The organism is Vicinamibacterales bacterium (genome assembly GCA_035699745.1).
In the GTDB taxonomy this organism is placed as follows: Bacteria; Acidobacteriota; Vicinamibacteria; order Vicinamibacterales; family 2-12-FULL-66-21; genus JAICSD01.
Genome location: DASSPH010000069.1, coordinates 57,672 through 173,014 on the forward strand (window position 1 = coordinate 57,672; position 115,343 = coordinate 173,014).

78 protein-coding genes (2 of these 78 cut by a window edge) are annotated in these 115,343 nt (G+C 69.3%); 32 read left to right on the top strand and 46 right to left on the bottom strand.

Features of this window, described 5'->3' with window-relative positions; translation table 11 throughout:
- Positions 1-1,319: the 3' portion of a CRTAC1 family protein gene (locus VFK57_15740; protein HET7697164.1), read on the top strand. The gene continues 403 nt to the left of window position 1, outside the view; only the last 1,319 of its 1,722 coding nucleotides appear in the window; the start codon falls outside the window, past its left edge; it ends in the stop codon at positions 1,317-1,319.
- A 52-nt stretch (positions 1,320-1,371) separates the two neighbouring features.
- Here the strand turns inward: VFK57_15740 and VFK57_15745 are convergent, their stop codons facing one another.
- Positions 1,372-2,637: a hypothetical protein gene (locus VFK57_15745; protein ID HET7697165.1), complete on the bottom strand. Its 1,266-nt coding sequence runs from the start codon at positions 2,635-2,637 to the stop codon at positions 1,372-1,374.
- Between the two features lie 155 nt (positions 2,638-2,792).
- Between VFK57_15745 and VFK57_15750 the strand changes: the two genes are divergently transcribed.
- The 3 genes from VFK57_15750 (at position 2,793) to VFK57_15760 (ending at position 8,729) form a co-directional block, all read left to right on the top strand.
- A complete protein-coding gene (locus VFK57_15750; GenBank protein HET7697166.1) occupies positions 2,793-3,911 on the top strand; it encodes a hypothetical protein in 1,119 nt (372 codons plus the stop codon).
- A 191-nt stretch (positions 3,912-4,102) separates the two neighbouring features.
- On the top strand, positions 4,103-7,393 hold the full coding sequence (locus VFK57_15755; protein ID HET7697167.1) for a carboxypeptidase regulatory-like domain-containing protein: 3,291 nt from the start codon (positions 4,103-4,105) through the stop codon (positions 7,391-7,393).
- Positions 7,394-7,547: 154 nt separating this feature from the next.
- Entirely contained in the window at positions 7,548-8,729 is a 1,182-nt protein-coding gene (locus tag VFK57_15760; GenBank protein ID HET7697168.1) for a dicarboxylate/amino acid:cation symporter, read from the top strand.
- A gap of 38 nt (positions 8,730-8,767) precedes the next feature.
- Here VFK57_15760 and VFK57_15765 read toward each other — a convergent pair whose 3' ends face one another.
- The 8 genes from VFK57_15765 to VFK57_15800 all read right to left on the bottom strand — a co-directional run bounded on the left by VFK57_15765 (position 8,768) and on the right by VFK57_15800 (position 19,504).
- The gene (locus tag VFK57_15765) at positions 8,768-11,485 is read right to left on the bottom strand and encodes a UPF0182 family protein (GenBank protein HET7697169.1); all 2,718 of its coding nucleotides are present in this window, start codon (positions 11,483-11,485) and stop codon (positions 8,768-8,770) included.
- Positions 11,482-12,219, bottom strand: coding sequence for a glucosamine-6-phosphate deaminase (locus VFK57_15770; protein ID HET7697170.1), 738 nt, complete (start codon positions 12,217-12,219; stop codon positions 11,482-11,484). The genes VFK57_15765 and VFK57_15770 overlap by 4 nt, the downstream gene beginning before the upstream one ends.
- Positions 12,220-12,267: 48 nt before the next feature.
- Positions 12,268-13,326 (bottom strand): FAD:protein FMN transferase, encoded by a 1,059-nt coding sequence (locus VFK57_15775; protein HET7697171.1) that lies wholly within the window; start codon positions 13,324-13,326, stop codon positions 12,268-12,270.
- 90 nt (positions 13,327-13,416) lie between these two features.
- Positions 13,417-14,697, bottom strand: a complete 1,281-nt coding sequence (locus VFK57_15780; GenBank protein ID HET7697172.1) for a Gfo/Idh/MocA family oxidoreductase — start codon at positions 14,695-14,697, stop codon at positions 13,417-13,419.
- 17 nt (positions 14,698-14,714) lie between these two features.
- Entirely contained in the window at positions 14,715-15,698 is a 984-nt protein-coding gene (locus VFK57_15785) for an SUMF1/EgtB/PvdO family nonheme iron enzyme (GenBank protein ID HET7697173.1), read from the bottom strand.
- 1 nt (position 15,699) lies between these two features.
- Positions 15,700-17,877 carry a TonB-dependent receptor gene (locus tag VFK57_15790; GenBank protein ID HET7697174.1) on the bottom strand — a complete coding sequence of 726 codons (2,178 nt, stop codon included), beginning with the start codon at positions 17,875-17,877 and terminating at the stop codon, positions 15,700-15,702.
- Positions 17,874-18,605 (bottom strand): response regulator transcription factor, encoded by a 732-nt coding sequence (locus VFK57_15795; protein HET7697175.1) that lies wholly within the window; start codon positions 18,603-18,605, stop codon positions 17,874-17,876. The genes VFK57_15790 and VFK57_15795 overlap by 4 nt, the downstream gene beginning before the upstream one ends.
- Positions 18,602-19,504, bottom strand: a complete 903-nt coding sequence (locus VFK57_15800) for a HAMP domain-containing sensor histidine kinase (protein HET7697176.1) — start codon at positions 19,502-19,504, stop codon at positions 18,602-18,604. The genes VFK57_15795 and VFK57_15800 overlap by 4 nt, the downstream gene beginning before the upstream one ends.
- Before the next feature lie 116 nt (positions 19,505-19,620).
- On the opposite strand from VFK57_15800, the gene VFK57_15805 reads away from it, so the two are divergent.
- Complete coding sequence (locus tag VFK57_15805; protein HET7697177.1) at positions 19,621-21,153, top strand: AAA family ATPase; 1,533 nt, start codon at positions 19,621-19,623, stop codon at positions 21,151-21,153.
- Positions 21,154-21,159: 6 nt separating this feature from the next.
- Here VFK57_15805 and VFK57_15810 read toward each other — a convergent pair whose 3' ends face one another.
- From VFK57_15810 to VFK57_15840, 7 genes are all read right to left on the bottom strand, one after another.
- Positions 21,160-23,862 (bottom strand): ABC transporter permease, encoded by a 2,703-nt coding sequence (locus tag VFK57_15810; protein HET7697178.1) that lies wholly within the window; start codon positions 23,860-23,862, stop codon positions 21,160-21,162.
- Positions 23,859-24,245, bottom strand: coding sequence for a PadR family transcriptional regulator (locus VFK57_15815; GenBank protein ID HET7697179.1), 387 nt, complete (start codon positions 24,243-24,245; stop codon positions 23,859-23,861). The genes VFK57_15810 and VFK57_15815 overlap by 4 nt, the downstream gene beginning before the upstream one ends.
- Positions 24,246-24,307: 62 nt before the next feature.
- Complete coding sequence (locus VFK57_15820) at positions 24,308-26,782, bottom strand: ADOP family duplicated permease (GenBank protein HET7697180.1); 2,475 nt, start codon at positions 26,780-26,782, stop codon at positions 24,308-24,310.
- The gene (locus VFK57_15825; GenBank protein ID HET7697181.1) at positions 26,775-27,206 is read right to left on the bottom strand and encodes a hypothetical protein; all 432 of its coding nucleotides are present in this window, start codon (positions 27,204-27,206) and stop codon (positions 26,775-26,777) included. The genes VFK57_15820 and VFK57_15825 overlap by 8 nt, the downstream gene beginning before the upstream one ends.
- Positions 27,203-27,535, bottom strand: a complete 333-nt coding sequence (locus VFK57_15830) for a helix-turn-helix transcriptional regulator (protein HET7697182.1) — start codon at positions 27,533-27,535, stop codon at positions 27,203-27,205. Before VFK57_15830 ends, VFK57_15825 begins: the two co-directional genes overlap by 4 nt.
- Before the next feature lie 86 nt (positions 27,536-27,621).
- The gene (locus VFK57_15835) at positions 27,622-30,390 is read right to left on the bottom strand and encodes a VWA domain-containing protein (GenBank protein HET7697183.1); all 2,769 of its coding nucleotides are present in this window, start codon (positions 30,388-30,390) and stop codon (positions 27,622-27,624) included.
- A 50-nt stretch (positions 30,391-30,440) separates the two neighbouring features.
- On the bottom strand, positions 30,441-32,336 hold the full coding sequence (locus tag VFK57_15840) for a sodium:solute symporter family protein (GenBank protein HET7697184.1): 1,896 nt from the start codon (positions 32,334-32,336) through the stop codon (positions 30,441-30,443).
- A 32-nt stretch (positions 32,337-32,368) separates the two neighbouring features.
- On the opposite strand from VFK57_15840, the gene VFK57_15845 reads away from it, so the two are divergent.
- Together VFK57_15845 and VFK57_15850 are read left to right on the top strand one after the other, a co-directional pair.
- Entirely contained in the window at positions 32,369-33,235 is an 867-nt protein-coding gene (locus tag VFK57_15845; protein ID HET7697185.1) for a phosphodiester glycosidase family protein, read from the top strand.
- A gap of 9 nt (positions 33,236-33,244) precedes the next feature.
- Positions 33,245-35,920 (top strand): serine/threonine-protein kinase, encoded by a 2,676-nt coding sequence (locus VFK57_15850; protein ID HET7697186.1) that lies wholly within the window; start codon positions 33,245-33,247, stop codon positions 35,918-35,920.
- A 33-nt stretch (positions 35,921-35,953) separates the two neighbouring features.
- Here VFK57_15850 and VFK57_15855 read toward each other — a convergent pair whose 3' ends face one another.
- Positions 35,954-38,809, bottom strand: coding sequence for a multicopper oxidase domain-containing protein (locus VFK57_15855; GenBank protein HET7697187.1), 2,856 nt, complete (start codon positions 38,807-38,809; stop codon positions 35,954-35,956).
- Between the two features lie 50 nt (positions 38,810-38,859).
- On the opposite strand from VFK57_15855, the gene VFK57_15860 reads away from it, so the two are divergent.
- On the top strand, positions 38,860-41,046 hold the full coding sequence (locus VFK57_15860; GenBank protein ID HET7697188.1) for a TonB-dependent receptor: 2,187 nt from the start codon (positions 38,860-38,862) through the stop codon (positions 41,044-41,046).
- 1 nt (position 41,047) lies between these two features.
- Entirely contained in the window at positions 41,048-41,686 is a 639-nt protein-coding gene (gene pssA, locus VFK57_15865) for a CDP-diacylglycerol--serine O-phosphatidyltransferase (GenBank protein HET7697189.1), read from the top strand.
- Here the strand turns inward: pssA and VFK57_15870 are convergent.
- From VFK57_15870 to VFK57_15880, 3 genes are all read right to left on the bottom strand, one after another.
- Entirely contained in the window at positions 41,655-42,323 is a 669-nt protein-coding gene (locus VFK57_15870; protein HET7697190.1) for a hypothetical protein, read from the bottom strand. The genes pssA and VFK57_15870 overlap by 32 nt on opposite strands.
- Positions 42,324-42,528: 205 nt before the next feature.
- Entirely contained in the window at positions 42,529-43,947 is a 1,419-nt protein-coding gene (locus VFK57_15875) for a M20/M25/M40 family metallo-hydrolase (protein HET7697191.1), read from the bottom strand.
- Complete coding sequence (locus VFK57_15880) at positions 43,947-47,204, bottom strand: prolyl oligopeptidase family serine peptidase (GenBank protein HET7697192.1); 3,258 nt, start codon at positions 47,202-47,204, stop codon at positions 43,947-43,949. The genes VFK57_15875 and VFK57_15880 overlap by 1 nt, the downstream gene beginning before the upstream one ends.
- Before the next feature lie 197 nt (positions 47,205-47,401).
- Between VFK57_15880 and VFK57_15885 the strand changes: the two genes are divergently transcribed.
- Both VFK57_15885 and VFK57_15890 read left to right on the top strand, forming a co-directional pair.
- Positions 47,402-48,109 (top strand): DUF3667 domain-containing protein, encoded by a 708-nt coding sequence (locus VFK57_15885; GenBank protein ID HET7697193.1) that lies wholly within the window; start codon positions 47,402-47,404, stop codon positions 48,107-48,109.
- A gap of 86 nt (positions 48,110-48,195) precedes the next feature.
- On the top strand, positions 48,196-49,353 hold the full coding sequence (locus tag VFK57_15890; GenBank protein ID HET7697194.1) for a serine hydrolase: 1,158 nt from the start codon (positions 48,196-48,198) through the stop codon (positions 49,351-49,353).
- A 58-nt stretch (positions 49,354-49,411) separates the two neighbouring features.
- On the opposite strand, the gene VFK57_15895 is transcribed toward VFK57_15890, so the two are convergent.
- Positions 49,412-50,701 (bottom strand): amidohydrolase, encoded by a 1,290-nt coding sequence (locus VFK57_15895; GenBank protein HET7697195.1) that lies wholly within the window; start codon positions 50,699-50,701, stop codon positions 49,412-49,414.
- Between the two features lie 39 nt (positions 50,702-50,740).
- On the opposite strand from VFK57_15895, the gene VFK57_15900 reads away from it, so the two are divergent.
- Complete coding sequence (locus tag VFK57_15900) at positions 50,741-51,679, top strand: VWA domain-containing protein (protein ID HET7697196.1); 939 nt, start codon at positions 50,741-50,743, stop codon at positions 51,677-51,679.
- Between the two features lie 165 nt (positions 51,680-51,844).
- Here VFK57_15900 and VFK57_15905 read toward each other — a convergent pair whose 3' ends face one another.
- The 13 genes from VFK57_15905 to VFK57_15965 all read right to left on the bottom strand — a co-directional run bounded on the left by VFK57_15905 (position 51,845) and on the right by VFK57_15965 (position 66,782).
- On the bottom strand, positions 51,845-52,150 hold the full coding sequence (locus VFK57_15905) for a hypothetical protein (protein HET7697197.1): 306 nt from the start codon (positions 52,148-52,150) through the stop codon (positions 51,845-51,847).
- Positions 52,151-52,177: 27 nt separating this feature from the next.
- Positions 52,178-52,438 (bottom strand): hypothetical protein, encoded by a 261-nt coding sequence (locus VFK57_15910; GenBank protein ID HET7697198.1) that lies wholly within the window; start codon positions 52,436-52,438, stop codon positions 52,178-52,180.
- 12 nt (positions 52,439-52,450) lie between these two features.
- A complete protein-coding gene (locus tag VFK57_15915; GenBank protein HET7697199.1) occupies positions 52,451-54,235 on the bottom strand; it encodes a hypothetical protein in 1,785 nt (594 codons plus the stop codon).
- Entirely contained in the window at positions 54,223-54,534 is a 312-nt protein-coding gene (locus VFK57_15920; GenBank protein ID HET7697200.1) for a hypothetical protein, read from the bottom strand. The genes VFK57_15915 and VFK57_15920 overlap by 13 nt, the downstream gene beginning before the upstream one ends.
- A 115-nt stretch (positions 54,535-54,649) precedes the next feature.
- The gene (locus VFK57_15925) at positions 54,650-55,513 is read right to left on the bottom strand and encodes a fatty acid desaturase (GenBank protein HET7697201.1); all 864 of its coding nucleotides are present in this window, start codon (positions 55,511-55,513) and stop codon (positions 54,650-54,652) included.
- A 144-nt stretch (positions 55,514-55,657) separates the two neighbouring features.
- Positions 55,658-56,758 carry a 3-phosphoserine/phosphohydroxythreonine transaminase gene (gene serC / locus VFK57_15930; GenBank protein HET7697202.1) on the bottom strand — a complete coding sequence of 367 codons (1,101 nt, stop codon included), beginning with the start codon at positions 56,756-56,758 and terminating at the stop codon, positions 55,658-55,660.
- Between the two features lie 30 nt (positions 56,759-56,788).
- Positions 56,789-58,039 carry an NAD(P)-dependent oxidoreductase gene (locus VFK57_15935; GenBank protein ID HET7697203.1) on the bottom strand — a complete coding sequence of 417 codons (1,251 nt, stop codon included), beginning with the start codon at positions 58,037-58,039 and terminating at the stop codon, positions 56,789-56,791.
- Between the two features lie 7 nt (positions 58,040-58,046).
- The gene (locus VFK57_15940) at positions 58,047-59,264 is read right to left on the bottom strand and encodes a DUF1015 family protein (protein HET7697204.1); all 1,218 of its coding nucleotides are present in this window, start codon (positions 59,262-59,264) and stop codon (positions 58,047-58,049) included.
- A 44-nt stretch (positions 59,265-59,308) separates the two neighbouring features.
- Positions 59,309-60,577 carry a M23 family metallopeptidase gene (locus tag VFK57_15945; protein HET7697205.1) on the bottom strand — a complete coding sequence of 423 codons (1,269 nt, stop codon included), beginning with the start codon at positions 60,575-60,577 and terminating at the stop codon, positions 59,309-59,311.
- Positions 60,578-60,589: 12 nt separating this feature from the next.
- Positions 60,590-61,705 carry a hypothetical protein gene (locus VFK57_15950; GenBank protein ID HET7697206.1) on the bottom strand — a complete coding sequence of 372 codons (1,116 nt, stop codon included), beginning with the start codon at positions 61,703-61,705 and terminating at the stop codon, positions 60,590-60,592.
- Positions 61,706-61,943: 238 nt separating this feature from the next.
- Positions 61,944-63,479 (bottom strand): hypothetical protein, encoded by a 1,536-nt coding sequence (locus VFK57_15955; protein ID HET7697207.1) that lies wholly within the window; start codon positions 63,477-63,479, stop codon positions 61,944-61,946.
- A gap of 102 nt (positions 63,480-63,581) precedes the next feature.
- On the bottom strand, positions 63,582-64,502 hold the full coding sequence (locus VFK57_15960) for an energy transducer TonB (GenBank protein ID HET7697208.1): 921 nt from the start codon (positions 64,500-64,502) through the stop codon (positions 63,582-63,584).
- A gap of 27 nt (positions 64,503-64,529) precedes the next feature.
- Entirely contained in the window at positions 64,530-66,782 is a 2,253-nt protein-coding gene (locus tag VFK57_15965; protein HET7697209.1) for a PEGA domain-containing protein, read from the bottom strand.
- A gap of 209 nt (positions 66,783-66,991) precedes the next feature.
- Between VFK57_15965 and VFK57_15970 the strand changes: the two genes are divergently transcribed.
- From VFK57_15970 to VFK57_15985, 4 genes are all read left to right on the top strand, one after another.
- The gene (locus VFK57_15970; protein HET7697210.1) at positions 66,992-68,743 is read left to right on the top strand and encodes a M20/M25/M40 family metallo-hydrolase; all 1,752 of its coding nucleotides are present in this window, start codon (positions 66,992-66,994) and stop codon (positions 68,741-68,743) included.
- 422 nt (positions 68,744-69,165) lie between these two features.
- Positions 69,166-70,158 (top strand): hypothetical protein, encoded by a 993-nt coding sequence (locus VFK57_15975; protein HET7697211.1) that lies wholly within the window; start codon positions 69,166-69,168, stop codon positions 70,156-70,158.
- Positions 70,155-71,951, top strand: a complete 1,797-nt coding sequence (locus VFK57_15980) for a hypothetical protein (protein ID HET7697212.1) — start codon at positions 70,155-70,157, stop codon at positions 71,949-71,951. Before VFK57_15975 ends, VFK57_15980 begins: the two co-directional genes overlap by 4 nt.
- Positions 71,952-71,954: 3 nt before the next feature.
- On the top strand, positions 71,955-73,763 hold the full coding sequence (locus VFK57_15985; protein ID HET7697213.1) for a hypothetical protein: 1,809 nt from the start codon (positions 71,955-71,957) through the stop codon (positions 73,761-73,763).
- A gap of 24 nt (positions 73,764-73,787) precedes the next feature.
- On the opposite strand, the gene VFK57_15990 is transcribed toward VFK57_15985, so the two are convergent.
- Complete coding sequence (locus VFK57_15990) at positions 73,788-75,122, bottom strand: M20/M25/M40 family metallo-hydrolase (GenBank protein HET7697214.1); 1,335 nt, start codon at positions 75,120-75,122, stop codon at positions 73,788-73,790.
- Between the two features lie 69 nt (positions 75,123-75,191).
- Between VFK57_15990 and VFK57_15995 the strand changes: the two genes are divergently transcribed.
- From VFK57_15995 to cydB, 3 genes are read left to right on the top strand one after another with little or no spacing between them, the layout of a single operon-like run.
- Positions 75,192-76,520 (top strand): lanthionine synthetase LanC family protein, encoded by a 1,329-nt coding sequence (locus VFK57_15995; protein HET7697215.1) that lies wholly within the window; start codon positions 75,192-75,194, stop codon positions 76,518-76,520.
- Between the two features lie 36 nt (positions 76,521-76,556).
- Positions 76,557-77,876 carry a cytochrome ubiquinol oxidase subunit I gene (locus VFK57_16000; GenBank protein ID HET7697216.1) on the top strand — a complete coding sequence of 440 codons (1,320 nt, stop codon included), beginning with the start codon at positions 76,557-76,559 and terminating at the stop codon, positions 77,874-77,876.
- On the top strand, positions 77,873-78,883 hold the full coding sequence (cydB, locus tag VFK57_16005; protein ID HET7697217.1) for a cytochrome d ubiquinol oxidase subunit II: 1,011 nt from the start codon (positions 77,873-77,875) through the stop codon (positions 78,881-78,883). Before VFK57_16000 ends, cydB begins: the two co-directional genes overlap by 4 nt.
- 4 nt (positions 78,884-78,887) lie before the next feature.
- Here the strand turns inward: cydB and VFK57_16010 are convergent, their stop codons facing one another.
- Together VFK57_16010 and VFK57_16015 are read right to left on the bottom strand one after the other, a co-directional pair.
- Positions 78,888-80,447, bottom strand: a complete 1,560-nt coding sequence (locus VFK57_16010; protein ID HET7697218.1) for a 4-alpha-glucanotransferase — start codon at positions 80,445-80,447, stop codon at positions 78,888-78,890.
- Positions 80,437-81,606, bottom strand: coding sequence for a pyridoxal phosphate-dependent aminotransferase (locus VFK57_16015; protein HET7697219.1), 1,170 nt, complete (start codon positions 81,604-81,606; stop codon positions 80,437-80,439). The genes VFK57_16010 and VFK57_16015 overlap by 11 nt, the downstream gene beginning before the upstream one ends.
- Positions 81,607-81,655: 49 nt before the next feature.
- On the opposite strand from VFK57_16015, the gene VFK57_16020 reads away from it, so the two are divergent.
- The 5 genes from VFK57_16020 to VFK57_16040 all read left to right on the top strand — a co-directional run bounded on the left by VFK57_16020 (position 81,656) and on the right by VFK57_16040 (position 87,140).
- Entirely contained in the window at positions 81,656-82,987 is a 1,332-nt protein-coding gene (locus VFK57_16020) for a pitrilysin family protein (protein HET7697220.1), read from the top strand.
- On the top strand, positions 82,984-84,417 hold the full coding sequence (locus VFK57_16025) for a pitrilysin family protein (protein HET7697221.1): 1,434 nt from the start codon (positions 82,984-82,986) through the stop codon (positions 84,415-84,417). Before VFK57_16020 ends, VFK57_16025 begins: the two co-directional genes overlap by 4 nt.
- A gap of 7 nt (positions 84,418-84,424) precedes the next feature.
- Positions 84,425-84,916, top strand: coding sequence for a DinB family protein (locus tag VFK57_16030; protein HET7697222.1), 492 nt, complete (start codon positions 84,425-84,427; stop codon positions 84,914-84,916).
- A 4-nt stretch (positions 84,917-84,920) separates the two neighbouring features.
- Complete coding sequence (locus VFK57_16035; protein HET7697223.1) at positions 84,921-85,169, top strand: hypothetical protein; 249 nt, start codon at positions 84,921-84,923, stop codon at positions 85,167-85,169.
- A gap of 381 nt (positions 85,170-85,550) precedes the next feature.
- Complete coding sequence (locus VFK57_16040; GenBank protein ID HET7697224.1) at positions 85,551-87,140, top strand: right-handed parallel beta-helix repeat-containing protein; 1,590 nt, start codon at positions 85,551-85,553, stop codon at positions 87,138-87,140.
- Here the strand turns inward: VFK57_16040 and VFK57_16045 are convergent.
- A complete protein-coding gene (locus VFK57_16045; GenBank protein HET7697225.1) occupies positions 87,133-88,938 on the bottom strand; it encodes a winged helix-turn-helix domain-containing protein in 1,806 nt (601 codons plus the stop codon). The two genes, VFK57_16040 and VFK57_16045, sit on opposite strands and share 8 nt — an antisense overlap.
- Here VFK57_16045 and VFK57_16050 point away from each other — a divergent pair.
- On the top strand, positions 88,840-90,138 hold the full coding sequence (locus tag VFK57_16050; GenBank protein ID HET7697226.1) for a PQQ-binding-like beta-propeller repeat protein: 1,299 nt from the start codon (positions 88,840-88,842) through the stop codon (positions 90,136-90,138). The two genes, VFK57_16045 and VFK57_16050, sit on opposite strands and share 99 nt — an antisense overlap.
- Before the next feature lie 22 nt (positions 90,139-90,160).
- On the opposite strand, the gene VFK57_16055 is transcribed toward VFK57_16050, so the two are convergent.
- The 5 genes from VFK57_16055 to VFK57_16075 form a co-directional block, all read right to left on the bottom strand.
- Positions 90,161-91,420, bottom strand: a complete 1,260-nt coding sequence (locus VFK57_16055) for a sigma-70 family RNA polymerase sigma factor (GenBank protein ID HET7697227.1) — start codon at positions 91,418-91,420, stop codon at positions 90,161-90,163.
- Between the two features lie 69 nt (positions 91,421-91,489).
- Positions 91,490-92,815: an aminotransferase class III-fold pyridoxal phosphate-dependent enzyme gene (locus tag VFK57_16060; protein ID HET7697228.1), complete on the bottom strand. Its 1,326-nt coding sequence runs from the start codon at positions 92,813-92,815 to the stop codon at positions 91,490-91,492.
- A 21-nt stretch (positions 92,816-92,836) separates the two neighbouring features.
- A complete protein-coding gene (locus VFK57_16065; protein HET7697229.1) occupies positions 92,837-93,880 on the bottom strand; it encodes a tartrate dehydrogenase in 1,044 nt (347 codons plus the stop codon).
- Between the two features lie 44 nt (positions 93,881-93,924).
- Complete coding sequence (locus tag VFK57_16070; protein ID HET7697230.1) at positions 93,925-94,707, bottom strand: SDR family NAD(P)-dependent oxidoreductase; 783 nt, start codon at positions 94,705-94,707, stop codon at positions 93,925-93,927.
- Positions 94,708-96,126 (bottom strand): sodium:solute symporter family protein, encoded by a 1,419-nt coding sequence (locus VFK57_16075; protein HET7697231.1) that lies wholly within the window; start codon positions 96,124-96,126, stop codon positions 94,708-94,710.
- A gap of 72 nt (positions 96,127-96,198) precedes the next feature.
- Here VFK57_16075 and VFK57_16080 point away from each other — a divergent pair, with 72 nt between their 5' ends.
- The 5 genes from VFK57_16080 to VFK57_16100 are packed head-to-tail and all read left to right on the top strand — an operon-like array spanning position 96,199 to position 104,716.
- Positions 96,199-97,470, top strand: a complete 1,272-nt coding sequence (locus VFK57_16080; GenBank protein HET7697232.1) for an acetylornithine deacetylase/succinyl-diaminopimelate desuccinylase family protein — start codon at positions 96,199-96,201, stop codon at positions 97,468-97,470.
- Between the two features lie 14 nt (positions 97,471-97,484).
- Complete coding sequence (locus tag VFK57_16085) at positions 97,485-100,706, top strand: TonB-dependent receptor (GenBank protein ID HET7697233.1); 3,222 nt, start codon at positions 97,485-97,487, stop codon at positions 100,704-100,706.
- A gap of 17 nt (positions 100,707-100,723) precedes the next feature.
- On the top strand, positions 100,724-101,857 hold the full coding sequence (locus VFK57_16090; protein ID HET7697234.1) for a P1 family peptidase: 1,134 nt from the start codon (positions 100,724-100,726) through the stop codon (positions 101,855-101,857).
- A 29-nt stretch (positions 101,858-101,886) separates the two neighbouring features.
- Positions 101,887-103,446 (top strand): alkaline phosphatase D family protein, encoded by a 1,560-nt coding sequence (locus tag VFK57_16095; protein ID HET7697235.1) that lies wholly within the window; start codon positions 101,887-101,889, stop codon positions 103,444-103,446.
- Positions 103,447-103,456: 10 nt separating this feature from the next.
- Positions 103,457-104,716, top strand: coding sequence for a S41 family peptidase (locus VFK57_16100; GenBank protein ID HET7697236.1), 1,260 nt, complete (start codon positions 103,457-103,459; stop codon positions 104,714-104,716).
- Here VFK57_16100 and VFK57_16105 read toward each other — a convergent pair whose 3' ends face one another.
- Positions 104,717-105,730, bottom strand: coding sequence for an SDR family oxidoreductase (locus VFK57_16105; protein ID HET7697237.1), 1,014 nt, complete (start codon positions 105,728-105,730; stop codon positions 104,717-104,719).
- Positions 105,731-105,786: 56 nt separating this feature from the next.
- Here VFK57_16105 and VFK57_16110 point away from each other — a divergent pair, with 56 nt between their 5' ends.
- Both VFK57_16110 and VFK57_16115 read left to right on the top strand, forming a co-directional pair.
- On the top strand, positions 105,787-106,737 hold the full coding sequence (locus tag VFK57_16110; protein HET7697238.1) for a threonine/serine dehydratase: 951 nt from the start codon (positions 105,787-105,789) through the stop codon (positions 106,735-106,737).
- A gap of 57 nt (positions 106,738-106,794) precedes the next feature.
- Entirely contained in the window at positions 106,795-107,898 is a 1,104-nt protein-coding gene (locus tag VFK57_16115) for an aminotransferase class I/II-fold pyridoxal phosphate-dependent enzyme (GenBank protein HET7697239.1), read from the top strand.
- 82 nt (positions 107,899-107,980) lie between these two features.
- On the opposite strand, the gene VFK57_16120 is transcribed toward VFK57_16115, so the two are convergent.
- A complete protein-coding gene (locus tag VFK57_16120) occupies positions 107,981-109,120 on the bottom strand; it encodes a helix-turn-helix transcriptional regulator (protein ID HET7697240.1) in 1,140 nt (379 codons plus the stop codon).
- A gap of 99 nt (positions 109,121-109,219) precedes the next feature.
- Positions 109,220-115,343, bottom strand: the end of a protein-coding gene (locus tag VFK57_16125) for a PKD domain-containing protein (GenBank protein ID HET7697241.1). Its footprint extends 9,689 nt past the window's final position; 6,124 of the gene's 15,813 nt are visible here — the last part of the coding sequence; the start codon falls outside the window, past its right edge; it ends in the stop codon at positions 109,220-109,222.

Here is a 115,343-nt window from a genome sequence, read left to right on the forward strand (position 1 = left end):
GCGGCTACGGCATGGGCGTCGCAGTCGGCGACTACGACAACGACCAGCGGCTCGATCTCGTCGTCACCGGCTTCGAGACGGCGGCGCTGTATCACAACAACGGCAACGGCACCTTCAGCGACGTCACCGCGAAGTCGGGCATCCGCGAACGGCTGTGGAGCACGAGCGCCGCCTTCGTCGACTACGATCGTGACGGGCGGCTGGATCTCTTCGTGGCGCGCTATCTGGATTTCACGCCGGCCGGCAACAAGGTGTGCCACGACGCCGTCGGGGCCCGCGACTACTGCAGCCCGCGCGCCTACAAACCGGTACCCGCGGCGCTCTATCACAACGCCGGCAACGGCACCTTCACGAACGTCAGCGATGCGGCGGGCATCAGCAAGGCGTACGGCGCCGGACTGGGCGTCGCGACCGGGGACTACAACGGCGACGGCTGGCTCGACCTCTACGTCGCCAACGACGCCACGCCGAACCAGTTGTGGATCAACACCGGCAAGGGCACGTTCCGGGACGAAGGGATGCTCTCGGGGGCCGCGGTGAACGCCGCCGGCAATCCCGAAGGCAGCATGGGGATCGCGTCGGGAGACTTCGACACGGATGGCGACGAGGATCTCTTCGTCACCAACATCGTCGGCGAGACCTTCGCGCTGTACGTCAACGACGGAAAGGGAGTGTTCGAGGACCTGCGCACGCGCGCCGGGCTCGCCGGCCCGACCGCGCCGTATACCGGCTTCGGCACGGACTGGTTCGACTACGACAACGACGGCCGGCTCGATCTGTTCGTCACCAACGGCGCGGTGAACATCGTCGAGGCGCAGCGCGGCAGGCCGCGGCCGTTCCGCATGAAGAATCAGTTGTTCCGTAACACCGGCAGCGGACGGTTCGTCGAAACCGGCGGCTCGGCGGGGCCGGCGTTCGCGCGCACCGACATCGGCCGCGGCGCCGCCTTCGGCGACGTCGACAACGACGGCGACGTCGACATCGCCGTCACCAACAATGGCGGGCCGGCCAGCCTGCTGTTGAACCAGTCGGTGGAGTCGAAGAGCGCGCATCACTGGATCGGGATTTCGCTGCGGCAGGCGTCCGGGAACCGCTTCGCGTTCGGCGCGTGGGTCGGGATCGAGCGCGCCGGGCAGCCGACGCTGTGGCGCCGCGTGCGCACCGACGGGAGCTATCTCTCGGCGAGCGACGTGCGCCTGCACTTCGGTCTTGGCGCGTCGCCGGCGATCACTGCCGTCGTCATTCAGTGGCCCGACGGCCAGCGCGAGCGGCGGACCGGCATTGCCGTCGACCGGATCGTCACTGTGGCGCGGCAGTAGCCTTCGCCGTCGCGGATCACAAGGACTGCTCCTCGTTCGTGGGCTTCCCCGGTCACCACACGTGTGTGGCGAGCACCGTCGGGGCGCCGGAATCCTCGCCGACGACCGCGGCCTTGACGACGATCTGCGCGTTGCGCTGACCCCAGACGGAAGCCGGCGGCTCCGCGCCGGCAAGGCAGGTCTCGTCCAGCACGCATTCGGCGGCGGCACGGGTACCGAGCAGCAGTCCGGAGAGAATCATCACCCAGCCGCCGGTCGCGGGATCTTTCATACGCGTGATCAGACCGTAGGTCTCGGAGAGATCCTTCAACCGCGTCGTCCGTCGGCCGGTCCGCCACTGCCGGCTGTCGGGGCGTGTGCGATCGAGGATGTAGTTGCCGTCCTCGTCCCCGGCCAGGGTGAATCTGAGCCCCTCGCTGAGTCTCAACGTCCACGGGTTGTTGAAACCGCCGATCAAGATGACGGGCCCCTCGCGCAGATCCTTGAGATCGGTCGATGCCGGGCGGCGAATGCGAAAAGGCTTGGACTTCGCGCGCAGCTCTCCGGCGATCAACGCCAGGGTCACCGAATCGGTGAAGCGTACTGAGTTGGTTTGCAGGAAATCCTGGAGCGTCAGGTCTCCCGCGGGCGTCTCTCCGGGCGTACCCGAGAGTTGCTGTCCGTTCGAATACGGATCGCCGATGCACAGCAGGACCGCACCCGATTCGCCGAGGATCGGCTGCCAGAATCTGACGAGCGCGTTCTCCGCCGCGATGTTGCTGCGCGGCCACATCGCCAGTGCCGCAAACGCGCCGGCGGCCACGAGCGCTGTGGCAATCCAGAGGATTGATGTGGTGCGCCCCGGCGGCACGGGCGCGCCCGTGGCTCCGGCGCCCACGCTTCCGCCGGCGAGGGATCGTGACGGTGGAGCGAATTCCGGGACGTACGATCCGGGCTGATAGCTGATGACCACTTCGCCGGCGCGATCGGCCTGGTAATACTGCACCAGGCGCTTTCGAACTTCCGCGGCCGCCATTCGCACGATGGGGTCCTGCGACGTGTCGTATCCAGGCTCCCGGCCGAAGGCCTCGTGTCCGATCGTCCGCTCCTTCAGGGTTTCGCTGGACGAGAGCGCGTGCTCGACCGTGAATCGAAGAAAGGCGGGGAACCTCCGGCTGTTACTGAACAGCGGCGAGCCGAGGATGCGGGTCAGCTGGCCGCGTACCAGGGCCTTCTCCTCCGCTGACGAGGGCCTCCAGGTGTGCAGTGACTCGGATTCCTGGTCGGCGCTCAACGGCTGGGGCATCTGCAGGTTAGACGACGGCCGGCTGCTCACCATTACGTCTCGATACGGAAATTTACGGCGTGCGAACACCGCGACGCTGCCGTATCGATACCCGAAATCCGTTGTGCGGGCGCGGCGGCTCGAGGCATCGTGCGATGTTCCCTGAAATGCAGATTATCAGATGTGCCGGGTGCGGTCTGGAGCGCGCGATGCCGCCGTCGAAGGCGGGCGCGCCGCGGACGCCGCGCGACTGGAAGGTGCTGAACGGACGGGCCTTCTGCCCGTCGTGCAAACATGACGCCTATTCGCTGCGCGCGGTGATTCTTCCGGTGTCTCGACCCGACGGGAGGTCGTGGGACGACTTGCGCGCCGAGCTGCGGACGTTGTGGGGCGAGACGACCCGGTGCGCCAACTGGCTGATGTCAGAGTTCTACGCGCGCGACCTGCGAAGGGGCGCGTTGGACGAGACGCTCGGCCCGATGCCCCAGATCTATCTGTATCCGGAGGCGCGGCTTCTGTTTCCCGGGCTGCCGCCGCAGTCGCTCTCGGCCCTCATTCAGACGGTCCGCAAGAAGTATCGAGCCCAGCGCCACGCCGTCCTCTGGACGCGCGCCGCGTCATTGGCGTCCTATCGCTTTCCCGCTCCGCTGATGCTGCCTCCGCAGGCGTGGTCCCTGTGCGAACACGAGGGGAGCTGGACCGTGGACGTGCGCCTCCGCGACGCGCGCTGGACGCTGAAACTCCGCGGCGGAGCGCCGATGCGCCGCCAGACAGAACGGTTGAGGCAGATCGTCCGCGGCGAGGCGAGCCGCGGATCGCTTACCATCTATCACTCGACGGGCGGCTCGGCTCCGCAGGTCATGATAAAAATCGCGGTGTGGCTGCCGAAGCCGCCGGCCGTGAGCCACGGCACCGTCGCCGTGGTCAGGACCGACGAGCGAGCGCTGCTCACGACCGAACCCATGTGGAGGATCGATCCGGGACCAGTCAGAAACGTTCTCGCGGCAGATGCCCGCCGCCGCACCGCGCTGCTCACCAATCTGCAGGCTGCCCGCCGATCGCACTCGCAGACAGACGGCATCGAGCGTGCGCTCGCCGAATTGGCCGGGCGGACGCGGCGGCGGCTTGCGGAAGCGTGCCGCATGTATGCGGCACAGCTGGCGACGCACGTCGCCGGACGCGGCGCGCGGGCGGTCGAATACGACGACAGCGTCCGCCCCGCGCTCGATCACTTTCCGTGGTCCCAGCTGCGGACGCGGATTGGCGAACAGCTCGAAAAGCGTGGCATTCGGCTGGTGGCCACCGCCGGAGGAGAGAACGCCGCATAAGCTTTCAGCCGCCGCCAGGCTGGACGGCGGGGACGGCTCGACACGCTGGCCGGTCGAGACCCCTCGCCAGACGCGGAGAAGAGTCGGGGATATTCGCAGTGCCCTGCGCCGCCCCCGAAGTACCGATGCATCACCGGTACTGCGGGTGGTTCGGCAGCCAGGCTGCCTAGTGAACGGGGAGGGGAGGCGTCATGAGGAAGCTCTTTTTAGGCGTCGTGATCGCACTGCTGGTCGCAGGCGGTCTCGCGAATGGGCAAGTTCTGTATGGAAGCATCGTCGGAACGATCTCGGATCCGCAGGGGTCGTTCGTACCAGGGGTCACCGTCGTCGCGACGAACACCGGCACGGGCGCGAAGTCGGAGGCGGTGACCGATGAAACCGGCTCGTACACGCTGCGCAATCTGCTGCCGGGCGTGTACGACCTCACGGCCTCGCTCTCCGGTTTCCGCGAACACAAGGAGACCGGGGTCAACGTGACGGCGGGCAATCCGGTCCGGGTGAACGTCAAGCTCGTGATCGGCGCGCTCAGCGAAGTGGTGCAGGTCAAGAGCGAGCAGCTGCTGTTGCAGACCGACAAGGCGGATCTGCACACGGAACTGGGGCCGCAGGAGATCGTCAACCTGCCGCTCAACACGTATCGCAACTATCAGGCGCTGATGAACCTCGTGCCGGGCGCGACGCCGGTGCAGGAGCAGAACGCGACCATCGATACCCCGGGCAAGTCGCTGCGGACGTGGGTCAACGGCACGCAGCCGAACTCCAACGCCACGCGCATCGACGGTGCGGTGTCGGTCAACATCTGGCTGCCCCACCACGTCGGCTACATCCAGCCGGCCGAGACGATCGAGTCGGTGAACGTGTCGACCAACTCCTTCGACGCGGAGTACGGGATGGCCGCGGGCGCGGCGTCCACGGTCATCACCAAGTCGGGCACCAACAAGCTCAGGGGATCGGCGTTCCTCTTCCGCAACCAGGAGGAATTCAACGCCAACTCCTTCAACAACAACGCGTTCAACCTGCCGAAGGATCCGCTGTCGCGCAACACCTACGGCGGCACGCTCGGCGGCCCGGTCATGAAGGACCGCCTGTTCTACTTCGGCTCGGTGGAGCGCTACGCGGAACGCCGGCAGCTGCGGCAGAACCTCACGGTGCCGACGGCGAAGATGCGGCAGGGGGATTTCACCGAAGTCGCCGCGGCGTATCCGACCTTCCGGCTCTACAACCCGTTCACCGGCGGCGCCGGCGGCACGGGGCGCTCGGAATTCCCCAACTTCACCATTCCGTCGAACCTGATCGATCCGATTGCGCGCCAGATCCTGTCCTACTACCCGGCGCCGGATCCGTCGCGCGACCTCAACTCGAACCAGATCTTCGACGACTTCACCCGGCAGGTGCCCTTCCGCATCGACCGCGACAACTACGATGTCAAGCTCACCTTCCAGCGGAACACCGGTCACGCGCTGTGGGGCAAGTTCTCGCTGCTCGACGCGGCGGTGAACGACAACTTCATCCTCGGATTCGACAAGGGCAGTCTCGGCGACACCAAGGTCTACGTCGCGACCGCCGGTCACACGTGGACGCTCAGCCCGACGCTGCTGCTCGACGGCAACTTCGGCGCGAACATCCAGAACCAGACCGTCACCGGGCCGGACTACGGCACCAACTACGGCCTGGATCTCGGCATCCGGGGCGTCAACCAGACGAACGACATCCGCGCCAGCGGACTGCCGACGTTCGAGAACGGCTACACGATCGGCAGCACCCCCAACTGGATGCCGCTGTTCCGCAAGGAGCGGAGCTTCACGTTCAGCTCGGCGGTCACCAAGGTGCTCCCCAAGCACGATGTCCGCGTCGGCGTGGACGTCGTTCACCACCGGCTGAACCATCGCCAGGCCGAGTTCGGCACCTACGGACTGAAGGGAGGCTTCGGCTTCAGCAACCTGACCACCGGCATCCCGGGCTACACGTCGCCCGGCTGGAACAACTTCGCCGGCTTCCTCCTCGGCCTGCCCTCGTCGTACTCGAAGGACGTGCAGCCGGAGGAGATGACGGGGCGCGAGTGGCAGACCGCGATGTACCTCCAGGATCGCTGGACGGTGAACAGCAAGATGACGGTCGCGGCGGGTCTGCGCGTCGAGCACTATCCGCTGATGCGCCGCGCCAACCGCGGCATCGAGCGCCTGGACTACGACACGTTCACGATGCTGCTCGGCGGCCTGGGCGACGTGCCCGACGACGTCGGGATCAATCTGAAGACGTGGTATCTCGCGCCGCGCGTCGGCACGATGTACCGCCTGTCGGAGAACCAGGTGCTGCGCGCCGGCTACGGCCGGACGATCAATCCGCTGCCCTGGTCGCGTCCGATGCGCGGCTCGTTCCCCTTCGACATCGCCCAGAACGCGTCCGCCGAGCAGTTCGGCTGGGTGGGAACGCTGGCGCAGGGGATTCCGACCGTCGTCGTTCCCGATCTCAGCTCGGGCCGCGTGAAGCTGCCGCAGGGGGTGTTCGTCCGCTCGCCCAATCCGAATGACGTCGATCGCGGCGTGATTCAGCAGTGGAACGTCGCCTACGAGTACCGCTGGCCGTGGCAGATCGCGACCGAGTTCGCGTATGTCGGCACGCGTACGGACGGCGGCTACGCCGATCTGAACATCAACTACGGCACGCCGGGCGGCGGCAACGCCTCGCGCCAGTACTTCGCAGTCGCGGGGACGACGGCGATCAACGACTGGGCGGCGCGGACGAAGAGCCGGTACCACGGCCTGCAGGTCGCGATCAACCGGCCGTTCAGCGGCGGGCTGCTGTTGAAGGGGGCCTACACCCTGAGCCGCTCGAGGAACATGGCCGACGAGGACGGCTGGGTCGGGCTCACCTGGAACACGCCGCTGATGTACGACCAGAACTATGCGCTCGCCGGGTTCGACCGCACGCACGTGTTCCAGATGGGCTTCGTCTACGAGCTGCCGTGGCTCCGCAACGCCCAGGGTGTCGCGGGCAACGTGCTCGGCGGCTGGCAGCTGAACGGCATCTTCGGCGCGTACTCGGGGACGCCGTTCTCCATCGGCGGCACGAACACGGCGCTGAACTGCCAGGGCTGCGGATCGATCTTCGTGAACGTCAGCGAGGATCCGAAGCCGACCGGCGAGGTGGGTTCGTCGAGCGATCCCTACTACCCGCTGAACATCTTCGCGCAGCCGTCTGGCGTTGGCGTGCAGGGCTTCGGCAACAGCGGCCGCAACCGCTTCCGCCGTCCTCCGGTCTGGAACCTGGATCTGTCGCTGTTCAAGACGTTCCAGGTCGGCAGAGTGCGGCCGGAGTTCCGGATCGAAGCCGTGAACGTCCTGAACCACACGAACTGGGGCGCACCGGTCACCACCGTCACCGCCAACAACTTCATGCGGTTCACGCCGGCCAATGCGGAGAGCGCCACCAACACGCCGGGCGCGCGCCGCATCCAGCTCGCGCTGCGGCTGCAGTTCTAGACATCGGGTGATCGGGTGATCGGGTGATCGGGCGATCGTCGATCGCCCGATCGCCAGATCGCCAGATCGCCCGATCAACGGCGGTCTGCTTGTCTTCGGCGGGCGCGCACGATGTACTATCTCGGGGTTGTCAGCGCGCCGCATTCCGTTTTACGTGCAGATACTGTCCGGCATCCTCCTCGGAATGGCTGCCGGCTTGTGGCTCGGACGCGAGGCCGCCCCCCTCGGGCAGATCGGCACCCTCGTCATCCAACTGGTCAAGCTGTTCGCCGTTCCGCTGCTGCTCTTCGCGATTCTCGACGCGTTCCTCGAAACCGATATCGGCGGGCGCGCCGCAGGGCGGATGATCGGCATCACCTCGATCAACACCGCCATCGCGCTGCTGATCGGTCTCGGTCTGTCGAACTGGCTCGAGCCGGGACGCCACCTGACGCTGCCGGCGATCACCGGCCCGACGCCGGCGCCACCGGGCCGGATCGAGTTCCTCAAGACGATCAGCGGCTACATCCCCAGCAACTTCGTCGATCCCTTCCGCGAGAACCTGGTCATCACCATCATCCTCCTCGCGGTGGCGGTCGGCCTGGCGCTGCGCGCGGTCAAGCGCGAGCAGATCGCGCGCGGCCAGACCCGCTACCGCGCCGTCGAGGACTTCGTCGCGTCGGCGTTCCGCGCCACGGAGATCGTGCTCGGCTGGGTAATCCGCCTGATCCCGTTCGCCGTGTTCGGCGTCGTCGCGAAGACGATCGGCGAGCAGGGCTTCGCGCCGCTGAAGGGACTGGCGGTGTACGTCGGCGTCGCGCTGCTCGGCCTCGCCGTGCACGTCTTCATCACCTATCAGGCCTGGATCGTCCTGGTCGCGCGCATGCCGCTGCGCCAGTTCTGGCGCGGCGCCCGCGATCCGGTGCTGTACGCGATGGGGGCGGCCAGCAGCCTCGCCACGCTGCCGGTGACGCTGAACGCGCTGAATCGAATGAAGGTCTCGCCCGAATCAGCGCGGCTCGCCGCCTGTGTCGGGACCAATCTCAACAACGACGGGATCCTGCTCTACGAGGCGATGGCGGTGCTCTTCGTGGCGCAGGTGCACGGCCTCGATCTGACCGTCGGGCAGCAGCTCGTCGCGGCTTTCGGCTGCATCGTCGCCGGCGTCGGGATCTCCGGCATTCCGGACGCCGGGCTGATCTCGCTCTCGCTGGTCCTCACGACCGTGGGGCTGCCGGTCGAGATCGTGCCGCTGCTGTTCACGGTCGACTGGCTGATCGGTCGCACGCGGGCGATGACGAACGTTATCAGTGACATGCTCGTCGCCGTGCTGCTGGATAGAACCGCCTCCCGCTGAGGTCCGGCCGGAGGCCGGGAGAGATGCCGCCGCGGATCCTACTTCTCCCGCATGCGCCGGAGCACCTCGCCGAGCTTCTTGATCTCCTCTCCGTAGAGCGCCCAGTTTCCCTCGCGCTGCGCCTGCATCGCGCGCTCGTAGTGGGTCCGCGCCTGCTCCGCCAGTGACGTGATGGCGGTGGCCGTCGCCGGCGGCGTCTGCGCCGGCGTACCGGCCGGCGGCTGGCCCTCGGCCGCCGTCACGGCCGGCGGCGGCGCGCCCGCGCCGCGCGGGAAGATGCGCGCGAGCGCGGCGTCGAGCGTCTCCTCCATGACGATGTTGTTCTGGTAGGCGACGATGACGCGTTTCAGCTCGGGGATCTGGCCGCCGGCGGCGCGGAGGTACAGCGGCCGCACGTAGATCAGCGACTCTTCGATGGGAATCACCAGCAGCGTGCCCTGGATGACTTCCGACCCCTGCTGGTTCCACAGCGTGATCTGCGGCGAGATGACCTGATCCTGGTTGATGCGGGCCGCGACCTGGCGCGGGCCGAAGATCACGGTCTGCTTCGGGAACTGGAACACCGCGAGCCTGCCGTAGTTGGCGCCGTCGCTGCGCGCCACCATCCACGACGCCAGGTTGTCCTTGCCGCGCGGCGTGAACGGCAGCATCTGGATGTACTCCGCGCCGTTCTCCCCCGGCAGCTTCATGATCGTGTAGTAGGGATGCATCGGCGTGCGCTCGCCGCCGACGTCGAACGCCGGGATCTCCCACTGATCCTCGCGGTTGTAGAACACCGCCGGACTGGTCATGTGGAAGGTCGCGAACATCGCCGCCTGCATCGTGAAGATCTGCTGCGGGTAGCGCAGCCGCGTGCGCAGATCCTCCGGCATCGCGGACAGCGGCTTCAGCAGGTCCGGAAAGATCTTCCCGACCGTCTGCGCGATCGGATCGGCCGGATCGATGACGTGGAAGGTCGTGGTGCCGTCGTAGGCATCGATCGTCACCTTGATGGAGTTGCGGATGTAGTTCACGCCCCCCGCCGCGGTCGCATACGGATACCGGCGCGAGGTCGTGTAGACGTCCTGCATCCACACCAGGCGGCCGCCGGAGATCGCCAGGTACGGGTCCGGATCGTAGGTGAGAAACGGCGCGATGCGCTGCACGCGCTCGACGATGTTGCGGTACATCATCACGCGGCTGTCGGAGGTCAGGTTCGGGGAGAAGAACGTATCGGTGGAGCGGAACCGCATCGCGAACATCAGGCGCCGGAACACGTTCGAGAGCGGCACGCCGCCGGTGCCCCGGTAGTCGGCGAAGACGTTGTCTTCGCCGCGCGGATAGTCGAACTCCTGCGTCTTGGTTTTGACGAACACGTGATCGTTCGGCATCTCGCCGAAGTAGATCGCCGGCTGCGTCACCTGGAGCCCGGCCGTCGTCGCCAGCGGAAGGTCCTTGATGAAGAGCACCGGCAGGCCTTCCCGGGTCACTTCGTTGACCGGCCCGAGCGTGAGTCCGTACCCGTGGGTGAAGGTCAGGCGCTCGTTGATCCACGTCCGGCTCGGCAGACTCCGCGGGTTGAGCTCGCGCGCCGACAGCATGATCTGCCGGTACTTGCCGTCGATGGTGTAGCGATCGTTGTCGACGGCGACGAAGTCGTAGTACGTGCGGATCTCCTGGATCTGGCTGAACGTGTCGAGCAGCGGCCGATCGTTCCAGAGCGGCACGTTGTCGATGGTGGCGGCATTGCGCTCCAGGTCGGCGCGGGTCAGCCGCGCCTCGCCGGAGAGCGGCCGCTCGATCGTGCCCTCGAGCCCGAACGCGGTGCGCGTCGCCTGGATGTTGTGGACGATGAACGGGGTCTCGCGGACCTGTTCGTTGGGCGCGACGACGAACCGCTGAATGACCGCCGCATAGACGCTGCCGGCGAGCGACACGGCGATGTACAGCGCCGCTGCCGCGCCAATCGGCCAGAGCCGCCCGCCGCGGAACGCGAACACGGCCGCCAGCACGGCGCCGATCGCGCCGGCGCCGGCGAGGGCCCAGAGAGCCGGGATCCGCGCGTGCACGTCGGCGTAGGTGGGCCCGGTCACCACCCCGGACGGCACCGCCATCATCTGCGGAATCTGCAGCCAGGCGCCGAAGGCGAGCGCGAGCAGCGCCGCCGCCGCCAGCAGTCCGAGGTGCCGGCCGGCGGTGGCGGAGATGAACACCTGCCTCGTCACGCCGAAGCCGATCTCTTCGCCGAACGCATATGCAGCGCCGGCGACGACCGCCATCAGGAACAGAACGAAGTACGCCATCCCCAGCAGCATCTCGAGCACCGGGAGGGTGAAGAGATAGAAGGCGATGTCGCGGCCGAGAATCGGATCCGTCCTGCCGAACGGCGTGGCGTTGAGGAAGTACAGCCAGGTCTCCCATCGGTCGCCGGCGTAGTTGCCGATCAGCAGCGCGATCAGCACGACGGCGCCGAGCGCGATCGGACGGATGCCGGAAGGATCCATCATCACGACCTGCGGCCCGTTCGGCGTGGTGACGCGGAATGGCCGCGGCCGCAGCGCGCGCAGCGCCACCAGCAGGTTCGCCGCGAGCAGGGCGAGCGCGACCGCCCCCGAGAGGATTCCGACCGTCGCCTGCGCGCCGAGCGCGCGCAGAAACACCGACTCGAAGCCGAGCTCGATGAACCACAGCCAGTCGGTGTAGAACCTCGCCGCCGCCGGAACGATCGTACCGATGATCAGCAGCGCCGCGATGAGCGGAAACGTTCGCAGTCTCATAACCTCTTTCGGAGCAGCGACGCGGACTCGCGATCCAGGTGAATCGTCGCGTGGGGATGCCGCTGCAGGATGGACGCGGGCACCATCGGATCGACCGGCCCCTCGATCGCCTCCCGCACCGCTTCCGCCTTCCGGCGGTCCGGCACCACGCAGACGATGCCTCTGGCGCGCAGGATCTGCCGGATCGACATCGAGATCGCCGTCTGCGGCACGTCTTCCAGGCGCGCGAACCAGCCTTCGCCGACCTGCTGCCGCCGGCAGCGTTCGTCGAGCTTCACGACCAGATACGGCTCCTCGGTCTCGAAATCCGCCGGCGGATCGTTGAACGCGAGATGGCCGTTCTCGCCGATGCCGACGAACGCGACGTCGACGGCTTCCTTGCGCAGCCGCGCGCCGACATGCCGGCAGACCTCCGCGGGATCGCGCTCGCCGTCGAGCAGATGGTAGCGGGCGATGCCGGCGGGCCGGATCAAACGTTCCAGCAGGTACTTGCGAAAGCTCGCGGGGTGATCGATCGGCAGGCCGACGTACTCGTCGAGATGGAACATCTCGACGAGCAGCCAGTCGATGCCGGGCTCGCGCACCAGGCGGTCGAGGAAGGCGATCTGCGACGCGCCCGTGGCGGCGACGATGCGGGCGCGACCCCGGGTGACGATCGCCTCGCGGATGCGCGCGGCGGCGTCGCGCGACGCCGCGATCGCGAGCGCCGCCGCGTCATCGTGCGTTCGCAGCACGGCGCGCGATCGGATCCCGCAAGAACGACACATTCCGGCCCATCTCGGTCACCTCGAGGCGGCGAAGCCGCCGACTGCGCGCCACCGGCGCGACTCGAACCTCCGCATCCCATCGCCCTCCCGCGCCTCGACGATCAGCGCCGCCGCCCGGGGCGTCGCGTCGACGAGACGGATGCCGCGCGTTCCCCCCAGCACGGACGCCGCGGTGGCCAGCGCGTCGGACGTCATCCCGTCCGGCGCCACCACGGTCACGCTGCTGCGTCCGCGGAGCGCGCGGCCGGTGCGCGGATCGAAGATATGCGAATAGCGCACGCCGTCAACCACCATGAACTGCTCCGCGTCTCCCGACGTCGACACCGCCGCATCGCGGAGCGTCAGGTATCCGGACGGCGCCGCGTTCGGCCCGTCGATCGACGCGACGGCGACCCGCCAGCCCGCCGTTCCCGGCGGGGCGTCCGTCACGACGATGTCTCCTCCGGCCGCGACCAGCGCGCTGCGGATGCCGCAGGCGCGGAGGACGGCCGCGGCTTCATCCGCGGCAAACCCCTTGGCGATCCCGCCGGCGTCGAGCTGCATGCCCTCGCGCCCGAGGCCGACGGTCCGGCGCGCATGATCCAGTGCGAGCCTCGCGCTGCCGACCAGCGCCCGCGCCGCGGCGAGCCGGGCGGGATCCGGCAGCGTCTTCCGCCGCCGCGCCTCGCGCCAGACCAGACTCAGCGGACCGGCCGTCACGTCGAACGCCCCGCCGCTGGCCCGCGCGACACGCTGCCCGGCCTCGAGCACGCGGAACAGGTCCTCGCTCACCTCGACCGCGCCGGCGCCGGCGCGGCGCGACACCTGATTCAGCTCGCTCGTCTCTCGATAATCGCTGAGTGTCTCGTCCAGCGCGCCGATGCGGCCGAAGGCCCGCGCCGCCGCAGCCTCCGCGGCGGACGCGTCCGCGGCATACAGCACCAGCCGCACCAGCGTGCCCATGTGCGGCGCGCTGAACTCGAACCGCTGCTCCGCCGCCGCCGAGCCGCCGAGCACGAGCAGGGCCGCGACCGCCACCGCCCCGAGGCCACGGATCACACGGACGACACGGATCACTTCGAGGTCAATACCCATTCCGACCTCGTCCCGTGGGGACCGGCTGTCCGTGCTATCCGTGAAATCCGTGGCCTCCTGCTGATCCGTGCCGTCCGTGTGATCCGTGGCCTACGTCAGCTGCGTCTGGCCCGGCACCGCCACCGGCGGCGTCGGCAGCGGGCCGAGCGTCAGGTTGCGCGGCATCAACTCCTCCTTCGAGTTGAGCGCCTGGTCCCAGGTGACGACCTTCCCCGTATACGCCGACATGCGGCCCATGATCGCCGTCAGCGTGCTCTCGGCGACGGTCTTCAGTTCGTTGTACGGCTTGCCGGCGCGGATCGCCGCGATGAAGTCCGTATGCTCCTGCACGTAGGGCCGGTTGTCCTTGTCGGCGAACGTCCACGCCTTCGGGCCGGTGATCGAGTACTTGCCGCTGTTGTCGAGCCGGACGGTGCCCCGCTCGCCGACGAGCGACTCGGTCACGTTGTTGGCGCAGCCCTGAATCTGCCGGCACTGGCTCGCCAGCGGCGTGCCGCCGGCGTACTCGTAGTCGATCGCGAAGTGATCGAAGATGTGGCCGTACTCCGGACCGGTCCGCACCTGCCGGCCGCCCATCCCGTTCGCGCTCACCGGATGGCCGTCCATCGCCCAGTTCACCACGTCGATGTTGTGGACGTGCTGCTCGACGATGTGATCGCCGGAGAGCCAGGTGAAATAGAGCCAGTTGCGGATCTGCCACTCGGCGTCGGTCCAGTCCGGCTGGCGATCGCGCTTCCACAGCCCGCCCTGGTTCCAGTAGCACCGGGCCGACACGATCCGGCCGACGGCGCCGTCCTGGATCCGTTTCATCGCCTCGAGGTAGCCCGTCTGATGCCGCCGCTGCGTGCCGGCGGCGATGCCGAGTCCTTTGGCCTTCGCGGTCTCGTAGGCGGCGAGCACCGCCCGGATGCCGGGACCGTCCACGGCGACGGGCTTTTCGGTGAAGACGTTCTTGCCTGCGTCGATCGCCGCGGTGAGGTGAATCGGCCGGAAGCCGGGCGGCGTCGCCAGGATGATGTAGTTGACGTCGCTCGCGATCACCCGCTTGTACGCATCGACGCCGGTGAACGCGCGGTCGCCGACGTCGATCCTGGCGCCGAACTTCTCCGTCAGCTGGGCGCGGCTCGAGGTCAAGCGATCCTGGAACATGTCTCCCATCGCCACCAGCGTCACGCCGGGCGACGAACTGATCGCGTCGTCCACGGCGCCGGTGCCGCGGCCGCCGCAGCCGATCAGGCCGATGCGAATGGCGTCGCTGCCGGCGGCGCGCTGGCCGGCGAAGACGGCGCCGGTGCCGGTGCCCTGAACCACGGCGCCGCCCAGCGCCGCCGTCGTTGCCGTCTTCAGGAAGTCTCGACGTGTTGTACTCATGACCGTCTCCTCAGTCGCTACCGGCTCGACGTGGTGATGGCCGAGCGCAGTCCCTTCAAGTTCTCCTGCTCCTCGACGGCGCGGGCGATGCGGAAGCCGACGAACGTCGCGTCGGTGTGCCACCAGATGCTCTGCGGGCTCTGCGGATCGCGGCGGTTCCATTCCTCGCTCGACCCCCGCCGCGCCGCGCTTCGCAGCCTGGCCGCCGGATCATCCCACGATCCGCCGCGGACCACGTAGGAATACCGCCGATGGGTGGGCAGCAGCACGGGGCCCGGCGCCCGCGCCGGCACCTGCGCGTAGAACGTCGGATCGTAGTGGTCCAGCACCCATTCGGCGACGTTGCCGTGCATGTCGAACAATCCCCACGGGTTCGGCCCCTTCCGCGCCACCGGATGCGGGCGCCCGCTGGAGTTGCCGGCGTGCCACCCGAACTGGTCGAGCTTGGACGCGTCGTTCCCGAACGAATACGCGGTGGACGTGCCGGCGCGGGCCGCGTACTCCCACTCCGCTTCCGTCGCCAGTCGATAGGTCTTGCCGGTCCTCAGCGACAGCCAGCGGCAGTATTCCATCGCGGCGTGATACTGCACGTTGATCGCCGGCTGATTCCCCTTGCCGAAGCCGAATGACTCGTCTCCGTACGGCGGTGAAGGGCGCGTCACCGCGTCGGCGCCGCCGGGCGGCGGCGGCGACCCGCCCGGGCTCGTCCCCGGGACCGAGAACGCGAACGCATCGTACTGGTCCCAGGTGATTTCCGTCCGCCCGATCCAGAGCGGCGCGATCCGCACCTGGTGCGCCGGCCCTTCATCCGCGCTGCGTCCGGCCTCCGCGTCCGGGCTGCCCATGGTGAAGGTCCCCCCCGGGATCGCGATCATGTCGATCTGGACCTTCGTCCCGGGGACCGGCTCGCTGTAGTTCTCGTGTCCGGCCGGCGCCTGCGGCGCCGCGCTGCCCAGCAACGATGCGGTTGCCACGAGTCCCGCGGCGACTCGTACGAGCATGTCAGAACCTGATGATGGCGCCGGCGCGCCCGATGCGCGGTGCTCCGACGGTGCGAATCGGCGTGCGGCCGGTGTCGATCTCCTCGTCGAGCGCGTTCTCGATCGCGCCGAACAGCTCGAGGCCGCGCGACAGCCGCCAGCCGCCGCGCACGTCGACGAGCGCTCCGCGCGCAAGGCGGAATTCGTTGCGATCGTCGTCGAACTGCGCGCCGATGACGCGGACGGTGCCGGCGGCGGTGAAGGCGCGGACCTGCGCGCGCGCGCCGATCGACCCGGTTGCGCGCGGCACCTGCGGCACGCGCCGTCCGTCCAGCTCGCCCGAGGTGAACGTGGCGTCGTTGATCGCCCACGCCGTGGTCAGCGCGACGGCGCTCGTCGCCCGCCATTCCAGCTCCAGCTCCGAGCCGATCGTACGCGCGTCGCCGTTGCTGCGCTGGCGCGTAATCAAGGTCGGCGTCGAGGAGATCGTCCGGTTGTAGATCGCGCCGTCGAGACGCGTCACATAGCCGATGGCACGCGCCGTCCAGCGGTCGTGACGCACCGTGAACGCCACTTCCGGCCCCCAGGAGGTTTCCGGCTCCAGCGCGGCGTTCGCCAGCGTATTGGTGCTGCCCACGCGGAACCCGCGATACAGCTCGTTCATCGTCGGCGTGCGGAACCCGGTGAGCCAGGCAACGCGCAGGGTGCGATCGGGAGTGATGTGAAACGAGACGCCGGCCCGCGGCGAGAAGAAGTTCAGCGTGTTGTCGCCGCTCGCGTCGTCCAGCTTCTCGAGCCGCCAGTGATCGGCGCGGGCTCCGGCGTCGACCACTATCCGCGGTGAGACCTCGAACCTGCCCTGTGCGACGACGCCGGTGCCGAGCTGCTTCGCGCGCGTCCGCACCACCGGCCCGAGCACCCCGGCGAGCGAGAAGGCGGCTTCGTCCAGGTCGGCGCGCGCGCGGCGGCTGTTGACGGCGAACAGCATCTGCGCCCGTGCCGTCTCGCGCAGCCAGCTGACCGCGGCGCCGCCGCCGGACGACGCAACCCACTGGAGGCTGGTGAGCCGCTCCGTGGCACGGCCGGCCGCCACGGCGGAGAACGTCTGCCGGTACCCGGTGGAGCTGACGTCGCCGCGGGCCTCCCACACCCCGCCGCCGGCGAACCCGTGCGCCGTCGCGCCGGTCCACCGCGTCACCGTCGCGTTCACCTGCGCCGGGGTTCCGTTGCCGCGATCCTCCTCGAAGTAGCCGCCGCGCACCGTCGCCTGCAGCGTGTTCCGCGTCCCGCCGAGCCACCCGAATGCCGAACTCGCGTCGGAGTCCGCGCGCACGTCCGCGGGCCCGCGCACTTCGGGCGCGACGACGCGATACCCGTTCGTCGTCAGCCGCTCGGCCGCGGCGCCGCCGGTCCAGGCGCCGCGCGACAAGCCGGCGTATCCCGAGGCGCGTCCGGTTCCCGACGATCCCGCATCGAGCCAGGCTTCCGCGCCGCGCGATGTCCGCGTCGTGAGGCGGATGACCCCGCCGAGCGCGTCGTTGCCGTGCACGTCGCCCGACGAGCCGCGCAGCACGTCGACGCGCTGCAGGGCGGCGACGGGAATGCGATCCCAGTACACCCACATGCCGAACGGATCGTTCAGCGGGACGTCGTCCGCGATGACGAGAGTGCGGCTGGCGCCCGACGCGGACAGCCCTCGCAGCGTCACGCCCTGGGTCGTCGGGTTGGCAACCGCTGACGACGTCCGGCGGAAGAGACTGAAGCCCGGCACGGACCGCAGCTGATCGTCGAGGCGCAGCGCCGGCGCCGTCGCGATGGTGGCGCGGTCGAGCGAGGTGACGCTGCTCTCGATCGCGAGCCGGGCCGTGGCCGTATCGGCGGTGACGCTGATGGCTTCGGCAATCGCCGCCGGCCGGAGCTGAAAGCGGATGGAGCCCGGGGCGGGCAGCGTCACCACCTGCACGGCGGGGGCAAAGCCCAGGGCGCTGACACGTATTTCGACGCTTCCCGAACCCGCCGGCGGGTCCGCCGACCACGAGCCGTCGGCGGCGGTGGTGACCGTGCGGGTGGCGCCGCCGCGCGTCAGCGTGACGGCGGCGCCGGGCACCGACGCCCCGGAGGCGTCGACCACGACGCCGGCGATCGTCTCCGCGGCGGGGGGCGACTGCGCGAGCGCGAGGACGAGCAGGATCGCGATCATGCGTCGGGGTTGGCGATGAAGCGGTAGCCCACGCCGCGCACCGTCAGCAGGTGCCGCGGGCGGCCGGGCTCCTTTTCGATATATCGACGAAGCCGCACGATGAAGTTGTCGATCGCGCGGGTGTCGGTGTCCTCGTGGAGACCCCAGACCTGTTCCAGCATAGTCTTTCTCGAGACGACCCTGCCCTCATGCTCGACGAGGTAGCGGAGCAGGTTCGCCTCCATCAGCGTCAACTGCAGCACGCGGTCCCCTACCGCGAGTTCGAGGGTATCAAAGTCTATCGTCTTGCCGCTGAACGTGTAGCGGTCCTGCCTGGGCTCGGCGCGCGTGTCATCGCGATTCCAGGCGCTCCGCCGGAGCAGGCCGCCGACGCGGGCGAGCAGGATCGCCAGCTCCGCCGGCTTGGCCAGGTAGTCGTCGGCGCCGGCGGCGAATCCCTTCAAGACGTCCTCAGGCCGGCCGCGGGCGGTGAGCATCAGGATGGGGACGAAGTTCCGTTTCTGCCTGAGCTCGGTGGCGACGGCAAAGCCGTCGCGCCCCGGCAGCATGACGTCGAGCACCACCAGGTCGAACGGGTCGTCGGGATCCGACAGGCGTGCCAGCGCGCGCTCGCCGTCGTCGACGACTTCGGCGTGGAAGCCTTCCGCCTCCAGGTTGAAGCGCAGCCCCTCGGCGAGGTGGTGCTCGTCCTCGACGATCAGCACGCGCGGCGGGGTGTGGATGGTCACGCGGATGCCGGCGCCGCGGGCAGCAGCAGCGTGAAGGTGCTGCCGTGTCCGTGTCCCGCGCTCTGCGCATAGGCGCGTCCGCCGTGTTTCCGCGCGACCGACCGGACGATGAACAGGCCGAGCCCGCTGCCCTTGGCGCGGACCGCGACGCTGGCGGGAATGCGGTAGAAGCGCTTGAAGATACGTTTCAGTTCGGCCGGGGAAATCCCGACGCCGTGGTCCGTCACGCGCACGGCGACGCGGTTGTTGTGCACCTCTTCGAGCTCGACGAGAATCCTCGGATCCCCCTGCGAATACTTGACCGCGTTGTCGATGAGGTTCCACACCGCGGCCTTCAGCTCCTCGGCGTCGCCGAGCACGATGGCGTGCGGCGAGTGCGCGACGTACTCGAGCGCCTCCGGTCCGAGATGAAACCGCGTGCGCGCCAGCTCGACGCACTCCCGCGCGATCTCCCCGAGATCGAGGCGCACCTTCGCGCCCCGGCGCAGGATGGACCCCATCGCGCCGGCCCGCAGCACCTGGTCGATGGTGTGCAGCAGCCGATCGCTGTCCTCGAGCATGATGCGGTAGAACTCGCGGCGCTTCGCTTCGTCCAGCTCGCGCGACTGCAGCGTCTCCAGGTACAGCCGGATCGACGCGATCGGCGTCTTGAGTTCGTGGGTGACGGCGTTGATGAAGGAGTCGTGCTGCTCGTTCCGCCGGATCTCGCGGACGAGGAAGATGGTGTTGATGACGACGCCGGCGATGATGACGAGGAAGAAGATCGAGCCGAACACGATCAGCATCCCCTCGCGCCAGTTCAGCACGAGCCAGCTGACGTTCAGCGTCACCGCCGCGGCCACCAGGCAGATGCCGAGGACGGTGAAGGTGATTGCCTTGCGTTTCCGGCCGGAAATCATCCGCTCCTTCAGGATACCGCTTCGCGGGGTGCCGGGGGGCGGGTGCCGGGGCGGGGTGCCGGGGGCGCACGGCAGCCGGATTGCTCCGGGAGGGGCACACAGAGAGGCAGGCATCGATGGCGCAGCAGTTCGTGTCCCAGGGCCGGTGTCAGTTTTGTCATAAGACCGCGGAAAACGTCGAACACATCATTGCCGGCGACTCCGGGTTCATCTGCAACGAGTGCGTCGCGGCCTGCTCGACGCTGCTGCAGCCGGCGGCGGCCGGGCCCGTTCGGGAGGAGCGGCGGGAGGGCTATGCGTTTCAGCGGCTCGCCCGGCACTTCGCGCCGCTCCGGCCGCAGGAGCTGCTCGCCACGTCGCGCTCGTATCCCCTGCGCCAGCAGGCGGATCTCCAGGCGGCGCTCGACGAGCTGTTCGGCGAGCGGATCCTTCCTCGGAACTTCGTCGGCATCAGGGCGCAATACCGCCATGAGGTCACCGATTTCGCCAAGCTGCTGGAACAGAGCCACGGTGCGGTCGAAGTCGCCCCGGCGCAGTTCGAAGACATCGATGTCGGCGGCGGCGAAACCCGCCGCTGCCTGAAGAATGGGCTGTGGCTGCTGCGGGACGATCGCGGTCCGTATGCAATCGTGCTCTCGCAGCATACCGACTACGGGCACGGCGGCAGCTACCTGAATCTCGAGGTGGCGGCACCGCCCGGCGACTTCGGCGCGGAGGTGGCGTCGCGCCTGTTCGACGCGCTGGAGCGGCAGCTCTCACGCGGATCGTGCTACCGGGGGCGCGTGCTCTCGCTGGAGACCAGTCCGCACTGGACCGGCCACGCGGCGCGGATCAGGGTGCACCAGCTCGAACCGGTCGAGCGCGACGAGGTGATCCTCCCCGACGCGACGCTGCGCGCGGTCGAGCGCAACGTGCTGCGGTTCGCCGAACAGCGGCCGGCGCTCCGCGCCATGGGGCTGTCGACGCAGAAGGGGCTGCTGTTCCACGGCGCTCCGGGCACCGGCAAGACGCACTGCATTCGCTACCTCGCCGGCAAGCTTCCCGGCCACACGACATTGCTGATCACGGCGGAGGAGATGGGCATCCTGCCCGAGTACATGGCGCTGGCGCGTCTGCTTCAGCCCGCGCTGGTCGTGATCGAGGACGCCGACCTGATCGCGCGCGATCGCTCCGAACGCGCCAGCGCGTGCGACGAAGTGATGCTCAATCGCCTCCTCAACGAACTCGACGGCCTTCGCGAGCGCGCCGACGTGTTTTTCGTCCTGACGACGAACCGGCCCGATACGCTGGAGCCCGCGCTCGCGAGCCGCCCGGGCCGGATCGACCAGGCGATCGAGTTCCCCCTCCCGGATGAGCGTCTGCGCCGCCGGCTGGCCGCGCTGTATGCGAGAACGCTGACGCTGTCCCCGGAACTGATGGACGATGTGGCCCGCCGGACCGACGGCGCGAGTCCGGCGTTCATCAAGGAACTGCTCCGGCGCGTGGCGCAGCATCACCTCGACGCCGACGCGAAGGGAGCCGTGAGCAGCGCGACCGTGGAAGCGGCGTTGCACGAGATGCTGTTCTCCGGCGGGACGCTGAACGCGAGGCTGCTCGGCGGCGAAGCCGTGTCGGAAGAAGCGGCGAGCGGCGACGTGAGGATGGTGTAGCCCGCGCTATTCCTCGCGCAGCGCCTCCACCGGCTGCACCGCGAGCCCGCGGCGCGCCGGCGCCACCGCGGCAAGCAGGCCCACGAGCGTCATCACCGCCACGACACCGGGCAGCAGGAGCAGCGTCTTGCCGCCGGTGAGGGCCCCGCCGCCGAGCCAATCGAGCGCCGCCGCCAGCGTCACGCCCAGGGCGACGCCCGCAGCAAGCTGCCCCGCGGCACGGCGGAAGATGCCGGCGAGGATGCGGCGCGCATCGGCGCCGAGCGCGGCGCGGATGCCGATTTCGCGGCGCCGCCGCGCGACGGTGAACGACATCATCGCGTAGATCCCCGCGGCCGACAGCAGCAGCACGCTGGTCATCACGATGATGATCGCGGTGGCGATCAGCCGCATGAACTTCTGGCCGTTGTTCCACGTCTCGACGACGCCCTCGACCGTTTCCAGGCCGAGGGCGGGGTGCACGGTCGCCGCGATCTGCCGCAGCCTCGGCGTCAGCTGTGGCGCAGGACTGCCACTGAGCCGGACGATCATCGTCGAGACGCGCCTCGCGCCGGGGCGGCCGGGGTGGAACACGCGCGGCGCCGGGGACGGCGCGCCCGGTCCGCTCGGGGTGAAGTCGGTGGAGAATGCCGGGACCACGCCGACGATCTCGTACCACGGACTGTTCGTGACGTCCCCTTCGTAGGAGGCGCGGTACCGTATCCGCCGCCCGAGGACGCTACCGCCAACCTTCTGCACAAAGGTGTCGTCGACGATGACGACCGTGGGTTCGGGACGCGCGTCGGCGGGACTGAATCCGCGGCCGGCGATGACCGGGATCTCAAAGACGTCGAAGAGATTGATTGCGACTTCACTCCGGCGGGCCGGCACGACGGGACCTTTCGCGGTCGACACCGCCGCGGTCGCCGTTGCCGCGTCTTCCACCTCGAACGATGCGAAGCCCTCCTCGCCGGGAAAGCTGTCGGTGAAGGTGACGGCCGCGATCTCCGGATCCGCCTCGAGACGCTGGGCGAGCGCGGTCGTCAGCTCCGGAAGCCGCGCATCGACGCCGCCGGCGCGCCCTTCACGCGAGAAGCCGATCGACGCGCGGACGAGCCCATTGGCGCCGACCGCCGGGCGCTTGGCCGCCTGGCTGAAGATCTGCGCGCCGTTGTACAGCGCCGGCGGCAGGAGCGCCACCGCGGCCGTGACCTGCAGGACGATCATCGCCGTCCACATCGGCCCGAGCTGCGCACCCGCGGCCCGCGTCCCGAAATACTGCAGGCCGCGCTGCACGCGCGACCCCGTCGCCTTGAGCGCCGGAATCACGCCGGCGATGACGGCGGCGAGGAGGGCGAGCCCGGTGACGTACAGGATGACCGCGGGCGTCAACGAGAAGTCCATCAGGACGAGGAGACGGCTGGCGCCGTCGCCTTCGCTGCCGACGGCATCGAGGATCCTGCCTATCGCCACCTTGGCGATCGCCAGGCCGATGACTGCTGCGGCTACCGAGGGGACCAGCGCTTCGACGAACAACTGCACCACCACTCGGGAGCGGCTGGCGCCAAGCGCGGTGCGCACCGCGATCTCGCCCAGGCGCGTCGCCGTGCGCGCGTAGACCAGCACCGCGACGTTGATTGCGACGATCAGCAGCAGCACGCTGAGCCCGAACTGGAACGCGCGCATCGCCAGTTCCATTTCCGGCCCCTGAATCCCGATGAAGGCGTGGGTGTAGCCGATGACGCGCGGCCGGCGTTCGCTCCGCCCCCCGGGCAGCGCGGCGGCCATGCGATCGCCGACCGCGGTCACTTCCGCCCGCGCGTCCTTCATCGAGAAGCCGTCGGCCAGCCGGCCGAAGACGAACAGACGATCGCTGCCGATGTCGGGGGACACGTAGAGCGGGACCCAGTACTTGTGATTGATCGGAAAGCCGAAACCCTGCGGCATCACCCCGACGATCGCGTAGACCGTGTCGTCCAGTCGAAGCGTCCGCTCCAGGATCCGCGGATCGCTGCCGAAGCGGCGCTGCCACTCCTCGAAGCCGACGACCACGACCGGCGGCGCCCCGGGACGCTCGTCTTCGTCGGTCAGCACCCGCCCCATCACGGGCGCGATGCGCGCGACACGGAAGCCGGAGGCGGTCATCGCGGCGACCTCGACCACGTCGATGCGTCCATCCGCCGCCAGGTTGCGCCGCTGGTCGCGGAAGGTCCCGAGATCGCGGACGGTCTTCAGCTCATCGCGCCACTGCAGGAACTCGGCGCCGGACGCGTTGTCCATACCGCCGCCGCCAACCTTGCGGATCGACACGATCCGCTCCCCTTCCGGCAGCGGGAGCGACGAGTCGAGCCAGGTGCCGAGGACGGTGAAGTAACCGGCGCCGATCGCGATCGCCACCGACATGCCGATCACCGACACCAGGGACAGGCCGGGGTACTTGACGAACATGCGCAGTCCGAGCTTGACGTCGAGCCACGAGACCCGCCAGAAAGTGCGCCGCGCCTCGGTGGCGTGCTCGGCCGCGATCATCGGCGCGCACGCGTCGCGCACGCGCGCGGCGTCGCCGAACCGCTGTGCCGCCGCCTTGCGCGCGGACTCCGGGCTCAGTCCGCGATCGACGTAGTCGCGCGTGCGCTGATCCAGGTGAAAGCGAAGCTCCTCGTCCAGCTCTTCGCCCGGGTTCGGACGGACCGCCCAGCGCCACGGGCGCCACTCACGCGGCCGCTTCATCGGCGCCCCCGCGAGGACGGCAGCTCGCCGGTGGTCACCGCGCGGCTGACGGCGTGGGAGAGACGCAGCCAGCCGCTCGCCTGCTGCTCGAATTCACGCTCGCCCGCCGGCGTGAGCCGATAGAACTTCGCGCGGCGATTGTGCTCGGAAATCCCCCACTCTCCCTTGATCCATCGCTTCTGCACCATGCGATAGAGCGCGGGGTACAACGATCCCTCTTCGACCCTCAGCACATCGTCGGTCGCGGTTTCGATCCAGCTGGCGATGCCGTAGCCGTGCATCGGCCCCTGGGACAGGCGCTTGAGGACGAGCAGTTCGATGGTGCCCTGGAGCACCGCGGCGTCTCTGGAGAACATCGGATGAATGGCCTTCCCTATTCCCATCTAGGGGAGTAGCAGGAGAAGTATACGCGGAGCGCGCAGGCGGTGTTCCGCGAACTGGCTGGCTAGTGCTGCCTCAGCAGTTCCGACGGCTGGACTCGGGTGCCGCGCCACGCCGGAAGCAGCGCCGCCAGACCGGCGACGAACACCAGCACCAGGGTTGACGCCAACAGCGTGGCGGGGTCCCGCGGCTCGAGGCCGTAAACGAGCGGCGCGATGAAGCGAGACAGCCACGACGCGGCAAGGATTCCCGCCAGCGCGCCCGCTGCGACGGATGCACCGATCCGGGCCAGCAGCGCGGCCAGGACGCGCGCCGGCTGTCCGCCCAGCGCGAGGCGGATGGCGATCTCCCGGCGCCCGCGCGACACCGCGAACGACGCGACGCCGAAGACTCCGATGGCCGACAGAAGCAGTGCGACCACGCCGAAGAAGCCTGCGAGGGTGGCGACGAGCCGTTCCCGCGTCAGCGAGGTCTGCACGTCACGATCGAGAGCTCGGAAAGCCACCGTCACGGCAGGTTCGACCGAGCGCACGGTGTCGGTCAGGAGCGCGACCGCGCGTGAAGCATCCGCAGCGCCGCGGACGGCGATGCGGAACGGACGGTCCGGCGGTCCGAGGCCGGTGGATTGCGCGAACGGGACGTACACCGTGGGCGGCGGCTGATCGCGCAGCGACTGTCCGTATACCGCATCCTGGACGATGCCGGCGACGGTGCAGCCGGCTGCCGCGCAGGGACCAGCCTTGATCGTGGCGCCGACGCTCACGTTCTCACCGAGCCTGCGGCGGAGCGCTTCGTTGATGATCGCGACCCGCGGCGCTCCCGCGCTGTCGCCGCCGTCGAAGTCGCGGCCCGCCCGCAGCGCGGTGCCATACACGCCGAACCAGCCGGGGGTGACGAAGTTGAACGCGACTTGCGGCTGCGCGTCAGCCCGCCTGCCGCGCGCGTCGGTCAGCAGGCCGCCTGCACCAGTTCCGAATGGCGTCCACGGCGATCCGGCGGCGCCGATGACGCCAGGCGCCGCGGCGATGGCCTCGAGCAGCCGTTCGTACACTCGCAGTCGCGCCGGGTCGTCGGCGGACACCCGGGAAGCGTTCACGGTCATCACGATCACACCGGCCGGATTGAACCCGAGCGGTACGTGCGCGAGCCTGTCGAGCGTGCGGCCGAACACTGCGGCCGCCGAGACCAGCACGATCGACAGCGCGATCTGCGCCGCAATCATCGCGCCCGTCAACGAGCCGCTGCGCCCTCCTCCTCCTCCCGCTCGGTCGGCCGACAGCGCTTCCACCGAGGGGACGCGCGCGGCGTACAGTGCGGGCGTCGTGGCGAACACGACAACCGCCGTGACGGTGGTCGCGCTGATGAACGCCAGCACCCGCCAATCGATCGGCACGTCGAGAACGGCGAACCCCGTCGCGGCCGGCAGGCTGGCGACGAGCGCTCGACCCGCCCACACCGCGAAGATCGTGCCGGCCAGCGCGCTGACGCCGCCGAGCGCCAGCCCCTCCACGAACAGCTGGCGCGCCAGCCGCCAGGGAGGCGCCCCGACCGCGAGCCGGATGCTGAGATCGCGGCGACGGGCGGCGGTGCGTACGACGAACAGCGTGCCGACGTTCACGCACACGATCACCAGCACCAGCGCCGACACGATCAGCAGCGTGACCAGGGGGCGCGCGTACAGCTGACGGAGCTGCGATCGGTCGGTGATGCCGGTCGATGCCGGTGCGAGCACCATCGGCTCCTTCAACCACGGCGGAACTCCGGGGCCGACGATGTCGCTCTGCATCGCGCGCAGCTTTGCCGTGGCGCCCGCGATGCCGTCTGCCGCTTTCACCCGCACCATCACGGTCAGCAGCATCGCGCGGCGGCTGTCGACCACCGAACGCGCGCCGAGCATCAGTGGTTCGTTCGCGAGCGGCATCGCGAGATCGAACGATCGGCCGACGTCCACCCCGCGGAATCCTCGCCGGGCGACGCCGACGATGGTGACCGGCCTGCCTTCAACCAGCAGCCGCGAACCGATCACGCCCGGCGTGCCATGGAAGCGGCGCTGCCACGCGTCATGACTGAGAACCGCTACCGGTCCATCGGGGCCGCCGCCTCTCACGTCGTCGGCGGCGGTGAAGGGGCGGCCGAGGAGGGCGTGACTGCCAAGCGTATTGAAGAAGTCGCCGCTGGCGAACAGCGTGTCGAACGGCTGCGACTCGCCCGACTGCGCCGTCTCGAGGGGCTGCAGGATCCACGCGAATGCGCCATCGAAGGCGCCGCGGCGCTCCCGCAGCCGCTCCCACATGGCGAAGCTCCAGCCGGCGCCTCCGTGGAAGCCGAACCGAAGGGCCGTGTCGGACGTGATCGTGGCGAGCCGTTCCGGTTCGTCGACCGGCAGCGGGCGGAGCATCAGACCGTTGGCGACCGAGAACAGGGCGGTCGTCGCGCCGACGGCGAGCGCGAGCGTCAGCATCGCCGCCGCTGAGATCGCGCGCGAGGCGAGCAGCGCGCGGATCGCGGCGCGGATGTCGAGCCCGAGCTCCTTACCCAACGCGCCTCCGGCGCATCACGATCATGACGACGCCGAGCACGAGTCCCGCGCCGGCGGCGGCGGCGATCAGCCACCACGCCGCGGGCATGAAGAAGGTCATCAGCACGACGAGCCCGATCAGCGTCAGCCCGCCCGCGCCGGCGACCGGACTGCCGGTCAGATTGACCGGCGCGCCGCCGAGCGTCAGCCGCCGTGTCCGGTCGATGGCGTCGCTCGGCTGCAGATCGACCAGCCGCAGCGGCCGGATCTCGTCCGATCGCTCGAACCCGGCCGCCGCAATCGCGGTCAGCACTTCGCGCCAGACGCGGACGCGCGAGGGGCGCCGCCCGTACTCTTCGATGAGGTCGCCGGCCAGCGCAGCGCTGTCGGGCACGAGCCGCTCGAGGAGCGCGAGCGCGACTCGTGGAGGCTGCCGCGTGCTCATGTCAGCTTCTCCTTCAGCTGAGGGACGCCGCGCCACATCGCGGCCAGCGCCCTCTGCGTGTCCTTCACCGAGCGCAGCCCGCGCGGGGTGACGCGGAAGAACCGGCGGGCGCGGCCGCCCCGTTCGGGTGTCGGGGTGCCGGTGTTCGAGGCGACCAGCCCGTTGTTCTCGAGCCGCTCCAGCGCGGCGTACGCGGCGCCGAGCAGCACCCGCCTCCCGGTTATCGCCTCGATCTCCTGGGCGATCCGCACGCCGTAGGCGTCGTCGCCGACGCGCAGCACCGCCAGCATGATCATCAGCTCGAGGTCGGTGAGCAGGGTGCGCGGCATATATTCACAAATTGTGAACTAATGGCGGCGCGGCTGTCAACCGGACAGCGCGGGGCGGTGGGTTGTCAGCGGATCGCCGTCGGCCGCTACTGCGACCCGAATGCCTTCCGCCACTGGTTCACCACCGCCTGCCGGGAACCTCCGGCTGCGGCATAGGCGTCGGCGTATCGCGTGAAGCGCGCCTTGTCGGCGTCGCGGGTCTCGATCGACCCGTTCGCCGCGCGCGTCTCGTACAAGGAGCGCAGCGCGAGAAACAGACCGTCGGCGTCCGCGGGGTGCGCGTCCAGGTACGGCAGCAGGATCTTCACTGCCTCGGCGTGCCTGCCCGATCGGACCAACGCGGTCGCCAGTCTGATGCCGACGTCGTCGTTGGCCGGCCACAGCGTGCGCGCCGCGGTCAGCACGTCGACGGCCTGCTCGGTGTCGCGCAGGCGAAGCAGCGCGTCGCCGAGGAGCGTGTAGACGAACGGCGCGTTCGACTCGGTGATGAGCGCGGTCTGCCACGCTGCGGCCGCGTCTCGATCGCGTCCCGCGGCGGCATGGCACGCGCCGAGATAGAACGCCGCCGGCAGGAACTCCGAATCCATCTTCAGCGCGGCGCTGAACCGCGCTTCGGCATTCTTCAGATCGCCGCTCGAGAGTGCGGCGAGGCCTCTCAGGAACACTGCCGCGAGTCGATCGTCGGCCGCGCCCTTCAACCCCTGCAGCGCCTCGTCCAGCCTGCCGGCGCGAGCGTGCTCAATCGCGGGTCGAAGCGGAACCGCGTCCGCCGCCGCACCGGCGCTGAATCGATCGAGAAAGAAGCTGAGCACCTGCGGCGTCAGCACCGCCGACTTGTCGAACACGTCGATGCGCGAGGCGAAGGCGATCGGCGGCGCGGGCTCGAGGGGTGACGCGGCCGCGCCGCGCGCCGCGACGAGCGGCCCGGCACGGCTCACGCGGAACGGGCGGACGACTTGTCCGACCTTGCGGCCGCTGACGGAAATGACCGCGCGGACCACGTACTCGCCCGGAGGGAGCAGGCCGATCGGCACGCCCGCCTCCGCCGTACGCCGGCGCCCGCCCGCCATTTCCGCCGCCTGCAGCCGCGCGGGCGCGCTCTCGATCGCCTGGCCGGTCTCGGTCTTCGCCACTTCGAGGACGACGCTGGCGTTCGTGAGCTGCTCGGGTGCCTCGGAGAGCAGCTCGAAGTAGGTATGGAGCTCGTCTCCAGTGAGATCCGCGGCGACCGGCGGAGGCGCATCCCCCGCGTTCTGCGTCATGTTGTCGGCAAGCAGCAGGTCGGTCGCGTGCAGCTGGCCGAAGGCGCTCAATCGAGCGGTGATCGTGCGCTCGACGCTGCCACGACGGCCGCTGTCGTCCACCACCGCGACCTTGACGGTGTAGTTCCCCGGCGGCGCCACCGCGGCGCCAACCCACTGCTGCACCCGCCGCACCGCGTCGACCGGGTTGGGAACCGTCCGCTGCAGACGGCCGGCGCCCGGCTGCCCCATGTCGTCGAGCATGACGTATCCGAGGCTCACGTTCTCCCGCGGGTTCATCGAGCGATCGATCTCGACGGCGAGCAGGATCTTCAACCGCGACGACGCCGGGTCCTGGAACGTGTAGGTCGTGAGCTTGAGCGGAATGTCGGCGGCGAGGATCGGCGAGCGCAGCGCCTGGCGCACCAATTCGTCGGTGGTGAGCGCGACCGGCGGACCGACGGTGAACTCGCGCCGGGCGCGCAGCTCCACCTGCGGCCGGCGCACGTCGATCTTGATCCGGTGCGGCGTGCCGTCGCGGTCGCCGCTCTCCGGTTCGAAGCTGAGGAGGTAGTAGCCGGAGAGCTCGCGTCCGAGACGCTGGAACGCGAAGTCCGCGTCGCCGAAGATCCTGAACACCTCGCCGCGGGCGTTGAACGCCAGCTGGTCGAGGCCGTGCTTCAGGATGGTCTTGTCCGCCGTCTGCGACGAGGAGAGCCGCTGCGACGACGCGTCCGACTCCGAGCTGTCCATCTGGAGCACGTAGAGAATGATGTGCGCGGCCGACGCGCGCGTGCCGATCCACGAGATGTCGGCCAGGTCGCGATCGAGCAGCATCCCTTCCGAGAGCAGCACGATGGTCTTGGGGGTGTTGCCGGTGTCCATGCGGTCGAACAGCCCGCGCAGCGCGACCAGCGCGTTGCGCGAGCGCTCCCGCACCGACATCAGCAGCTGCCCGCCTTCGCCCTGCATCCGCTGCAGGCAGCTCTCGACGAGCGTCGGTCCGGGATCGGCGCCGCATTCGCGCGCGACGATGTCGCGGATCGCGGTGCGATCGTTCCCCTGCAGCGCCAGCGCGTCGGAAAGCCCGATCCGCCGCGGTCCGAACTCCTCGGTGGCGCGGCCGACGACCTTCGCGAGCAGCGACTGCACCAGCGCGTGATTGGTCGTGAACTCGGTCTGAGGGCCGACGTTCGGCAGCACGACGAGCGCGACGCGGTCGGCCGGGTTCAGGGTGCCGACGAACCGGCGCGCCGCCTCGAACACCGTCTTGCCGCGGCCGATGCCGATGTTCTCGGCGTCGATCACGAGCATGATCAGCCGCCCGCCCGCAGCCCCGGCGTTCGTGCTGTATTCGGCGGCCCTCGCCGGCGCGGCGGCGGCGGTGCCGGCGATCGAGATGAACTCCGCGGACGCGATCCGCCGCGGTTTGCCGTCGACCGACAGGGTGAACTCCTGCGGGGTGAGGTCGGACACGGGCCGGCCGTTCTTGTCGACCACGCTGACGTCCACCGGCACCAGGTCGACGGTGGACTTGAAAGTCGGGCGCCGCGGCTGCGGCTCCTGCCGGGCCGCAAGCATCGCGAGCGACACTGCCACCGCCAGGACTTTCATGCGCCTGAGTCTACTGCGGATTCAGGCGCCCACGCCGGCGAAAGGGCGCGTCACACTCGCGCGCTGCGCGTGTCCTGCGGCGAGCGATCCCACAACGTGTTCACCACGTAGAGCAGCGTCAGGCCGCTGACCAGGAAGATGGCGGTCTGGATCAGGGCGAGCGACGTGCGCCCGTAGAGGAAGTTGCCGATGGCGAAGAGCGACATCCAGATCGTCAGGCAGCCGGAAATCCACCCGAGCGTCGCCTTGCCGATGTGGTCGCCATGCCGCGCCGCCTCCGCCTCGCTGACGCCCGCGGCCTCGCGGATGACGCGCCACCCCGGACCGGCGGGATGCACCTTGCGGTAGAACTCGATCAGGCGCTCGCGGCTCGTCGGCGCGGTGACGTAGGCGGCGATCAGCCAGCAGATGGTCGTGAAGGCCACCGAGAAGAGCACGGTATACGCGAACGGAAAACCCTGCCCCGACTTGCGCATCGCGAAGAAGAACACCGACACCGCGAACGAGCTGACCATCGCGACCACTTCCGTCCAGGCGTTGATCCGCCACCAGAACCAGCGCAGCAGATAGAGCAGCCCGGTCCCGGCGCCGATCGAAATCAGGATCTCGAACGCGTCCTGCGCCGACTCCAGCATCGTGCTGAGCAGCGCCGCCACCACGTAGAGCAGCACCGTGCAGATGCGGCCGACCCCGACGTAATGCCGTTCGTCCGCGTCGGGCCGGATGAAGCGGCGGTAGAAGTCGTGGACCAGGTACGAGGCGCCCCAGTTCAAGTGCGTGAGGATCGTCGAGGAGTTCGCCGCGATGAGCCCGCCCATCATCAGGCCGGCGAACCCGACCGGCAGGAACTTGAGCATCGCGGGAAACGCGCTGTCGTGTCCGATCAGGCGCGGATCGGCGCCGGGAAACGCCGCCTGGATGTCTTTCAGCTCCGGGAACACGACGATCGAGCAGAGCGCGGTGACGATCCACGGCCACGGGCGCAGCACGTAGTGCGCGAGGTTGAAGAACAGCGTCCCGCCGAGCGAGTCCTTTTCCGATTTCGAGGCCAGCATGCGCTGGGCGATGTAGCTGCCCCCGCCCGGCTCCGCCCCCGGATACCAGTTCGCCCACCAGCCGATCGCGATCGGCACGATGAAGATCATCAGCGCCAGGTCGGTCATCGCGAAGTTCGGCATCATGTCGAGCAGCGGCTGGCCGCGGCCGTCGATCGGCGTCAGCACCGGCTGCGAGCCCGCCGCGAAGTTGACCTGCTGCCCGCCGAGGATCTCGACCAGCTGCCGCAGCCCGGCGGCGGCGCTCTCGCCCACGCCGGTCTGACGCGCCACCTGCTTCAGCGAGAAGTAGGCGGCGGCGATCACCGCCGTCATCTTGATGAAGAACTGCACCATGTCGATGACCAGCACGCCCCACAGCCCGGAATGCGCCGCGAACACGACGTTGAGCACGCCGCAGATGACGATCGTCTGCCACGGCGGCAGGCCGAACAGGATGTTGGCGATCTTGCACGCCGCCAGCGTGACCATGCCCATGATGAAGCAGTTGAAGAACAGCCCGAGGTACACCGCGCGGAAGCCGCGGACGAGCGACGCCGCGCGCCCCGAGTAGCGCAGCTCGTAGAACTCGAGATCCGTCATCACGCCCGACCGGCGCCACAGCCGCGCAAAGAAGAACACGGTCGCGACGCCGGTCAGCACCATCGCCCACCACTGCCAGTTGCCGGCGACGCCGTACTGCCGCACCTGCTGCGTCACCCAGTTCGGCGTGTCGCTGCTGAACGTCGTCGCCACCATCGACAGCCCGGCGAGCCACCACGGGACGGAGCGGCCGGAGGCGAAGAACTCCGAGGTGTTCCGGCCGGCGCGCTTGCCGAAGAACAGCGCCGGCACGAAGCAGATCAGGATCGTGGCGAGCACGATCAGCCAGTCGACGGTGACGAGTTTCATGTGCAGGTCCCTTATGCCACAAAATGGGGCGCATGCGTGGTGCCGCCGCCTGGCTGCTGCTGCTCGTCTGGACCCTGCCGGCGGGCCGGAATCCGCCGCAGCCCGCGGCGCCGCCGCCCAACGTCCAGCGGATCGCCGACGGTGTGGAGCTGCATCGGCTCCACGATCCGTCGCTGCTGAGCCCGGCGGGTCCGGTGGCGGTGCAGGCGCTGAGGCTCGATCCGCGCAGGGTCTCGCTCGAGATCGCCATCGCGAACGACCGCCTGCCGGCCCGCGAGACCGTCGCCGACATGGCGGCGCGAAAGAAGGGGATCGCCGCCGTCAACGCCGGCTTCTTCGCCGTCGACACGGGGGCGCCGGCGGGACTGCTGAAGGTCCGCGGACGCCTGCTTGGCGGGAACGCGCGCGCCCGCGGCGCCGTCGCCTTCCTCGACCGCCAGGGACGGACGCTGCTGCTCTTCGATCGGGTGAGCGCCGACCGCGGCCGCGGCAGCTACGCGCCGTCGCTCGGCTCGGCGGTGAGGGACTGGCAGACGGCGAAGGACGCCGTCGGCGGGGCCGGACTTCTGATGCTGAACGGGCGCGAGTTCGACGAGTGGACGGAGGAACGGATTGCCGCGGGGTTCGACACCACGCGCCATCCCCGCACGATGATCGGCGAGGACGGCACGTCGATCTGGCTCGTGACCGTGGACGGCCGCCAGCCGTGGCTCAGCCTCGGCATGTCGTTCACCGAGCTGCGCGGTCTGGCCAGACGCCTCGGATTGCGGTCGGCGCTGAATCTCGACGGCGGCGGCTCGACGACGATGGTGGTGCGCGGCGTCATCGTCAACAATCCCTCCGACGCCACCGGCCCGCGCCCGGTGAGCGACGCGATCGTGGTGAGGACGAGGCGGTAGGCGCCGCGCATGGACCAGGAACGCTGGCAGAAGCTGCGGCAGGTGTTTGCCGCCGCCGTCGCGGTCGATGGGCACGAGCGCGAGCGCCTGCTGGAGGAGCACGCGCGTGCGGATCCCGAGCTGGCGGCGCAGGCGCGTGCGCTGCTGAACGCGGACGCCCGGCCCGGCGTGATGGACGCGGCCGGGCCGCACTTCGTCTCGGTGGCGCGCATGCTCGCCGAGGCGACGCCGGATCGCATCGGCGCCTACCGCGTGGTCGGCGAACTCGGTCGCGGCGGGATGGGCGTGGTCTATCTGGCGGAGCGCGCCGACGGCGAGTTCCAGCACCGCGTCGCGATCAAGCTGATCGACACCAGCGACGCCGACGATCCCCGGCATCAGCGGTTCCGGACCGAACGGCAGATCCTCGCCGGGCTGATTCACCCCAACATCGCGCGGCTGCTCGACGGCGGTCTCACCGAGGACGGCCGCCCGTATCTGGTCATGGAGTACGTCGACGGCGTGCCGATCACGACGTACTGCGACGACCAGCGGCTGGACGTGCGCGCCCGGCTGCGCCTGTTCGCCGACGTCTGCGCCGCGGTGCAGCACGCGCACCAGAATCTCGTCATCCATCGCGATCTGAAGCCGAGCAACATCCTCGTCTCGACGGATGGACGCGTGCATCTCCTCGATTTCGGCATCGCCAAACTGATCGACCCCGCGCTCAGCGCGGCGGCCGCGCCGCAGACCCGGCTCGAGTCGCGGATGATGACGCCGGAATACGCGAGTCCGGAACAGGTACGCGCCGAATCTCTCACCACCGCGAGCGACATCTACTCCCTCGGCGTGCTGCTCTACGAACTCCTCTCGGGATACCGGCCGTATCGCCTGACCACGGCTTCGCCGGTGCAGATCGCCGCTGCCGTGTGCGAGCAGGATCCCGAGCGGCCGAGCACCCGCGCGGCGGCCGCGCCCCGCGGCGACGGCGAGCTGGCGGCGGAGACTGCGGCGCAGCGGCGCGCCACGTCCCCGGATCGTCTCGCGCACCTGCTCGCCGGTGACCTCGACGGCATCGTCCTGATGGCGATGCGCAAGGAGCCGGGACGCCGCTATGCCTCCGCCGACATGCTGCGCCAGGACATCGAACGCTTCCTCGCCGGACAGCCGGTGCTGGCGCACCGCGGCAGCCGCCGCTACCGGGCGCACATGTTCCTGCGCCGCCATCGCGTCGAAGCCGCCGCGCTGACGATCGTGGCGGTGGCGCTGCTCACGGGATTGAGCCTGGCGGTTACCCAGGGACGCCGCGCCACCCGCGAGCGCGATCGGGCCGAGCAGGCGCTCGTCGAATCCGACGAGGTGACGAATTTCCTGCTGGAGCTCTTTCGCACCGGATCGCCCGGCGACGCGCCGCCGGCGCATCTCTCCGCCCTCGACCTGCTGCAGCGCGGCGCGGCGCGCGCCGAGGAGCTCGCCGACCAGCCCGTCGTCTACGCCCGTCTGCTCGACGTCGTCGGTCAGATGGCGCTGCATCTCGGCCGTCTCGACGAAGCACAGCGCCGGCTGGAACAGGCGGTCGCGATCCGCCGGGCGGCGCTCGGAGGCACGTCGCTCGACCTGGCGAGCAGCCTGATTCATCTGTCGTGGGTGCACCGCACACGCAATGAGTACGCGGCCGCGCAGAAGCTGGTAGCCGAAGCGCTCGACATCCGGCGGCGAATGCTCCCGGCCAGCCACCCGGACATCGCTGATGGGCTCTACGAATCCGGCTGGCTGACGTCCGGCGCCGACCAGGAGCGTCTCTACCGGCAGGCGCTCGCCATCCTGGCGGAAACGCCGGGCAACGCGGAGCGGCGCGTCACGCTGCTTCAGGGCCTGGCGACGAACCTCCGGCGGCAGGGCCGCCCCGCCGACGCGGTCGCCGCCGGTCGCGAGGGACTGCACGCCGCCGAGCGTTCATTCGGACCCGAGCATCATCTGACCGGCGCCGCGATGATTCACCTGGCCGATCATGTATGGGAGGTCGAAGAGAACGTCGCGGCGGCGGAGCGGCTCTATCGCCGCGGCCTCGAGCTGATCACGAGGCAGTTCGGCGGCAACAGCATCCGGCTCATTCACGGTCTGAACAGTCTCGGCGAACTCCTGGGGCAGCGCGGCAGCGACGAGGCGGAGGTGCTCTATCGGCGAGCGCTGAACATCAGTCAGTCGGCGACGGGTCCCGAGCACCCTCGCGTCGCCGATCAGCTGCACCGGCTGGCGGGCGAGCTGGCCCGGCAGGGGCGCCTTGCCGAAGCGGAAACGCTCGCGAGGCAGGCGCTCGACCTCACGGTCCGTACGGTGGGTCCGCGTCATCAGGCAATAGCCACGAACCGCCTCCCGCTGCTCGCCAGCATCCTCGATCGCCGGCAACGCTACGACGAAGCGGATCGGATCTTTGCGTCGGCGCTCGAACAGACGCCGCAGGGCGTCGTCGCCGGCCAGATGCGCCGCGACTACGGGTTGATGCTGATCCGCCGCGGAGACTACGTGCGCGCGGAGCAGCAGCTCCTGCAGTCCGTGTCGTTGCTCGAGGCGGCCTATCGCGGCGCCCCTCATCCGAACATCGACGAGAGCAAGCGCGCGCTGATGGACTTGTACGGCCGGCTGGGCAAGGCGGATGCGGTCGAGCGGTATCGCGTCCAGCCCGGCCGCTTCATCCCGCGTTGACGGGCAGATGGGCACACGACGCCCGACTGCCTTCTACAGCGCAGGCACCTCCAGCGGAAATCCCGGGAACGCGTGGCCCAGCTCGGGACTCGTGTCGACGAACGACATGCTCTGCGCGTACATCAACTCGAGCGACGGCGGGGGATAGATTGCGTTCACGTCCTCGCTGGACATCGCGTGAGAGGCCACGCGCGTCCGCGGGCGATAGTTCGCCTCTTTGGCGCTCGCCACGGCCGCCACCGCCTGCATCATCCCGTGATCCTCGTGCATCAGGATGTGGCAGTGGTTCACCCACATGCCCGTGTAATCGGCAAACCGCGAGCGGAACACGACGCGCCCGCCTCGAGGGATCGACACGGTGTCCATCCACTGCGGGGCGCCGAGAATGTTGTGGAAGCGTCCGTGCTCATCGGGCACGTCGATGCGCGTCACCCAGCATGGGTTGACGTGGATGTGGAACGGATGATCGGCGCCTTTGGTCGTGATCTGGAATTCCGGATCGGCGGCAAAGCGCCGCTGTCCGTCGGCGCGGCCGATCGGATAGGCGCGGTAGTGAAGGCCGTACTGACCGGGCTGCTTGAACTTCGCCTTGTCGGTATGACTCCAGAGTGCGACCGAACAGTTGTACACCACCCACTCCTCGCTCGTCTCGACGAGCGCCCTCGGATGGCCGGAGTCGTGGTGCCCCATTTTCTGCGGCGGCGGCGGCGCCGGATGTGCCGCAAGATCGAACTCGCCGTTCACCGCCATCGTGCGGGAGAAGGGAGCGAGCAGCACCCTGGCTCCGCCGATCTCGTCCCACAGGCGTCCCTTGAGCTCGGGGTGCGCACGAGTAAACGCCTCCGGCACCTCGATCAGCGGAAAATCCGTGGGGCCATACCCGGAATAGCTGATCACGCGCGTCCGGAAGCTGCCCGCCGCCACGCCGCGGCGAGCCGCTTCCGCCGCGGGAACACGCAGTTCGGCATCTTCGATCGGCTGAAGCCACGTCGGTACCGGCGGCAGTTTGTCGCGCAGGCTCATCACGTCGAACTCCCCGCCGGCGACGGCGTCGCCCGTCACCTTGACGTAGCCGACGACGACGTCGGCCGGAGAGGGGTTGCCGGGACTGAATCCCGAACGGCCGGTCGCGATGCCCACCTGGAGTCTCTGCTGGAAGTTGTCCGTCGGGAGCGGAAACTCCTGCGCGAACACCGTGTAGATCTTCCCGGCGGCATCGAGCGGCGCTTTGAAGAAGACGTCCGTCCGGTTTGCGTTCGTCAGAAACACCTGATTCGGCCGGACGAACAGGTTGCGCAGGCTGTCGCCGTCGCGATAGCAGTCCTCCACGTTCTTCAGCATGGCGCGGGTGCGATCCTCGCCGGGCGTGGGCTGGCGATCGAGGGGGTTGTGCGTTCCGGCATTCTGCCGTGACAAGTCGCGAATCGTGTGCCGCGCCCGCCCGTTCTCCACCTCGACGAGCGTGATCCCGTCGAGCGACAGCTGAAACAGCTGCCGTGTCGCGTCCGCCACGTCCTGCCGCGTAGCCGGCTCGAAGCGCCGGGGCGCGCCATCCTTCTCGCCGGGCAGCACCCGCCACAGCTGCCGGTCGGAGAACACGAACTGCCCTTCGAGCACCATGAAGGATTTGAATCCGCGGCCGTCGACGCTGCCGTTGAGGACGCGCCAGCGCTCGACAGCGCCCGGCCGCATGAACATCGTCGTCGGTGAGAAGCCGCCGTTGATCGCCGTCGGCGGCGCGATGCGCGCCTGGCCGCGTCGAGGACCGGCGTCGGCGTCGACCGAGAAGACCTCGACGCGCTGGATGAGCATCAGACGCTCGCGATAGTCGTACGGCCCCGTCTTGACGCAGGGGTCCGGACGTTCCGTGCCGGTCATCGCGCGGTTGATGGCGTCGTCGACATCTCCTTCGACGATCAGAAAGCCCGCGAGACCGCTCGCGACCTGATCCTGCGTGGAGCCGTGGGCGTGCGGGTGATACCAATGCGTGCCGGGCGGATGGGGCTGCGGCGGCGCACCAGCCTTGCGGCGGTTCCGCTGGACGTTGCCCAGCCGGTGCTCGTACTCCGCCTCGGCGACGCGCTCGTGCGGCGCCAGTCCGCGGCATCCCGGCTGCGACGAGGTCTTGCGCGTCTCGCTGTCCGCGCGTGGCAGCACGCGCAGGTAGGTGTTGTCCCCGAACGTGCCGTTCGGATTGACGCCGGGCTCGACGTGCAGGCCGTGCGTGTGCAGGTTGGTCGTGTGCGACCCGTGAGGAACGTTCACGTGCCCCGATACGCAGCTCGTGTCTACCAGCTCGATCGGGCTGCCCTCGAAGAACTCGTGAAAGTGCCCGAAGACGGTTCGCGCGTTCGGCGGCGCGTCGCACGATCGGCCCGCCGCCTTCTGCATCCGGCAGAAGGCGGCCGCGAGCGCTTCGGGATGCACTTCGAACGGATCGGGGGCGGGTCCCTTCGGCACGCGGCTCAGGTTCGGGCCGAGGTGATTCCTGAGCGTCACGCGAAGGACTTCGTCCCCTCGCATGCGAATCGTCGGACCGGGGCTCGAGCCGTTGAAGCTGTAGAGAGGCGTAAAGCGGTTCCCCGGGGAGGTCGCCCGCGGTGGATGCGAGTTGCCCACGATGTTCAACGCCAGCGACCGGCCGGGCCACTCGGACGGGCGCCAGATCCACGGCTCCGTCCAGTCCTCGACCGGCACCGTGGTGACGTCGACGACGGCGTCGGTCGGCGGCGGCTGCGGCGGCTGTGCGCCTTGTCCGGATCCCGGCGTCTGTCCGTCTGTCGCCGCCGCACGCAACGCCGATGCGCCGAGAGCCGAAAAGCCGCCGATTCCGAATTGAAGCAGCTCCCGCCGCTTCAGACGGTACTCGCGGTTCGAACCGCTGGCCATGAATTGTTCCTCCGGATGCGGTGAACTGTAGCAGATATGCTAAGCGGCCGATGCCCGCGATTTCGGTCCTGCTCGTTCTTGTCGCGCTTGCCGCCCGCCCAGGGCCGCCAATCCAAGGCCGTCTCGCCGACGCACGAACCGGAGCCGCGATCGTCGGCGCTCGGATCACGATCGTCGGAGAGCGCGGGTCGGTGACGACCGGCGACGCCGGGCGATTTCAATGGCCGGCCGCTCCGCCGCTGCCGATCGTCATCGGCGTCGTGCTGCCGGATGGCCGTGTCGCCCGGCCGATCCGGCTCACGATTCTCGATCCCGCCCGAGAGCTCACGCTGACCATCGACGCGGCATTCACCGAATCGGTCACCGTCATCGGAACCGCCCCGACGATCGACGCCTCGCCGGCGGCATCCAGGACGCTGATCACGAGCCGGGATCTCGAGATCCGTCATCCGGCCACGCTGCCCGAGGCCCTGAGTGAAGTCCCTGGCGTTGGTGCTCTGTCGGAGGGACAGGCCGCCGTGCCCGCCATTCGAGGGCTGGCGCGCGGGCGCACGTTGATCCTGGTGGACGGCAGCCGGGCCGCGACGGAGCGCCGGGCAGGCGCCAACGCGTCGTTCTTCGATCCGGCCACCGCGGGCACGATTGAAGTGGCCCGCGGTCCAGGCTCCGTCGCCTACGGGTCGGACGCCTTCGGCGGTGTCATCGCCGTACACACGCGGCGCGCCAATTACGCCAAGGGCGTGCGCGTGCGGTTCGCCGGAACGGCAGGCGCAGGCGTGCCCGAACAGCGCGGTGACCTGGAGGTCTCGGCCGGGTACGGATCCGGAGCCGTGCTCGTCGCCGGGCGCGCGCGTCAGTTCGACGACTACGAATCGCCGGCCGGCGCCGTCCCCAACTCGCGCTGGCGCGATCGCGGCGGGCGGGTACGCTGGGAGCAGGCAACCGGGCGTGCCGTCTGGTTCATCGGGTGGCAGAGCGATCTGGGTCGCGCGCTCGGCCGTCCGCGCAGCGACAGCGACAGCGTCCTCGTGACCAGTCCGCTGGAAGATTCTCACCGGTTGTCGGCGGGATACGAACGTCCGACGCTCCGCGGATTTCGGAACATCCGTTTCCACGCACTGGCCGCGGCCGTGCGGCAACAGACGGAGCAGGATCGGCTGCCCGCCGCCGGACGGCCGAGAACCGTCGAACGGGCGGACGTTTCGTCGCGGGAGGTGCAGCTGCGACTCACTGCCGAGCGGCTGGTGCGCGGTGCGCGCGTGCACGTCGGCGCGGATCTGCAGGGACGGTACGGCCTCGAGGCGCTGGACACGACGCGGACCCACAACGCCACCGGCGAGGCCGTATCCGAGACCACGGCCATCTCGATCAAATCGGCGCGGCGGACGGGCGTGGGCGTGTTCGCTGAGACGGACGCGCGGGTCGCGCCCCGGCTCCGCGTGTCAGGCGGGCTGCGCGTCGACGCGGTTCGCAATACGAACGACGGCGGATTCTTCGGCGATCGATCGATATCGAACGCGGCGCTCGCCGGACTCGCCGGCGCGACGTTGTCGCTCACCCATCGACTGACGATGACCGCCCAGGTGGCCCGCGGATTCCGTGACCCGCTCCTGTCGGACCGGTTCTATCGCGGCCCGGTGGGGCGCGGCTTCATCGAAGGGAATCCCGGCCTGAAACCAGAGACCAGCCTGCAGTTCGACGTGTCGGCGCTGTACGTGGCCGGGCCTCTCCGGCTTTCCGCAGCCGGCTACCATTACCGGATCACCGACCTGGTGGAGCGCTACGCCGCCACGCCGACCGTGTTCCTCTTCAGGAATCGCGGCCTCGCGGACGTCCGGGGCGCGGAGATCGAAGCGCAGGCGGCGTTGCGCCACGGGTTTGGGGTGTCTGTGACGGCAGAGACCTCCCGAGGTCGCGACGGCATGGACGGCACACCGCTCGACGACGTCGCGCCGGCTGCGGCGTCACTGGCGATCCGGCACGCCGCCGGCGCGCGCACGTCGTGGTTCGCCCGTGTCAAGGCTGTGGGGGCGCACCGCGCAGCCGGACCAAGCGAAGTGCCGACTCGGCGCTACACTTGGCTCGAGGCCGGCATCAGCCGGCGGGTGACACGGCACCTCGAGTTTCTCGGCACCGTGCGCAACGCCTTGAACGAGAGCTATCAGTCGAGCGCGGGCCCCCGCTGGGTATGGGCGCCCGGCCGGCATGGGTCGGTGACGATGATCGTGGCGTTCTGACATGCCCATTGACACGCCGCCCCGCCGACACATGTCGATGCTGCGGTCGTACACCGCCGCCGACGCGCTGACCATCGGCAACGCTGCCTGCGGAACGATCGCAATCTTTCTCTGCCTCGACTACCTGGCGACGGACAGCCGCCGCTTTCTATGGACGGCGTTCGTACTGCTCCCGCTTGCCCTCGCCTGTGACGTGCTCGACGGCTACGTCGCGCGGCTGAACAAAGGACGCCAGTCGGTGCTCGGCGCGGATCTCGATTCACTGGCCGACGTCATCTCGTTCGGCGTCGCGCCGGCGGTGCTCGGCTTCACGCTGGGGCTGCGCGGCGGGTGGGACATGCTGATCCTCACCTACTTCGTCGTCTGCGGCGTGAGCCGCCTGGCGCGGTTCAATGTCACCGCGGTGTCGCTCGCCGATGCGACCACGGGCAAGGTGAAGTACTTCGAGGGGACGCCCATCCCGACCAGCATCCTCATCGTCGCGCTGCTCGCCGCCGCGTTCTACCTGGGCCGGATCGACGACCGGCTCTGGCTCGGGGCATGGCAGGTCGGACCGGCGCTGCTGCATCCGCTGGCGCTGGTTTATGCGGCGAGCGGCAGCGCGATGATCAGCGCGACGCTGCGGATCCCGAAGCCGTAGACCCTCCGGCAGCCGATGGGATCGACGCGCGCGCGCGATCCTCCGGTCGCACCGGATCGGCAGGGGAGACGCGCTGGAAACGATGCCACTCCTCCGACTTGCCGGTCCATGGAATCACGACGACGACGCTGACGGTGCGGACGCGTTTCTTGACGATCAGGGAATCGGCCGCACGGTACAGCTCGATGGCTGCCGACTCCTTGCCGATCGCGAACAAGCCGTATGTCGGGCCGTTCCCGAACCAGCGAGCCCCCGCGCGCAGCACGAGCCGCCCCTTCTCACACGTGAAGTGCTGCGGCGGAAACGTCAGCGTCGCAAATGCGCCCTCGCTGCCATTGAGGCTGGCGCGCAATTCCCGCCCGGGCGACAGCGAGAGGGTGACGGTCTCCGGCGGCCGCCGGCGGATTGCGCCATCCGGCTCGACGAGCAGCATACTGAGCGAAGCAAACCCGGATGAATCCGAGGTTCCCTCGTCCCGGTAGGTCCCGGCGAGCTGGTCGCACGTCGAAAGTCTCTCGAGCGCGGGCCAGATCTTCGGATACGGGTGACGCGACCCGCAGCCGGCGGCGGCGAGGAGAGCGGCGACGAGTGCCGCTCGGAGAAGCGCGGGACGCTTGCGCGCGCGAATCGTCCACATCGGCCGTCACCCGTCGTCTGGGCAGCATAAGTCTTGCCGACGCTTCGCAGCGGCGCGCGCGGCTGTTCCGCGCCCGTGCCCGGCGGCACTGAACCGGAAATTCCCCACGCGAGGCGGAATTCTCCCGGTGGCCCGGGGCACGTCAACAGAAGATGAACGCCGGTGTGCACACGTCCCACCTGGCAGCGAGCCGTACGATCCACGGCTACCTGGCGCGCGCCAGGCTCGTCACCACGTCCCAGTTGAACCGCACGAAGCGGTGCAGCTCGGTCTCCAGCAGGCGCTCTTGATCGCTGTGCGCGCCGAAGCCCTTCGGCCCGTCCTCGAAGTCGGTCGCCGGGCCGATGCCGAAGCACTGGATCCCCTTGCCGCGCAGCTGTGCCATGTCGGTCGCGCCGGTGCTCATCGTCGGCACGGTGACGGTGTCGTAGACGCGCGTCATCGCCGCTTCGATCGCCTTGAACGCTTCCGAGTCCAGCCGCGCTTCCATTCCGCCCGGCCGCGTCGCCGCGACCGGGTACCTGACCTCCACGGCGGGATCGTTGACGATCTTCTTCACCTGCTCCAGGAACGCGGCCTGGTCCTCGTCTGGCAGCAGGCGCACGTCGATCGTCGCGGTCGCCTGCGACGGGATGACGTTGAAGCGGTAGCCGCCGGTGATGATGTTCGGCGACGCCGAGGTGCGCAGCATCGACGAGTGCCGCGGCTCGTGCTCGAACAGCCAGTCGTCTGCGGCCTTCTGCACGGCCGGATCGCTCGACAGCACGTCGCGATAGTACCTGGCGGTTTCCGGCGGTGAGATCTGCGCGAGCCGCTTGAAGTACGCGGCGGTCGTTTCGTTCAAGCGGATCGGCGGACGCCATTCGCCGATCCGCGCCACGGCGCCGGCGAGGTGCACGACGGGATTGGTCTTCAGCGGAACCGAACCGTGCCCGGCGACGCCGCCGGCGACGAGCTCGATCCGGCGCGGCACCTTCTCGAGCGTCTGCACGGTCGCGAACGCCACCTGGCCGCCCTTGCGCGTGACGCCGCCCCCCTCGGCGAGGCAGAACTCGGCGTCGACCTCGGCGAAGTATTCGCGGACGACGAAGTCGATGCCGACGCCGGTGCTGCCCTCTTCGCCGGCCTCGGCGAGGAAGACGACGTCGCGATCCAGCGGCACGTTGTGCTGCTTGAGGAGCAGCATGGTCATCAACGCGGCGGCGAGGTTGTCCTTGTCGTCGACGGCGCCGCGGCCGTAGATGTAGCCACCCTCGCGCGTCGCGCTGAACGGCGGATACGTCCACTTCTTCGGATCGACCGTCACCACGTCGGTGTGGCCCATGATCAGGAGCGGCCGCTTGCGCCCGCTGCCCTTCAGGCGCGCGATGACGTTCGAGCGCGCCGGGTCCTTCGCGACGATGCGCGCCGGGATCCCCGCCTTGTCGAACACGCCCTTCAAGTACTGCGCGGCGAGGTCCTCGTTGCCCGGCGGGTTGCTCGTGTCCAGGCGCAGCAGCGCCTGATAGTGACGCAGGGTCTCCTCTTCCACCGCCTTCCAGTCCGGCGCGGTGGTCTGCGCGTGCGCCGACGCGAGGATCCCGGCGAGCCCGAGCGCGGCGGCCAGCCCGGTGCGGCGTCCCATCATTTCGCGTCCTGCGGCTTGTCCTTGTCGAGGAACTTCACGCCTTCGCTCAGCCACTTCGGCGCCGGCGCTCCTTTGAGGTAGTGATCGAAGAACTCGAAGAAGCGGACGGTCAGGTCCTTGCGGTTGGCGACGCCGCGCAGCCCGTGCCCCTCGCCCGGATACGCGAGCAGCACCGCCTTCTTGTTGTTGTAGCGGAGCGCGTTGTACATCGCCAGGCCGTTGGTGAAGGGCACCGTCGGATCCGCCGCGCCGTGCATGATGAGGAACGGCGCGACCGCCTGCGGCGCGTGCGTCAGCGCCGACTCGAACATGTACATCTCGGGCTTGTCCCACGGCGAGACCCCCTCGCGCCCCTGGCTGTACAAGTAGTAGTCGAAGGCGTTGGCGCCGCTGCCGCCGGTCACGGTGTAGGACCAGCCCCAGTTCTGGTTGAAGTCGAAGAAGAGATCGGTGACGCCGGCGCCCATGCCGACGGCGGCGAACAGCTTCGAGCGCACGCCGATGAACGCCGCCCCTTCGCCGCCGTAGCTGTGCCCGGTCACGCCGATCCGCTTCGGATCGGCATAGCCCATCTCGATCACCTTTCGCGTCGCCGCCTCGACGCACTCGAGCATGTCGCTGTGCGACGCGCCGGTGCGGAACTGGATGTCGGGCAGCATCGTGATGTAGCCGCGGCTAGTGGCCTCCATCGGCGACGAACCCATGCCGGTCAGGTACGACGGCGCGTTGTAGCGATGCAGGTTCTGCGAGTTCTTCTCGTAGAAGGTCACGATCATCGGCCGCTTCTCGCCCGGCTTGTAGTCGTCGGGCAGCGCCAGGATGCCCTGCAGCCGCACGCCATCCTTGTTCTTGAAGTCGAACAGGACGCGGCGTCCCCACGCATACTCCTGCTGCTGCGGGTTGGCGTCGCTGATCTGCGTCGCGTCCTTCAGCGAGGGTCCGGAGACGCGCAGGTCCGGATACTGGACGAACGTCTGCCTGGTGAACAGGTATCGGTCCGCCTTCATCGCCTTGACCGGGTTGCTGAACGCCGCGTCGTCGTAGACCAGCTCCTTCAGCTGCCCGTTGGCCAGCTCGTAGAACCCGGCCTTCTTGGTGTATTCGCCGTAGGCGGAGAGCAGGATCGGCTTCGACACGTCGATCGTCGCGCGCGCCGCCGCGCCGCCGCCGCGCACGCCGGGGCCGAAGCTCGGCCCGGCCGGAGCGGCACCGCCGATGTTGCCGAGATTCGGCTCGAGCGGCTCGGCGCGCACGTAGCGGAAACGGATCTCTCCCTTCGCTCCCGCGCCGCCGGTCAGGTTCTTCGGAACCGAGCCGTCGAGCGGCACCTCCCACAGATCGTAGCGCTGCTGCACGATCACCGACTTCTTGTCCGCGGTGTAGCCGGTGACGCCGTAGGCCGGCTTCGGGCCCGGATGATCGAACTCGAGATCGACGAAGCTCACCGTGCCGTTGCCGAGCGGCCGCGCCGCCGTGGCGTCGAGGTCGTAGACGTGGAAGCGGTTGTCCTTCCAGTACAGGAAATGGCGGCCATCGGGCGCGATGCCGAACGTGTGGCTGCCGGTCGACGTGCTGGTGATCTGCGCCTTCAACATCAGCGTGCGCTCGCCGGTCGTGGTGTTGACGCGATAGATGTCGGCAGCCGGGCGCTTGTAGTCGTGGATGAAGCCGCGGGTGTCGCGGCCGACCGCCCACCGGCCGTCCGGCGCCACATCGAGCTCGCGCATCGTGTCGTCGGCAAGCTTGACGAACTTCCCCGAGGCGACGTCGAAAGCCTGACGGAAGGTGAAGTTGCGATCCTGTTCGGCGCGGATCATCTGCAGCGACTGGACCCGCTCGTCGGCGGTGTTCCACACGTCGACGTTCGCGAGCTCGTCGGTGCCGCGCCGCGGTGCGGTGTCGGGTGCGGGCACCTGCGGCTTGGCGCCGAAGAACACCCGCTTCCTGTCGTCGCTCCAGTCGAGCGCGGCGCGATCGCTGATCACCCAGTCTTTGGGAAAGCCGGCCGCCTTCCCGGCGTCGAGCACGGCCGGCGCGGCCTCGGGATCCGACAGCGCGGCCGGAACGTTCGCGAACGCCAGGATCACGTTGGCGCGCTCGCGCATCTTCTCCACGTCCGTGCCCTTCAGCACCGCCAGCGCCGTCCCGTCGTCGCTCCACGCCAGCCGGTTGTAGACCCGCGCGTCGTTGTCGAGCGTGACCATCCGGTTGGTCTTCAGCTCGACGACGAAGAGGCCGTTTCCGTCCTTGACGCTGGCGTCGACCGTGTAGGCGAGCAGATCGCCGGCCTTGTTGAACGCGATGTCGCCGACGCTGCCCAACAGCTGGTCGCGGCCGGTCACGAGGTTGTGCAGGATGACGTCCGTCCCGCGCGGGCCGGTCGCTGCCGGCGCGCCGCCGCCGCGGCCGGTCCCTTCGCCGCCGCCGGGCGCCGGGGTGTCCCCGCCGCCCGCACCGCGTCCCGCCGCGCCGTTTGCCGCCGTCGCCGGCTTGCGCTTCAGAATGAGATGCGTCGCGGCGGGCGAGAACGCAAAGCCCTGAATGTCCTGCCACGACTTGATCGCTCCGGTCGCGAGGTTTCGCAGCTCCACGCGCGTCGGCTGCGCGGGCGGCGTCGCGCCGCGGCCCTGTGCCGCCGGCTGCGCACCCGGCGCTGGCTGGGACGGTGTCTGCGGCTGCGGTTGCGCCGGTGGAGTGGCCGGAGACGTCGCCGGCGGCTGCGCCGGTGTGGCGGGCGGCTGTGCCGGCGACGTCGGCGGATTCTGGCCGGGAGGCGTGGGGCCCTGCGCCGGATTCGCCGGCGGAGCCACACCCGGCGCTCCCGGCGGCACCGCGGTGTCGCCGCCTGGAGACGGCTCGGTGGCCGGCGCGTTCGCGCCGCGGCCGCGGCCGCCGCGTCCGCCCGTCGGATCGACCTGATACGCGATCCATTTCGAGTCCGGCGAGAACACGCCTCCGCTCCCGTTCGGCACTTCGGTGTGCTGGTTCGTCTCGACGCGGACGATGTGGAGCGCGGGACGGGATTCGGCGGCAACGGTGTTGGTCAGCGCCTGGCCGTAGCTGACCCAGTTGCCGTCGCCGGAGATCTCCTGGCCGCTGATGGTGCGCCACTTCGGGTAGTCGGCGACGCTCAGCACCTTCCTGGCCGGCGCCTGCGCCGACGGCAGGGCGTAGGCGGCAAGGGATGCGGCGAGTGCGAAGGCGAGCGTGGCGTGCGTGCCGCGGCGGCGGGCGATCGGGGGGTGGTGTTTCACGGAAACTCCTGTTAACGGGTGCACGGATATTACACAATGCCGGCGCGGGGATGACAGCCGTACCGCAGACCAGTTCATGGACCTGTCCCACCTGCCGGAGGATGGTCGCGACTCCGTTCTGCCCGGAGTGCGGCGAGAGGCCGCTGTCGCCGCGCGAACTGACGCTCCACGGTCTCGCCTCGGAAGCCTTCGCCGCCATGACGGACATCGACGGACGGCTGCTGAACAGCCTGCGCTGTCTCCTGCTGCGTCCCGGCGCGCTGACGGTGTCGTTCTTCGAGGGGCGGCGCAAGCCGTACATCGGGCCGATCGCGCTGTTCCTCGTCGCGAACGTGCTGTTCTTCGCGACCGAGTCGCTCACCGGCGGCCTGGTGTTCTCCACCACGCTGGATTCGCACCTGCACTCGCAGCCGTGGAGCGGCCTCGCCCAGCCGCTCGTGGCCCGCCGGCTCGCCGCCCTGGACCTCTCTCTGGAGGTCTACGCGCCGCGCTTCGACGGCGCGGTGGCGCTGCACGCGCGTTCGCTGGTGCTCGGCATGGCGGCCGTGTTCACGCTGCTCGTCGCGGTGGTGTTCCGCCGCAGCCGCCGGCCGTTCGCGGTGCACGCGGCGTTCTCGCTGCACCTTTACGCGTTCCTGCTGCTGATCATGTGCGCCGGCGTCGCGCTCCCGGCCGGCGGCCTGCCCTTCGGCTACGCGCGATCCACGTCGCCGGCCGTCGACGCCGTCCTGTCGGTGTCGCTGCTGATTGCCTGCGGCGCGTATCTGTTCGTGGCGATCGGAACCGTTTACCGCTCGCAAGGGTACACACGCCTCGTGACGGCGATCGGACTCACCGCGGGTGCCGCCGCCATCGTGCTCGCCTACCGCTTCGGACTGATGCTTCTCACGTTGTACACGGCCTGAGTCCCGCCGGCGTCGGCGTTCCGGTCGCGAACGCGTTTAGCGGCAGGCCTGTGCGCGCGGCGGGAGGTGGTCTAGGATCGTCCGCCATGAGCCACCCGCGATTCAGCGCTGTCACCGGAACCACGATTGCTCTGTTCCTGCTGCTCGTCTTCCCGGGCGCCGGGCGGGCAACGCAGAGCGCGCACTACTTCCCGCCGGCAGGGACGTGGGCCGGCAAGACTCCCGCGGAACTCGGGCTCGATCCCGCCAGGCTGACCGAGGCGATCGCGTATGCGACGTCGCACGAAACCAACCGGCCCGTCGATCTCTCGGATCAGGAGAAGATCTTCGGATCGCTGCTCGGCTCGATGCCGACCAGGCGCGCCGCCACCAACGGGGTCATCATCTACAAGGGGTTCGTCGCGGCGGAGTTCGGCGATACGACGTGGGTCGATCCCACCTATTCCGTGGCGAAGAGCATGCTCTCGAGCGTCGCCGCGATTGCCGTCCGCGACGGCCGCATCGCCAGTCTCGACGCGCCCGTCGGCGCCTCCATCAAGGACGGCGGCTATGACTCGCCGCAGAACGCCCCGATCACCTGGAAGATGCACCTCCACCAGGAAAGCGAGTGGGAAGGGAGCATGTGGGGCAAGGCGCACGATTTCGTCGGCGCCGCCGCCTTCGGCGATGGTCAGCGGAAGCCGCGTCCGCTCGACAAACCCGGCACGCGCTACGAATACAACGACGTCCGCATCAACCGGTTCGCGCTGTCACTCCTGCGGACGTTCGCGAAGCCGGTGCCGGAAGTGTTTCGCGACGAGATCATGGATCCGATCGGCGGATCCAACGCGTGGAAATGGATCCCGTACCACAACAGCTACGTGGAGATCGACGGACGCCGAATGCCGTCGGTCAGCGGCGGCACGCGGTGGGGCGGCGGGATGTGGATCGACTCCTGGGACATGGCGCGCTTCGGCTACTTGTGGCTGCGCGGCGGAAAGTGGGGAGACCGGCAGATCCTCCCGCCGGCGTACGTGAAGGCGGCGCTCACTCCGAGCGCGCACGGCCCCGACTACGGCTACCTGTGGTGGCTGAACACGCAGGGGAAGAACTATCCAGGGCTGCCGGCGACGGTGTATGGCGCACGCGGCGCCGGCAGCAACACCATTCTCATCTCACCCGAGCACGACCTGGTCGTCGTCTGGCGGTGGCACGCGGGGAACGAGGCGGAGCTCGCCAGGCGGATCATCGCGGCGATCCGCTAGGAGCCTGACAGGCGGCAGGGCGCTCGCCACACCGCAACGCCGTCAGCGCGCCCGGCGTCTACTGCTTGCGGGACAGGTAGTCCACCAGCAGCAGACTCATCGTCTTGATGCCGACGGGGATCGCGCCGTCGTCGACCAGGAAGGTCGGCGTGTGGTGATCGCCGGTCGTGGTGCCGGGCTTGACCTGGCCGAGCCGGAAGTAGAAGCCCGGGACTTCGTTCGAGAAGAACGAGAAGTCCTCCGAGCCCATCGCCGGCGGAATCCGCGAGACGTTGCCCTTGCCCACCGCCCGCTCCAGCGACGGCACCGCATCCCGCGTCAGTTGCACGTGATTGATCGTGGCGGGCGCGCCGCGCTCGTACCGAACGACCTCGCCGGTCGCGCCGGCGGCTTCGGTGATCCCTTTGAGAATGGCGCGCAGCCGTGCTTCCGCGAGCTGGCTCATCTCCGATCGGAACGTACGGATCGTTCCCGACAGCGTGACCTCGGCCGGAATGATGTTGTGCCGCTGGCCGCCGTGAATCGTTCCGACGGTGACGACGCCCGGCTCGTGCCCGGAGAACGTGCGCGAGCGGATGGTCTGCAGCGCCTCCACGAACTGCGCGGCGACGACGATCGGATCGATCGACAGTTCGGGGCGGGCGCCGTGCGACTGGCGCCCGACGATCTTCACTTCCCAGGTGTCGGCGGCGGAAAGCGCCGGGCCTTCCGAGTAGCCGAGCTGCCCGACCTCCATCTCCGAGAAGGCGTGCAATCCGAAGATCGCCTGCGGACGCGGATTCTGCAGCACGCCTTCCTTCACCATGAGCGAGGCGCCGCCTTCTTCGCCGGGCGGCGGCCCTTCTTCGGCCGGCTGGAAGATGAACTTCACGGTTCCCGGCAGCGTCGCTTTCATCGCGTTCAGCACGCTGGCGACGCCGAGCTGCACGGCGGTGTGGATGTCGTGCCCGCAGGCGTGCATGACGCCCGTGTCCTGGCCCAGATAGGTGGCCCGCACCTTGGAGGCGTAGGGCAGGTTCGTGGCTTCCGTCACCGGCAGCGCGTCCATGTCGGCGCGGACGGCGACGACCGGTCCGGGCAGTCCCCCCTTCAGGAGCGCGACGACGCCGTGGCGGGCGACGCCGGTGCGCACCTCGAGTCCGAGCTTCTTCAGGTAGTCCGCGACCAGCGCCGCCGTCTTCTCCTCGCGGTTGGACAGCTCCGGGTATTGGTGCAGCTGGTGGCGGATCCCGGTGACCGCCGGGGTGACCCTGGCGGTTTCCTGCTCGATGCGCGCGAGCGGGTCCTGCGCCAGGAGCGCCGCACCGGACAGACAGGCGAGGAGGAGGGCGCACGTGGTGGTCTTCATCGCCGGGATTATACGGTCCGGCGGGCGTAGACTAGCCGCATGATGCGCGCGTGCTCGTGGTCGCTGCTGCTGTGGCTCGGCGCGGTTGCCTCGCTCGTCGGTCAGGCGCCGGCCAGAACGCCGCCGGCCGCGACCGTCGTCCTCGAGGTGGTCGCGCACGATCGACGCGGCATGCCGGTGATGGATCTGAAGCCGGGCGAGGTGGAGGTGTGGATCGGGCATTTCCGCGTGCCGATCGAGACCTTCACGGTGGTCCAGCCGGGGGCGGACGAGCGCGCCGGACGGCTGTTCATCCTGATTCTCGACGACGTCTCGGTGCCGCTGCCGGTGATGCCGCGGGTGAAGGAAGCCGCGCACCACTTCGTCGCCGGCATGCGTCCCGGCGATCAGATGGCGGTGGTGATGCTCAGCGATCCCGCGCTCGAGATGACGGGCGACGTGGCGAAGCTGCGGAGCGCGATCGATCGCTACACCGTCCGCGCGACCGGGCTGATGCGCGGCGACCAGCTGGGCGCGCAGGTGCTCAACACGATCGGTGGCGCGGCCCAGTCGCTGATCGAGGCGGGCGGCGGGCGCAAGACGATCGTCGGCATCGGGTCGGGCTGGCTGCTCGACCGGCCGATTCCGCCGCCGGGCAGCGGCTTCGATCTGCTGCAGGAATGGATCGGCGCGATGCGGGCGATGTCGCGGACCGGCAGCGTGTTCTACGCGATCGATCCCGGCGGGCTGGACATGCGGCGGCGCGCCGATGGCGGCGACACCGGCTTCGCGCGCGAGACCGGCGGGCTGGGATTCCTCGCGACGAACGATCTCAAGGGCGCGGCCGACCGCATCCTGCGGGAGTCGGCCAGCTACTACTCGCTGCGCGTCGCGAGCCCGCCGGTGGGCGGCAGCGACGGCCTGCGCGAGGTGGAGCTGAAGGTGACCCGCCGCGACGTCACCGTCCGCGCCCGCCGCGCCGTCCACGCCGTCCAGTGACGCTGTCTCCGCCCGTCGCCGAAAAATGGGGACAGTCCCCTTTTTCGGGGGCGGCAATGTTGGCGGGCGGTGGGTGCGCGAGAGGCGCCTGGACTGAGCGAATCTCCGCCTCCGCGGCCGCTGAAGCGTCAACCGGGGTTGGCGGAAAAAAGGGGACTGTCCCCTTTAGCGGGTGACGGCTTTGGGGACGCCGTCGGGATCCATCATCGGCGGCGGATGGATGTCGAAGGCGTCCGCCAGGCGCACGAACATCGCGAACAGCGCGCCGATGTACACCGCCTCGGCGATCTGCGGATCCGTCCACCCGGCGTCCCGCAGGCCCTGGACCTGCCCGTCGGTGATCTTGTACGCGTGTCTGGTCAGCGTCTCGATGAACTGCAGCAGGAGACGCTCCGCCGGCGTCACCGGCGCACGATCGAGGTCGCCGTCACGCAGCGCTTTCGCGGTTTCGCTGAACTGCTCGCCCTGCAACTGCAGGAACCATGCGTGGCTGCTCAGTCAATAGTGGCACTTGTTCAGCGCCGCGACGTACGACGCGATCATCTCGTGCTGCGCCCGGCTCAGCGCGCCGTCCGAGAAGTGCACGCGCGAGGCGTCCATGATCGCCGACAGCAAATCCGGCCGGTGCCCCATCGTCATCAGGATGTGCGGCACGAACTCGCGCTTGATGCCGCTGGCCGCGCCCGACCGCGCCAGCTCGAATACTCTGGCCGTCTCCCCCGTCGCGTCGGCTTCTTCGACCCACTTGATACGCGGCATCCGTTCCTCCAGCTAGCGGACCGCAGCGGCAGCGATCTCGCGCGGACTCAGTTCAGCGGCGGTGATCCGGGCGCGCGGCATCAGAAACCCGCCGCGCCCGTCGTGAACGATGACTTCTCCCCGGAACATGCTGCCGGCGGTGCGCAGATCGCCGGCGCGGCGCAGCCCGGGAATGTAGAGGCGCTCGACGAACGCCGCGTCGCTCGACGTGTTGAAGCCGTCGACGTCCACGATGGTGCGCGCGATCGGCGCCATCGCGCCGGCGAGCAGCGCGGGCAGCGCCGCCTCGCCGGCCGCGACCAGGGTGGCGCCCGGCGACCGACGCATGGCGGTGACGATGTCGAGCACGCGCTGGCTGGCGGCGGTTCGATTGTAGGTGTCGAAGTGGCGGATCTTCGCCGCGGCGGCCTCGTCGAACGGCGTGAACGTCACCGGGCGCGCCTCGACGCCGCGGCTCCGCAACGCGGCCACCACCGCCGGGGACACATCGGCGACGACGGCGACGCGCCTGGACCGCCCGGCCGGTTCCGCGGGGCGGCGGAAATCACGTGTCGCCTCGTCCGCGTCCGCGCCAAATCCCAGCACGTGCCGCAGCGCGGAGCGCAGCTGCGCGTCGATCGACATCGCGCGGGGCGCGAGGGCGAGCTGCGCGGTTGCCGCCTCGATCCACTGCTCGACGATCCGGCCGGCGTTCAGCTCGTTCTCGGGGCGGGTGCGGCCGTAGAACACCAGCAGATCGGCGAGCGGATCGGGACTGAACGACTTCTCCGGGCGGGTGGCGCCGGCAGGCGCATTCTGGAGCCACCGCGCCATCCACGCGTACATCGCCTCGCGGCTGTCCTTGTTGTAGTTGTGCTCGGCTTCGAAGCGGACCGCGTGGACCTTCGATTCCGCGCCGAACAGCGCGTAGGCGCGCCGCATCGCGGGGAACTCGCGCTCGAGCGTCTCCTTCGTCCAGTCGCCGGTGGCCGAGACCATCAGCAGCGGACGCGGCGCAATCGTCGCGGCGATCTCGACGTTGTTCGTGTCGAGACGCAGGCCGGGCATGTTCTCGCACAGACACCCGCCCTGCATCTGCAGCGAGATCATGTTGACCGGCGCCGCCACCGCGACGCGGTCGTCCACCGCGCCGAGCAGAAACGTCTGCGTGCCGCCGCCGGATTCGCCGGTGACGCCGAATCCGTCGCGCCGCACGTAGGGCAGCGTCTCGAGAAAGTCGAGCGCACGGATCCCGTTCCACAGCTGCAGGCCGCCAAGCGAGAGACCCCACAGGCTCTCGCGCGGCCCGCCGAACGTGTGCGTCAGCTGACGGCTGTCGTTGTAGCCGATCATGTCGTGGGTGAACACGACGAACCCCTGCCGCGCGAGGCCGATCGCCCGCCCCGGACCCGAGTTGATCGCGGTGTGCTCGAGCCGCCCGTTGGTCCAGTGTCCATGCGGCGAGAGGACGGCCGGGAAGGGACCGGCGCCGACCGGCCGATACAGATTGCCGGTGACGAAGAAGCCGGGCAGGCTCTCGAAGTACACCCGCTCGACGATGTAGTCGGCGTGCCGCACGGCGCCGAACACGACAGGGTTCAGCGGCGTCCGCGCCGGCATCGGCAGCAGGCCCGCGGACGCGAGCACGTGCTCGCGGAGATATGTCGCGCGCGCCGCCCACGCCTCGCGCGACGCGAACGGCGGCGGATCGAACCGGTCGTTCAGCGTTCGATACTGCGGGACGGCCTGCGGCGCCGCGGCAACGGTCGCCGCGAACACGATCGGCGCGATCGCCAGCCGCAGCGCTACCGCACGCATTCGTACCAGTCCTCGTGAAGCGAGAAGCCGCCGCAGCGGAGGCACGACGTCCACTTCCACTGGTGCGCGCAGCCCGGGCAGCGGCCCCTGGTGCTGAACGTATTCCACGTCGTCCCGCACCACTCGAACGGCGGCTCGGGCGTGCCTTCGGCGTAACAGCACCACCGCGAGGACGGGCCCGGCGTCCAGTCGCAGAGCGGACAGCGGATCCGCTCGGCCGCCTCGCCGTCATCGTCTTTCGGCGTGCTGAAGACCTTCTGTTCCCACAAGGGGGCTGGCCGCTTCAAGAGCGCAAGCATGGGTTTCCCCCCACTCTAGCCAGACCCGCGTACAAAGAAAAGAGGCGGCCGATCCCACAGGATCGCCGCCTCGAACTGGACGCTGGCAGCCGGCCCCGGAAGCCGGCGGCCGCCGCTACGCCGCCTCTTCGACCGGCAGCGGCTGACGGACCTTCGCCACCTTCAGATCGCTGACGATGCCAGCCGCGCTCAGCAGCTTCAGCGTGATCCACGAGATGTCGAACTCGTACCACGCGAGACCGTGGCGCGCGGAAACCGGATGGGCGTGGTGGTTGTTGTGCCAGCCCTCGCCGAAGGTGAGAAGGGCGACCCACCAGCTGTTGCGCGAGTCGTCGCGGGTCTCGAACCGGCGCGAACCCCACATGTGCGTGGCGGAGTTCACCAGCCAGGTGGCGTGCAGCCCGACGACGACGCGCAGGAAGATGCCCCAGAGCACCATGCCCCAGCCGCCGACGGCCAGGAGAATGAAGCCGAGCGCCGTCAGCGGCACCCAGTGATACGTGTTCAGCCAGCGGTAGAACTGATCCCGGCCGAGGTCGGGCGCGTAGCGCCCCATCAGCTCCGTATTGTTGTGATGGGTATCGCCGAACAGGATCCAGCCCATGTGGGCCCAGAACCCGCCGTCGCGGGGCGAGTGCGGATCCCCGGCATGGTCCGAGAGCTGGTGATGCTGCCGGTGCGTCGCGACCCAGAAGATCGGCCCTCCCTCGAGCGTGAGCGTGCCGCACAGCGCGAGGAAGTACTCGAACGTCCGCGACGTCTTGAAGCCCCGGTGCGTGTGCAGCCGGTGATACCCCAGGCTGATGCCGAAGCCGACCGCGAACCAGTGCAGCGCGATCGCGACCAGCAGGTTCTGCCACGAGAAGAACCAGAACGCGGCGACGGCGAGGACGTGGAACGCCACCATGAACCCGGCGGTGATCCAGTTCACGTTGGTGAGGGTATAGGCGGACTTGACTGCGGCGCGAAGTGTCGTCAACGGGGCTCCTGCAAGTAAGGTGAGCCCCCACGATAGCAAGAGGAAACCCCGCAGATTGTAAGACTTATGTACCGGCGGCGGGCGCACACTTCCGGCGACGGATCTGTCGCCGGAAGTGCAGATTTGGCGTGAAGATCCGCGCACTCAGCCGTGCTTGCGCTCGAACTCCCGCATGAAGGCCACCAGGGCGTCGACGCCGGCCTCGGGGAACGCGTTGTAGATGGAGGCGCGCATGCCGCCGACCGACCGGTGACCCTTCAGGCCGTCGAGCCCGGCCGCAGCCGCCTCCTTGGCGAACGTCTTTTCCAGCTCCTCGCTGGGCAGCCGGAAGGTCACGTTCATCCGCGATCGGCAGTCGGCGTGGGCATGCCCGCGGTAAAAGCCGGTGCGATCGATTTCCGCGTAGAGCGTCGCCGCCTTGCGGTCGTTGGCGGCCCCCATCGCCTCGAGGCCGCCGTTCTTCAGCAGCCACGTCATCACCAGGCGCATCACATAGATCGGGAAGACCGGCGGCGTGTTGTAGAGCGACTGGTTCTCGGCGTGGACCTTGTAGCTGAGCATCGTGTGCAGCGTCGCCGCCGACCGCTCCAGCAGATCCTCGCGGATGATCGCCAGCGTGACGCCTGCGGGCGCGAGGTTCTTCTGCGCACCGGCATAGATGAGCCCGTGCTTCGCGACCTCGATCGGACGGCTGAAGATGTCCGACGACATGTCGGAGACGAGCGGCACGGCGCCGGTGTCCGGCAGCCAGTGGAACTCGGTCCCGAAGATCGTGTTGTTCGACGTCATGTGGACGTAGGCGGCGGAGGGATCGAGCGTCAACTCGTCCTGCCGCGGCAGCCGCGTGAAGTTCTCGGCCTCCGTCGACGCGGCAATCTTCACCGTGCCGACCTTCCTCGCTTCCTTGACCGCCTTCTGCCCCCACACCCCGGTGACGATGTAGTCCGCCGATCCGCCGGCGGGCATCAGATTCATCGGCACCATCGAGAACTGCAGGCTGGCGCCCCCCTGGAGGAAGAGGATCTTGTAGTTCGCCGGGATCTTCGCCAGGGTGCGCATGTCGGCCTCGCAGCCCTGGATGATGTCTTCGAACGTCCGCGAGCGATGCGAGATCTCGAGCACCGACATGCCGACGCCGGGCAGCGCCACGAGATCCCGCTGCGCCTGTTCGAGGACCTCGAGGGGCAGGACCGCCGGCCCTGCAGAAAAGTTGAATATCCGCGTGGTCGTAGAACTCGAGGCCATGTGTTCACTGTCCTTTCACGAGGGTCTCGGCTAGAGCGTCACCAGCTGGAGATCCAGCACGTCGCTGTTCTCGCTCTTGATCTTGTCACACAGCGAGACCGGCGGCTCGCCGTCCAGATTGATCCGCGCGACGGCGGCGTGCGCCCCCTCGAAGACGATGTTCTCCGTTTCCTGCACGTTCAGGTTCCCCTGCCGCAGGTGGTGGAAGACGTGCGCGAGAACGCCCGGCCGGTCGCGGTGCCGCACGACGAGCATGTGCGTGGCGGGGGTGCGCCGCGCGAGATTGACCACGTTCGGCACGCGGCCGGTGTCCTTGTAGCTGCGGATGATCCGCACCGTCTCCGCGGCAATCGCCTCCTGCGCCTGATCGGTCGACGCGCCGATGTGATGGGTTCCGTAGACGCCCGGCAGATCGATCAGCGGATCGCTGAACGGCGCCGAGGCGGCCGCCGGTTCGTTGGCATAGACGTCGAGCCCGACGCGCAGCCCGCGCTCGCGCACCGCGTGCGCCAGCGCCGGGTAATCGACGACCTCGCCGCGCGCCGTGTTGACGAAGATGGCCTTCGGCTTCATCCGCGAGAGCAGAGCGGCGTTCACCATCCCCCTGGTGTCGGGTGACAACGCGACGTGGACGCTGACGACGTCCGCGCCGGCGACCGCCTCGGCCGGCGTCGGCGCGAGCTGGATGGCAATCGATCGCAGCACGCTCTCGACGCCGAGCTCGCGCGCCTCGAGATCGGTCAGCGGGCGGCGCTCCCCGGCGAACCGCCGGCTCCAGATCACGACCGGCATTCCGAAGCCCGCCGCGCGCCGGATCATCTCCCGGCCGATGCTCCCGACGCCGAGGAGTGCCAGCGTCCGGCCGTAGAGACCGTCCGCCCTGGAGAATTCCTTCTTGTTCCAGCGGCCGGCGCGCAGCTCCGCCACGTTCTCGGGGATGCGGCGGTCGAGCGCGAGGATCAGCGCGAACGCGAGCTCGGCGACGGCGATCGCGTTCCTGCCCGGACAGTTCGAGACGTAGATGCCGCGCGAAGACGCCGCCGCGAGATCGATCGTGTTGTAGCCGGCGCCGGCACGGACGACGAGCGACAGCCGTCCGGCATCCAGCATCTCCGCCGTCACCCTGGTGCCGCGCACGACGAGGACGCCGGCGCCGCTCGACCCGATCGCCGCGGTCAACGACGCGTCCTGCAAATCGGGCTCGTAGATGACGCGGCAGCCCGCGGCCGCCAGGCCGTCGAGGCCGCTCTTCTCGAATTTGTCGGCGACGAGCACGGTCATCTTCGGCTCAGATCGTGTGAATCAGCAGCCCGTCGCGCAGCTTCGGCTCGAACCACGTGGACTTCGGCGGCATGATGCCTCCCTCGTCCGAGATCGACATCAGATCGTCGATCGTCACCGGATGCAACGAGAACGCGACCGCGGCCCGCCCGCCCGCCACCGCCTGTTCGAGCGCCGCCGTTCCGCGCGCGCCGCCGACGAAATCGATCCGCTTGTCCGTGCGCACGTCGCCGATCTTCAGGAGCGGTCCGAGCACGTGATGCTGCAGCTTCGCGACGTCGAGCGCCGCGGCCCGGGATCCGTCTTCCGGCGCCGCCTTCGAGAGATCGAGCGCGTACCACCTGCCCGCCAGGAACATCGAGACCTCTCCCTTGCCCGCCGGCCGCGCGACACCGTCGCGCACCGGGACCACGCGGCGCAGCGCGTCCAGGAACCCGCCCGGCGTCTGTCCGGCGAGATCCCTGACGGTCCGGTTGTAGGGAAGGATCTGCATCTGCTCGTCGGGAAAGGCGACGGCGATGAAGGTGTCCGCCTGCCCGGCGTCGCCGCGGCCGTGCAGCTCCTGCCGGGCCCGCGCCGCGCTCGCCGCGCGATGGTGCCCATCGGCAATGTACAGCGCCGGAATCGCGGCAAAGGCATCCACCAGCGCAGTGGCCTCTTTCGCCGGCACGCGCCAGATGGTGTGATGGACGTCGTCCTCGGCGCGGAAATCGTAGAGAGGCTCGCCTGCGGTGACGGCGCGCGCCAGCCGATCGACTGCGGGCGAGGCCTTGTAAGTGAGGAACACGACGCCGGTCTGCGCCCGCAGCTCGATGATGTGACGCGTCCGATCGTCTTCCTTGTCGGGACGGGTGCGCTCGTGCTTCTTGATCGCGTCCTGCTCGTACTCGTCCACGGAAAAGCAGCCGGCGATCCCGGTCTGCTCGTGGCTGCCCATGCGAAGCCGGTAGAAATACAGCGACGGCTCATCCTCCTCGACGAGCGGCGCCGCGCGGCGCAGCGCCTCGAGATTCGCCTTCGCCCTCGCGTAGACTTCGGGCGCGTACGGATCGGCGCCGGCCGGCAGATCGATTTCGGAGCGGGTGACGTGCAGGAAGCTGAGCGGATTCCTCGAGGCGAGCGCTCGCGCCTCTTCGGTGCTCACGACGTCGTACGGAACGGATGACACGGCGGGCGCGGCGTTGCGCGCCGGCCGCAACGCCCGGAACGGATGCAGAGCAGACACCCGACTATTTTATGAGATCGAGATGCGCGCCGTTCGCGCGGGGATCAGCGTGCGGCTCGGACGATGTCGGCCCTTGGCGCCGGAGAGGCGGCGGCGAGCAGGGTCGCGCGCATCCGCGCCAGCGCGTCCGCCCGCGACGCGGTGAACCGCGCGAGATGGGCGGCGGGAATCGGTTCGCCGGGCGCCTGGCGCGCATGAACGGACACCGGGTTCACGAACGCGCCGCCGCGCTTGAGACGGTAGTCGAGGTGCGGACCGGTGGCCGTGCCGGTGCTGCCGACGCGGCCGATCAGCTGTCCCTGCGAGACCCGCGCGCCGGCGCGGATTCCCGGACCGAAGGACGACAGGTGCAGGTAATAGGTCTCGAAGCCGCCGGGGTGCCGCAACTGGACGGTGTTGCCGCCCCCTCCCGAATAGCGCGCCGAGACGACGACGCCGTTGGCCACCGCGAGCACCGCCGACCCGGCCGGCGCGCCGTAATCGACCCCGAGATGCGCGCGATACACCTTGTCGACCGGATGGAAGCGGCGCATCGAGAACCGTGACGTGATGCGCGGCTCGAATTTCAGCGGCGACTTGAGGAAGAAGCGTTTGAGCGATCGGCCGTTCTCGTCGTAATACGCCGCCTTGCCGGTCGCCGGGTCGGTCCAGCGGAACGCCTGCATCTCGCGGCCGTCCACGGTAATCGCCGCCGCCAGCAGCGCGCCGTAATTCGAGAACGCCCCGTCGCGCGTCGCCTTCTCGAACAGGAGCTTGAAGCTGTCGCCGGGCTGCAGGTCGTTGTTGAAATCGACCTGGCCGCCGAAAATGTCCGCGAGCTCGAGCGCGAGCGCAATCGTCTCGCCGGATTCGTTGATCGCCGCGATCAGCGAGGTCGTCTCTCCCTCGAGCCGCGCGTCGATCGCCGCGATCGCCGTCTGCTTCTCGAACGGCACCACTTCCGCGGACGGCTTCTCGCGCTCGCCGCGGACGATGCGGAGGAAGCGATCGGTGTCGATCTCGTAGATGAACTCGCGCAGCAGGCCGTCGAGCGTGACCTCGATCCGGTACGGGCGTCCGGCGCGCATGCGGCGCGGATCGAACACCGCGCGGGCCGCGGCCACGGCGTCGGTGACGAGGTCCTCCGAGATGTGGTGAGCGCGAAGCAGGCTGTCCAGCGTCGCGTGCCGCGGCATCAGGGCGTCGATGCGCTCGAACTCACGCGGAAGCTGAATGTCGCCGCGCGCGATCGGCGCCCGTACGGGATCCGGGCGGGCACACGACGCCAGCGCCAGCGCTCCGCCAACCAGCACGAACCTGCACGCCTTCAGCAAGAGACGTGCAGTTTACCTGATAACGATGCGAAACAGCTCCCGCTCGAGCACGGGCTTGCGCGGTTCTTCACGGGGTTCGTGGCGAGTGGCCGCGGGACGGCGGCGCTTCGCCTTGGCCGGCGCCGGGTCGCGGGGCGGCGCGGCACGCGGCCCGCCGGCAACCGCGGGGACGACGCGCGGCGGCTCGCTCTCGCCGCCGGTCGCCACCGCCCGCACACCCGCTGGTGCGGGAGCGGCCGCGTCCTCGCGAGCCTGCGAGCCACCGGCGACGGACGGCGGCGTGGGCACGACAGGCGGGCTGTCGTGTCCCGACAACCCGACCTGCACCGTGTCGCGGGCAGGCGGCACAGGCGACGCGGACGACGACCGCCAGCCGAACGCAAACGCGGCGAGCAGAGCGACCGTCGCCGCCGCAGCGACCAGCGCCGCGCGAAGTGAATGATGCGACGGCGCGAGCGGGGCGGGAATTACCGCCAGGGCCCGCGGCCCGACCTTCACCAGCGCGGTGGTTGTCGTCACGGGACCCGCCGGGCTGGACGCGTTCTCGACGATCATCGGCCACGCAACCGACAGCACGATGCCTTCGTCGAGCCCGGCGGCGCGCGCGTAGCGGATCACCTGCGCGCGGGCTTCCGCCGTCGCCGGCCAGTCCCGCATGTACCCCCACTCGAGGTCGCGCAGGCGCCGCGACGGCACTTCCGCGACGGTCGAGAGATAGCCGAGCGACATGCCGGTCGCGCGCCGCGCGCGGCGCACGTCCGAGATGGTCAGCGAAGCGCGCGGCGCCGCATTGAACGCGCCGGTCACACGCGCGCGCTCCCACGAGCTGAACAGTGCCTGCGCCACGTCGCGCACGTCTTCCGTCGCGAAGCGGGTGAGCGCCGCGCGGAATTCGTACAAGGACGGGTACGGCGGAAGATCGATCGACCCCAGCGCTCGGGCGATCACCAGACGCAGCGGACCGCTGGCCCGGTACTCGGGCAGCGCATCGAAGCCGGGCAGCAGATTGGTCAGCAGCAGAGCCGCACGGGCGACCGCGTCGTCCCCGGTCGGGATCGGGCCTTCGACGACGAGATCTCCCTCGCGGGTTATGCGAATGATTCCGGGCGACGGGATTCCCGGGAGCACTCCTTCAATGTGTTGCGAGCAGATCGCACAGACGAGCGCGACCGCTTCCGAGGGGCGCAGCTTGATGTCCGATTCAGCCAGCTCAGCCAGCGAAACACGGTTCGACATAACGCAGTGACGAGCACTGCCATTTTCCTGCCACCGTTCGTGCGGGACTACCACGACCATGGATTTGTCTCGGGCAATGCCGTCCTCAGCAGCAATTACACGGCACCTTCATACAAGGAACGTGACGGATTTACGGCTCCATTACCCACACGCTCCAGGCGCCGCTCCGGCGGCTGTGGAACGCGACGCGGCGGCCATCAGGGGACCATGTGAACTCCTCCGCCGTCGGATCAGGGAGGATGCGCTGCATCCGCCGCGTCTCCATATCCAACAGCCAGACGCCTTCGCGATACACCTGGAAAATGATCCGTCGGCCGTCCGGAGACACGGCGGGCGTTCGCACCAATCTGTTCGATACAGGGGACTTGTAGGACGTCGTCGCGCCGGAGTGCAGGTCGAGCACGATCAGCCGAGTTTCAACGCTGTACGCGATGCGTCGTCCATCAGGAAACCATGACGCACCCCAGGCCTGCCCGACACGGTGATGCGTCCGGCGCTGCAGCTGTGACCCGTCGGGCGCGGCCGTCCAGACGTTCCACACGTTCGACGCATTCGGCTCGGCCCGTACGAACGCCAGCCGCGTTCCGTCGGGCGACCAGCTCGGCACCGCGGCATAGCCGGTGCCGCTGATGCGGACCGCGCCGCTGCCGTCGGCCGCGGCAACGAACACCGCGCGCGTGCCGTCGCGATCGGAATCGAACGCCACCCGTGCCCCGTCGGGCGACGGACGCGGATGAAAGTTGAGCCCCCGATCGCCGCCGATGCTCACGACTTCGGTGATGTCGCCGCTGCCGGCGGTGTGGGCGACCTTGAGGACGCTTGCGCCGTCGCGCTGTTCGTGAAAGTAGAGCGCCGCATTCGGACCGAACGCGGGGGAGTACGCGGATTCACGAATCACGCGCGGGGAACGGCCGAGGGCCGGCGCCGGAGAGAGCGGGTTCGCGCTCGTGCCGCGCGCGGGGTCAGGCGCCGGCTCCGGGATCGGCGCAGCCGCGGCCGGCGGGGACCCGTCCGGGACCGCGACGGATGTTTCGACCGCGGCGGGAGCGCTCTGCTGGATCCGCTGCAGGCGCGAGTCGGCCCATTGCCAGCCGGCAAGCGCGGAGAGCACGAGCAGGGCTGCGGCGCTGAGCGCCCACAGCCACGGCCGTGGGGGCGCCGGCTGCGTGCCGGCCTCGAGCGCCGCCGCCATGAACACTGGTTCGGGGCGAGGGGCCGCCGCCTGGCGCGCCGCGGCGGTCGCATCTTCCCAGGTCCTGAACAGTGCCGCCGCCGTCTCGCGCGCGTCGAGCGTGGTGAATCGCGCGAGCGCGACGGTCAAGTCCTCGAGCGATTCGAACGGCGGGAGATCGAGCGTGCGGAGCGCCCGCGCGATCAGCAGCCGCAGCGCGCCGCTCGCGCGGAACTCGGGCGCGGCATCGAATCCGGGCAGCAGCGCGTTGAGCAGCGTCGCCGCGCCTGCGACGTCGTCGTGCGACGCGCGGACGGGTCCCTCGATCGCAATCCCGCCGTCACGCAGCAGGCGGATCACGCCGGGCGAGGGAATTCCCGGAAGCACGCGCGCGAGATTCTGGCGGCAGATCTCCGAGACGATCGCGACGGCCTCCGCCGGACGCAGACGGATTTGCGCGGAGGCGAGCTCCGCCAGGGACACTCGATTGGTCATGTGCGGGTGTGCAGTGCGATATCCCTGCCACCCGCTGCGCCATGAGAATCGAGTGCGGCTGAGCCCCGAAGTGGACGCCGTGCCTGACGGGCTGTACCTGAACTACGGCGTGTTACGGCTGACGTTAATCTGGATCAACTTCCGGTATTTCACCGGCTTGCCCGCCATCGTCGCCGCCTGATAGCGCCAGTCGCGCGCGGCGGACAGCAGCTCGGCGTCGAACATGGGATGGACGCTCGCGCGGATCGCCGCGTAGGCGACACGCCCCAATTCGTCGATCACCACCTCGATGACGCCGCGCTCCTTGGCCTGAAGCTTCATCGACGGCGTGAGCCGCGGCATCTCCTGCCGGACGATCGCGGGCGCCGTCACGTCGGGGTCGCTCATCGTGTAGATGCGGTTGGGATCGGGCTGCGGCACGGCCGGCGGCGGCGCGGCAACCGGCTTCGGCGGGGCGGGCGGCGGCGCCATCGCGGCGATCGCGAGATCGAGGAACCCGGCGGACAGCGTCCTGAGATCCGCGAGCCTGCCGCCCATGTCCGGATCGTCGAGCAGCGTGATGGTCTGCCGGAACTGCTGCACGGCGAGCGTGTGATCCTTGCGATCGAACGCCGCTTTCGCTTCGCTGTAGCGCGCGCTCGCCAGGTCGGGCAGCAGCCGGCGGCGGACGTCCGAGAACGCGGCGCGGACGCGCGGCGACGCTTCCGCCTCCCCCGGCAGATACGTGGGGTCGGCGGTCACGACCGCCGCAATCGCGCTCTCGGCTTCGCTGCCCCGGCCCAGCGCGAGCAGGCAAAGCGATCGGTACTGCTCGATCGCCTTGCGATCGACCACCGCCGCGGCGCCGTCGCTCGGCCGCAGCTCGTTGAGCACGGCGAGCGCTTCGTCGTAGCGGGCGGATGCATACAGGTCGCGGGCGGCGCCGACGACGTCGCGCCCGCCGGGAACCTGCCCGAGGGCGGATTGCGCGAACGAGGCGGCGAGCAGAAACGGGGCGATGAGTCGTCGTGCGGGTGCGGACATGGTATTGCTCCTGCGGAGTCGAGCCTCCTACTTCATATCCTGGCTGAGGCGCACCGGCGCCTTGAGCGTGACCGAGACGGCCTGGCGCTTTTCGCCAAGCTGCGGATGACGGAAGACGATTTCGTGGGGGCCGATCGAGATCGGCAGGTTGCCGATCGGCGTCTCGCCGGCGCGGCGGCCATCGATCCACACCTCGGCCCAGGGAGCGGCGTTGATGTTGATCACCCCCATCGGCATCTCGACGCTCACCGCCGCGGTCTTGCCCGGGGCGACCTGGATGACCCGCGTCGCGCTGTAGCCGAGCGTGTCGTTCGTGAGTTCGATCTCGTGGCGTCCGGCCGCCATCATGATGCGGTCGGAATCGGTCGTGCCGATCAGGCGGCCGTTCTGGCGGATCTCGATCGCCACCGGCGCCTTGACGGACAGCCAGCCGCTCACCGGTCCGGCCGAGGCGGTCGACACGGGCGCGAGCACCGACGAGGTGACACCGGCCTGAATGACGACGCGCTGCTTCACCGGCGCGCCGCCGTCCGCCTGGAGCACGACTTCGTGCTCGCCCGGCGCGAGGTCAGCGACGCTCACCGGCGCAACGCCGTGATCCACGCCGTCGACCGTCACGCGGGCGCCCGCCGGATCCGACTGCACCAGCAGGCTGCCGGACGACGGCGTCTCGGGCAGCTCGAGATACTGCGACGCTTCCGCTCCCGCGGTTACCGTCACCGGGATGACGCGGGGCACGCCGCGGCCGCGCAGCTCCACGATGTGCGAGCCGGCCGAGAGCGACAGGCGCGCCGGCGTGTTGCCGCGCGACACGCCGTCCACGAACACCGCGACGCCTGGAGGATTCGTCTGCACGGACAGCGTGCCCAGCGTCGGCGCCGCAGGCTGGCGGTACGCGCGCATCGCGATGACGCCGCCTTCCACCATGGCGACGGCGATCAGACCGATCACGGCGATGCGGCGCCAGCCGGCGAAGCGCGTCCGCGCCGGCGGGAGCACCAGCTCCCTGTGCACTTCCGTCGACGGCGGCGGCTCGAAGTCCTTCAGGAGCTCGGTGATGTCCCGCGGCGGGGACGGCGGCGCCGGTGGCACGTACGGCGCGCGTGACGGCGCGGGCGCACGCACGGGCTCGGGTGCGCTCGAATCGAGCGCGAGCGGCACACGCGCCGGCGGCTCGCTCGCGGCCGGTATGACAGGCGCCGGCGGCGCGACGGACACTGGCGGCGCTGGCGGCGGCGGCGCCGGGGTGGCGGCAATGCGGACCGGTTCGGCGGCGGCAATCGGCTCCGGGGCGGGCGGGGCCGGCGGCTTCGGCGCGGCCGCGGGCGCCGGGATCGCAGGCGCGACCACGGCCGCGGCGACCGCCAGCGGCGCCGTCGGCTCGAGCATCGCCGCGATGTAACGCGACAGGAAGGTCTCGAGCGCCACCGGCGCGGCGACGAACCCGGAGTCGTCCGACAGCGCGTCCTCGAGCGCGACCTGCGCTTCGGTCGCCGACATGAAGCCCTGTCGCGGATCGAGCTGCAGCGCGCGCGCGATCCAGGTGTGCAGCGCGGCGGGCAGCGGCTGATCGTCGGCGCCGGTCGAGCGCGCGCGGGCGTCGTTCAGCAACTGGCCGACGCGGTGCGGGTACTCGTCGGCTGCGATCGGCCGGCCGAGCACGAGCGCGAGCGCGACGAGGCCGATGGCGGTGACGTCGGCGCGATGATCGAAGCGGCAGGCGCCGACCGTGGGCGGCATCGCCACCCGCAGCTCGCTCCACAACCGCTCGCGGTTGAACTGCAGCTGCTCGACCGCGGATCCGAGCACGTGCTCGACGACGACCAGGCGGGCCCGCGGCGTGACGATCAGACGTTCGGGGCTGATCAGACCGTGCGCCACGTCGCGCGCGTTCTCGTGCAGGAGCGCGAGCGAGGGCACGAGCTGCCGCAGCAGGCACAGCGCCGCGCTCAAGTCGAGCTGCAGCCGGCGCTCCTGCGCGACGCGGAGAATCTCCGAGAGGCGGACCCCCTCGACGTGATCCGAGACGATCGCGAGCCCCGAGGGATGGCGGTCGATGCGGCGCACGCGTGCGTAGTAGGCGTGGCGGAAGTTCGCCAGCCGCGCGGCGCGCTCGCGGAGCGCGAACTCGAACGACGGCACCGCGAGCAGCTGCGGCCGGATGCGCAGGATCTGCAACAGGTCGCCGGTCGCGGCATCCACCGCGACGACGCGGTCGCCGAGACCGTCGGAGAAGAGAGGCGCTTCGGGATGCTCGGCCGCCGCAGGGAGGGGTGTCATGGCTCCTCGATCCTTAGATCAATGGTCCATGGGCGTGCTGCAACCGCGGGACCACGGCGCAAAGCCGTGCCAGATGCCCGCAACTCTCAGGAGGAATGGCGGTTGGCGGGCCGGCCAACGGATTGGCCGGAGGTCCGCCGTTTACAACCTCGGTGGGTGCTTTGCGTTTCTGTAATCGAAGTTCCGATATGCTTTCGCGCGGAGGATTCATGAGGAAAACCGTCATTGCTCTCGCGGTGTGCGCTGCCGCGGCGGCGCTCCCGCTCGGCGCCGCGGGCGAGAAAATCGATTACGAAGCGCTCGGCAAGATCAAGGCCCAGGGGCTCTCGCCGCAATCATCCCAGGTCATGGAGATCTCCAGCTGGCTGACCGACGTGCACGGCCCGCGGCTCACCGGATCGCCCGCCATTCACAAGGCGGGTGAATGGGCGGCCGCCAGGCTGAAAGAGTGGGGGTTGACCAACGTCGCGCTGGAGCCGTGGGTGGATCGCAGCAGCTTCACCAATGGCTGGACCAACGACAAGTTCTACATGGCAGCCGTCAGCCCGCAGGCGTTTCCGATCCCCGGCACGCCGACCGCCTGGACGCCGGGCACCAGCGGACTGGTGCGCGGCGAGGTCGCGCTCGTCCCGGAAACGACGCCGGAGGACCTGAAGAAGCACGCCGGCCAGCTCAAGGGCAAGTGGATCCTGACGCAGGCGCCGCCCGACGTACCCGCATTCTGGACGCCGCAGGCGTCGCGCCAGACGGCGGAAGAACTGCAGCGCCTCGAGCTCGCGACGAATCCGGGTCCCGAGTTCGGCCAGCCGAATCCGGCGGCGGCGGGGCGCGGGCAGTTCGGCGGCCGCGGCGGCGGTCAGGCCGGCGCGCCGTTCAACCGCAACGAGTGGTTCAAGACTGAAGGGGCGGCAGGCCTGCTGGCGACGGCGCCGCGCGGCCACGGCGTGTACACGATCGGCGGCGGCGATCGCAGTGCCGACGCGGCGACGCAGCTGCCGCGCATCACCATCCCGGCGGAGCAGTACGGCCGCCTGGCGCGCCTGGTGATGAAGAACCTGCCGGTGACGATCGAGGTGGACGTCAAGAACACGTATCACCCCAATCCGCCGATGTTCAACGTCGTCGGCGAGATCCGCGGCACCGACAGGGCGGACGAAGTGGTGATGCTCGGCGCGCACTTCGACTCCTGGCATGCGTCCACCGGCGCCACCGACAACGCCGCCGGCTCGGCCGCGATGATGGAGGCGATGCGGATCCTGAAGCAGAGCGGCGTCACGCTGCGCCGCACCGTGCGGATCGGGCTGTGGACGGGCGAGGAGCAGGGACTGATCGGCTCGCGTGATTACGTCCGCGCGCATTTCGGCAGCTGCAACGATCCAGTCGGCGGGCGCGGATCCGGCTCCGCTCCTGCCGGAGCTGCGGCGGCATCGCCCCCCGCGGGACAACGTGGCGCGGGCCGGGCGGACCAGGCGCCGGGAGCGCAGCCGCAAGCGGCCGCACCCCAGCGCGGCGGCGGGGGACGCGGCGGGTGCCAGACCGGCTACACGCTCAAGCCCGAGCACGGGAAGTTCGCCGGCTACTTCAACATCGACAACGGCACGGGCGCGATTCGCGGCGTCTATCTGCAGCAGAACGACGCGGTGGGACCGATCTTCCGTGAGTGGATCGAGCCGTTCCGCAGCCTCGGCATGACGGCACTCACCAGCCGCAATACCGGCGGCACCGATCACCAGGCGTTCGACGCGATCGGCCTGCCGGGCTTCCAGTTCATTCAGGACGAAGTCGAGTACGACACGCTGACGCATCACACCAACCTGGATTCATACGAGCGGCTGCAGCCAGGCGACATGATGAAGAACGCCACGATCGCGGCGTCGTTCGCCTATCTTGCGGCGAATCGCGAGGAACGGCTGCCGCGCAAACCGTTGCCGCTGCCGGCTGGAAGGGGAACGGGACAGTAGGCGGGGGGATCGGGCGATCGGGCCATCGGGCGATCGGGCCATCGGGGGATCGAGCGATCGGGCGATCGGGCGAGCGCGCCTTCACCATCGGGCTGGTAGCCGTCGGCGTCGCGCTCCGCGCGCTGCTGGTCGGCTGCTCGCCCGTCCCGTTCGGCTACGTCTGGGATCCGTACCACGCGGGGGTCGCGATCCTCTTTTCAACCGGACGGCTTCCCCTCGCGGAAGACTGCTGGGCGTGCGCCAATCCGCCGGTCTATTACCTGTTCGGATGGCCTTTCTACGCCGCCGGCCGCTGGCTCGATCCGCAGGCCGAGGACACCGCGCTGCGCCTGCTCGGCGGCGTCGCGATCATCTCTGCCGCGCTCGTCGTCTACTACGGCCAGCGGCTCCTGCGGCTCTTCCGCTGCCGCGGCGCGTCCTACGTGCTCGGCCTCGCGCTGCTGCTCGCCTTTCCCTGCCTGTTCATCAGCTCCTACGGACCCGAAGCGGATATCGTCCTCACGGCGATCCTGACGGCGTTCCTCTACTACCTGGTGAGGTACTGCGCGCAGCCGTCGCGGGCGCGCCGGCTCGACGTCGCGCGGATTGGCGTGCTGGCCGGTTGTGCGGCGGCGACGAAGTACAGCGGGCTCCTGGCTCCCCTGACGATCGCGGTCGTGATGGCGCTGCAGCTGGTCCGTCCTTCCGCCGCGCGGCGCATGCGCCCCCGCCGCGTCGCCGCACACGCGCTGGCGATGCTGCTGATCGCGGGGCTGATCGGCGGGTGGAAGTACTTCGATAACGCGCGCCGCTACGGTGATCTTCTCAAGGCCAACGGCTCGGCCTCGGAGGGGTTCACCATCGGCGCGAGGCGGGCGCCCGGCGCGGACTACGAGTTCGCGACGCTGCGGCTCCGCGAGGTGCGGCGCCTGATCGGCCCGCGCGCCCCCGCAGGCGAGTTGACGGCGTTCCCGGTCTATTTCAGTGTGTGGACGACGCTGCACGCGCTGGCGTGGAGCGACATGAGCTTCTTTTCGAATCCAACCCGGCATGGCGACCCCTCGCGGCCGTATCCGCGCAAGACGATTCCCGCCGGGCTGGTGATGGCCGTGATCGTGCTGGGGTTCGTGCCCGAGCTGCTCGCGGCGCTCGGCTTCGTGCGCACCCTGCGGCATCGATCGACGTGGCCGATTGCGATCTTCGTCCTGCTGGGAGCAGCATCGTACGTGTGGTGGTTCCTGCCGCAGCAGGTGTGGGCGCTGAAGACGAAGTACATCCTCTTCCTGCTGCCCGCGGGCGTTCTGTACACGCTGGCCGGACTCGGCTGGCTGCGGCGCAGGCTGCCAGTCGCGGGCACGGGAGCCGCGATCCTGATCGTCGCGCTCGTCGTGGTGGCGAACATCTACTTGTACGCGTTCGCGGTGGGCCGGCTATGACGCGGCGCCTCGTCATCGTCGTGGCCACGGGCTCGGTCGTCGTGTCCCTGCTCGCCTCGTCGTCCGCACGCATCGTCGGCGACGGCGCCGAATACGTCGCGATGGCGCTCAACTTCGCGGCGCTGCGCGGGCCGTCGATCGCGCCCGCGGATGTGGATGGGCTGCAGCGCGCGATCGCGTCACTCGATTCGCGGTTCACCGGCTGGGACATTCGAGGCTCGACCGTGGCGAGCCGCGATCGGCGCCGCGACTTCGCGCATTTCTGGTTCTATCCGCTGGTCGCGGCGCCGTTTGTGTGGGCGGCGCGGCTGGCCGGCGTGTCTCCGCTCGCCGCGTTCACGGCGGTGAACGTGGGCGTGCTGATGGCCGCCCTGTGGTGCGCCGTCCCGCGCATCGGCGCGGCCGCCGCGGTGCTCCTGTTCGTCAGTCCCGTGCTCTGGTGGATCGACAAACCGCACACCGAGGTGTTCACGTTCGCCCTGCTCGCGATCGCCTTCCTGACCATGCGCGATCGGCCGTGGTGGTCGATGGCAGCGTCGGGCCTTGCCGCGACGCAGAATCCACCGATCGCGATCGTCACGCTGTTGACGGCCGCGGGGCACCTGATTGGCGACCGCGGCGCGTATCGCGATCGCCGTTTCCTCGCCGGCGCAGCCGCCGGCGGCGCGCTGTGCGTGATCCAACCGTTGTATACCTACCTCCGGCACGGCACGCCGTCGCTGCTGACGCTGCAGAATCCCGGTCATGCTCCCTCGTGGGCGGAGATCGCCGCGGTGCCGTTCGATCCCGCCATCGGGCTGGCCGCGCACTTCCCCGGCCTCGTCGTGGCCGTCATGGTTGCCCTGCCGCTGGTCCTGCGCGCGGGGCGGCCGGCGGTTCGCAGGGACGAATGGACGGCCGCGGCCGCCGCGGCGGGATTCCTCTTCGCCTTCTCGCAGGCGACCAACGTGCACCACGGCGGGACGCCGGGTTTCAGCCGCTACGCCGTGTGGCTGATGCCGCTGGCGATTCCGCTGTTCGCCCGCGCGAACGAGAGGAGCGCGCAGCGCTGGATGTGGCCGATCGCGGTGGCGTCCGGGATAGCGAGCGCGCTGCTGTACGGTCCATCGGTGCCGGAGAACGCGCGCGAGCCCGGTCCCCTGGCGGCCTACCTGTGGACGCGCCATCCCGGCTGGAACAATCCCCTGCCGGAAGTGTTCGCCGAGGTGTCCGCGCACCAGGACGCGCGCTCGGCGCCGACGTGGACGCGCGGGTGCGAAAAGGTGCTGCTGATGGGGCGGGGAACGGACGCGCCGTTCCCGATTCCCTGCGCTCCGGCGGCGGCTCCCGGCGAGTGCCTGCGCGAAGGCGCGCTGTGCTACGCGAACCGGGACGGAAGACGCTACCGGTTCGTCCGCGCCCCGGGCAGCGCCGTCGCGTGGTCGGGATTCACTTTCGAGCCGGACAGGGTCTGGCCGCCTGGATCGGCGCCGGGCGTGCGAGACCTTCTGGAGCAGGCGCAATGGTGGACGTTGAACGTGCGAAGCGGCGGCGACGCGGCGCTGCGGATGGCGCACGGCGTTCGGGTGACGGAGCTGCACGGACCATCGCGGCTGGTCTTCATCCTGCGTGACATCCGGCCCGATGCCGAGATCGTCGTGCGCGTCCCCTCCGGCATGCGCGGGACTCTGACGGATGCGTCGACGCGGCGCCGTATCAGCGAGGTCAGTTACGCCGGCCCACCGCTGGAGCCATGGCGCATCGCCGTGCCGTCCGGCTCGAGTCTCCTGATTCTCACGCTCTCGATGTCGTGACGCATGCTGCGCAACATTCTTGCGGCGCTGTCCTGCCTGGGCCTGTGTCTCGGAATCGCCTGGACGGCCAACACGCTCGGTGACGTCCAGCCGCTGAAAGCGACCGCGCTCGGCTTCCGCGGCCCCATCGTCACCCTGCTGCTCTCGCTGGCGTGCGCATTGGCATTCGTGGCATCGAGCGTCGAGCCGAGCCGCGCTCTCCGGCGACCCGCAGTGATCGCCTGGCTGTTGACGATCGCGGGCACGTTGCTGGTGGCGGGCTTCTCCGTTTTCTTCCGCTGGTCGTCAGGCGATCTGCACCCCTTCGGTGACCCCGCGATCCTGGAGCTTTACACGCTGCACGCGGTGCGCGGAGTGTGGTACCTCGGACCGTATTCGCAATTCGGCTGGCACCATCCGGGGCCGTCGTATTTCTACCTGCTCGCGCCCCTCTACCTGCTCAGCGGCGAGAAGACCATAGCGCTGCACGTCGGCGCGTTCGCGATCAATCTGCTGTCGCTTTCCGCGATTGGCTGCACGCTCTACCGCTACGCGAGCACAGCGGTGTTCTGCGCGGGGACACTGGTGCTGGGCGCCTATGTTCTGAGGTTGGAGCCGATCATCTCGAACTACTGGAATCCGCACATCGTGATCCTGCCGGCGGCGTTGTACCTGGTTTTGACGTCGGCGCTGGCGGCGGGCCGGCACGGTGCGCTCTTGCCGTCCGTACTCGTTGGCTCGTTTCTGGTGCAAACCCACATCTCGCTGGGCCCCTACGTGTTGACATTGGGCGGCGCGTCGCTGGCGGCTGGGGCATTCTGGCGGGAACGGACCCAGACGCCGGACCGATCGTCGTCCTTCCGCATGTGGATCGGCGCGTCCGCGGGGCTGACCGCGCTTCTCTGGCTGCTCCCGATCGTCGAAGAGGCGAGACACTCGCCTGGAAATCTCACACGAATCGCGCAATTCTTCGGAGAGCCCTCGCCCGGCCAGGAGCTGCAGGCCGCAGTCGCCGTCTGGGGCCAGATGATCTGCGCGTTGTATCAGACGGACCTCGCGGTCCCGGAGGGGCTGCCGCTCCGAATCCCGCAGCACTGGACGACGCCTGCGAGCCTGTCGGCAGTGGCGCAGATCCTCGTGCTGGCGGCACTGGCTGTGGATGCGCTGCGCCGCCAGGAGCGGTTCCACGGCGCGCTGGCGGCGTGCGGCCTCATCGCGTCGCTCGTCGGGCTGTGGTCGATCACCCGCGTGAGATCGCTGATCGGCGACTACATGATCTTCTGGCTCTCCGCGATCGGCGCGCTGAACTGGGCCCTGATCGCCGGTCTCGCGATGACGCGAGCCGCCGGCGTGCGAATGCGCGCGGTCCAGCAGACGATCGCGCTTGCGACAGCGGCAGTCGTGCTGTGGCTGTTCGTCGACGTCGGCAGCGGTCAACTCAAACGGGCACGGCGGCAGGCGCTCAGGCCGACCCGCGGCGGCGCAAGCGTTGTGCAGGTTGCTTCGGACGCCATCCTCGACGATATGCGGCGCAATCGTGTCCAGCGTCCGTTGTTGCAGATGAGCACGCCGGATTGGGGAGTCGCGGCGGGTGTCCTGTTGCAGGTCTACAAAAGGGGTCGGACCCCGGCGGTGCACCCGAGCCTGGTACCGCTTTTTGGCGCACCGCTCGCTCCCGATGGCCGGGAAGACCGCCTGTACGTGATCGCAGACGCCGCGAGCCAGGCGGTGCTCACGCAGCCCGTCGCGGGCACCGTGATCGGCAGCGTCGGGGATGTCTACATCCACGCCTCGCCCATCACGCCGCAGCCGATGGGGCCGGCGAAACGATGAGGAGCGTCGGCGCCGGCCCGCGCGCTACTTGGCCGCGGTTTCCCTGATGGCCTCGAACAGGATCTGAATCGCCGGTCCCAGGGCGTCCAGCGGCATGAACTCCGCGTCGCCGTGCATCGACAGGATCGAGGCGGCGGGGATGATTCCGGGAAACACGCCGTAGCTCTTCACCCCGCGCGGGCGGAAGCCGTTCGAGTCGGTGCCGAACGGCACCGTCATCGGCGTGACGATCGCCTGCGGATGATGCCGTGTGATGGCGGACTCGAGCGCCCGGTAGAGCGGCGTCTCCTGCGAGCTGACCACCGGATCGTCGCCTTCATAGATCACGTCGATCTTGATCGACGGCTCCGCGAGCCTGCCTTCGAGCAGCTTCAGCCACTGCGCCGCGGACGTGCCGGGCAGCACGCGGCAGTCGAGCGTCGCCTCGGCGACGGACGGGATGACGTTGGCGCGCGGCGGATCGCCGACGCCGGATCGCAGGCTGGTGAGCGAGATGGTCGAGCGCTGAATCGCGTTGTTGAACTTGTTCGCGACCAGCGGACCGCCGATCCGCGACTTCATCGTCTCGACGACAGGGAACGGCGCCGACTCGATCGGCGCGGCGAACAGCCGCGACAGCGCGCGCATCAACCGCTCGTTCGGATTCTGATCGTGCGGCTGGGAGCCGTGTCCCGCGACCCCCTCGGCGCGCAGCCGCAGCCACATGATCTTCTTCTCCGCGACCGAGATGCCGAACACCAGCTTGCCGGGGGTGAACATGTCGCGGCTGCCGAAGCCTCCCTCGTCGATCACGTACTCGGGATCCAGCTCGGCATAGTGGTTCTTGCGCATCCAGCTCGCGCCCAGTTCGCCGCCGACCTCCTCGTCGGGGACGAACATCAGAAGCACGTCACGCGTGAGCGGCACCTTCTGGCGGTGCAGCATCAGGAACGCGTAGAGGTGCGACGTGCCGATCCCCTTCATGTCGATCGTGCCGCGTCCCCACATCCTGCCGTCGGCGATCTCCGCGCCGAACGGGTCCTTCGTCCAGCGCGACGGATCGGTGGGGACGACGTCCATGTGGCTGAGGAGGAGAATCGGCTTGCCGCCGGTCCCGGTTCCCTTGAGCCGGGACAGCAGGATCGATCGGCCCGGCGCCGACTCGTAGCGCTTCACCTCGAGCCCTTCGCGCGCGAGGATTGCCGCCAGGTAGTCCGCGGCTTTGGTGACGTCGCCGGGAGGGTTCGACGTGTTGATCCGGACGTAGCCCTGCAGCGTCTTCAGCGCCTCCGCTTCGACCGCTTTCCAGTCGGGCGACTGCGCCGAAGCGAGGGCGGGAATCGTGAGCAGGGCGAGGAGCAGGCGGGCGTGTCGGCGCATCTCCCCGATTCTAACCAGTCGCGGCCGCGGCTGCGCGGACGCGCCTCCCGAGTGGCGTATAGTGCGCGCATGAGGACTCGCATCTTCACGGTCGCTCTCCTCATCGCGGTGGTGGGCCTCCTCGCCAGCGCCCGCGAGGCAGCGCAGACCCGGACCCAGCCGACCTACCGCGACGTCGCGGTCGATGCCGCCAAATGGATCCGCAACTCGCGGATGGAGACCTTGTTCGGGATTGCGTGGCCCGCGGACCCGCAGGATCCCAAGACGGTCAGCACCGCGCTCTACAGCGGCTCGCCCGGGGTCGTCCTCTTCCTGCTCGAACTGCACGCCGCCACCGGTGACGCCGCCTACCTCGCCGACGCGAAGCGCGGCGCCGACGAGCTGATGACCAAGGTGTCGTCCGAACCGCAGATGGGCCTCTACACGGGCGTCGCCGGGCTGGGCTTCATGCTCGGCGAGACCTGGCGCGCGACCAGGGACGACAAGTACCGCAAGGCGGCGCTCGGGGCGGTCCGCATTCTTGCCGACAAGGCCGGCGAGGTCGGCAAGGGGGTGCAGTGGAACAACTCGAACGACATCATTTCCGGCACTGCGGGCATCGGCCTGTTCCTGCTGTACGCGTCGGACACCTTGAAGGAGGAGAAGGCCGGCTGGCTCGCCGTGCGCGCGGCGGACCGGCTGCTCGAAGTCGGCATCGCCGACAAGGGGGGCACCAAGTGGGCGATGGATCCGAACGTCGCGCGGATGATGCCGAACTTCTCGCACGGCACCGCCGGGATTGCCTACTTCCTCGCCGCGGTGCATAAAGCAACCGGCGGACGCCGGTTCCTCGACGGCGCGCTCTCGGGCGCGCGGTACCTCCTGGCGATCGCGAAGACCGAAGGGGACATCTGCCTCGTCCCGCACAATCAGCCGGACGGGCTCGACCTTTATTATCTCGGCTGGTGCCACGGCCCGGCGGGCACCGCCCGCCTGTTCTACCAGCTCGCGCAGATCACCGGCGACAAGACGTGGATGTCGTGGGTGCAGCGTTCGGCGAACGGCGTGCTGACCAGCGGCATCCCGCAACAGCGCACGCCCGGGTTCTGGAACAACGTCAGCCAGTGCTGCGGCAACGCCGGCGTCGCCCAGTTCATGCTCGATCTCCACAACGTGACGCGCGAGGCGAAGTATCTCGCGTTTGCCGAGCGGGTCACCGCCGATCTGCTCGCGCGCGCGACGCGCGACGTCAGGGGAACCCGCTGGGTGCAGGCGGAGCATCGCGTGCAGCCGGACCTGCTGGTCGCGCAGACCGGCTACATGCAGGGGGCGGCAGGCATCGGCATGTGGCTGCTGCGGCTCGACGCCCAGCAGCGGAAGCGCACGCCGCTCGTCCGCTTCCCCGATTCACCATGGTAGCTCGCGGCGAATGCCCCCGGCAGGGAGCGTGGAGACGTGCCTGATGCCGTGATCGCGGCGCGCTGGCAGTTCGCGTTCACGATCATGTTCCACTACCTCTTCCCCATCCTGACGATGGGATTGGGGGTGCTGATCGCGGTCTTCAAGACGATCGAGCTGCGCACCGGGAATCCGCAGCACGGCATCGCCGCGCGCTTCTGGGCGCGGATCTTCGCCATCACGTTCGCCGCCGGAGTCGTCACCGGCATCCCGATGGAGTTCCAGTTCGGCACCAACTGGGCGCGCTTCTCCCGCTATGCCGGGCCGGTGGTCGGCCAGACGCTGTTCATGGAAGGGGTGTTCGCGTTCTTCGCCGAATCCTCGCTGCTCGGCGTTTTCCTCTTCGGGGAAGGACGCATCGGCCGGCGCGCGCACTGGCTCGCCGCGGTGGGCGTGGCGCTCGGCGCGGTGCTCTCCGGCTACTTCATCGTCGCCACCAACGCCTGGATGCAGCATCCCGTCGCCTACCGCGCGGCCGGTGACCACGTCGAGCTGACCAGTCTCTGGGGGCTGCTGACCAACCCCTACCTGCGCTGGCAGTATCCGCACGTGATCTCGGGATCGATGGTGACCGCGTCGATGGTGGTGGCGGGGATCGGCGCGTTCTACCTGCTCGCCCGCCGCCACGAAGAGACCGCGCGGGTGTTCGTGCGCGTCGGCGTCGTGTCGGCGGCGCTGTTCTCGCTGCTGTCGCTGTTTCCCACCGGCGCCTTCCACGGCGAGAACATCACCCGGTTTCAGCCGGCGAAGATGGCGGCGATGGAAGGGGTGTTCAGGACCCGGGAAGGCGCGCCGCTCGCGATCATCGGCATGCCCGACACCGAGCGGCAGGAACTGATGGATCCGATCTACGTGCCCGGCATCCTCAGCTATCTCGCCTACGGCAACTTCTCCGCCCGCGTCACCGGGCTGAACGACATCCCGAAGGATCTGCACCCGCCGATCGAGATCGTCTACTACGCGTACCACATCATGGTGGGGCTCGGCACCATCTTCATCGCCGTCACCGCCGCCGCCGCGTTCTTCCTGTGGCGCGGCACGCTGTTCGATCGCCGCGGCATGCTCTGGATCCTGATGCTGACGATGCCGTTTCCCTACGTCGCGAACGAGGCGGGATGGGTGGTCGCGGAAGTGGGGCGCCAGCCGTGGACGGTCTACGGCCTTCTGCGCGTGGCGGACTCGTCGTCGACCAACGTCACCGCCGGCATGACCTACTTCACGCTGTTCGGCTTCATGGGGCTCTATCTCGTGCTCGGCATCCTCTACCTGCTGCTCTTCGCGCGCATCGTCGACGAGGGCCCGCGAGAGCAGCCATGAGCCTGAACAGCGCCTGGTTCGTGCTGCTCGCCTTCACCCTTGCCGTGTATGCGATCCTCGACGGTTTCGACCTCGGTCTCGGCGCCATCCACCTGCGCCTCGGCCGCACGCGGCAGGAGCGCGAACGGCTGATCGACACCATCGGCCCGGTGTGGAACGGCAACGAAGTGTGGCTGCTGGCCGCCGGCGGCTCGATGGTGGTCGCATTCCCGAACCTGTACGCCGCGAGCTTCAGCGGCTTCTACCTGGCGCTCATGCTGGTGCTCTGGCTGCTCCTGCTCCGCGGCCTCGGGATCGAGTTCCGGCATCAGATTCATCACCCGATGTGGGAGGACGCGTGGGACGTGGTCTTCGCGCTGTCCAGCGCGCTGCTGGCGCTGCTGTTCGGCGTCGCGCTGGCGAACGTGCTGCGCGGCGTGCCGCTCGATGACACGGGCGTGTTCCGCGGCACGTTCACCGTGCTGCTCAACCCGTTCTCGCTCCTCGGCGGAGTGCTGTCGGTGTCGACGCTGGCGCTGCACGGAGCCTGCTGGGCGGCGCTGCGGACCGACGGAGATCTTCAGCTGCGCGCCCGGCGGTTCGCGTCGATGCTGTGGACGCCGTCGGCGCTGCTGCTGCTCGCCGTCATCGCCGCCAGCTTCGTCGTCCGGCCCGGGTTCGCCGGGAACTTCACCCGTCATCCGATCCTCTTCGCGTTCCCGCTCGCCGCCGCCGCCGCACTGGCGTCGAACCGGGTCTCGATCGCGCGGCATCAGGACAGGCGCGCCTTCATCGCCTCGTCCGCGTATATCGCGGGCGTGCTCGGATCCGTCGCCGCAGGCCTGTACCCGACGCTGCTGCCGGCCTCGGGAAGCGGCACGCCGCTCGATATCTACAACGCCGCCGCGCCGCCGCAGAGCCTGCGGATCGCGATGGTCGTGTATCTGGCGGGTCTGGCGATCGTCAGCGTCTATCTGGTCGCGGTCTATCGAGTGTGGAAGGGGAAGGCCGGCGCGGTGTATCGCTGACGGCTCACAGCCGCTCGAACCGCTCCGCCAGCGCCGCCATGAACGCGGCGCGCTCGCGGCCGCCGGCGTCCCTCTGCAGATCCTCGACCGGCCACGGGAGCCGCCACGTCCAGTTCTGCGCATCGATCAGCGCCGGCGTGTTGACGCGCTCGCGCCAGCCGAACACGTCGTGAATCGGCAGCAGAACGATGTCCGACGACGACGCGTAGAGCGCGGTGACGATGGCATCGCGTACCGGCGCGCCGAACGGCGACTCCGGATCCAACCCGCGTCCGACGATGGCCGCGACGGCGCGGCGCTCGTCGAGATCCGCCTCGTCCCACCACTGGGCGACGGTCTCGGTGTCGTGCGTTCCACTGGTGGCGACCGAGATTCGGGGATACGTCGCGGGATCCACGAACGGCTTGCCTTCCGCATCCCAGTGCCGCTCCCAGCGCAGCACCTTGTACCCGGGGATCTCGAGGCGCAGCAGCGTCTCGCGAACGAAGGCTGGAATGACGCCGAGATCCTCGGCGATGATCCGCGCGCCGGTCGCGCTCAGCACGTCGAGCACTCGTTCCCCCTGGACGACCTGCTCGCCCTGATCCGCGGGGACGAACGCGGCCTCGCCCGACTGCTCGCGCACGTAGGTGCGGAAGAAGCCGACGAGATGATCGACGCGGTAGCCGTCGTACAGATCGGCGCTCCGCCGCGCCCGCGCCGCGAGCCAGCGGAAGCCGCCGGCGGCGATCGTCTTCCAGCGATACGCCGGAAACCCCCAGTCCTGCCCGGTTTCGGAGAACGCGTCCGGCGGCGCCCCCACCGACGCATCGAGGCGGAAATCCTGCTGCCGCGACCAGACGTCGGCGCTGTCGCCGCTGACCATGAACGGAAAGTCGCCGAAGACGCCGATGCCGCAGGCGTCGCGCGCCTCCGCCCACTGATCGGCCGCGAGCCACTGCAGGTAGGAGTAGAACAGGATCTCGCCGGCGAGATCCTGCCGGGCGCCCGCCAGCGCCGCGGGGTGGTGATCGCGGACCGCCTCGGGCCAGTCGCGCCAGTAGCGCCCGTCTTCCCGCGCGTGGAGCGCGCGGAACAGCGCGTAATCGTCCAGCCACCAGCGCGCGCGATCGAGGAAGCGCTTCAAGCGCTGCGCTCGCGGCGTGTTCGCGTTCCACTCCGTCGTCCGGAAGTGCTCGAAGCCGGCGCGCAGCGCGCGCGTCTTGATCGCCCGCACGCCGGCGTAGTCGACGGCCGGCGCCGCCCGCGCCGCCTCGAGCCGCGCGCGGTCGTCCGCCGAGAGCAACCGCTCGCCGCCGAGCGACTCGATGTCCGGGACCGCCGACGGCGCGATGAAGATCGGATCGATCGCCATCGCGCTCATCGCCGAGTACGGGGAATTCTGGCCGTCCGCCATCTCGTTGATCGGCAGCAGCTGCACGAACGACGCGCCGGCCTCCGCCAGCCACGCGCCGAGACGCGGCAGATCGCCGATCTCGCCGATGCCCCAGCTGGCGCGCGAGGGGATCGAGAACAGCGGCACCAGCACGCCGGCGTGCCGGCCGTGGAAGAAATCACGCGCCATGGATCCGTGCCTCGATCGCGCGCAGCCCGCGCGCGAACACGTCAGGGTCGGCCAGCAGGCTGACCACGAGGAAGGCCTCGTGCGGGAAGTCGAAGAAGTACCCGGGGTGGACGACGACGCGATCGCGTTCGAGGAGGTCGAGCACGAGCGCTTCCTCGCTGCGAATCGCCGGCACCCGAACGACCGCCGACCAGCCGCCGTCGGCGGGCAGCACCGCCGCCCCGCCCGAGGTGCTGATCGAGCTTCGAAGCCGCGCGTAGTTGCCGCGGACGCGCGCGCGGATGCTGTCGCGAACCACCGAGCCGATCGTCAGCAAGCGCGGTGCCGCCATCTGGATCGGCGTCGACACCGACAGGTAGGTGTCGCAAATCAATTCAAGACGATCCAGCGCCTCCGCGACGTCCGCCTCCGGCCCCTGCACCGCGATCCATCCGAGCTTCACCTGCGGCAGGCCGATGGTCTTCGACAGCCCGCCGAGGCGGAAGACGAGGCATTCGCCGGCCGACAACGCCGGCGGGTCGGCGACCGCGTCGGCGGCAAGCGGATAATCGCAGAACACCTCGTCCACGATCAGCGCCGCGCGGCGGCGGGCGCACCGCGACACGAGCTCATCCGCGTCGGCGGGGTCCAGCAGGGCGCCGGTTGGATTGTTCGGCGTCACCGTCAGCACCACGCGGGTGTCGTCGGACCACGCCGCGTCGAGATCGTCCCGATCGATCGTCCACACGCCGTGATACTCGAGCAGATAGCGCCGCTGTCCGACGCCGTCGAGCCGCGTGAGGTGGTCGAACAGCGGGTAGCTCGGCGCCGGCGTGAGCGCGGTCGAGCGGCCCGGCTCGCAGAGCAGCTTGAACAGCAGTGAATATGCCTCGCTGGTGCTGGCGGTGAGGACGATACGATCGGACGTGATGTCGATGCCGCGCCGCGCGTACTCGGCGCGGATGGCGTCGCGGGCCGCCGGCAGACCGAACGGGGACGGCGCGTAGTCGAGCGCCGCCGGGTCGGCGAGCCCGGCCAGCAGATCGGCTGGGTAGGAAATGCCGGCGCGGGTCGGATTCGAGACGGTGAGATCCGCGAGTCCGCCCCGTTCCCGGGCGCGCGCCAGCGCGCGCGCCAGGCGGTTCGGGGTGCGATCGTCCGGAACGCGGCTCGAGAACACCTCTCAAGGATATTTGGTAAGTTGGTGATCTGGCGAGGTTGTGATCTTCATGTTCCGCACAATTGTCCTGGTTGCCGCTCTGCTTCAGGCCGGCGCCGCGCCGAAAGCCGGTCTGGACGTGCCGTTCACCCAGTTCACGCTGCCCAACGGCATGCACGTGATCCTGCACGAGGACCACACGGTTCCGCTCGTGACGGTGAACGTCTGGTACCACGTGGGATCCGCCCGGGAAAAGCCCGGACGCACCGGTTTCGCGCACCTCTTCGAGCACCTGATGTTCATGGGATCGAAGCACGCGAAATACGGCGACTTCGATCGCCTGCTCGAGGCCGCCGGCGGCACCAACAACGCGTCCACCGCGGAGGACCGGACCAACTACTACATCGACGTGCCGTCGAACGCGCTCGAGCTCGCGCTGTTCCTCGAATCGGATCGCATGGCCTACCTGCTCGACGCGATGTCGCCGAAGACGGTGGACGCGCAGCGCGACGTGGTGAAGAACGAGCGCCGCGAAGGGGTCGAGAACGCGCCCTATGGCATGGCGTCGATCGAGATCGCCGGGATGCTCTATCCGAAGGGACATCCGTACCGCTGGCCGGTGATCGGCCACATGGAGGATCTCACCGCGGCGAGCTACGAGGACGTGGTCGAGTTCTTCCGCACCTACTACCAGCCGGCGAACGCCAGCCTCGTCGTCGCCGGCGACATCGAGCCGGCGGGAACCCGCGCGCTGGTCGAGAAATGGTTCGCCGAGGTGAAGCCCGGAACGGCGCCGCTGCCGCCGATCGACTACCCGCGGCCGAACGTCACCGCCGTGCAGAAGAAGACGATCACGGATCGCGTGCAACTGCCTCGCCTCTATCTGACCTGGGTCAGCCCGCCGCACCTGACGCCGGGCGACGCGGAGCTGGACGTGGTGTCGTCCCTGCTCGCCGGCGGCAAGAACTCGCGGCTCTACAAGCGGCTGGTCTACGAGCTGCAGATCGCGCAGGACGTCGCGGCCGTCCAGGCCTCGAAGACGTTGAATTCGGAGTACCAGATCATCGTCACCGCCCGGCCGAACGCGTCGATCGATCGGATCCGCGGCATCGTCGACGAGGAGCTCCGCAGGCTGCAACAGGCGCCGCCGTCGGACCGCGAGTTCCAGCGCGCGCTGAACCAGATCGAGTCGAGCTTCTACGATCGGATGGAGCGGATTGGCGCCTACGGCGGCGTCGGCGATCAGCTGAACGCGTATTACTTTGCGGCCGGCAATCCCGGCTACTTCAACGAGGATCTCGCGCGCTACCGCGCGCTCTCGCCCGCCGACGTCACCGCCGCGGCGGCGCGATTCCTGCCGCTCGACAGGCGTGTCGAGCTGATCGTGGAGCCGCAGAAATGAGACGAACGAGCCTGGCCGCGGCGGCCGTGTGCCTGCTGTGCGCGGCGGCGGCCGCGCAGACGCCCGTGGATCGCTCCAAACCGCCGGCGGCGGGCCCGGCGCCCGCGCTGAAGCTGCCGCCGATCGAGACGCGAACGCTCTCGAACGGGCTGCAGGTGCGCGTGATGGGCGTCCGCAAGGTGCCGACCGTGCACGTGGCGCTGACGATCCGCACCGGCGTGGCCGCGGATCCCGCCGGCAAGTTCGGCCTGGCGAGCCTGACCGCGGACATGCTGGACGAAGGGGCGGGCTCGCGCAACGCCCTCGAGATCGCCGACGCGATCGACTTCCTCGGCGCGGACCTGTCGGCGTCCGGCGGGGTGGACGCCACCTCCGTCGAGCTGCACGTGCCGGTGGCGCGGCTGGCCGACGCGCTCCCCCTCATGGCGGACGTCGTCGTCCGCCCGACGTTCCCGGAGGCGGAGCTGAACCGCCTGCGCGAGGAGCGGCTGGCGGGTCTCCTGGAGATGCAGGATGATCCCGAGCAGCTGATCACGGCCGCGTTCCCGCGCCTGGTGTTCGGCGCGGAGCATCGCTACGGCTCGCCGGCCATCGGCACCCCCGCGTCGCTCAAGAGCATCGCGGTCTCCGATCTCGAGGCCTTCCACGCGGCCAACATCCGTCCCGCGAACGCCGTTCTCGTCGTCGCCGGCGACGTGACCGCCGACGGCGTGCTGCCGCAGCTCGAGCGAGCGTTCGGCGGCTGGAAGGGAGCCGAAGGGGGAGCATCCCCTGCGCCGGCGAACCCGCCCGCCGCAGCGGCGCGCCGTGTGTACCTGATCGACACGCCGGGCGCGGCGCAGTCGCAGATCCGCATCGGCGGCGTCGGCGTGCCGCGCTCGACGCCGGACTACTTCGCGCTGCGGGTGCTCAACACCATCCTCGGCGAAGCGTTCACCTCGCGTCTGAACACCAACCTGCGCGAGGTCCACGGCTACGCCTACGGCGCCGCGTCGCGATTCGACATGCGCCTGAGCGCCGGCCCGTTCTATGCCGCCGCGGGCGTGCAGACCGACAAGACGGCCGAGGCGCTGAAGGAGTTCTTCGTCGAGCTGAACCGGATCCACGAGCCCGTCCCGTCCGACGAGCTCGAGAAGGCGAAGAACTATCTGGCGCTGCTCCTGCCGCGCAACTTCGAGACCACGCGCGGCACCGCGGCGTCGCTGGCGCAGGCCTGGATCTACAACCTGCCGGCGGATTACTACACGACCTACGCCGATCGCGTGCGCGCCGTCACGGCGGCCGATGTCAAACGCGCCGCCGACAAGTACATCGTTCCCGGGAAGGTGGCCGTGGTGATCGTCGGCGACCGCAAGGCGATCGAACCGGGCGTCAAGGCGCTCAACCTCGGGCCGCTGACCGTCGTCCAGCCCGGCGAGATTTTCAGATAGTCCGCGCATGCATCTGACGTTCGACGAGCTGGTCCGCTATACCAACGAGGAGCGCGAGAAGTGGCGGGGCTGGTTCGTCGCGCATCCCGAGGCGATGGAGCTCGAAATGCAGCCGGGCGGGCGCCACGGAACCGTCGGCGCCTTGATCGATCACATCTTCCTCGTCGAGCGCCGCCACCTGCAGCGCCTGCGCGGTGCCGAGCTGGACACCAGGACAGGTCTCAGCGGCCGCCACTCACCGCCGCTCTTCGACTACGGCGCGTCGGTGCGCCGCGAGCTGGATCAGTTCACGTCGGAGCTGGACGACGAATCGGCCGACGAGCCCCGCCGGATCACCGTGCAGAGCGGCGGCGAGTTCATGATGACGCCGCGCAAGCTGCTCTTCCACTGCCTCTTGCACGAGACGCGGCACTGGGCGCAGATCGCCCTGGCCGTGCGGCGCGCCGGCCTGGACCCGCCCGGGAACCACGACCTGTTCTACTCGAAGGCGCTGAGGTAGCCCGGTGATCACTTCGAGCGGAGCGGCGGCTCTCGTCGCGCAGATCGCATTCTGGGTCATCCTCGGCATCGGCGTGGCCTTCGGCGAGCTGCGCGGACGCTCGACTGCCATCTTCGTGCTTCTCTGGGCGCTCGGCGTATTCGGCCTGCCGGGAGTGGCCGCGGCCGGGGGCGTGTTCGTCGCGCCCTACGTCGCGGTGCTCGACATCGTGCTGGCGTTTGTCGTGTTCAAGGGAGACGTTTCGCTGTCTTGAGCGCGATCTGCACACTCAGCGGTGCGCAGCTCATTGCTGATGATCGCTCTCCTGTGCCGCGACGATGGAGGCGGACGACAGGGCGACACAGGCGGCGGCAACGCGGAAGCGGCTGAACATACCTGTTACGACGGCCGGTCGCGGAACGGTTTCGCGGCGCGGTTCCGGCCCGGCGTGATTTCGCCTCCACCGCAGTCTTTTGTCGCCCGTCCGGTGACCTGCGGCCGCGGGGGCGACCCCCTCCCACCAGCTAAGTCATTCAACCGTAGCCGCTTGGGTTCGCGCTCCGCCGGCGCGCCGCTTTGCAGAGGTGGCGGCCGGCCGGCGATCTGGCAGCAAGGCGCCAGTGTGCCCGGGTCCAGCAGAAAGGACTGACCGATCATGAAGCGTCACGCGGCTCGCGCCGTGCTCGTCGGACTCCTCGCCGCCCTCGCCCCGGCGGCCGCGGCGCAGGCGGCGACCTTCGTCGTCAACGACGCCGGCAACGCATCCGACAGCAGTGCCGGCAACGGGGTGTGCCGGACGAGCGGCGGCGTCTGTACGTTGCGGGCCGCGATCCAGGAAGCCAACGCCAGTTCCTCGCTCGACACCATCACCTTTGCGATCGGGAGCGGCCCCAGGCGCATCAGCCTGTCGTCGAGCCTGCCGACCATCACCCAGCCGGTCGTCATCGACGGGACGACCCAGCCCGGGTTCGGCGGCACGCCGCTCATCGAGATCCGCGGCACGAGCAGCCTCGGCGACGGGATCAAGATCTCCGCCGGCGGCTGCACGCTGCGCGGCGTGATCGTGAACGGCTTCGGCGGCGACGGCGTGTTCGTGTCCGGCCCCGGCGGCAACGTCATCGAAGGCAACTACATCGGCCTCAACGCCGCCGGCGACGCCGCGGTGCCGAACCAGCAGACCGGCATCCGGATCGAAGCGCCCAACAATCGGATCGGCGGGCGCCAGGTCTCTCAGCGGAACGTGATCTCCGGCAACACCGGCCGCGACATCATGGGCGGTCTGATGATTTACGGCGCGTCGGCGGCCAACAATGTCGTGCAGGGGAATTTCATCGGTCTCGACGCGACCGGGATGTTCCCGCTGGGCAACGAAGGGCGCGGGGTCGCCGTCCACGACGCGCCGGGGAACTTCATCGGCGGCCTCGAACCTGGCGCGGGCAACCTCATCGCCGGCAACCGGGCAACGGGCGTCAGGCTCTGGGGCAAGGCGGACGGCAACTACGTCCTCGGCAACTGGATCGGCACCAACAAACTCGGCGAGACGAGTATCGGCCTGTGGCCCGAGCCCGGCACGCTGAGCAACGCGCGCGGCGTCCAGATGCGCTCCGACAACAACATCGTCGCCTACAACTACATCGCGGGGAACACCTACGAAGGAGTGCTCTTCTACGACGGCTTCATGAAGGACTTCAATACGGAGGCGACGGCGAGCAACAACCTGATCTACGCCAACACGATCACCAATAACGGCATGTTCCCCTTCGGACCGGACGGCCCGGGCGGCGGCATCCTCGTTGGCTTCGGCACCGGCAACCGGTTCATCGCCAACTCCGTCTACGACAACCTCGCATTCGGCATCAACAATCAGTACCGCGAGTGGGACAACGTCGACGCAAACGATCATCTCGACGCGGACACCGGCGGCAACAACCGGCAGAACTTTCCCGCGGTGACGTGGTCGTCGAACGCCGGCGGCCGGACGACGGTGGCGGGCGGACTCCACTCCACGCCCAACTCGAACTTCCTGGTCCAGTTCTTCGCCAGTCCGGCGTGCGACCCGTCCGGATTCGGCGAGGGTCAGTATTACCTCGGGTCCACGACAGTGGCGACCGACGCCAGCGGCGACGGGACGTTCCTCAACGTCGCGCTCCCGTACCTCGTCCCGGCTGGATGGGTGCTGACGTCGACCGCGACGGCGGCCAACGGCGACACGTCGGAGTTTTCCGCCTGCTACGTCGTCAAATAGCGGGCGGGGGTTTGTTCTCGAGGTCGCTCAGCATCCTCTTGAACGCCGGATCGCCTCTCAGCGGCTCCAGCAGCGGGTCGCGCGCAAGGCAGGGGCCGCACGGCAGCCCGCTGTCGACCGCGCGCTGCAGCCAGGTGAGCGCGTTCCGGCGATCGCCGAGCTGCGCGTACGCCGCGCCGAGACTGTAGGCGACGTGGTGATCCATGTACGCGCCGCGGACGATGGCGGCGATGCGCTCGCGCGCCGGCGCGGTGAGGCCGGCCGCCGCTTCGACGGAGGCGAGCGAGGCCTGCGCGCGGACGTCGGGCTTGCCGCCCCGCATCACTGACGCGAGCACGTCGCGCGCGCCTGCGGCGTCGCCAGAGTAGTAGCGCGCGAGGCCCAGGTAATGCCGGGCCGCCGGCACGTCCGTTTCCCGCACCAGCCGGTTCGCGGCGGCGAGCGCCGCGGCGTAGTCGCCGCGGGCGATGAGAATCGCGGCCTCGATCCGCGCGATCTCGACGTTCGATCCGGGATTCAGCGTGCGCGCGAGGCGCGCCTCGTCGGCCGCGTCGTCGAAGCGGCCGAGATGATACAGCGCACGCATCCTGACGACGTGCGCGAGGTCGAGCGAGGGATCGAGCGCCAGCGCGGTGCGCGTGCCGTCGAGGACGGCCTTCCAGTTGAATCCGCCGTACAACGTGCCGGCGGCGCTCGCGATCGCGAGCTGCGCGTCCGCGAGCAGCGGATCCTGCGCCAGCGCCAGGTGTGCCTCGTCGTCCGCCCGCCTGCCCCACGCCAGCGCCTCGCTCTCGTAGGCATACCGCACGCTGAACCACGCCGCCGCGGTGGCCATTCCCGCGTGGGCCAGCGCATAGCGCTCGTCCAGCGCCACCGCCTGCTCGAAATAGCGGAGCGCCTCGCGCATCCGCGGATCCGTGTAGCTGACGAGCAGCGCCCGGCCGCGGAGATACAGATCGTAGGCCTCCGGGTTCTCGGTGTACCGGCGGTGGAGACGGGCGCGCTCGGGCGGCGACAGGTGCACGCCAAGGGCGGCGGCAATCTGCCCGGCGATGTGGTCCTCGATCACGAGCAGCGCGCCCCGAGGCTCGTCGTACGCGCGGCCCCACACGACGATCCCGTTCGCGTCGACGAGCTGCACCCGGAAGCGATACGAGCTGTCGCTGGGCTGAATCGTGCCGATCAGAAGGTATTGCACGCCCAGGGCGGATGCGATGCTCGCCGGAGCGATCTGGGCGTCGCGGTAGGGAAGCACGGCCGGCGTCGCGCGCAGGGCGAGCCGTCCGGTGCCGGCGAGCCGCGTGATGATCGCGTCAGCAATCGCCACGCCGACGTATGACATGTCGCCGGCCGCCGTGCCCGGGAGCACCCGGAACGGCAGGACGGCGAGCTGGGCTGGCCGTTGGCGTTCCTGCGCCGGAGCCGTCAGTCCCTGCCGGTACGCGAACCACACACCGGCGGCCGCCGAGAGGATCACCACCGTGGCAAGCAGCCGGCCGACCGCGCGGTTTGCCCGCGCGACCGGTGGTGGCGGCGCCGGCGGCGTTCTCACCAGCCCCGCCGCGTTCAGATCGGCGGTGACGACCGTCACCGGCGCGATGAACCGATAACCGCGCCGGGCCAGGGTTTCGACGAAACGCGGTGCATCCGCCGAGTCGCCGAGCGCCTTCCGCACCTTCTTGATCGCGGTGTTCAGCCCGTGCTCGAAATCGACGAAGGTGTCGGTTCCCCACAGCCGCTCCCGAAGCTCGTCGCGGGTCGCGATCTGCCCGGGTCGCGCCAGCAGGGCGGCGAGCACCTGCCGCGGCTTTTCCTGCAGCGGGATGCGGACGCCGTCCAGGTACAGCTCGCCCTGATCCTGGTCGAACTCGAACCGCTCGAATCGAAGCCGCATGCCGCGTTCCCGACACAGTTCACCACGAATTCACCTCCCGTGCATCGCCTGGTTGGTCCGCGCCGGACAACAGTGCGGGACTCAGGAGGGGCTATGAAACCCGCAGGATTGTTGCTGATTCTCGGGATCTCGACGGCGGCCGGCGTCCTGGCGGACGGCGAGCGGGCCGTCAACGGAACGGTGTGGACGGCAAACCGGGGCGCGCACAGCATCGCCGCGTTCGACGCCGCCACCGGTGACCTGATTCGAACCGTCCCCATGGCGGCCGCGTCGCAGCCCGGCGACCTGGCGTATGCCAAGGGGAAAGTCTACGTGGCGGAGGAATTTGGCACACCGCCAGCAGTCGCCATCATCGATGCCGACACCGGCGCCATACTGCATCGCATTACCTTCGCCGCGGGCGCCCGCCCGCACCACGTCCACGCCAGCACCGGCGGCAAGCTGGTGGCGGTGGGGCTGTTCGGAACCGACCGGGTCGCGGTCATCGATACGCTCGACGACGTAGTGATTGGCGAGTGGGACAGCAACACCGCCACGACATCCGGACGCATTCATGCCGGTGTGTTCTCGCCCGACGGCAACCTGCTCTACCTGGCGAACGAGGGCGCGGGAGAACTGGTGGCGATGGACCCACGTTCGGGCGCGGTTCTCTGGCGCCTCGCGATTCCGCAGATTCACGAGCTCGTCGTGACTCACGACGGCAAGACGGGTTACGTCACGCGGCGTACCGCCAATCGCCTCGCCGTGGTGGACCTGGAGACGCCGAGCTACGCCGACATCCTGACGCTCGGGCTGCCCGATACGCTGTCGTTGTCTGCGAACGAAAAGCTGCTCACCGTCGGCTTGCGCGTCGCACCGGCGCGGCTCGCGGTGATCGACACCGAGTCCCTGGCCGTGACGCTCGTCCCGCTCAGCGCCGCCGACGAATCCAATACGATCGCCGGACACCAGTGGACCGCGCCGAGCGGGCGATTCACGTTCGTGTCATTCGAAGGCGGCGCCCAGCCCGGGCTGGCGGTCGTCGATCATCAGGCAGGACACGCCGTCGTGCAGAGGCTTCCTTACAGCGGGCGGCCGCACGGCATGGACTACTCACCGAAGTGAGTGCGCCTGTTGCACCCGCGTCTTACGCGACGTTGCTGACGTCCAGCTTGCGGATGTCGTCGATGCCGTAGCGCAGCATGGCGAGGCGTTCGAGTCCGTAGCCGACGCCGACCGCGGTGTGCACAGCAGGATCGCCGCCGAGGTGCCCGACCACGCGATCGGTGAAGACGCCGAACGCAAGCACTTCCCACCACCGGCCGTGCTGCTCGACGTCGATGTCGAACGCTTCGCTGCACATCGCGTACGACGTCGGCGCGATCCGCACGGGCAGCCCGGGCATCGTCGCGTCGACGGACTGCAGGACGCGCGACATGATCTGCCACTTGTCGAGCCGATCGCGCCGATCGAGGCAGAACACTTCCGCCTGGTGGAACGCCTCGAGATGGGTCGAGTCCGGTTCGCAGACGCGGTAGGTCTTCCCGGTCGAGAAGATGCGGAGCGGCGTCCCTTCGAACCGGACGTTCATCAGGAGCGGCAGCGTCAGGTCATAACGCAGGATCCGGCGGTCGTCGATGCGATGCAGCTCGCGGACGTCCACGTAGACCGCGTCGCGCGCGATCGTCCGCTCCGCCTCCGCCCAGTCCACGACCTCGGGCAGCTCGCGCGGCTCGAAGTCGGGGAACACCGCACGCACGGCCTCCAGCACGATGGCCACGGGGTTCTCCGGCAGCTCGGTGAGCTGCGGCCGCGCCAGCAGCTCCACGATTTTCGCCGGCATGTCCCCGGGCAGCCGATCGAGGTCGAGCACGCGCCGTTCGGTCATCTCCATCTCCTTCCGCAGCTTGTCGCGAATGCGCTGCAGCCGCTTGCGCATGGCGGTCTCGTCGATGCCCGCATCCGCCGCCAGACGCGCCGTGTTCCAGTCGCCGTGGTAACGGCGATCGCACAGGCGGCGCTCTTCGCGCGTGAGTGTCAGCAGCGCCCGGGCGAGACGCAGACGCTTCGCCTCGGACCACCGTTCTTCCTGCTCGTCGAGGATGGGCACGTCCGGGGCGTCCTCCAGCTGGAGGAACGTATGGCGGCGCGCGCGCCGCGTGTTCAGGGCCGTCGTGATCACAACGCGCCGGAACCATCCGGGGAATGCGGCGGCGTCCTCGAGGTCCGAGAGCCGCCGGAACGCGACGAGGTAGGCTTCCTGGACCGCGTCCTGGGCCAGGCCGGCGTCACGCAGGACGTTGTACGCCAGCGCGAAGGCCATCCGCTGGGTCAGGCGGACGACGTCCCCGAAGGCGTCGACATCGCCCCTTCGGGCCCGTTGGACGAACTGGGTGAGCGGCTCCACGCGATCCACGCTACTGACGAGAAGACACCAGTGGCGGCCGAACGTGACGGACTCCCCCCGAGCCGCCGGCTAGCCTATCTGCGCCAGGGCGCGGTCGACGATATCGAAGCCGTGGCGCAGCTCTTCCTCCGTGATGGTCAGCGGCGGGTTGGCGAAAAAGTAGTTGAAGCGGACGAAGGTGTAGAGCCCCTCTTCGCGGAAGATGCGGCGCAGGTGATTCATCGGCTCTGACGTGCCGTTGAACGGCGCGAGCGGCTCCATCGACTCGCGATCCTTCACCAGCTCGACGATGCCGAAGAGGCCGATCGAGCGGACGGCGCCGACGATCGCGTGCCGCGACTGGAGCTGCGCCAGAAGGTCCTTCATCACGCCGCCCATCTTCCGCGCGGCTTCGATCAGGTTGTCGTCTTCGTACACCTTCAACGTCGCGAGCGCGGTGGCGCAGCCGAGCGGGTGGCTGTTGTAGGTGAGGCCGCCGAAGAACACCCGGTCCTTGAAGTGATCGGCGATGACGCGCCGCATGCCGACGGCGCCGAGCGGAACGTAGGCGCTCGTCAGCCCTTTGGCCATCGTGATCAGATCGGGCACGACCCGCCAGTGATCGACCGCGAACCATTCCCCGGTACGGCCGAAGCCGGACATCACTTCGTCGGCGATCATCAGGATGCCGTACCTGGTGCACAGCTCCCGGATTCCCTGGATGAAGCCGTCCGGCGGGACGAGCACGCCGTTGGTCCCGGTCACCGGCTCGAGGATGAAGCCGGCGATCGTGTGCGCCCCTTCGAGCTGAATCGTCTCCTCGATCCGCGCCAGCGCCGCCGCGGCGCTCTCCCAGCCCTGCTGCACGCCGTGGTACGGGTTCAGCACGTGGACGACCCCCGGCATGCCGGGCTCGGAGGACCATCGCCGCGGATCGCCGGTCAGCATCATCGCCCCCGCCGTGCCGCCGTGGTACGACCGGTAGAACGACAGGATCTTGTGCCGTCCGGTGTAGAAGCGCGCCAGCTTGATGGCGTTCTCGTTGGCTTCGGCGCCGCCGTTGGTGAAGAAGAACACCTCGATGTCGCCCGGGCAGATCTGCGCCAGCTTGCGACCCAGACGGGCCCGCGCTTCCGTCGCCATGAACGGATTCGCGTAGGCGAGCGTCTCGGCCTGCTGCTGGATCGCGCGGATCACCCGCTCGTCGCCATGGCCGATGTTGACGCACATCAACTGGCTGTTGAAGTCGAGATACCGCTTTCCCTCCGGCGTCCAGAACCAGCAGCCCTTCGCGCCGGCGACCGGAATCGGATCGATCGCCCCCTGCGCCGACCACTCGAACAACGTGTGCTTCTTCGTGAGATCGACGATGGTCTGGCCGCTGAGGCCCGCAACCGCAGTGTCCACGGTGTTCATCCCTTCTCCTCCCGAGGGCGACTACGTCCTGACTTCCGCGAGAATCGCGTTCGCGACGTCCTTCGTGCCGGCCCGGCCGCCGAGGTCCGGCGTGCGCGGACCGCTGCCGCCCATCACGCGCTCGATCGCGGCGACGATGGCGTCGTGCCCTTCCCGTGCGCCGAGATGATCGAGCATCAGGGCCCCGGCCCAGATGGCGCCGATCGGGTTGGCCACTCCCTTCCCCGCGATGTCCGGCGCCGATCCATGTATCGGCTCGAACATCGACGGGTACCGCCGTTCCGGGTTGATGTTGCCGCTCGGGGCGATGCCGAGGCTGCCCGATACGGCGGCGCCGAGATCGGTGAGGATATCGCCGAACAGGTTCGACGCGACGATCACGTCGAGGCTGCCGGGATCGGTGACCATCCGGGCCACCAGGGCGTCGACGTGGTACTTGCGCCACGAGACCCCCGGGTAGTCCGCGGCGACGCGGTCGACCACCTCGTCCCACAGGACCATCGTGTACTGCAGGGCGTTGGACTTGGTGGCGCTCGCCAGCAGCTTGCGCGGCCGCTTCGACGCGGTCTCGAACGCGTACCGGGCGATCCGCTCGATGCCGCGCCGCGTCATCACGCTCACCTGCTGCGCGACGTCCTCGGGGGTGCCCGGATGCAGGCGTCCGCCGATGCCGGCATATTCCCCTTCCGAGTTCTCCCGCACGCAGATCATGTCGATGTCGGGCGCGCCGCGGCCGGCGAGCGGCGTCTTCGCGCCGGCGACGAGCCGCATCGGGCGGAGGTTGACGTACTGATCGAATCGCTGACGGATCGGCAGGATCAGCTGCCACACCGAGACGTGATCGGGCACGGACGGATCGCCGATCGCGCCGAGATAGATCGCGTCGAACTCGCGCAGGCGCTCGAACCCGTCCGGGTCCATCATCCTGCCGTGGCGATGATAGAAATCGCATCCCCACGGGAACTCCGTGAACTCGATCCCGGCGCCGCAGAGCGCCGCCGCTTTCTTGACCACTTCGATCCCGGCGGGGATCACTTCCTTGCCGATTCCGTCTCCGGCAATCACTGCTACACGCGACTTGGCCAACGTCTCACCCTTTCACTGTCACACTACATACCCGGCGGCGAGAAGCGGCCGTCGGCCGCGAGCCAGCCGCCATCGACGAAAATGATCGATCCCGTAACGTAGCTCGCGGCATCCGAGGCGAGGAACACCGTCGCGCCGACCAGCTCCTCCGGCTTGCCCCAGCGCTTGAACACGCTCTTGGCCGCGTACGCGTTGTACCAGTCCGCGTTGGCCTTGATCGGGGCGGTCAGCGGCGTCTCGATCACGCCCGGGCCGATGGCGTTGACCCGGACGCCGTGCGGGCCGAACTCGGCCGCGGCGGTACGGGCGAGCTGGACGATGCCCGCTTTGGTGGCGGCGTAGGCGGCCTGCCCCGGCTCGACGACCTGCGATCGGATCGACGAGAAGAGAATGATGCTGCCCTTCTTTCGCGGCGTCATCACCCGCCCGGCCGCGCGCAGCACGTGGAAGTTCCCCTTGATGTTGACGTCGAGCACCCGCGACAGCTCCTCGTCCGTGTACTGCAGGATCGGCTTGCGGACGTTGATGCTGGGCGTGCAGATCGCGACGTCGACGCCGTACCTGGCGTCGAGATCGGCGAAGGCCCGATCGACGGCGCCGGCGTCGCGGATGTCGAGCGCCGCGCTCTCCGCCTGGCCGCCGTCGCGGCGCGCCCGCTCGGCGACGCCGCGCGCCGCCGTGTCGTTGACGTCGAGGCACACGACCCGCGCCCCCTGGCGCGCGCAGCCGAGCGCCACCGCTTCCCCGATGCCCGAGCCGGCGCCGATCACCGCCGCGGTCTTGCCCGTCAGACTGAACAGATCCATCTACACCGCCTCCACGCCGGCCCCGCGCCCGCGCGCGACATACACGATCGCATAGGCGATCGCCGACGCGATCAGGCCGAGCAGGTTGGGATTGAAGATGCCGTACCCGATCCCCCCCGTCGCCACCTGTACGGCGAGCAGTGTCGCGATCCCTGCGGCGATCGCGGCGAGCGCCTCCGGCGCCCCGCCGCGCTTCCCGGCCAGGCCGGCGATGACCGGCACGAAGAGACTCACCCCCGCCAGCGAGTAGAAGATCGCCAGCGCCGAGACGATGGTCGAGAGCTGCACCGCCAGCACGGTGCCGATCGCGCCGCCGGCGACGGCGGCGATTCGCGCCACGCGGAGCATCTGGGCGTCGCTCGCCGCAGGATTGATGATCCGCTTGTACAGGTCCTTCGAGAGCGACGTCGACAGCATGAACAGAATCGCGTCGCACGTGCTCACCTCGGCGGAAAACACCGCCGCCAGGCCCAGCGCCCCGAGCCACGGCGCCATGTCCTCGGCGAACACGGTCGGCAACACCAGGTTGATGCTCGCGACCGACGGATGCAGCACGCGTGCGGCCATGCCGAAGAACACGGGGATGAACGAGAAGACCAGCAGGCAGGCGCCTTGCGCGGCGATGCCGATCTTCACCGCAGCTTCGTCGCGCGCGCCGTACGCTTTCTGCAGCAGCCCCGGAGACAGCATGAACGCCGGACCGTAGATCGCGAGCAGCTTCCAGCCCGACACGGACGTCGCCGGCGAGGTGTAGAACGGATCGAGAAACCCCGGGGGCAGCGCGGCGCTGGATGCCAGGCCCGACAGGCCGCCGACGGCCGAGAGCACCGGCGGAACCGCCAGCGCGAACCCGATCATGAGGACGACGAGCTGCAGCAGGTTCACCCATGCCGAGCTGAGCAGGCCGCCGGCGACGAAATAGATCGTCATCACCACCGCGCCGATCGCCGCGCCGGCGCCGCGCGGAATGCCCGCCACCACTTCGAGCACGGCCGCCCCGGCGATCAACTGCCCGGCGAGGATGAACAGCGTTCCGATCCACACCAGCGCGGCGATGACGACGCGGACCTGCTGGCCGTAGCGATGCTCGAGAAAATCCCCCGCGGTGTAGAAGCCGTGCGCGCTCGCCAGCCGCCAGATCCGCGGGCCGACCCAGAAGGCGAGCACGAACGACGCGAGCCCGGCGGTGCCGTTCCACCACCACGCGCTGAGGCCGTCCCGGTACGCCATCCCCGCGGCGCCCACCGTGGTGCCGGCGCCGATGTTGGCCGCCAGCACGGTCGAGAAGAGCAGCGGCGCCCCCAGCGTCCGGCCGGCGACGAAGAAATCGCCCGAGCCGCGCACGAACCGCCCGATCCACAGGCCGACCGCGGTCAACAGGATCGAGTAGCCGATGAGCAGGCCGAGATGAATGCTCACGAAACCGGGCATCGTAGCATGGCGGCGCGTTTGACAATCTTCCGCCGCTTGGAACAAGTTGCCACAGGATCAATGGCGCCGACAGCCGACCGGGTGCTCGCGCAGGTGGAGGCGCTCGAGGAGGAAGCGGTCGCCTTCGCCTCCGCCCTCATCCGCATCCCCACCGTGAACCCGCCGGGAGAGCATTACGAAGCGTGCGCCCGCCTGATCGGCGAAACGCTCGCCGCGCACGGGCTGGAGATCGAGTATCACGCCGCCGAGGGGCGGCCCGAGCACACGCCGGCGCATCCGCGTCTCAACGTCATCGGCACGCGCCGAGGCCGGGCCTCGCGCCCGCTCGTTCACCTCAACGGCCATTTCGACGTCGTCCCGCCCGGTGCGGGGTGGACCGTGGATCCGTTCGGCGGCGAGGTGCGCGACGGCCGGATCTGGGGGCGCGGCGCGTGCGACATGAAGGCCGGCGTCGCGGCCGCCGTGTTCGCGGTCGAAGCGATCCGCCGCGCCGACGTCGCGCTGCACGGCAGCGTCGAGATCAGCGGCACGGTCGACGAAGAGAGCGGCGGCTTCGCCGGCGTCGCGTGGCTGGCGCAGCAGAAGCGCATCAGCGCGGACCGCACCGATTTCGCCATCATCCCCGAGCCGCTGTACGTGGATCGCATCTGCGTCGGCCATCGCGGCGTCTACTGGTTCGAAGTCGAGACGCGCGGCAGGATCGCGCACGGCAGCATGCCGTTCCACGGCGTGAACGCCGTCGATCACCTCGGCGTGGTTCTCGAACGGATGCGGCATCGGCTGCAGCCGGCGCTGGCGTCGCGCCGCACCGACGTCCCGGTCATACCGGCGGCGGCGCGCCACGCCACCCTGAACATCAACGGCATCGTCGGCGGGCAGCCGGTGGACGGGATTCAGACCCCGTGCGTCGCCGACCGCTGCCGCGCGGTGTTCGATCGCCGCTTCCTGCTGGAAGAGGGATTCGAGCGGACGCGCGCCGAGATCGTCGATCTGCTCGACGGCATCGCGCGCGACCTCCCCGACTTCGACTACGCGCTGCGCGACCTGATGGTCGTCCATCCGACGGTCACGCCGGACGGCTCACCGGTGGTCGCGGCGCTCGAGCGGGCGCTGCAGCGCGTGCTCGGCCGGAGCAGTCTCGTGGCCAGCCCGGGGACCTACGATCAGAAGCATTTCGCGCGGATTGCCGGCGTGCCACACTGCGTCGCGTACGGCCCCGGCATCCTCGATCTCGCGCACCAGCCGGATGAGTACTGCGACGTCGCCGATCTCATGAACGCGACCCGGGTGATCGCGCTGGCGGTCCTCGACCTCACCAGGACCGTCTGCTGACTGGAGGAACTCAGATGCAGAGGATGTCCGCCGCCATCGCCATCGCGATCCTCGCGGCCGTCACCGCCGCGCCGGCGGCGGCGCAGGCCACCGGCAGCATCACCGGGGTGATCACCGACCAGTCCGGCGCGGTGATGCCCGGCGTCAGCGTCGACGCGAGGAACACCGCCACCGGCGTCGTCCGCACCACGACCAGCGGCGCCGATGGGTTCTACTCGCTGCCGCTGCTCCAGCCTGGGCGATACCAGGTGAAGGCGACGTTGAGCGGATTCAAGCCGGTGATCCGCGAGGCCATCGACGTATCGGTCGGCGATACCAGCCGCGCCGACTTCCGGCTCACCGTCGGCGGGCTGGAAGAGAACGTGACGGTGACGATCGAGACGCCGCTGGTCGAGACGTCGCACGCCACGCTCGGCATCACGATCGATCAGCAGAAGGTGACCGAGCTGCCGCTGAACGGCCGCAACTTCACCCAGCTCGGCACGTTGATCCCGGGGGTGGTGGCGCCGCCAGGCGGGCTCGGCGGCAGCGCCGGGGATGCGACGCCGGGCGGCTTCGGTGCGGCGACCAGCGGCTTCAACGTCAACGGCATGCGCAATCAGTCGAACAACTTCCTGCTCGACGGCGCCAGCAACAACGACAGCTTCAACACCGGATTCGTGATGCGGCCGCCGCCCGACGCCATCCAGGAGTTCAAGATCCAGACGCATTCCTACAACGCCGAGTTCGGGCGCAACTCCGGCTCCGTCGTCAACGTCGTCACCCGCGGCGGCACCAACGAGCTGCACGGCGCGGCCTGGGAGTTCAACCGCGACGACGCGCTGCAGGCGAGAAACTTCTTTGCTCCGGTCGACCAGGCGAAGCCGAAGCTGAAACAGAATCAGTTCGGCGGCGCGGTCGGCGGACCGCTGGTTCGCAGCCGGTTGTTCGGTTTCGGCTATTACGAGGGATATCGCAACCGCCGCGGCAACACCACGAACGTCGTCGTCCTCAGCGACGCGCAGCGTCACGGCGATTTCTCCGGCGGCGCCGCCATCCGCGATCCGCAGACCGGGCAGCCGTTCACGGGCAACGTCATCCCCTCGGACCGGATCAGTCCGGTGGCGCGAGGCCTGATCGAGCAGTTCGTGCCCCGCGCCAACACGCTGCCCAACCGCTACGTCGCGTCACCCGAGACGGTGGACGACCGGGACTCGATCGGCACACGTGTCGACTTTCAACTGAGCGCGAAGCATGCCTTCCTCGGCCGCTACCTGCGGACCACGACGGCGGCGGAAACGCCGCCGGTGACCAATGCGATCGGAAACACCTCGCAGGCCACGCTGAACGACTACATGGGATCGCACACCTTCATCGTGACGCCGCGGGCGATCAACGTCGCGCGCATCTCGTACAACCGCATCAACGCGCGGCCGGCGATCACCAGCGGCCTGAAGAACGAGGACTTCGGCATCAACGTGCCGAACACCAATCCGCTCGCGCAGGGGCTGGCGGCGATCTCGATCGCCGGCTTCTTCAGTCTCGGCGACGCCAACCAGCCGTTCGTGAAGCGCGTCAACGAGGTGTTCCAGATCACCGACGACTTCACGTGGGCGCGCGGCAGCCACGCCCTGAAGTTCGGCGCCGACGTGCGCAACGAGCACATGGTGATCGCGTTCATCAACCGGCCGAACGGCGACTTCGCGTTCGCGAACACGTTCACCGGCAACGCCGCCGCGGACTTCCTGCTGGGTCTGCCCTCGCAGTTCCGGCGGACCACGACCAACCAGGCGCAGGACGGGACCGGCTGGCTCTACTCGGCGTACGCGCAGGACGAGTGGCGCGCGGGGCCGCGCCTCACCGTCACGGCCGGTGTGCGCTACGAACTGGCGCAGCCGTTCGTCGACAAGAACGACGCGCTGAACGCCTTCCATCCGGGCGTGCAGTCGCAGCGGTTCCCGGACGCGCCGGTCGGGCTCGTCTATCCGGGCGATCCGGGGGTGCCGCGCGGCACGTACGCGACCGACGCCAACAACGTCGCGCCGCGGCTGGGCATCGTGTGGGATCCCGCGGGAGACGGACGGACGACAGTCCGCGGCGCGTGGGGCATCTTCTACGACGCGCTCGCCGGACAGGGAGACTTCTTCCAGAACGGCGTCCTCGCGCCGCCGTTCACGCCGCTCGTCGAACTGCAGGCGCCGCCGGCGTCGCTGACGCTCGCGAATCCGCTGGCGGCCATCGCCGGCGGCCCGTCGCGCTTCCCGGCGAATCTCACGATCATCGGCTGGGGCGAGGACTTCGTCACGCCGTACGCGCATCATTTCAACGCGACCGTGCAGCGGCAGGTCGGCCGAAGCCTCGGTCTCGAAGCCGGCTACGTCGGCTCGCGGGGACGCCACCTGCCGATCTTCATGGAAGTGAATCCCGGCGTGTACGTGCCGGGACAGACGTCGCGCGGAGCGCGCATCTTCCCGGCGTTCGCGCTGGTGCGTCCGACCTTCTCGGTCGCGCAGTCGCGCTATGACTCACTGCAGATGAGCGCCCGTCTTCGCTCCACCCGCGGCATCAACTTCCTCGCGTCCTATACCCTCGCGCACGCCAGGGATCACGTCTCCGGCCTGAACATCGGCGGCGAGACGCGGCCGGTCCTCCCGGTCACCGTCGGCGACGACGCATCGATCGAGCGGGCGCTGGCGCTCGAGTGGGCCGACGCACTCTTCGACGTGCGTCAACGCTTCGTCGTCAGCTTCGGCGCCGAGCTGCCGACGCCGCGGAACTTCGGTGCGGCCCTCGAGCACCTCGCCGGCGGCTGGCAGCTGAACGGCATCGTCCAGACGCAGAGCGGATTCCCGCTGTCGGTCACCGACCCGGCGAACAACGGCCTCGACATCCGCTTCCTGACCAACCGTCCGGATGCGACGTGCGATCCGAACGAGAACGCGCCGCGCACGACGGATCAATGGTTCAGGACCTCGTGCATCGCCGCGCGCCCGCTGGCGGCGACCGGCGAACGCCCGGGGAACGCCGGACGCAACTCGATTCGCGGACCCGGCTTCGCCTCCACCGACCTGTCGCTGTTCAAGAACGTGGGGTTCGGCGGCGCACGGCGCGTGCAGTTCCGCATCGAGGCCTTCAACGTGTTCAACCAGGTGCGCTTCGGCAATCCGGGAACCGCGGTCGGCACGGCGAATTTCGGCCGGATCACGACGGCCCAGGACGGCCGCGTCATTCAGTTGGGCATCAAGTATCTTTTCTAGAGCGGGAGACCGCCTCCATGCGCCACCGACACGCCGCCATCTGCACCGCCGCCGCCATCGCCGCAACGGCCACGCTCGCCGGCCAGCCGCAGTCGCCGGCCGGCGCGGCGCCCGACCCGAAGGCGGCGGCGTTCGCCAGACCTGCCGCAGACAACATGACGCTGACCGCGGTCGAGGGGATCAAGGTCGGCCACACGACGTTGAGCGAGCGGCCGACCGGATGCACCGCCATCCTCTTCAAGGAAGGGACGACGGGCGGCGTGGACGTGCGCGGCGGCGCGCCGGGCACGCGGGAGACCGACCTGCTCGATCCGGTCAACAACGTGCAGATCGTGAACGCCATCTCGCTGAGCGGCGGCAGCGCCTTCGGGCTCGACGCCGCGTCGGGCGTCATGAAGTGGCTGGACGAACGCAACATCGGCTACCCCGTCGGCGCCAGCGGCGTCGTCCCGATAGTGCCCGCGGCCATCCTGTTCGATCTCGGGTTCGGCGGCAAGCCCAGGGTGCGGCCGGACGCCGACTGCGGATACAAGGCCGCGGCCGCGGCGTCCGAGGCGCCGGTGCAGGAGGGGAACGTCGGCGCCGGGGCCGGGGCGACCGTCGGCAAGTCCGGCGGGCGGGCGAGCGGCGGCGGCCCCATGAAGGCCGGCATCGGGTCGGCCGCCATCAAGCTCGCGAACGGCCTCGTCGTCGCCGCGATCGTCGCGGTGAACGCCGTGGGCGACATCATCGATCCGTTGACGGGCCAGGTCGTCGCGGGTGCCCGCGGCGCGGACGGCAAGCTGCTCGACGCACGCCGGTTGCTGCGCGGCGGCGGCAGCCGCGACGGGCGGGCCGGGGAAAACACCACGATCGGCGTGGTCGCGACCAACGCGAAGCTGACGAAGGTCCAGGCGCAGAAGGTGGCGCAGATGGCGCACGACGGCTTCGCGAGGGCGATCTCGCCGGTTCACACGCCGGGTGACGGCGACACGATCTTCTCCGCCGGAACGGGCACCTGGGACGGCCAGGTGAACTACGGACAGATCGGATCGCTCGCGGCGGAGGTGATGGCGGACGCGATCGTGCGAGCCGCCACCGAAGCGACATCCTCGAACGGCCTGCCGTCGGCGCGGGATCTCGGGACCGTGCCGGCGCGGTTCAGGAAGTAGGCATGAGCCTCGAGCCACCACCAGTGAGCGTGAATCGCCGTAAATTCCTGCGGCTGGCCGCCGCGATTCCGGCAGCGGCATGGGCGCGGCGCGCGGACGCCGGCTCCCAGGCGCCCGCCATCGTCACCGCTCCGAACGCGAAGCCCTCGATGCCGTTCGGCGTCACCGCGGGGGACGTCGGCGGCGGACGCGCGATCGTCTGGAGCCGGTGCGATCGCGCCGCCCGGATGTTCGTCGAGTTCTCGACGACCGAACGGTTCGGCGATCCTCGCCGGGTGCGTGGTCCGGCGGCGACCGACGCCACCGACTTCACCTCGCGCACCGTGCTGACGGATCTGCCGCAGGGCCAGCGCATCTTCTACCGCGTGATTTACCAGGACCTCTCCGACCTGCGGACCTGGAGCGAGCCGATCACCGGCACCTTCACCACGCCGTCGGCGACGCCGCGAGACGTGACGCTGGCGTGGTCCGCCGATACCGTCGGACAAGGCTGGGGGATCAATCCGGAATGGGGCGGCCTGAGACTCTACGAGACGATGAGGCGGGCGCAGCCGGACGTCTTCGTCAACGTCGGCGACACCATCTACGCCGATCAGCCGCTCGTCGCCGAAGTGAAGCTGGACGACGGGCGCGTGTGGAAGAACGTGGTGACGGAAGCGAAGTCCAAGGTCGCGGAGTCCCTTGGCGAGTTCCGCGGCTGCTATCAGTACAACCTCGGCGACGAACACATGCGGCGCTTCATCGCCGAGGTGCCGCAGATCGTGATGTGGGACGACCACGAGGTGCGCGACAACTGGTACTGGGAGCGGCGCAACGACGCGGATGCGCGCTACAAGGAGAAGTCCGTCGCCGTCCTCGCGGCGCGCGCACGGCAGGCGTTTTTCGAGTACAACCCGCTGCCGCTGGCCGGCGACGACCCCGAGCGCGTGTACCGCTCGATCCCCATGGGTCCGCTGCTCGAGGTGTTCGCCCTCGACATGCGCACGTTCAAGGGAGCCAACGGCGCGAACCGCCAGGCCGCGATGGACGATGCGTCGGCGGTGCTCGGCCGCGCGCAGCTGCAGTGGCTGAAAGCCGGACTGCAGCGGTCGAGGGCGGTGTGGAAAGTCGTGGCCGCCGATCTTCCGCTGGGACTGATCGTCGGGGACGGCGCCGGCCGCTACGAAGCGGTGGCCAACGACGAGGCGGGCATGCCGCTCGGCCGCGAACTGGAGATCGCCGACCTGCTCGCCTTCCTCCGCCGCGCGCGCGTCCGCAACGTCGTCTGGATCACCGCGGACGTGCACTACTGCGCCGCGCACGAGTATCATCCCGCGCGCGCCAGGTTCACCACCTTCGATCCGTTCTGGGAGTTCGTCGCCGGCCCGCTGCACGCGGGGACGTTCGGGCCGGGCCGCCTGGATGCGACGTTCGGCCCGCAAGCGAAGTTCGTGGGGATTCCGCCCGGGATGAAGGGCAACCGGCCGCCGTCCGACGGGCACCAGTTCTTCGGCACGCTGCGCGCGAACGCGAAGACGCGGACGCTGACGGCGCGGCTGCACAATCTCGCCGGCCAGGTCATCTACACCAACGAGCTCGCCCCGGCGTAGCATGGCCGCCATGTTCAAGCCCGCCGCCGCGGTGCTGCTCGCCGGCGTACTCGCGCACGCGCAGCCGCCTGCCCCGACGATCTCGAAGTTCGACAAGGGGGCCAGCCTGACGATGCTGCGCCAGATCAAGGCGGATCTTCGCGACAACTATTTCGACAAGACGTATCGCGGGATGGACCTCGACGGCGTCTTCGGCGAGGCGGAGCGGCGGCTGAAAGCGTCCTCCTCCTCGATCGAGACGACGACGATCCTCGCCGACGTGCTGCTGCGGCTGAACGACTCGCACACGATGTTCATTCCGCCCGATCGCGTCACGCGCGTCGACTACGGCTGGGCGGCGACCATCGTCGGCGACGAGCCGTTCGTGCTGTTCGTCAAGGAGGGCTCCGACGCGCGGAAGAAGGGGATGGCGCAAGGCGACCGCATCCTGTTCTGGAACCGGAACGAGCCGAACCGCAGGAACCTGTGGCAGCTGAACTACTACTACACCTACATCCGTCCGCAGGTGATGCAGCGCGTCATCGTGCGCAAGCCCGGCGGCGCGGAGCAGGTGCTGGACATCGCCTCGAAGACGGAGGCGCGCCCCAACCAGCTGTCCGACTTTCTCGAGGAAATCCTGACCAGTACGGAGATCAAGATCGATCGCGAGCAGAAGCACGGCGACACGCTGATCTGGAAATACACGGCGTTCGGCGACAGGAAGGCGGTCGAGCGCGCCATGAAGATCGCGCGCGGCGCCAAGTCGCTGATCATCGACCTGCGCGGAAACGGCGGCGGCCTGGTCGACACGTTGAACGCGCTCGTCTCGCACCTGTTCGATCGCGAGGTCCATGTCGTCACCGAGACCGGCCGCAAGGGCGAGAAGGTGGAACGCGCGAAGGGACGCAGGGACGCGTTCAGGGGGCCGCTGATCGTGCTGGTGGACAGCCGTTCCGCTTCCGCCGCCGAGATCCTCGCACGCCTCGTGCAGGTCGAGAAGCGCGGCAGCGTCATCGGCGACCGCACGGCGGGGGCGGTCATGACGTCGCGCGTGTTTCCGCATGCGCTCGGCATCGAATCGATCGCGCTGTACGCGACCTCGATTACCGTCGGCGACGTACGAATGTCGAACGGAGAGAGCCTGGAGCACAAGGGGGTGACGCCGGACGAGATCCTGCTGCCCACCGGCGCCGACATGGCTGCCGGGCGCGATCCGGTGCTCGCGCGGGCCCTGACCCTGCTCGGCGGCGCCATCACCGCCGAACAGGCGGGCTCGCTCTACAGGAAGTAGCTACGCGGCGCGCCAGCGGCGCACGCCGGCGACCAGCGCCGCTCCCGCGGCGACATACGGCAGCGCCCGGGCGACATCCGACAGCGCCGCCTGCGTATACACGCTCGACCGCATCACGTGGCCGCGGTGCGGGCCGTGCGCCCGTCCGTCGCGCTGCGGCCGATCCAGGTTCCCCTCGCGCGGCTGCGTGCGATCGTAGGTCTTCTGCTGGTTGTACATGATGCGCTCCATGTACACGTCCGTCAGGCGCGGCGCGAGGCTGCCCAGCGCGACCTGCATCCGGCCGGCGCCGCCGACGATGATGTCGCGGACCGGCCGTTCGGCGCAGCGCAGGATCGCCTCGGCCACGACCTCGGGCGCGTAGACGGGCGGCGGCAGCGAGGGGACGCCGTCGTCCAGGTAGCTGCGCGCGTGCTCCGGGTACGGCGTGTTGATGGCCGACGGCTTCACCAGCGTCACCGCGATCGGAATACGGTCGTGTTCGAGTTCCATCCGCAGCGCGTCCGTATACCCCTTCACCGCGTGCTTGGACGCCGAGTAGATGCCCTGGAGCGGTATGGCGACGTCCGAGACCTCGCTGCCGATGTTGATGAGCACGCCGCCGCGATGCTTCATGAGCCGGATGGCGGTGCGGCACCCGTGCACCACGCCCCAGAAGTTGATGTCGAAGAGCTTGCGCTTGTCGGCGAGCGGCACTTCCGTCAGCTTGCCGTAGATCGAGAGGCCGGCGTTGTTGACCCAGGTGTCGACGGTGCCGAACTCGAGCAGCGCCGCTTCGCCGAGCCGCGCGACGGCGGTGTCGTCCGCCACATCGGCGGCGACGGCGATCGCGCGTCCGCCGTTGGCGCAGATCTCTTCCGCGGCGGCCTTCAAGTCCGCTTCGTTCCGCGCCGCCATGACCACGCGCGCGCCGCGGCCGGCGGCGAGCCGCGCGGTCGCGAGCCCGATGCCGCTCGACGCGCCGGTGATCACGATGACCTGATCCTTTACTGCCTTGAATCGTCTTTTCTTCATGCGTCGAACCGGAAGCAACGTCCGTACCTCGGCTGGTAGTACAATCGCGCGCTCCCATGCCCGCGACTCAGGTCGTCACGCTCGACGAGATCCGCGCCGCGCGCGAGCGCATCCGCCGCATCGCCGTGGTCACGCCGCTGCTCGACGTCTCGCGGCTCGCCGGCCGTCCGCTCTGGCTCAAGTGCGAGAGCCTGCAGCCCGGCGGCGCGTTCAAGATCCGCGGCGCCTACAACATGGTCGCGCAGCTCACGGACGAGCAGCGGCGCCGCGGCGTCATCACCTATTCGTCCGGCAACCACGGCCAGGCGGTCGCGCTCGCGGCGCGCGACATGCACACGCCCGCCGTCGTGGTCATGCCGACGACGGCACCGCAGATCAAGGTGGACGGCGCCCGCGCCTTCGGCGCCGAAGTGGTGTTCGAGGGGACGACGTCGCTGCACCGCCGCGCGCGCGCGGAAGCGCTGGCCAGCGAACGCGGCCTGACGATGGTGCCGCCGTTCGATCATGAATGGATCATCGCCGGGCAGGGCACGCTGGGGCTGGAGATTCTCGAGCAGCTTCCCGGCGTCGGCACCGTGCTGGCGCCGATCGGCGGCGGCGGGCTGGTCTCCGGTGTCTCGGCGGCGATCAAGCAGTCGCATCCCGGCGTGCAGGTCATCGGCGTCGAGCCGTCCGGCGCAGCCGGGATGAAGCGATCGATCGAAGCCGGGGAAGTGCGCACGCTCGAGGGCTCGTCCAGCATCGCCGACGGCCTGATGGCGGCGCGCCCCGGCGACTTGAACTTTGCCCACGTGCGCACCTTCGTCGATCGCATCGACACCGTGGACGACAGCGAGATCGCGGCGGCGGTGCGCTGGCTGTTCACCCGCGCGAAGATCGTCGCCGAGCCGAGCGGCGCGGCTACGGTCGCGGCGGCGCTGAAGGACTCGGCCGCCTATCCCGGACCCGTGGTCGCCATCGTGAGCGGAGGCAATCTCGATCCCGGCGATCTCGCCAGGTATTTGTGACGATCACCCGATCACCCGATCACCCGATCACCCGATCACCCGATCACCCGATCACCCATGAAGCTTCCCGTGTTCGAAATGGAGCGGATGCAGTCCACGTGGGAGAACCTCGTGGACTACGACATGAGCGAGAGCGGCGTGCGGCCGCTGACGCTGCGCGAGCTGACGGCGATGGGCTTCGATCTCGAAGCGTTCCTCGACCAGCCGCTCGGCTACAGCCAGTCGAACGGCACGATCGAGCTGCGCGAGCGCATCGCGGCGCTCTATCCGGGCGCCACCGTCGATCAGGTGGAAGTCACCAACGGCACGTCCGAAGCGAACTACCTGATCGCGCTCAGCCAGCTTCGGGCCGGCGACGCCGTCGCCATGCAGGTGCCGAACTACATGCAGATGTGGGGCGTCGCGCGGAGTCTCGGCGCCGAGGTGAAGCCGTTCCGGCTGCGACCCGACGCCGGGTGGGAGCCGGACTGGGACGAGTTCGAGCGCGCGGTGACGGCTGGGACGCGGCTGCTCTATCTGTCGAACCCGAACAATCCCACCGGCTCGGTGCTCTCGCCGGCGGCGATGCGGCGGATGGTCGATCGCTGCGAGCAGACGGGCACCTGGCTGCTTGCCGACGAGGTGTATCTCGGCGCGGAGGTGGACGGTCCGCGCACGCCGAGCTTCTGGGGGATGAGCGAACGGGTGATCGTGACGAGCGGGCTGTCGAAGGCGTACGGCATTCCCGGCGTGCGCATCGGCTGGATCGCCGGGCCGCGCGATCTCGTCGCCGACTGCTGGAGCCAGCACGACTACCTCACCATCGGTCCGAACAAGCTGTCCGATCGTCTCGCCCGGATCGCGGTGGAGGCGTCCAACCGCGAGCGCTGCTACGCCAGGACGGGCGCGATCCTGCGCCACAACCTGCCGATCGCGCGCGAGTGGGCGCGCGGCTTCGGCGGGCGTCTGACGTGGACCGAGCCGGTGGCCGGGGCGATCGCGCTGATGAAGTACGGGTCGGACACGCCGAGCCTGTCGCTTGCCGAACGGATCCGCGTCCGGCAGAACACGCTGGTCGTGCCCGGGACGCACGTCGGGATCGAAGGGCATCTGCGCATCTGGCTGGGCGGCGCCGAGCCGTACCTGCGCGAAGGCCTGCGCCGCATCGGCCTCGAGCTCTGAAAGGGGACTGTCCCCGTTTTCCCAGCACTTTTTCCGTCAGATATGCTGGTTTTTCGGCCGGGAAAACGGGGACAGTCCCCTTTCAGCTCGGGATCAGCGGGCACGCGCGGGCGATGATGCGGACCAGTTCGGCCTGGCGGGTGGTCCCGGTCTTGGCGAACACCGAACGCAGCTGCGTGCGGGCGGTCTCGCGCCCAATCCCCAGCGCGTCGGCCACGTCCATCAGCGGCGCGCCGGTCGCGATCCCCGCCGCCAGGCGCGCTTCCGCCGGCGTGAGACGGAACAGCCGCACCAGCGGGTTGACCTCGCTGACGCCGCGGTCGTCGGGGTCGGACATGAACACCGCCACCGCCGCCTCCAGCCCGTGCAGCGAGGTGTGCCGCCGGCCGAGCGGGGTGACGAGCACGGCGTAGGGACGCGCCATCGACGGCCGCGACACGGCCAGCGCCCCGCCGGCATGCAACCTCGCGCCGGCCGTGGTCTGCGCCGCCTGGGCAATCAGCCCGCGAAGCGCGTCGCGCTCCTGCTGGACGGACGCGACCAGACAGCCGTGCTCGATCGACAGGCCGTCGCGCTGCCGCAGCAGCCGCTCCGCGGCACGATTCAGGAAGATCGTCCGGCCGCTGCCGTCGAGCAGCGCCACCCCCGACGCCAGACAGTCGAGCGCGTCGACGGCGGCGCCGTCGAGGACGCTCACCGGCAACAACCGGCGGTGGATCTGCACCGCGCGCGTCAGGTGCGGCATCACCGCACACAGCAGCCGCCGGTCCTCGACGCCGTGCTCCCCGCCCCCATCGTCTCGGATCAGCGAAATCACCGAGGCGAACGGACCGTCGCGCGAGATGATGCCGGTCAGCACGCGGGTGAGGCCGTTCGGACGGGCGAAGTCGTTGTAATACTCGGTGGCGTAGAGCTCGGAGCGCGCGATCAGCTCGTCGCCGTCCACCACCGCGCCCGACTTCACCAGCGTCGCGGCGCGCGGACTGTTCCCCCACGGATCCAGCTTGTGGAAGTACTGCTGGTAGGCCCGCGCGGCGTCCGGCGACACCCGGACCGCGACGTCGACGCCGCCTTCGCGCGCATCCATGTTGCGGTACAGGATGCTGGCCGCCGACCCCGTAGCGTCGGCAATCCGATCGAGCGCCTCCGCCCACAGAGCCGGCGCCTCGGCGGCGGCGTAGATGCGATCGACGAGGTCGAGGACGGCTTCATACGAAGACACGTGCGCCCTCCGGATCCGCTGATGCTGCGTGTGACGAGGGCAGCATCTTAGTCGCGCGCCGACGCCGCCGCAAGCGCGCGACCTTACTTCCGTCCCTATTTACGGTCCGGCGCAGAATCCGGCATTCGCCGGATCGCCGAGCAACAACGACGCCGCGCCGTAACAGGGCACCCACGCATGCCCGTTGCCGTTCACCACGCTGAACGTGCCGGTCCGCGAACCGTAGGTGAACATCGTGAAGACGTCGTTCACCGCCGGCGTGAAGCCGGCGACCAGAAAGACGGCGTACGTGCCCCCGAACGTCATCTGGCCGGTGACGTTGATGAAGTCATGATCGGAGGCCCCGGTGCCGGCGATGCGCTGGCTGATCGTGCCGCTGTTGACGAACCCGATCTGCCCGCCGCCGATCGTCAGGGTTCCGAAGGGCCCCGAGTTCCGCAGCAGCCCCGCGTTGAGGAAGGTGTTCGTCCCGCCGGAGAAATCGGACGCGATCTGCCGTGTTCCCAACGCGTCGAAGATGCCGCCGGTCTCGTTCAGGATCGTGCCATTGAGGATCGCCGACATCGTCCCGCCGCCGAACATCACCGTGCCGCGGTTGCGCAGCGTGCTGGAGTACACCCGATGGTCGTTCGCTCCCTGAACGCTCAGCGTCTGGCCCGCCTCGATGTCGAGTCCGCCCTCCAGCGACATGGTGCCGCTGATCCACCACATCGGCGCGGTCATCGTGATTCGCCCGGTTCCCCCGACGTTGCCGGTCATCTCGAGCGCGACCGGCACGGTGAGATCTGCGGTGACGGTGGTCGTGCCGTTGAACTTCAACATGCCGGCGCCGCCGAACGTCGATCCCGCCTGGAGCGTGAAGTTCGACAACGGGATCTCCGCGCCCGGCGACACGCTCACGTGACCGCTCGTGTTGAACGCGACGGCGGCGTTCACGGTGCCGGTCTGGATCTCCATCGTGCCGGTGTTGATGAACGTGATCAGACCGCCGCCGAACGTCAGCGTGCCGATGCCGCTGGTCCGCCGCAGCGTGCCGGCGTTGGTGAACGTGTTGGTGCCGCCGCTGAAGTCGGACGCGATCTGCCGATCCCCCTGGACCTCCCACAACGCGCCGGCGTCGTTGAGGACGGTCCCGTTGACCGTCGCCGTGACGGTGCCGCCGGAGAACACGACCGTGCCGCGGTTGCGCAGCGCGCTCGACAGCACGCGGTGCTCGTTGGCTCCCTGAATGTTCAGCGTCTGCCCTGCCTCGATGTCCAGGCCGCCGGCCAGCGACAACACGCCGCTGATCCACGTCATCGGCGCCGTCATGCCGAGCCCGCCGCTGCCCCCCACGTTGCCGGTCATCTCGACCGCGACCGGAACCGTGAGCTTCCCGGTGACGGTCGTATTCCCATTCAGCTTCAGCATCCCGGCGCCGCTGAACGTCGATCCCGCCTGGAGCGTGAAGTTCGACAACGGGATCTCCGCACCCGCCGACACGCTCAAGTGGCCGCTGGTGTTCATCGGAACGGCGGCGTTCACCGTACCGCTCTGAATTTCGATCGTGCCCGTATTGGCGAACGTGATCAGGCCACCGCCGAACGTCAGCGTGCCGATGCCGCTGGTCCGCCGCAGCGTGCCGGCGTTGGTGAACGTGTTGGTGCCGCCGCTGAAGTCGGACGCGATCTGCCGATCGCCCTGGATCAGCCACAGCGCGCCGGCGTCGTTGAGGACGCTCCCGTTGACCGTCGCCGTGACGGTGCCGCCGGAGAACACGACCGTGCCGCGGTTGCGCAGCGCGCTCGACAGCAGGCGGTGCTCGTTGGCCCCGCTGATCGTCAGCGTCCGGCCGGCCTCGATGTCGAGCCCGCCGGCCACTGACATCACACCGCTGATCCACGTCATCGGCGCCGTCATGCTGATCGCGCCGCTGCCTCCCACGTTGCCGGTCATCTCGACCGCGACCGGAACCGTGAGATTCCCGGTGACGGTCGTGTTCCCGTTCAGTTTCAACACCCCGGCGCCGCTGAACGTCGACCCCGGCTGGAGCGTGAAGTTCGACAACGGGATCTCCGCACCCGCCGACACGCTCAAGTGACCGCTCGAGAGCGTCGACACCGCGGCGTTCACCGTGCCGGTCTGAATCTCGATCGTGCCCGTGTTGATGAACGTGATCAGGCCGCCGCCCAGCGTCAGCGTGCCGATGCCGCTGGTCCGCCGCAGCGTGCCCGCGTTGGTGAACGTGTTGGTGCCGCCGTTGAAATCAGACCCGATCTGCCGGTCTCCCTGGACCACCCACAACCCGCCGGCGTCGTTCAGAATCGTGCCGTTGAGAGTCGCCGTGACGGTGCCGGCGGCGAACACGACCGTGCCGCGGTTGCGCAGCGCACTCCCTTGCACGCGATGTTCGTTCGCCAGGGTGATCGACAGCGTCTGCCCCGCTTCGACGTCGAGGCCGCCGGCGAGCGCCACGGTGCCGCTCGCCCATGTCGACATCCCGCGCACCGATGCGCGTCCGGCGCCCTGCAGCGCTGCCTGAAGGTTGAGGCCGCCGTCGAATGCCGCCGCGTTCGCGACGCTGAAGGCCGAGGCCACGGTGACGGCGTCGGACGCGAAGAGCGCACGCACCGCGGCCACCGTGTCGACAAAGACCGTGATGCTCCCCGGCCTGTCGATACGCACGACATCCGCCGGCCCCGGAGGCGCGCCGGTGCTCCAGTTGGCCCCCTGGCTCCACACGCCGGACGTATTCGAAATCCACTCGACGACATTCCCCCCGACCGCGATCACCGCTTTCGCCGGCGCGGCGCCGGGCGCGGACGCGGTGACGAGCGCGCCGCCGGCGGCAGTCCCGGTGACGGCGAACGATGCGCTCGTCGCCCCCGCAGGAATGACGACGGAGGCCGGCACGGACGCGGACGCCGGATCGGAACTCACCAGCGCCACCGTCAGATCGGACGGCAGTGCCTGCGCGATCGAGACCTCGAGCGGCGACGTCGCACCGACGGCGACAGACGACGATCCGGGCGTCAGCGCGAGCGTGCTGAACGTGCCGCTGAACGTAATGTCATCGAAGACCAGGCCGTCGCCGTCCCCCGACGGATTGAAGACCCGAATCCTCGCAATCGGCACGGTCGCGTTGACCCCGACGAACAGCCGGTTGTCGTACACACCGCCCGGCCCCTGTATCAGGTTGGCATCCGAGGCCGTCGCGGCATAACTCTGAATCACGTCGTTCGCGCTGTCGAGGAACTGAACGACCACCGCCGGCGCGCCGAGATCGAGATTCCCGATCCAGAGTCCCGCCGACAGGACGGCATGCGAGAACACGAAGTCGTAGTTCTCGGAATTGTCACCGAGATACGCCGGAATACCGGACGACGTGAGCCCGTTGGGCTGCGAGTTCAGGTTGGGTTCCAGGTACGGCGAGCTGGGAGTCTGGACGAGCATCGGCTGCCCGTCGCGCTGCACGATCGTCAGGCCGATCGATGCGTACTCGTTGCCGGTGAGGATCGTCCCCGCCGCGAACGAATCGAAGTTCGCCACGTTCGGCGCCGCCGGCGCGCCGAGCAGCCACTGCGCGTAGCTGCTGGTCGCATTCGAATCGATCGGCACTGCCTGAACGGTCACCTGTACTGACTGGTACTGTGACGGCGTGGAGAACCCAGGCGGCGTCGAGATCTGCACCGTCGCAGTCCCGTCGCTCGCCACCGGCTGCGGATCGAAGAACGTCGACCGCACCCCCTGGTTCCCGCTGAACGTCACCGGGCTCAGCGTGATCGTGCCAACGGCCGGCGCCGAACTGGTCACGTTCACCGAGGCCGCGGCGCCGGGACGCAGCGGCTGTCCCACCTGATACGCCAGCGTGCCCGGTGCGAGCCGCGCCGACGCGATCTGCAACTCGGTGCCCGGCGCGTTGCCCTGCGTGGTGAAGTCGGCGGGGGACGAGATGAGGAAGCCGGACGGCGTCAGCGTCACCTGCGCGGTCGCCGGCGCGAAGCCCGGCGCGGTGACGTTCAGCGTCACCGTGCCGGAATCCGCCAGACCCTGCACGAAGAACGCCGGGATGACGCTGGTCGGTCCAGTGGCGGTGATCCCGATCGCTGCCGACCCCGCGGCCGTCGGCAGCGCCGACAACAGCACCTTGGACGGGTCGCTGCTGGTGATCGTGAACGTGACGTCAGCCGGCGAGGTTTCGGCCAGCGAGCCCGCCATCGCCGTCTGAAGGTCCTTGCCGAGCAGCGCGTCGCCGACGAACATCGCCGGCGCGTTCACCGTGGCGGTGAAGACGGTGAAGTTGCTCGGCGGCGAGAAACCCGCCGGGGGGACGACGGTGACGATCGAGCTGCCCACCGCGGCGGGATCGAACGACACGGGCTGCACGCCCTGGTTGCCGGTGAACGTCACCGGGCTGCCGACGATCGTCCCGACGCCCGAGCCGGTGGAATCTTCCGCCGTGACCGCGACCTGCACGGTCACGCCGGGCCGGACCGGCTGCGCCGAGAGGTACTGCAGCGCCGGGTTGAGCGCTGCCGAGTAGATCGCGATGGTGGTCGGCGACGCGAGCGTGGTCGTCGTGAAGTTGCCGCCGGGCGTGAGGCTCACGAACCCGGACCGCGCGAGCGGCACCGGCGCCGTGCCCTGCGTGTAGCCGGTTGCCGAGGCGGTCACGTCCACGGAGCCGGCCTCGTCCAGCGCCTGCACGTAGAACGTCGGCAGGTTCTGCGTTCCGGCCGGAACCGGCAGCACGATGCTGGGCCCGCCGACGTCGGTCGGCAACGCCGCGACCCGGAGCCGGGCGGGGTCCGCGCTGGCGATCGTCACCAGCAGGTCCCCGCCTTCAGGGGCCGGCGCCCCGAGCGTGCCGCTGGCCGATGTCTGGAGATCCTTGCCGACGGTATTGACCGCCAGCACGATCCCCGGCGCGGCGACGTTGGCCGTCAGTTGACGGAACGTACTCGGCGACGAGAATCCGGACGGCGGCACCGGCTCGATGACCGCGACGCCCGGGTTGGCCGGATCGAATGCCGTCGCGGCCACCGACACGCCGCCCGTGAAGGTCACGGTCGCCGGCGTCAGCGTCCCGACGTTCGTGGCGCTGCTCTGGACGTCGACGTTCACCGTCAGCCCGCCGCGCACCGGCTGCAGCGTGTCGAACGCCAGCGTACCGGGCAGCAGCCGGGCCGACACCACGTCGAGCGGTGTATTGGGAGAACCGGTGGTGGTGTTGAAAGTCACCCCGAAGCAGGGGATGCACCACGACATCTGCGCGATGACGAAGCCTGACGGCTGCAGCGTGACGCTGCCGCCGCCCGCGGTGAATCCGGCAGCGGACGCGGTCAGCGCCACGGTTCCGCTCGACGCGAGCGCCTGGACGTAGAACGTCGCGGTACTCGAGCCGGCGGGCACGTGCACGGAAGCGGAAGCGGCTCCCGCCGTGGTGCCGGCGCCGGAGATCAGCACCTTCGAGGCGTCTGCGCTCTCGAGGGTGACGTCGACGCCGCCGGCCGGCGCCGGCTCCTGCAGCCCGACGTTCACTGCCGATTGCAGATCCTTGCCGATCGCGGTGTCCCCCACCGACAGCGCCGGCCCCGCGACCGTGGCCGTCATCTGCCGGAGATCGTTCGAGGCGGCAAAGCCGTCAGGGGTGACGACCTCGAGAACCGCCGTGCCGCCGTTCATCGGATCCGCCTGGATCGAGGCCACACTCGAGCCGAAGGCGATACCGCCGGTGAACGTCACCGTCGGCGGCACGACCGCGATCGCATTCGACGTGCTCGAGACCGTCACGTCGACCGACAGGCCGCCGCGGACGTTCTGCGACACCTCGAAGTTGCCGGTGCCCGCGTTCAGACGCCCGGCGACGACATAGAGCTGCGTGTTCGCCGCGCCCGTGGTCGTGCTGAAGGTCTGCGGGACGCAGCTGACGCACCAATACTGGTGCGTGATGATGAAGCCCGCGGGGGCCAGCGTCATGGTGCCGGTGCCCGACGTGCGGCCCGGTGCGGTCGCGGTCAGGACCACCGAGCCGGCGTCGCTCAGCGCCTGGGCGTACACCGTCACCGAGGTCTGGCCCGCGTCCGCGTGCACCAGTGCTGACACCGCTCCCTGCGCCGCGGGATCCGCCGAGACGATCAGCTTCGACGCGTCTGCGCTGCCGATCGTCACGTCGAGTCCGCCTGCCGGGGCGGGCTCGCCGAGCGACACCGTCACCGGGACCTGCAGGTTCTTGCCGATCGAC

Coding starts and splice junctions, on each gene's coding strand:
- VFK57_15745 (HET7697165.1), bottom strand. CDS start 2,637: ATGGTGAGCAGCCGGCCGTCGTCTAACCTGCAGATGCCCCAGCCGTTG.
- VFK57_15750 (HET7697166.1), top strand. CDS start 2,793: ATGCCGCCGTCGAAGGCGGGCGCGCCGCGGACGCCGCGCGACTGGAAG.
- VFK57_15755 (HET7697167.1), top strand. CDS start 4,103: ATGAGGAAGCTCTTTTTAGGCGTCGTGATCGCACTGCTGGTCGCAGGC.
- VFK57_15765 (HET7697169.1), bottom strand. CDS start 11,485: ATGAGACTGCGAACGTTTCCGCTCATCGCGGCGCTGCTGATCATCGGT.
- VFK57_15775 (HET7697171.1), bottom strand. CDS start 13,326: ATGGGTATTGACCTCGAAGTGATCCGTGTCGTCCGTGTGATCCGTGGC.
- VFK57_15780 (HET7697172.1), bottom strand. CDS start 14,697: ATGAGTACAACACGTCGAGACTTCCTGAAGACGGCAACGACGGCGGCG.
- VFK57_15785 (HET7697173.1), bottom strand. CDS start 15,698: ATGCTCGTACGAGTCGCCGCGGGACTCGTGGCAACCGCATCGTTGCTG.
- VFK57_15790 (HET7697174.1), bottom strand. CDS start 17,877: ATGATCGCGATCCTGCTCGTCCTCGCGCTCGCGCAGTCGCCCCCCGCC.
- VFK57_15800 (HET7697176.1), bottom strand. CDS start 19,504: ATGATTTCCGGCCGGAAACGCAAGGCAATCACCTTCACCGTCCTCGGC.
- VFK57_15805 (HET7697177.1), top strand. CDS start 19,621: ATGGCGCAGCAGTTCGTGTCCCAGGGCCGGTGTCAGTTTTGTCATAAG.
- VFK57_15810 (HET7697178.1), bottom strand. CDS start 23,862: ATGAAGCGGCCGCGTGAGTGGCGCCCGTGGCGCTGGGCGGTCCGTCCG.
- VFK57_15815 (HET7697179.1), bottom strand. CDS start 24,245: ATGGGAATAGGGAAGGCCATTCATCCGATGTTCTCCAGAGACGCCGCG.
- VFK57_15825 (HET7697181.1), bottom strand. CDS start 27,206: ATGAGCACGCGGCAGCCTCCACGAGTCGCGCTCGCGCTCCTCGAGCGG.
- VFK57_15830 (HET7697182.1), bottom strand. CDS start 27,535: ATGCCGCGCACCCTGCTCACCGACCTCGAGCTGATGATCATGCTGGCG.
- VFK57_15835 (HET7697183.1), bottom strand. CDS start 30,390: ATGAAAGTCCTGGCGGTGGCAGTGTCGCTCGCGATGCTTGCGGCCCGG.
- VFK57_15840 (HET7697184.1), bottom strand. CDS start 32,336: ATGAAACTCGTCACCGTCGACTGGCTGATCGTGCTCGCCACGATCCTG.
- VFK57_15845 (HET7697185.1), top strand. CDS start 32,369: ATGCGTGGTGCCGCCGCCTGGCTGCTGCTGCTCGTCTGGACCCTGCCG.
- VFK57_15850 (HET7697186.1), top strand. CDS start 33,245: ATGGACCAGGAACGCTGGCAGAAGCTGCGGCAGGTGTTTGCCGCCGCC.
- VFK57_15855 (HET7697187.1), bottom strand. CDS start 38,809: ATGGCCAGCGGTTCGAACCGCGAGTACCGTCTGAAGCGGCGGGAGCTG.
- VFK57_15860 (HET7697188.1), top strand. CDS start 38,860: ATGCCCGCGATTTCGGTCCTGCTCGTTCTTGTCGCGCTTGCCGCCCGC.
- pssA (HET7697189.1), top strand. CDS start 41,048: ATGCCCATTGACACGCCGCCCCGCCGACACATGTCGATGCTGCGGTCG.
- VFK57_15870 (HET7697190.1), bottom strand. CDS start 42,323: ATGTGGACGATTCGCGCGCGCAAGCGTCCCGCGCTTCTCCGAGCGGCA.
- VFK57_15875 (HET7697191.1), bottom strand. CDS start 43,947: ATGGGACGCCGCACCGGGCTGGCCGCCGCGCTCGGGCTCGCCGGGATC.
- VFK57_15885 (HET7697193.1), top strand. CDS start 47,402: ATGACGGACATCGACGGACGGCTGCTGAACAGCCTGCGCTGTCTCCTG.
- VFK57_15890 (HET7697194.1), top strand. CDS start 48,196: ATGAGCCACCCGCGATTCAGCGCTGTCACCGGAACCACGATTGCTCTG.
- VFK57_15895 (HET7697195.1), bottom strand. CDS start 50,701: ATGAAGACCACCACGTGCGCCCTCCTCCTCGCCTGTCTGTCCGGTGCG.
- VFK57_15900 (HET7697196.1), top strand. CDS start 50,741: ATGATGCGCGCGTGCTCGTGGTCGCTGCTGCTGTGGCTCGGCGCGGTT.
- VFK57_15910 (HET7697198.1), bottom strand. CDS start 52,438: ATGCCGCGTATCAAGTGGGTCGAAGAAGCCGACGCGACGGGGGAGACG.
- VFK57_15915 (HET7697199.1), bottom strand. CDS start 54,235: ATGCGTGCGGTAGCGCTGCGGCTGGCGATCGCGCCGATCGTGTTCGCG.
- VFK57_15920 (HET7697200.1), bottom strand. CDS start 54,534: ATGCTTGCGCTCTTGAAGCGGCCAGCCCCCTTGTGGGAACAGAAGGTC.
- serC (HET7697202.1), bottom strand. CDS start 56,758: ATGGCCTCGAGTTCTACGACCACGCGGATATTCAACTTTTCTGCAGGG.
- VFK57_15935 (HET7697203.1), bottom strand. CDS start 58,039: ATGACCGTGCTCGTCGCCGACAAATTCGAGAAGAGCGGCCTCGACGGC.
- VFK57_15955 (HET7697207.1), bottom strand. CDS start 63,479: ATGACCAATCGAGTGTCCCTGGCGGAGCTCGCCTCCGCGCAAATCCGT.
- VFK57_15960 (HET7697208.1), bottom strand. CDS start 64,502: ATGTCCGCACCCGCACGACGACTCATCGCCCCGTTTCTGCTCGCCGCC.
- VFK57_15965 (HET7697209.1), bottom strand. CDS start 66,782: ATGACACCCCTCCCTGCGGCGGCCGAGCATCCCGAAGCGCCTCTCTTC.
- VFK57_15970 (HET7697210.1), top strand. CDS start 66,992: ATGAGGAAAACCGTCATTGCTCTCGCGGTGTGCGCTGCCGCGGCGGCG.
- VFK57_15980 (HET7697212.1), top strand. CDS start 70,155: ATGACGCGGCGCCTCGTCATCGTCGTGGCCACGGGCTCGGTCGTCGTG.
- VFK57_15985 (HET7697213.1), top strand. CDS start 71,955: ATGCTGCGCAACATTCTTGCGGCGCTGTCCTGCCTGGGCCTGTGTCTC.
- VFK57_15990 (HET7697214.1), bottom strand. CDS start 75,122: ATGCGCCGACACGCCCGCCTGCTCCTCGCCCTGCTCACGATTCCCGCC.
- VFK57_15995 (HET7697215.1), top strand. CDS start 75,192: ATGAGGACTCGCATCTTCACGGTCGCTCTCCTCATCGCGGTGGTGGGC.
- cydB (HET7697217.1), top strand. CDS start 77,873: ATGAGCCTGAACAGCGCCTGGTTCGTGCTGCTCGCCTTCACCCTTGCC.
- VFK57_16010 (HET7697218.1), bottom strand. CDS start 80,447: ATGGCGCGTGATTTCTTCCACGGCCGGCACGCCGGCGTGCTGGTGCCG.
- VFK57_16020 (HET7697220.1), top strand. CDS start 81,656: ATGTTCCGCACAATTGTCCTGGTTGCCGCTCTGCTTCAGGCCGGCGCC.
- VFK57_16025 (HET7697221.1), top strand. CDS start 82,984: ATGAGACGAACGAGCCTGGCCGCGGCGGCCGTGTGCCTGCTGTGCGCG.
- VFK57_16030 (HET7697222.1), top strand. CDS start 84,425: ATGCATCTGACGTTCGACGAGCTGGTCCGCTATACCAACGAGGAGCGC.
- VFK57_16040 (HET7697224.1), top strand. CDS start 85,551: ATGAAGCGTCACGCGGCTCGCGCCGTGCTCGTCGGACTCCTCGCCGCC.
- VFK57_16060 (HET7697228.1), bottom strand. CDS start 92,815: ATGAACACCGTGGACACTGCGGTTGCGGGCCTCAGCGGCCAGACCATC.
- VFK57_16070 (HET7697230.1), bottom strand. CDS start 94,707: ATGGATCTGTTCAGTCTGACGGGCAAGACCGCGGCGGTGATCGGCGCC.
- VFK57_16080 (HET7697232.1), top strand. CDS start 96,199: ATGGCGCCGACAGCCGACCGGGTGCTCGCGCAGGTGGAGGCGCTCGAG.
- VFK57_16085 (HET7697233.1), top strand. CDS start 97,485: ATGCAGAGGATGTCCGCCGCCATCGCCATCGCGATCCTCGCGGCCGTC.
- VFK57_16090 (HET7697234.1), top strand. CDS start 100,724: ATGCGCCACCGACACGCCGCCATCTGCACCGCCGCCGCCATCGCCGCA.
- VFK57_16100 (HET7697236.1), top strand. CDS start 103,457: ATGTTCAAGCCCGCCGCCGCGGTGCTGCTCGCCGGCGTACTCGCGCAC.
- VFK57_16105 (HET7697237.1), bottom strand. CDS start 105,730: ATGAAGAAAAGACGATTCAAGGCAGTAAAGGATCAGGTCATCGTGATC.
- VFK57_16110 (HET7697238.1), top strand. CDS start 105,787: ATGCCCGCGACTCAGGTCGTCACGCTCGACGAGATCCGCGCCGCGCGC.
- VFK57_16115 (HET7697239.1), top strand. CDS start 106,795: ATGAAGCTTCCCGTGTTCGAAATGGAGCGGATGCAGTCCACGTGGGAG.